Here is a 115,343-nt window from a genome sequence, read left to right as displayed (position 1 = left end):
TCACCGATCTGGTGGTCAATCTCGATCGGCACTGCGAGCCAGTCACCACCAGGCGGGAGACCTGAGCCGAGGGACGGTCGGCGCGCGCCCGACGCGACCAATGGGCATCGGACACCGATCACGACCAACGACTGAAGGGGCCGAGCATGACAGGTACGAGCCTTTCCCGACGTGGCCTACTCCGGGCCACCACGCTCGGCGCCGGCGCCGCCGTCGCCGGGGCCGCTCTAGGCCAGCAGGCGGCCCAGGCGGGCGGTCCGGTACCCGCGTTGGCCGGAAAGACCGCCGTGGTCATTGGAAGCGGCTTCGGCGGGGCGGTCGCCGCCTACCGACTCGGCCAGGCCGGAGTGGTCACCACCGTGCTGGAGCGTGGTCGCCGCTGGGATGTGGACGGCTCCGGCACCACGTTCTGCAGCATCAATGAGCCGGACTGGCGGTGTGGCTGGTTCCTGGACCGCCCACCACTGGGCATCAATCTCGGCTCGGGAATCGAGAAGCGTGCTGGGTTGATCGCCCGCCACGACGGAGATGGAATCTCGGTGCTGAGCGGGACCGGGGTTGGCGGCGGCTCCCTCGCCATCGGGATGTTCCTACCGCAGCCGCGGCGCAGCGAGTGGGAACAGGCGTACCCGACCGAGGTCAGCTTCGACGAGATGAACAATGTCTACTGGCCCCGGGCTCGGCAACGCCTCGGCGCCGCGCCGATTCCCGAGGACGTGCAGAGCACCGGTCCCTACCGGGGAGCCCGCGCCTGGCTCGACTACCTGTCGGAGTTCAAGCAGACCCCCCTGCCCATCCCGTTCGCCGTGGACTGGGACGTGGTCCGCGCCGAACTCGCCGGTGACGCCGTGCCCTGCCACACGATCGGCGAGGGCCCGTACGGTAGCAACTCCGGAGCCAAGAACAGCGTGGACCGCAACTACCTCGCCTGGGCCACCGCGACCGGCAACGTGACCACACTGGCATTGCACGAGGTCACCGAAATTCACGAGGTGTCGGGCCAGGACAAGTTCGAGATCAGGTGCCGACAGATCGACGAGCACGGCACGGTCCTCTCCACCAAAACCTTCGTCTGTGACTACCTGTTCATGGCGGCCGGCTCCGTCTACACCACCTCGCTGCTGCTCACCTCCCGGGCCAAGGGCGGGCTGCCCCGCCTGGTCAACCAGGAGGTGGGTAAGGGCTGGGGCAACAACGGCGACTTCCTGGTGACCCGGATCAACCTACGGAAGGACGTCGGCCACGCCCAGGGCGGTCCGGGTAACGTCAAGTACATCGACGAGGACAACCCGTACGCACCCACCTCGATGGCGTGGGAGGCGGCACCGGTTCCCCGTTGGATGCCGCGCACCACGGCACACCTGGTGACCAGCATGGCTCCGGAACGAGGCGAGATTCGCTACGACCCGGATACCGGCACCGGCAAGGTGCACTGGCCGTACGGGGTGCTGGAGACCACCGGCGAGAAGGCGGCGGTTGACCTGGTTACCCGGTTGTGGTGGGAGACCGAGGGCCGCAAGGGATACCTCCTGCACGGGCTGCCTACCTATGCCCGGAACCTCGGCACCGGGCTCGGCGCGGCGAACACCTGGCACCCGTTGGGCGGGATGGTCATGGGCAAGGCGACCGACTTCGGCGGTCGTTGCCTCGACTACCCCAACCTCTTCTGCATCGATGGATCAATCCTGCCGGGTACGGCCTGCCTGGCCAACCCTTCCCTGACCATCACCGCGAACGCCGAACGCTGTATGGACCGGTTCCTCGCCGCGCACTCCTGACCCGCACTGGGGGCCCGGCCGCGAGCCGGGCCCCCAGTTCAGTGGTACTGCACCGGCAACTCTCGGATCCCGTTGATCCAGCCTGACCGCAGTCGCTGCGGGTCGGCCAGCTTGCTGATGTCCGGCATGTGGTCGGCGATCGAATTGAAAATCAGTTCGATCTCCAGGCGGGCGAGGTTCGCACCCAGACAGAAGTGCACTCCACTACCGCCGAACCCCAGGTGCGGATTGGGGCTACGGGTGATGTCGAACCGTTCCGGCTCCTCGAACACCGACTCGTCGAAGTTGGCCGACCCGTAGAAGAGCGCCACCCGTTGGCCGGCGGAAATCGCCTGTCCGCCCAGGGTGGTGTCAACCAGGGCGGTGCGTTGGAAGACGTTCACCGGGGTCGCCCAGCGGATGATCTCCTCGACCGCGCTCCGGGGGCGCTCGGCCTTGAACAGTTCCCACTGTTCTGGGTTCTCGAAGAAGGCCAACATGCCGTGGGTGATCGCGTTCCGGGTCGTCTCGTTGCCCGCAACCGCCAACAGCATCACGAAGAAGCCGAACTCGTCGGCGGTCAAGTGCTCCCCGTCGATCTGCGCGTTGACCAGCTTGGTCACCAGATCCTCGCTCGGGTTGCGTTGTCGCTCGTGGGCCATCTCCATCGCGTACGCGAGCAACTCGGCGGCGGCGGCCAACGGATCCACGCCGTACGCCGGATCGTCGTAGCCGATCAGCTGGTTCGACCAGTCGAAGACCTTGCGACGGTGATGCTGCGGCACCCCGATCAGCTCTGCGATCGCCTGCAACGGCAGTTCGCAGGCCACGTCGGTGACGAAGTCACCCGTGCCACGCACCGCTGCGTCCCGCACGATGCGCTCGGCCCGCTCCGCCAGCGACCCACGCAACGCGTCGATCGCTCTGGGAGTGAAGCCACGGGACACGATGGCACGTAGCTTGGTGTGCTCCGGCGGATCAACGTTGATCATGATGACCCGCTGCATCTCGAGATCCGCCTGGGTGGTGCCCGGCTGGTACCGGGCGATCGCAGTGTTCTCCCGGGTCGAGTAGGTTTCACTGTCCCGAGAGACCGCCATGACATCGGCGTACCGGGTGACCACCCAGTACCCGTCATCATCGAAACCAGCCGATCCCTTCGGTTGGGCGTTCCACCAGACCGGGGCCGTCCGGCGCAACTCGGCGAACTCCTCCCGAGGCACACGGCGCTCCAGGACGGCCGGGTCGGTGAAGTCAAATCCCACTGGAATACGCGGCTCAGTCATCGAACCTCCTACTGTAACCTGTTCTAATATTCAAACAGATCAAATGTTGTTTCGACAACGTAGCGTGAGCTCCGGCGCGGAGAACACGTTCGCTCTCCGAAGGGACGGTGCCATGGGCACTCCGGTGATCGTTGACGCGGTTCGCACGCCGATCGGCAAGCGGGGCGGCTGGCTGGCGGGGCTGCACGCCGCCGAGTTGCTCGGCGCGGCACAACGCGCCCTCGTCACCCATGCAGACCTCGACCCGAACACAGTCGAACAGGTCATCGGCGGTTGCGTCACCCAGGGCGGCGAGCAGTCCAACAACATCACCCGCACCGGCTGGCTACACGCCGGCCTGCCGTACGAGACAGGCTGTCTCACCATCGACGCCCAGTGCGGTTCATCCCAGCACGCCGCCCATCTGGTCGCCGGTCTCATCGCCACCGACGCCATCGAGGTCGGCATCGCCTGTGGGGTAGAGGCGATGAGCCGGGTACCGCTACGCGCGAATCTCGGCGTTGACGCCGGCACACCCCGACCGGCCTCGTGGGAGATCGACCTACCCAACCAGTACGTCGCCGCCGAACGAATCGCCGTCCGGCGAGGACTGTCCCGCACGGCGGTGGACGAGTTCGGCGTCCGCTCGCAGGCCAACGCCGCGCGGGCCTGGGCGCAGCGGCACTACGACCGCGAGGTCGTACCGGTGACCGCGCCGGTCCTCGACAGCGAGGGACAGCCGACCGGAGAAACCCACACGGTGGAGCGGGACCAGGGCCTGCGGGACACCACCCTGGCGGCGCTGAACCGACTGCGACCGGTGGTCGAGGGCGGGCTGCACACCGCCGGCACCTCGTCGCAGATCTCTGACGGCGCCGCGTCGGTACTGCTGATGGAGGCGGACCGGGCCCGCGCTCTCGGCCTCCGTCCACGGGCCAGGATCGTCGCCCAGTGCCTGGTCGGCGCCGAGCCCTACTACCACCTGGACGGCCCCGTGCAGGCGACGGAACGCGTGCTGACCCGCGCCGGCATGAAGATCGAGGATATTGATCGGTTCGAGGTTAACGAGGCGTTCGCCGCCGTTGTGCTGTCCTGGCTGTCGGCCCACCGTGCCGACCCGGAGAAGGTGAACGTCAACGGTGGCGCTATCGCCCTCGGGCATCCGGTGGGCAGCACCGGGGCCCGACTGCTCACCACCGCCCTACACGAGTTGGAACGAACCGCCACCCGCACAGCATTGATCACGATGTGCGCAGGCGGCGCCATGTCCACCGCGACTATCATCGAGCGCCTCTGACCCGCTGGCGGCGCTGCCCGCCGTTGGGTGCGGCGGCGCTCAGGGATGCTGGCTACTGACCGACACCACCTCACCGGTGAGATAGGAGGCGTAGTCGCTGGCGAGGAAGGCCATGACGGCCGCTACCTCCCAGGGCTGCGCCGCCCGGCCGAACGCCTCCTGGCCGGTGAGTTCGGCAAGCAGATCCGCACTGGTCACCTTCGACAGGTTGGGGTGCATGGCGAGGCTGGGCGCCACGGCGTTGACGCGGATCCCGTGGGGCGCCGCGTCCAGCGCCGCGCACCGGGTGAACGCCATCACCCCCGCCTTGGCCGCCGCATAGTGCGCCTGACCGGCCTGGGCCCGCCAGCCCAGCACCGACGCATTGTTGACCACCACACCACCGTGGCCCTGCGCCAGCATCTGCCGTAGCGCCGCCCGAGTACAGCGAAAGGTGCCGGTCAGAGTCACGTCCAGCACCCGCGACCACTCGTCGTCGGTCATCTCCATGACCGACGCGGTGCCGCCGAGCCCGGCATTGTTGATCATCACGTCCAGCCGTCCATAACCTGTCACGGCGGCGTTGACCAACTCCTCGACTGCCTGCTCGTCGGTCACGTCGCAGGGCAACGACCGGACCCGTCCCGGGTGGGCCGCCGAGAGCCGTTCGTGGCTCTCGGCAAGCCGCCGGACATGCCGGTCGCTGATCACAACGAGCGCCCCCTCGTCCAGGCAGCGCTCCGCCACGGCCGTCCCGATCCCGGATCCCGCCGCCGCGGTCACCACCACCACCTTCTCCGCGAGCAGTTCCCGACCGGCCGGGCGGAGCGGCGGCGTCGGGCCCGGGGGCCTCATCCGCGGGCCTGTCGCGGTAGACCGAGAACCCGCTCGGCGATGATGCCCCGTTGAATCTCGTCCGACCCACCGTAGATCGTTTCCGCGCGACCGAACAGGAAGAGGCGCTGCCAGGCGTCCAGGTCGTAGGGGGCATCCTGGGCAACCGTTCCGGCCGCACCGCGCACCTGCATCGCCAACTCGCCGAGCTGCTGATGCCACCGCGACCAGAGCAGCTTCACCGCGGACGCTCCCCGCCCCGGGCCCGACTGGTCCGCCTCGGCCATCGTCCGGAGGGTGTGCGCGCGCAGCGCCCAGAGCCCGACAGCGGCGCGGGCAAGCCCGTCGCGCAGCGCCGGCTCACCGGCGACACCGGTTTGTCGGGCAAGCGCCACCAGCCGGTCCAGCTCCCGCTGGAACCCGACCTGCTGGCCGAGCGTCGCCGCGCCCCGCTCGAACGCGAGGGTGCCCATCGCCACCCGCCACCCCTGGCCCACCTCGCCGACAACCATGTCCCGCGAGGTGCGCGCGCCGTCGAAGAAGACCTCGTTGAACTCCGAGGTACCGGTCAGCTGGCGGATGGGCCGCACCGTAATGCCGGGTTGCCGCATCGGCACCAGCAGATAGGAGAGCCCGGCCTGGCGCGGCCCGGTGCCGGCGGGCTCGGTCCGGGCCAGGAGGAAGCACCAGTGCGCCACGTGCGCCAGCGAGGTCCACACCTTCTGCCCATCGATAATCCACTCGTCACCGACAAGTCGGGCTCGGGTCGCCACGGCGGCGAGATCAGAGCCCGCCCCCGGTTCGGAGTACCCCTGGCACCACAGCTGTTCGACAGCGCGAATCCCGGGTAGGAACCGCCGGCGTTGCTCCGGCGTGCCGTAGGCGATCAACGTCGGGCCGAGCAACTCCTCACCCAGGTGGCCGACGCGCGCCGGGGCACCGGCCCGGGCGTACTCCTCGTGGAAGGCGACCTGTTGGGCGAGCGTCGCGCCCCGGCCGCCGTGCTCGACCGGCCAGCCGAGACAGGTCCAGCCGGCGGCGGCCAGCCGGCGGTCGAAAGCCAGCCGTTCGGGGTACGCCTCGTGCTCCCGGCCCGGCCCACCCGCCCCCCGCAGCTCAGCGCTGACATTCTCCACCAGCCAGGCGCGCACCGCCCGCCGGAACTCATCGTCGTGCACTGGTGTCACCTCCCGAAACGCGCGTAGGCTCACCCTACCAAGCACTTGCTTGCGTGAGGAGGTGTCGATGGAACACCGAGCAGAGCAGGAAAACCACACCCAAAACCCGACCGACAATCCACTCGAGCAGGTGCTTCGGCAGGAGGCAGCACAGTGACAGAGGACGAGCTGGTACGACTCGAACGCCAGGGCGCCACCGCGGTGATCACGATGAACCGGCCCCGCTACCGGAACGCCCAGAACTCGGCGATGACCTACGCCCTCGACTCCGCCTTCGCCACGGCCGTGAATGACGACTCGGTCGCGGTCATCGTGCTCGCCGGCGCCGGCGAGCACTTCTCCGCGGGCCACGACATCGGCTCACCCGGCCGGGACGTCGAGAAGAGCTTCGAGCGCCGGGCGGTGCTCTGGTGGGACCACGTCGGCCGGTCCGGCGCCGATCAGCGGTACGCCCGAGAGATGGAGGTCTACCTTGGCATGTGCCGGCGCTGGCGGGAGGTTCCGAAGCCGACCATCGCCATGGTGCAGGGTGCCTGCCTCGCCGGCGGGCTCATGCTCGCCTGGGTCTGCGACCTGATCGTCGCGGCCGAGGACGCGTACTTCGCCGATCCCGTCGTCCGAATGGGTATCCCCGGCGTGGAGTACTTCGCCCATCCGTGGACATTGGGCCCCCGCTTCGCCAAGGAGATCCTCTTCACCGGGGACCGGTTCGATGCCCGGCGCGCGTACGAGGTCGGCATGGTCAACCGGGTAGTCCCCCGCGCGGAGCTGCACTCCCACACCCTCGGTCTCGCGCAGCGGATCGCCGAGATGCCCCGCTTTGGACTGGCCCTGACCAAACGGGCCGTCAACCAGGCCGAGGATCTGATGGGAATGCGTTCGGCCATGGACGCCACCTTCGGTCTGCACCACCTCGCGCACGCGCACAACGCGGAGGTGGCCGGCGACGCGCTGGCCGGAATGGACGCCGCAAGCATGAAGGCGAGGTCCAGTTCGTGAGCCTGGCCGGCACGATGAACCTCGACCTCGACCACGAGACCCGCACGTTCCGGGCGGAGGTCCGGTCGTGGCTGGCCACAAACGTGCCCACCACACCGTTGCCGCCCGTGGACACTCCCGAGGGTGACCGAGCCCACCGGGCGTGGGAGCGGCGCCTCGCCGCGGCCGGGCTGTCGGTGGTGTCCTGGCCCACCGCCTACGGTGGACGCGAGGTATCACCCCTGCAGTGGCTGATCTTCGAGGAGGAGTACCACCGCGCGCGGGCTCCGGTCCGGATCAACCAGAACGGCCTCTTCCTCCTGGCGCCAACCCTGTTCACCCACGGCACGGACGAGCAGCGTGCCCGCCTGCTGCCCCGGATGGCGCGGGCCGACGACGTGTGGGCGCAGGCATGGTCGGAGCCGGAGGCCGGCAGCGACCTGGCCGGAATCCGCTCCCGTGCGGTCCGCACCGACGGCGGGTGGCTCCTGTCCGGGCAGAAGACCTGGAGCACCCGGGCGGCCCAGGCCGATCACGCGTTCGGGCTCTTCCGCACCGGGGTGGACCGCCACCGTGGCCTGACGTACCTGATGTTCGACCTCCGCGCCGCGGGCGTCACGGTCCGGCCGATCCAACAGGTAGGCGGTGCGACCGGCTTCGCCGAGATCTTCCTCGACCAGGTATTCGTGCCCGACGCCGACGTGCTCGGCGCGGTAGACCAGGGTTGGACCGTCGCGATGAGCACCACGGGCCACGAGCGCGGGCTGTCACTGCGCAGTCCGGGACGCTTCACCGCCGCCGCCGGGCGGCTCGTACGGCTGTGGTGCCAGGCCGGTACGCACACCGACCCGGCGCTGTCCGACCGCGTCGTTGCCGGCTGGATCGCCGCCCGGGCGTACCAGCTGCACAGCTACGGCACGGCCACCCAGGAGGCCGCCGACCGGACCCCGGAGCCTCCGCCACCCCCTGGCCGAGCCGATCGACCAGCGCAGGCCGGTGCGACGGCGCTTCGGGCCAGTGGCCACGCCGCCAGCATGACCAAGGTTTTCTGGTCCGAACTGGACGTCGCCCTACACGAGGTGGCGCTCGACCTGCTCGGGCCGCACGCCGAAACGCGCGGTCTCCGGACGGATTCGGCGGGCCGGGCCGGCGATGACGGCGACGCGGACGCCTGGCTGGACGGCTACCTGTTCTCCCTGGCCGGTCCGATCTATGCCGGCACCAACGAGATTCAGCGCACGGTGATCGCCGAACGGATACTCGGCCTCCCCAGAGGTCAACGATGAAGCTGACCCCCTCCGCGGAGCAGGAACAGTTCGCCGCCGCCCTCCACGCGATGTTGACCGAGGCGGACATTACCACGGTCGCCCGCCAGTGGGCCGCCGACGACCCGGCGCCCGGACAGCTGCTCTGGCGCCGGCTGGCCGAGCTCGGCGTGACGGGTCTGGCGGTGCCGGCGCGGTGGGGCGGCCTGGCCGCGCACCCGGCGGACATCGTCGTCGCGTGCGAGGAGCTCGGGCACCACGCCCTGCCCGGTCCGGCCGCCGAGTCCATCGCCGCCCTGCCCATGTTACTCACGACGCTCGGCGACGACGCGCTCTGCGAGACCTGGCTGCCCCGGCTCGCCAACGGAGAGGTGATCGGTACGCTCGCCGTGCCGCCGCACGTGCCGTACGCGACGGACGCTGATGTCGTGTCCCTGGTTCTCCGGGCGGATGAGCAGACACTGCGCCTCGGGGTGCCGGGGCCGCGACGACGCTCGGTGGACGACACCCGGCGACTGGTCGAGGTGGCAGACGGAGCGCTGCTGGCGACCGGCCCGGCCGTCGGCCCGGCCGTCGCCCACGCCCTCAACGCCGGCGCGCTGGCCTGCGCGGCGCAGCTTCTCGGAGCGGGCCACGCGCTGCTGGAGACGACCCTCCGGTACGCCGGCCAACGCACCCAGTTCGGCCAACCGATCGGGCAGTTCCAGGCGGTCAAGCACCAGCTCGCCGATGTGGCGATCGGCCTCGAGTTCGCCCGGCCGCTGCTGTACGCCGCGGCCGTCGCCCTCGCCGACCACCCGCCCACGGCTGCCCGCGACGTCTCCGCCGCGAAGGTGGCCTGCGCCGATGCCGCCCAGCGGGCGGCCCGCACCGCACTACAGGTACACGGGGCGATCGGGTACGCCCGGGAGTCCGGCCTCGACTCCTGGCTGACCAGAATCTGGGCGCTGGCTCGGACCTGGGGCACCCAGTCCTGGCACCGCGAACGGATCCGGACCGCACTAGCCACTGGAGCTCTGACATGACCGCGGAGCAGGAAGCCCTTCGGATGAGCGTCCGCGGTGTGCTGTCCCGGCACACCGCCGACCGGTCCACCACCGAGCGGACCGAGTCGACGGCGGGCGACGACACCGAGCTCTGGCAGGCGCTGTGTGGCCAGATCGGAGTGGCGGGACTCGCCGTACCCGAACGGTTCGGTGGGCTCGGCGCCGGCCTGGGCGAGGCCCATGTCGTGTTGGACGAGTTGGGCCGCACCCTCGCCCCCGCGCCGATGCTCGGCTGCGCGGTCCTCGCCGGCCAAGCCCTGCTGCACAGTGGGGACGAGGCAGCCTGCCGCCGGATCCTGCCCGAGTTGGTCGGCGGAGAACGGCTGGCCGCGCTCGCCTGGACCGACCAGCAGGGTGACTGGGATCCGCACCGACCCGCGTTCACCGCGACGAATGGCGGCCGGCTCACCGGCGAGGCGCACTACGTGCTCGATGCCCCCTTGGCCGACGTGCTGCTGGTCGCCGCGAGTACCCCCGCGGGGGTCCGACTCTTCGAGGTGGACCCGCACGCTGTCGGCGTCCGACGCCGCCCGGTCACCACCGTGGACCTGACCCGCCGGCTGGGGGTTGTCGTGCTCGACGGCGCGCCCGGTCGTCAGCTGGGCGAGGTGAACCCGCTGGAGCGGGTCCGGGACATCGCCTGCGTCGCGCTCAGCGCCGAACAGGTCGGTGCGGCTACTCAGGCGGTGGAGCTGACCGTGGCGTACGCGCTGAGCCGGGTGCAGTTCGGCCGGCCGATCGGCGCCTTCCAGGCGATCGCGCACCGGCTGGCCGACCTGCACGTCGTGGTGGAGAGCGCCCGCTCCCTGTCGTACGCGGCGGTGTCGAGCCTCGACTCCGACGCACCCGACGCCCACCTGCTCGCCGCCGGGGCCGCGGTCCACTGCGCCGAGGCGCTGGAGCAGGCCGCTGCGCAGATGATCCAGCTACACGGCGGCATCGGCATCACCTGGGAACACGACGCGCACCGCTACTTCAAACGCGCCCACGGGGCAGCTCACCTCTTCGGTCACCCGCGGGCACATCTCGCCCGGCTCGCGGAAGCGGTGATCGGCGTTCAGCGGTAGGAAGCACCGAAGCGGTCCAAGGCGGTGATGACCGCGTCCCCGACACCGTGTCCGGCACCGTGACCGGCCTCGTCGACGAGTTCCAACCGCGCGGCGGGCCAAGCCTTGGACAGTTGCCACGGGACGTCCACCGGGCTGCCCAGGTCGAGCCGTCCGTGGACCAGCACCCCGGGAATTCCGGCGAGCCGGTGGGCACCCGCCAACAACTCGCCGTCGGCGAACCAGCCGTCATGCGCCCAGTAGTGGGTAACCAGGCGGGCGAAGGTCATCCGGAACACCGGGTCCTCGAACCGGGAGTCGGGTTCACTGCCGGGCAGGTTCGAGACGAGTGCGTCCTCCCAGGCACACCAGGCGCGGGCGGCACGGTCCCGTACCGTCTCGTCCGGATCGGCCAACAGCCCGGCGTAGGCGGCGGGTAGGTTGCCGTCGCGTTCGGCGGCCGGTACCGCATCCAAGAACCTGTCCCACTGTTCGGGGAAGATCCGTCCGAGGTCGCGGGTGAGCCACCGATGCTCGGCCGGTGTGCTGGTGACGACGCTGAACAACACCATCTCGGTGACGCGGCCGGGGTGCCGCTGGGCGTAGCCAAGGCCGAGAGCGCTGCCCCACGATCCGCCGAGCAGCAACCACCGGTCGATGTTCAGGTGCACCCGTAGCTTTTCGATGTCGGCCAGCAGGTGCGGCATGGTGTTGGTCGACAGGTCGGTTCGGACGTCGCCCGCGTCCGGTGTGCTGCGCCCGCACCCCCGCTGGTCGAACAGGACTATCCGGTAGACGGCCGGATCGAAGAACTGCCGCCAGCCGGCGCTGGCGCCGGAACCGGGGCCGCCGTGCAACACCAGCGCCGGCTTGCCGAGTGGGTTGCCGCAGCTCTCCCAATAGACGAGGTGGCCGTCCCCGACATCGAGCAAGCCAGCCGCGAAGGGTTCGATCTCAGGATACAAAGGCAGCATCCGCGTGATTCAACCAGTTGAGCGCCGGCCGCGTTCGGGGGCCCAACTGCGGCCGGAGCCGGAGGGCTCAGGTCCCGCCGTTGCCGAGGTCCGGAGGCCCGAGCAGCAGGCCACTGGTGGGTACGCCGGTGCCGGCGGTCACCAGCACCGGGCCAGCTCCGGCGACCTGGTTGACCGAACTTCCGCGGATCTGCCGGACCGCCTCCACGATGCCGTTCATCCCATGGATGTATGCCTCGCCGAGCTGTCCGCCGTGCGGGTTGACCGGGAGCCGACCGCCCAGTTCGATCGCGCCGTCAGCGATGAAGTGTCGTGCCTCGCCCGGCGGGCAGAACCCCAACTCCTCCAACTGCATCAGGACGTACGGGGTGAAGTGGTCATACAGCACCGCGACCCGTACCTCGTCGGGGCCGAGACCGGACTGCTCCCAGAGTTGCCGCCCGACCACGCCAAGCTCCGGTAGCCCGGTCAGGTTGTCGCGGTAGTAGCTGGTCATGATGTACTGGTCCGCTCCGCTGCCCTGCGCGGCAGCGGTAATCACCGCGGGGGTCTGCCGCAGATCGGCGGCCTGCTCGACGCCGGCCACCACCACGGCGACCGCTCCATCGCTCTCCTGGCAGCAGTCCAGGAGCCGAAGCGGCTCGGCGATCCACCGGGATGCCTGGTGGTCGGCGAGGGTGATCGGTCGTTCGAAGAACCAGGCTCGCGGGTTGGTCGCGGCATGCCGGCGAGCAGCCACCGCCACCCGGCCGAAGTCCTCCCCGGTGGCTCCGAAGACGTGCTGGTAGCGCCGGGCGACCATGGCCACGGTGGCGGCCGGGGTGCCCAACCCCATCGGGTAGTGCCAGCCATTGTCGACGCCGGAGCTGGTCGGTGCGCTCGAGACGTCCCGAGACACCCGGCCGAAGCGGCGGCCGGAGCGCTCGTTGAGCGCGCGGTAACAGACCACCACCCGCGCCATCCCGGCGCTGATCGCCAAGGCCGCCTGCTGCACCGTGGCACAGGCGGCACCGCCGCCGTAGCCGACCTGGCTGAAAAAGCGTAGCTCCCCGGCACCGATCTCCCGGGCCAGGGCGACCTCGGCGGTGCTGTCCATGGAGAAGGTCACCAGACCGTCGACATCGGCCGGCGCCAGCCCGGCGTCGGCGAGTGCGGCACGGACCGCCTCCACCGCCAGCCGGAGCTCGCTGCGGCCGGAGTCCTTGGAGAACTCCGTCTCACCGACCCCGACGATCGCCGCTCTTCCCGAGATCACGGAAGCCTCCCGACCTCAACCTGCCCGGTGACGTGATCGCCCCCGGCAACCCGCCCCACCACGGCCACCACATACCCGGTGGACGACACCTGCGTCACCTGACCGGTCAGGACGAGCGTGTCGTACGCGTAGCAGGGCGCCCCGAGCCGGATAGCGATGCGGTGCACCATCGCTGTCGCTCCCACCCAGTCGGTCACGTACCGCTGCACCAGTCCGGTAGTGGTCAGAATGTTGAGGAAGATGTCCTTCGAGCCCCGCCGAACAGCCTGGTCCCGATCGTGGTGCACATCCTGGAAGTCCCGGGTGGCCACTGCGGTGCTGACCACGAAGGTCGGGGTGACCGGGATCCGCAGTTCCGGCAGGACGACGCCGACCGCCACGCTCATGGCAGCAGCCGCCATGCCGGCAGGGTCAGCTCGGCGTCCACCGGTACGAAGTCGACCTGGACCGCGGCGCCGATCCGCACCTGTGCCGGGTCTGCGCCGAGCAACTCGCCCACCATCCGTACCCCTTCGGTCAGCTCCACCAACGCGACCACGATCGGCAACCGCCGCCCCGGCACCGGCGGGTGCCGGTGCACCACGAAACTGAAGACCTCACCCGTACCGCGGGCGACCAGGTGGTCCTGGCGGTCGGCCCCGCACTGTCGGCAGACCGGCCCCGGCGGATGTCGCAGCTGACCACAACCGTCGCACCGCTGAATGCGCAGCTCGCCGGCGGCGGTGCCGGCCCAGAAGAAGGCGGTGTCCCGGGTGACGACCGGCCGGAGCACGTCAGCCGCCGTCGGAGCCGGAGCCGGCTCGGACACGGCCGCCGGGGCCCGCTCGGACGTCGCCACCGGAGCCGGCTCGGACGCCGGAGCGGCCGCGGTGGAGCCCGGCGGCCGGAACTTGAGCACCCGGAAGGTCATCGACGCCACGGCCTCCGCACCGACGTACCAGGTGCTGTCGGTGGTGACAAACCAGCCCTCGCCGAGCGCCGTGCGTTTTGGTCCGCTCACATCTACCAGCCGGCTGCGCACCTCAACCCGTTCGCCGTCGCGCAGATACCGGTGGTACGTCTGCTCGCAGTTCGTCGCCACCACCGAGGTGAACCCGGCCTGATCGAGTACGGCGGAGATGGCCGAGAGCGGATCGGTGGGATCCGCGGCCGGATGCAGGCCGCGCATCGTCCACACCTGCGTCATTGCTGGTGGTGCCAGACCCTCCTGCTCGTAGCGGGGATTGCGGTCGCCGATCGCCTCCAGCCAGTTCCGGATCATCGGTAGATTGACCGGATCGCGGGCCGGCCGGGCCGGCCCCGCGCCGGCAGCCCGGATCCGCTCCACGGCGGCGTTGATAGTGCCCTCCATCGGTTCCCTCCCTCGTCCCCCGTTGACTGGCCTGATCCACAGTCAGCCCGCGGTTGCCCGGGGCAGGCCGAGAACCCGTTCGGCCACCAGGGAGAGCAGGATCTGGGTGGTTCCGCCGGCGATACTGAGGCATCGGGTGAGGAGGAAGTGGTGGACCGGCTCCACACCCGCGCCGTCGGCCGCCGCACCGTCCGGACCGCAGAGCGTCAGCGCGGTCTCGGCCACCGCCTGTCGATGGCTGACCCCGATCAACTTGGCCACCGCCGACTCTGGCCCACCGCCACCTGCACCGAGCTGCCGTAGCGTGGCCCGGCACTCCACCAGGGATACAGCGAGACCGTCCGCGATGTGGCCACCCAGGCGTTCCCGCATCCCCGGCTCGCTGGCGACTCCACCCGCCCCCACCATCCGGACCAGCCGATCGACGTCGGCACCGAATCCGGGGCCGCGCCCCATGGCGACCCGCTCGTAGGAGAGCGTCGCCCGGGCCAGCCGCCAGCCCTGTCCTGGTTCGCCCACCACACCCTCGTCGGGAACGAAGACGTCGTCCAGGAAGACCTCGTTGAAGACCGACCGCCCGGTGATCTCGCGCAGCGGGCGAATCTCGATGCCGGTGCTGCGCATGTCTACCAGGAAGTAGGTCAGACCACGATGCTTGCTCGCCGTGGGATCTGTGCGGGCCAGGCAGATCGCCCAGTCCGCCTCGGCCGCCAGCGACGTCCAGACCTTCTGGCCGGACAACCGCCAACCGCCCGGCACCCGGTTCGCCCGGGTGCGCAGTGAGGCCAGGTCCGAACCGGCCTCCGGCTCGCTGAAGAGCTGACACCAGGTGAGCTCGCCACGCAGGGACGGGCCGGCGAACCGATCCCGCTGGGCGGCACTGCCGTAGCGCAGAATCGTGGGGACGGCCCAGCCGGCGATCGCCAGGTCCGGACGGGTGATGCCAGCCTGGTCCAGCTCCTCGTCGATGAGGAGTTGCCGGGCAGGCGCGGCATCGAGCCCGTACGGCGCGGGCCAGTGTGGCGTGAGGTATCCCACGGCCGCCAACCGGGCCCGGCGCTCGGCCTCGGGAAGCTGCGCGATCGCCCGGAGCTGGGCTCGTACCGCCAACCGGTCCGCGGAGTCGACGTCCCGCTCCGCTCCGGACGACGATGGTGTCGCTTCCGTTGCGGCCCGGTACTCGTCGCCAACCGCCCACACCTGCCGACGCGCCCCGGCCAACGTCAACTCCGCGCAGCGCTGCCGCCATCGGGTACCGCCGCCGAGTAGCTGCCGTAGGGCAAGTGCTCGACGTAGGTAGAGGTGGGCGTCGTGCTCCCAGGTGAACCCGATCCCGCCGAGCACCTGAATACAGTCCTTGGCGTTGTCGACGGCGGCGTCCAGAGCGATCGCGGCGGCGGTGGCGGCGGCCAGGGGAAGTTCCTCCGGCGCCTGGTCGTAGGCGCGGGCCGCGTCCCAGGCCACCGCGTTGGCCCGCTCCGCCCGGCAGAGCATCCCGGCGCAGAGGTGCCCGACCGCCTGGAACGACCCGATCGCCTGATCGAACTGACGCCGCACCTTGGCATGCTCGGTGGCGGTGCGCAGGCACCAGGAGGCCACCGCTGCCGCCTCCACCGCAGCCAGCAGCGCCGCGCAGTCGCGGAGCCGGTCCGGCCCGGGTGTGGGCAGGAGCCGATCGGGCTCGACGAGCACTTCCGCCAACCGCACGTCGGCCAGGGGCCGGGAGAAGTCCACCGGCGTACGTGCGGTGAGGTGAACCCCTTCATGCTCCGAATCGAGCACGAACGACAACGTTCCGGTTTCGGTGCCAGCGGTCAACATCAGGTGGGTGGTGCTCCCCGCACCGAGTACGGCGTTGACCTGCCCGGCCACCCGGTAGGCTCCCCCGGCTACCGGCACGGCCGTCAATGCTCCTGGAGTGAACGCCACCCCGACCGAGATCTTGCCGGCCGCGAGGTCCGGCAGCAGGCTTTTCGCGACGGGTGTCGGCCCGGTGGACGCGAGGGTCAGCGCTGCGAGCAGGGTGGGCATGACCGGGCCGGGGACCAGGGCGACGGTGAGCTGTTCCAGCACGGCGGCCAGCTCGCCGGCCCGGCCACCGTCACCACCGAGTTGCTCCGGCACGGCCAGAGCGAAGCAGCCAAGGCCGGCGAGGCCGGCCCAGTGCCGGTCGGCCGCGGCGGGCGGGCCGTTCTCCAGCGCGCGTACGGTGGCGAGGACATTGGCACCGGCAGCCCACTGCCGGATCGCGTCCTGGAGCGCCAACTGGTCGGTAGTCATCGCGATCGGCATCGACCCTCCCCCACTCCAAACACCTCACGACAGTAGAACACGTTCTACTAACTACCGCCAGCCGTACCGAGCGCACGGTGCCCGCCGTTGCTAGACTTGGGATGGCATGGCCGCTGCCAATTTCGACCAAGATCACGGAAGGCAAGATGGTGGCGTCGAGAACACATACCAAAAGCCCGGGCGCGGGCAGCCTGACCGACACCGAGCAGGGGTCGGCGGCGCAGCGAGAACGCCGACGGCGCATCCTGGACGCCACCCTCATCCTGGCCTCCAGGGGTGGATACGATGCGGTGCAGATGCGCACCGTCGCCGAACACGCCAACGTCGCCCTCGGCACGTTGTACCGCTACTTCCCCTCCAAAATCCACCTATTGGTTTCCGCCCTGGCCAGGGAGTTCGAGCGGACGCAGGATCGACTCCGTCGCACCGCCATTCCAGGCGAGACGGCACACGAGCGGACCGCGTTCGTCCTCGGCCGGGTCACCCGCGCCATGCAGCGCGACCCTATGCTCACCGAAGCGATGACCCGGGCGTTCATGTTCGCCGACCCGACCGCCGCCACCGAGGTCAACGCCGTCGCCCGACTCATGGAAGACATGTTCATCCTGGCCATGCAGGACGGCCAGCCATCGGCGGACGACCGAGCCAAGGCCCGCGTCATCGGCGATGTCTGGCTCTCCAGCCTGGTCGCCTGGGTCACCCGGCGCGCCTCGGCCAACGACGTGCACGAGCACCTCGAACTCGCTGCCCGCCTGTTGCTGCGCTGACGGATAGGGCGGCATAGCCGGGTAGCCCGTCGCCACCGGGCCGCGAACGACACCGACCCCGGTCCACCGGGATGAAAGGGTCCGGTTCCCGGCATTCGACAGATACTCACCTTAGGTGGTGGCGCAGTCACTCAGCTTGTCCTACGGTGCTGGGGCGAAGGTCGGCGGCACACCAAGGGCTCCGGGGCGCCGGGCGGGCTGAGGTCTCCGCTGGCGGGCCTGCCGCGTCGGGTCCGCTGACCGGAAGCCGGCCCAGCGTTGCCGATGCAGGGTATCCGCCGGGAAGGACAGGAGAGCATCCACGATGACCTACCAGCACGACCGGGACCTGCATCTCACCCACAGCCCAGAGCGGGGCTACTGGCACTTCATGCTCTACATCGAACCACCGGCGTACACCGGCGGCGCCATCAACGCCGGCCGGCAGCTTGATACCTACGCCAGCCGATACGCGGCCGAGTGGCGGGACCGACTCACACCCTGCGCTCCAGACGCCCTGCACGTCACCCTCGTCGCCCCGGATGAGGCGCCCCAACTCTGGCATCCCTGCGTCTATGACGACCCCGACTCTCCCTCCGCGGTCGCCGGTGACGGCTGCCTCTGCTGGCGCGCCTTCCGTGATCCGATCACCTGGCTGCCCGTCGCCGTGCACCACTATCGGACAGTCACCGGCAACCACGAGCACTGGGACCATCACACCTACGCTCCCCTCGCGCTTCCCGACGGGGAGCAGCTGACCGCCCTGATCATCGACCGCGAGGCCGACATGGTCTGGGCCCGCACCGACCGCGGCACCCTGCACATCCTGCCCGAGAAGCAGACCGCCGGCTACAGCACCGGCTACCCGGGCAGTGGGCCGGCCGAACTTGCCAGGATGATCGAGAAGATCGTCGCCTCCGACGGCTACGACGTGACCCCGGGCACGCCAAACCAACAACCAGCCGAGACCGTATTCGGCTGGGCCAGCAGCCACGCTGCCGCCCACACACAGGAGCTCACCCTCCAGCAACTCATGCTCCTCTGCCGCACCGGCGTCGTGGCATAGTCAGGCTCCGAGGCCGCCTCCGCCAGCAGCTCCGCGGGCCACGGCAGCTCAGTCGTACTCGACGGAGGGATTGCCGGCCTCCCAGTACGGTGCCGTGCCGAAGAGCCGCCAGGACTGTTCCGGTCGGGGCGCGACGAACACCCCGGTCGCCTCGACCAAGAGGTCGTCGGGGCGGGCAGCGGTCGCGATGCCGCCGTGGGCGGTGGTCTTCCGGCCGTTCACGGCGGTAACCCGGGCCGTCAGGTGCAGCGGCGTACGCAACGGGATGGGTGCCCGATACCGGGTGTCCAGCCGGACGGTCATCCCCGCGTTGCCGGTGGCACTCGCCACATAGCCGAGTAGCTGGTCCAGCAGTTGGGCACTGACTCCGCCATGGGCGTACCGGGGCGGCCCCTCGAAGGCCGGCCCAAGGGTGCACGCGCCGACCGCGACCCCGTCAACCAGGTCGATGCGCAGTGGCGGGGCCAGGGCACTGCCGACGCCGGTCACCGGGTTGTACATCCGGACTCCACCCAACAGGTCGTCAGCGCTCGGTATCCGCGTCACCTCCCGCTCACGCGTGGCCAACGGTCGAGCCGCTCGGCGCAGGTCGGCGGTGACCTGACGGAGTTGCTCTGCCGGAATCTCCGTGGTGACCGCCTGCTCGACCAGGTCGCGTAAGGCATCTCCCAACTCTGCTATCGCGTCCCGCCGGTCCAGCAGGGAGGGACTGGCGTCCCGCTGCTCCTGCATGGGGTGGTGGCTGCGCCAACGCTCGTAGTTCAATCTACTCATCGTCACCGTCGTGCACCTCGTTCTCGACCGGTTAACGGCCATCATGACACCGTTCCCGGTGCCGGCTCGGTCGCGTCCCCGTCGCTCGCGGCGGTCCGGGCCGGGCAGCACCGCGATCGACGGTTGACGCAGAGCAAGATCAATACATTGATTGAAGTATGTGCATGCGATACCTCCCGGCCCCGATCTAAATACAGTAACGTGTTCTACCATCTGTTTCCGCTGGGCTGGGGGTCCGATGACGACCGTGGTCGAGTACGACGTAGTGGTGGTGGGTGCCGGCGCGGCCGGCATGGTGGGTGCGCTTACCGCGGCGAAACGCGGCCTGCAGACCGTTGTGGTGGAGAAAGCCGATGTCTACGGCGGCACTACCGCCCGCTCCGGGGCGGGAATCTGGATACCCAACAACGAGGTGCTCCTCGATGCCGGAGTGCCGGATACTCCGACCAAGGCCGCCGAGTACCTGGCCGCGGTCGTCGGGGACGAGGTCCCCGCCGCACGCCTGCAGGCGTACCTGTCGGCCGGGCCAGCCATGATCTCCTTCCTGTTGGAGCACACACCGCTGCGGTTCGCCTGGATGGAGGGCTACCCCGACTACTACCCCGAACTACCCGGTGGCCTGGCCGGTGGTCGGTCGATCGAGCCGCAACCGCTCGACGCCAATGTCCTCGGCGCCGAGTACGCCGCCCTGAACGCGCCCTACATGGCCATTCCGCCCGGCACGGTGGTCGTGGACGTCGACTACAAGTGGCTGGCCCTCATCGCCCGCCACCCGCGCGGGCTGACGACGGCCACCGAGATTGTCCAGCGCTACCTGGCGGCATGGGCCAGGGGAGAAAAGCCGATCACCATGGGCCAGGCGCTCGCGGGCGGGCTGCGCGCCGGCCTGCTCGCCGCCGACGTACCGGTCTGGCTGAACACCCCCCTGACCGAGTTGGTCGTCAGCGAGGGGCGAGTCACCGGGGTACGGGTGGTCCGGGACGGCGAGGAGGTCCTCCTCACCGCCCGGCGCGGAGTCATCGTCGGGGCCGGCGGCTTCGAGCACAACGAGGCGATGCGCAAGCAGTACCAGGAAGCTCCCACCGGCACTGACTGGACCGTCGGCGCCTCATCGAACACCGGGGACGGCATCCGGGCCAGCGCCGAGGCCGGCGCCGCGCTGGACCTCATGGACAGCGCCTGGTGGGGGCCGATGATCCCGTTGCCGACCGGCCCCTACTTCTGCCTCTCCGAACGCACGCTGCCGGGAAACATCTTCGTCAACCCGGCCGGCGAGCGGTTCGTCAACGAGGCCGCCCCCTACGGCGACGTGGTCCGCACCATGTACGCGCAGGACGCCTTCCCGGCCTGGATGATCACGGATCAGCGGTACCGCAACCGCTACCTGTTCCGTGACCTCCCACCGCTACTGCCCTATCCGAAGGACTGGTATGACTCCGGCGCCCTGGTCCGGGACTGGACCATCAAGGGCCTGGCCGACAAGATCGGCGTCCCCTCGGCGACCCTGAGCGCCACCGTCAACCGCTTCAACACCCTCGCAAAGGCCGGTCGCGACACCGATTTCCATCGGGGCGACAGTAGCTACGACCACTACTACGCCGACCCCACCAACAAACCGAACCCCTGCCTGGCCGCGCTGGTGCTGCCACCGTTCTACGCGATGCGGATCGTCCCCGGCGACCTCGGCACCAACGGCGGTATCCGAACCGACGAGCGGGGCCGGGCGTTGCGGGAGGACGGCACGGTCATTCCCGGTCTCTACGCCGCCGGCAACGCGAGCGCGGCCGTCATGGGAAAGGGTTACGCCGGAGCAGGGTCGACGCTCGGTCCAGCGATGACCTTCGGCTACCTGGCCGCATTGGACATCGCCGAGGCGTCCCGCGACTGACGGCAGCCGTCTCGGGCCCACCAGCACCCCCTACGCTGACCTTCGGCGGTCACCGCCTCGCCCGGGTAGCCCAGGTGGCCAACACCCGGGCGAGCGGATGGCCGCCGGCGGAGTAGTCGGCGTAAACGTTGGAGGTCGAGGAACCGATGCGCGCTGTCTGGATCACCAAGCCGGGTGGGCCCGAGGTCCTTGCGGTACGGGAAACCCCCGATCCGCAACCGGGTCGCGGTGAGGTGCGAATCGCGGTCCGCGCCTGCGGGCTGAACTTCGCCGAGGTCATGGCCCGGCAGGGGCTGTATCCGGACGCTCCGAAGCCACCGTCCGTGGTGGGGTACGAGGTGGCCGGGGTCGTGGACGCCGTTGACGCCGAGGTCACCGACCTCGAGGTGGGGCAGCGGGTGCTGGCCCTGGTGCGCTTCGGCGGCCACGCCGACACGGTTTGCGTGCCCGCGGCGCGGGTGCTCCCGATGCCCGACGGCCTCGACTTCATCGAGGGAGCCGCGATCCCGGTCAACTACCTCACCGCCTACCACATGCTCTTTCGGGTGGCGAACCTTCGCCCCGAGGCCCGCGTCCTGGTACACATGGCCGCAGGCGGGGTCGGCACCGCGGTGCTGCAGCTGTGTCGCACCGTACCGGGAGTGGTCACCTTCGGTACCGCCTCGGCGGCCAAGCACGCCGTGCTCCGCGAGGAGGGCTGCATCCATCCCATCGACTACCGCACCGAGGACTACGTCGCCCGGGTACGGGAGCTCACCGGCGGCGAGGGCCTCGACCTGGTGCTGGACTCCCTGGGCGGTCGCGACTGGAAGCGCGGGATGAGCCTGCTCCGGCCGGTTGGGCAGCTCATCGCGTATGGCTTCGCCAACCTGTCCACCGGTGAGCGACGCAGCTTTCGCCGGCTCGTCGGTCAGCTCACCGGCGTGCCGTTGCTGACGCCGTACGGGATGATGGACCGCAACCACACGGTCAGTGGCGTCAATCTGGGGCACCTGTGGGAGCGCACCGACCTGCTGCGTGAGGAGCTGACCGCGCTGCTGGACCTGTGGCGCGAGGGTGCGATCAAGCCCCGGATCGACCAGGTGTTTCCGTTCGAGGAGGCCGCGGCGGCGCACCGCCGGATCGGCGAGCGTCGCAACATCGGCAAGGTGGTCCTCGTCCCCTGACGAGTCCTCGGGAGGTCAGGCGACAACGCGATCGTCCACGGCCGCCGCGGGCTGCAGCCCGCGGCGGCCGCTTTTGTTGCGGCGTTGGTGACTCGTCGATGCTATGCTCCCAAGCAAGCGCTTGGCAGGAGGGGCTGATGGGGCGGCTGGACGGCAAGGTGGCGCTCATTACCGGCGGCGCGCGCGGCATGGGCAAGGCACATGCCCGGCAGTTCGTCGCCGAGGGTGCCCGGGTGGTCATCGGCGACGTCCTCGACGACCGCGGCACGGCCCTCGCCGACAGCCTCGGTGATGATCGTTGCCGCTACGTGCACCACGACGTCACCAGCGAAGACGAGTGGGCTGCCGCGGTCGCCACCACGCTGGCGGCGTTCGACCGAATCGACGTTCTGGTCAACAACGCCGGCGTCTTCCGGCACGCGGCGATCGCCACGATGGACCCAGCCGAGTTCCGCCACGTGATCGACGTCAACCTCACCGGCTGTTGGCTCGGCATCCACACCGTGGCGCCGACAATGACGGGGGCCGGCGGTGGATCGATTGTGAACGTGTCGTCGATCGAGGGCTTCGTCGGCGCGGCCGGCCTCTCGGCCTACAGCGCCAGCAAGTTCGGGATCCGCGGCATCACCAGGTCTGCGGCCCAGGAGCTCGGGTCGGCCGGCATCCGGGTCAACTCGGTCCACCCCGGCGGCGTGCTGACCCCGATGGCGCTGGCCGCCGCCGAGACCATGCCCGCCAGCGACCCGGGCGCCTTCCTCACCTCGCTGCCGATCGCCCGACTCGCCGAGCCGGTGGAGATCTCGCGACTGGTGGCGTTCCTCGCCTCCGACGAATCGTCATACACCACGGGTGCCGAGTTCGTGGCCGACGGCGGGCTACTGTCCGGACCGGGGTACTGAGATGACCTCGCTGGATCGAGCGACGGCCGCACCCGGCCCGGGTAGCGACGCGGAGGGCGAGGAGTCGTGAACCAGCGCACCACGGTGGCGATGCCACCCGCGGACGTCGAGGAACACCTGGCCCAGGGTCGAAAGCTCCAACTCGCGACGGTCAACCGGGACGGCACACCGCACCTGGTCAGCATGTTCTACGCGATGCACGGCGGACGCATCGCCTTCTGGACCTACCGCGTTTCACAGAAGGCCCGGAACCTGGCCCGCGACCCACGGGTGACCTGCCTGGTGGAGACGGGCGAGGGCTACTTCGAGCTGCGCGGCGTTCAGGTGACCGGCGAGGTCACCCGGATCGACGATCTGGCGGGAGTCACCGCGGTCGGCCGCCTGATCGCCGCGCGGATGCCCAGCCCGCTGGCGGCAGGTGATCTGCCGCCTGGTGAGGTAGCCGTGGCGCTCGACCATTATGTCGAATACGCGGCGGTCAAGCGGGCTGCCTATCTGGTGGAGCCACGGCGGGTGGTCAGCTGGGACCACCGCCGGTTGCGGACCTAAAATCCACCCGTGCTACGGTCAGGAAATCACCCCATATCGGGGATTTTCTTCCAACCGTGGAGGTTTCGTTGCGTAAATTGATTGGGCTGGCAGCATTGACGCTGACCGCCGCATTCAGCACGCTGTCAATGGCCAGCCCAGCATCCGCCACCACCTTGACGGAGAAGCAGGACTGCACCAACTCTGTCAACAAAATTCAAATCTGCCACACTCAGTCCGCCGGTCAGATCTACTTTAACATCAGCCACGACGAAGCCTTTGGCGATACGCTGAAAGTAGACGTATGGAGTAACCTTCAAGGGGACTTCGATAGCCGCGAGGTAACGATCGAACCCCCTTCCGTGGGCCTGTTTCTCAACTATACATGCAACACCAACGGTGAATACTTTACGGTAAAAACATCCAGGAACGGAGCCTCGGCCGCCGAGGTAGCGGTTAATTGCTCTCCGTCCAACTGAGCCCTCACAAAGGATTTTGGTGACGGCAGATCGGTAACATGAAGCGCCCTTCGAAATGGACTGATGGGGACTTGTCAAAGCCGCCGCATTCCACCCTCGGAGGGCACTTCTCGATCTTTCCTCCTTGGACTACAGGCGCCACAACAGCCATAGCTGTCCAGGTCTAAGCGCCGCATTGCCAACTACGGCACCCCGCATGAGACCGGGATGGAGTTGATGGTCCGGAGGGTGTCAGACCAGAAGTCACCGTCGCCGACCAAACCCCGGATCACCCTTCTTGATCAGTAGCAGGGCCGCGCAGGTCCCGGAGATAGCCCGGCCACTCACCACCACCGTGCACCGCCACCGCCGCCCCGGTCACATAGGAGGCCAGCGGGGAGGCCAACAGCAGACAGACGCCGGCCACCTCGGCCGGCATCGCGGGTCGCCCCAGGGGAACCGTGCGCGCCACCGCTACCGGGTCCAACTGGAGGCCCCCGTCGCCGGCCACCGGACCGGGGACGACACTGTTCACCCGCACCGCCGGCGCCCACTCGGCGGCCAGGCTCGTCGCCAGGTGATGTAGTCCGGCCTTGGCGGCGCCGTATGCGGCGGAACCGGGTGATGGACGCGTGCCGCTGACACTCCCCACCATGATGATGACCCCGCCGCCGGGCTGCTGTTGCATGACCGTGTTGGCCGCCTGCGCAACATGCAACGGAGCAACCAGGTTGAGCTCCACAATCTTGGCGTGCAGCCGGGGTGAGGCGCTGGCCGCCACCGCCGAGGGCGCCCCACCGGCGTTGTTCACCACCACGTCGAGGCGACCGAACCGGTCAACCGCCGCCGCCACCAGGGCGGCCGCCTGCGCGGGGTCACGGACGTCAGCCGGCACGAAGTCGGGCACCACCGAGGACGGTGGGGTCCGGCCACAGACCAGAACCCGGGCACCCGCCGCGAGGAAGGCCGCGGCGATCGCGGCACCGATCCCCCGCGTCCCCCCAGTGACGACCACACCACGACCGGTGAAATCGAGAGGATCCATCGATTGATGTTAACCGTCTGACGTTCACCGGTCGACCCCGAAACCAGCCCAACCAGGCCCATCCAGGGCCCTGCCACAACCAAGTAGAACACGTTACAGTTCATAGATGAAGTTCAGCCTCGGGATCGCACTCAGTCCGCTCGACCAACTCACCGACCTGGCGCAAACCGCCGAGGAGTGCGGCTTCTCGGCCATCGCCCTCCCCGACTCGCTCTTCTACTCCGAAGAGGTCAGCGCCAAGTACCCGTACACGCCGGACGGCAGCCGGTTCTGGGACGCGCAGACGCCTTGGGCCGACCCGCTGGTGACCGCTGCCGCGCTCGGCGCCGCCACCACCCGGATCCGGTTCTACACCCAGGTGCTCAAACTCGGTCCCCGTAACCCGGTCCTGTTGGCGCGGCAGGTCGGGTCGGTGGCGAACCTGACCGGTAACCGGTTCGGGCTCGGCGTCGGGCTGGGCTGGTCGCCGGAGGAGTCACTCTGGTGCGGCTCGCCGTTCGCCGCCCGGGGCGCGCGGGGCGACGAGGCGATTGAGGTGCTGCGGCTGATCCTGGGCGGTGGGATGGTGGAGCACCACGGCAAACACTTCGACTTCGGCCGGCTACAGATGAGCCCGGCCCCGACCGCGCAGGTCCCGATCTACGTGGGCGGCCACAGCGATGCGGCGTTGCGCCGCGCGGCCCGACTGGGCGACGGCTGGTCCTCCGCCATGATGCGCTTCGACGAGCTGCGCGCGACGATCGACCGGCTTGCCCGGCTACGCGTCGAGTATGACCGGGCCGACCAGCCGTTCGAGATCCAGGCGGTCTGCGTCGACCGATTCGGCCTGGCGGGCTTCCAGCAACAGGCCGAGGCCGGCGTGACCGACGCGATCGTGATGCCCTGGCGCTTCTACGGCGTCGGCTTCGACGGCGACCTCGCCGCCAAGCGGGACGGCATCCGCCGCTTCGCCGACGAGGTGATCCACAAAATCCACTAGCTAGGCGAAGGCAGCGTCCACCGCAGCCGGGGTCAGTCCGAAATCGGCCAGGTGATAGCGGTGCGCGGGACGCTCTCGCCGCTGGTGCAGCGAGAGCATCGCGGAGCGCCCGGCAGCGGTCAACCGGACCCCCAACCGGTCGTAGATCGTCTCCACCACCCGGATCGGGTCGGCCACGAAGTCGTCGTAGTAGACGTCAATGAAGTGCGCCGGGTCGTGTCGCTCGCGGTCGGCCATGAACCGCCGCAGCCCACGCGACCAGAGCTGCGCCTGCGCCCCACCGAGCACCTCCCCGCGGAACAACTCCGACCAGCCCTCGCACGCCTGCGCGTTGCGGCTGCGATACACGGCGGGCGCATCGCCTGCTGGACCTACCGCGCCTCACAGAAGGCCCGGAACCTCGCCCGCGACCCACGGGTGACCTGCCTGGTGGAGGAGGGCGACGACTACTTCGACCTGCGCGGCGTGCGGGTGACCGGCGAGGTCACCCGGATCGACGATCTGGCGTGGGTGACCGCTGTCGGCCGCCTGGTCGCGGCGCGGATGCCCAGCCCGCTGCCGGTGGACGACCTGCCACCCGGTGAACTGGCCGCGACGCTCGACGGCTACGTCACGCACGCGGCGGCCAAGCGGACGGCCTATCTGGTCGAGCCGCGACGAGTGGTCAGCTGGGACCACCGCGGACACGCACCAGGACTGACCCCCGCAGTGGTCCCGGCGACGGACGGGTGCCGCTGACACTCCCGACCATGATGATGCCACCGCCACCGGGCTGTTCTCGCATGATCGTGTTGGCCGCCTGCGGAACACACAACGGGGCATGGCGACCCGAATCTCTCCACAACAGACACTTCAGTCCACAGTGCTTGATGTGGTATGTTTCGGAGAGATCCACATAGGAGTGGATTCCCGCCGACAACGGAGGCCCTCGTTGCGTAAACTAATCGGACTGGCAGCACTGACGCTGACCACCGCGCTGGGCGCGCTGTCGATGCCCAGCCCAGCGTCCGCACTCAACACACCGTCAACACCCAGCCCAGCGCCCGCCACCGCCCCACTGGAGGACTGGAAATGCACTGACTCGTTCCCCCCCACATACCTTACACTTTGCTATATGCACCATGATTCGATCCCCGAACATTACACCTTCTTTGCCGGGCGCGATGGTTTAGCTGATCCGATTTCGGTAACAATGGTAATCTATACCGATATTCAGGGTACGATTGTTAATGAAACATATACCGTCACGCCCGCCCTACCGCCCAAAATATTTGGGGCCATATGCGGTGTCGCTCACAATTCCGTTAGGGCAGGTATCCTGCATGAAGATTTCCTTGTGGCGAATGTGACGCTCCCTTGCACCCAAAACCCCCTCCCAACCGGCGACACTACAACCCGGCCATCTCAACCCCTTCACGAAAACTCTATGTGACGGCGAATTGAGAACGTGGAAACGCCCTCCCGGGCTGGACTAAATGGACTTTACCAAAGTCTCCACCCCCCACCCTCGGAGGGCGTTATTCTCGTCCCCTTTCCTCCTTGGACTACAGGCACCACAACAGCCATAGCTGGCCAGATCGAATTACCGCGTTACCAATTACGACGCCCCCGATGCGAGATGCGGATGGAGTTGGCAGCCCTGCGGGTTGCCGCGCCAGAAGTCACTGTCGCCGACCAAACCCCGGATCACCCTTCTTGATCAGCGGCAGGGCCGCGCAGGTCCCGGAGATAGCCCGGCCACTCACCACCGCCGTGCACTGCCACCGCCGCCCCGGTCACATAGGAGGCCAGCGGAGAGGCCAACAGCAGACAGACACCGGCGGCCTCGGCCGGCGTCGCGGGTCGCCCCAGGGGTACGGCGCGCGCCATCGCCGCCGGGTCCAACTGGAGGCCCGCGTCGCCGGCCACCGGGCCGGGGGAACGCCGCGGCGATCGCGACACCGACGCCTCGCGTCCCCCCGGCGACGACCACAGCACGACCGGTGAAATCAAGGGGCTTCATCGACCGATGTTAACCCGCAAACAATCGACTGGTCGACCCGAGATACGCTGTCCCGCGCCGACCCGACCCTTCCCGGGGAAGGGTAGAACACGTTACAGTTCGTAGAATAAATTCAGCCTCGGTATCGCGCTCAGTCCGCTCAACCACTAAGCGAAGGCAGCATCCACCGCAGCCGGGGTCAGCCCGAAATCGGCCAGGTGATAGCGGTGCGCGGGACGCTCTCGCCGCTGGTGCAGCGAGAGCATCGCGGAGCGCCCGGCAGCGGTCAACCGGACCCCCAACCGGTCGTAGATCGTCTCCACCACCCGGATCGGGTCGGCCACGAAGTCGTCGTAGTAGACGTCAATGAAGTGCGCCGGATCGTGTCGCTCGCGGTCGGCCATGAACCGCCGCAGCCCACGCGACCAGAGCTGCGCCTGCGCCCCACCGAGCACCTCCCCGCGGAACAACTCCGACCAGCCCTCGCACGCCTGCGCGTTGAGGCTGCAGACCGAGGCGACCACCTCCCGCGGCGCGCGATGAGTCTGGATCACCACGGCGTCGGGGTAGACGGCGAGCAGCGCGTCGAGGGCGAACAGGTGGCTCGGGTTCTTCAGCACCCAGCGGCGATCTGGGTCGTGCAGGCCGATGAGCTGGAGGTTGCGCCGGTGCCGCCGATAGGCAGCGGTCCAGTCCTGCGCACTCAACCACCGCGAGTAGCTCGGCAGGTAGGCCAGGCACTCGAAGGAGACCGACAGCATGGACTGCCGCAGCAACCGCCAGCACTCCTCCACCTGGTCGGCCGCGGTGTAGTGCGCACCCCGCAGGCTCGGGTTGGTCTCGTGGTACTGCTCGTAGCCGGCCTGCAGGCTGGCGTAGCCGGGATTCGACTCCCAGGTGTCGCGCGGTGGGCGGGGTTGGGGGGCCTCGGTCAGCCACAGCTCGAGCCCCTGGTGTGCGGGGTCGGCGGTGAGCAACCGATGCAGCGCGGTGGTCCCGGTGCGGGGCAGGCCGGTCACGAAGACCGGACGGGTGACCGGAACCTCGGCGTACTCCGGGAACTGCCGCCACGCGGCCTCGCTGAGGAGCCGGGACACCAAGGCCGCGCGGAGAAACGCCCGGGAGACCTTGCTACCGGTGGGCGTCAGGGCCGCCTCGTTCCGGTACGCGGCGAGCAGCTCGCCCATCCCCTCGCGGTAGTCGTCGTCGCCGAAGTCGTCGAGCCCGGTGAGCCGGGTCGCCGAGGCGTGGAGGTCCTCGATCGTGCCGACGTCCGTACGGGTGCTACTCATGCTCGCTCCCGGGGTCAGTGATGGAACTCGCCACAGTTGACATCAAGGCACTGGCCGGTGATGCCCCGAGCCAGGCCGGAGCCGAGGAACAGCACGGCGTCGGCGACCTCGTCCGGCACCGGCAGCCGGCGCAGGTCGGTGGTGGCAGCGACCTCGTCGTAGAGCTGCTGGGGCGGCACGCCCCGCTGGTTCGCCTGGTAGTCGAACCAGAGGCGCAGGCTGTCGGCCCAGATCCAGCCGGGTGCCACCGAGTTGACCCGCACGCCCTTCGGCCCGAGCTCACTGGCGAGATTCTGCGCGGCGGCGAGGAGCGCGGCCTTGGCCAGCTTGTAGGGGCCGAACGCCCGCCGGGAGTGGCGCAGCACGGCAGAATTGATCATGACCACGGCGCCGCCGGACTCCACCAACGCGGGCGTCAGCAGCCGAGTCAGGCGCAGCGCCGCCAGCACGTTGACCTCGAAGCTCGACCGCAGGTCGGCCAACTCGACCTTCCCGAGACCGCGCATCGGCGGCATCTCGAAGGCGTTACTGACCAACACGTCAACGCGGCCGAACTCGGCAAGGGCGGCCCGCACGAGCGCGGCGCTCGACTCACCGTCGGTGAGGTCGGTGGGCACCGTCAGGGCCCGCTGACCCGCCGCCCGTACCTTGCCGGCGACCTCGGTGAGGAAGGACTCGGTGCGGGCGGCGAGCACCACGTCGGCGCCGGCCTGCGCGGCACGCACCGCGATGGCCTGGCCCAGCCCGGGACCGACCCCGGCCACCACAACGATCTTCTCCGCGAGCAACACGACTCAACCCAGCATCCGGGCCGCGGTCGCGGCCTGCCGGGCGGCGATGCGTTCCTGCCACGCCGCCTGCCCGATCGGCTCGTAGTACGGCACCTGCTTGGGTAGGGCGTCCACCGCGACCACCTCCACCTGCGGCCCGTCCGCGGCGGTCAACGCGTGCGAGAGCCGCTGCCAACGCAGCTGCACGTAGCCCCGATCGTGGCCGGTGCACTCCAGCCAGTTTGCCACCCCCGGGTCGCGTTCGCTGATCACGTATCGGATCATGCCGTCCGGATCGATCCGGGCCTGGGGCACGGTGAGGCTCGTCTGGTGGTTGCTGTAGTCCAGCGAGATGTACCACATGCTGCCCAGCTGGATGCCCTGGTAGGGCGCGTCGGAGACCGGCACGGTGATCACCATGGCCTGGTCCTCGGCGAGTTGGTAGTGCCCCACCGAGGAGTATTGGGTCGCCAGCCCGCCGGGGGTGAGCCGGGGCGGGGTCAGGGTGTTCACCGGCAGGTTCAGGTAGAACCGCTCGGCGAACGCGAGGAAGGTATGAATCCGACCGGTGAGGATCTTGCCGGCCACCGCGTAGCGTTTGGCCAGGGTCTCCTCGGTGAGCGACGGTGGTGTCCCGCCGATGGTATCGGGGCGGTGAATGCGCAGCATCCCGGGGCGTTCGGCCGCCCAGTCGCTGAACACCTCGCGCACCACGAGCATGGCCGAGCCGGGGGCGAGTGGGAACGCGTTCGGGCCGGAGAGCCCCGGCCCGAACCGAATCTCGAAGGTGCCGTCGGCAGCGATTTCGATCTCACGGTCATCGAAGGCGGTGAGGCTGCCCGGGACGTTGACCGGGGAGTAGGAACCGTCGAGGATCTGGAAGCTCAGGTCGGCGGTGCTGCCCCGACGGCCGGTCACCACGTACTCCGCGTCGTCGTGGAGCCACGCGTGAAAGTAGAGGGTGTCCGGATTGTCGAGGCCCATCTTCGTGTACGGGCCGGTGGAGCGGATGAAGTAGGGGAATTCGCGGTCGTAGGACCAGGCCATCTGGATCGAGCTCCGGATGCCACCAGCCAGGTAGTCGTAGCCCTCGAGCAGGTCCTGTTGGCCGCGGACGTGGGCCGCCTCGGTGATGACCCGCTCGGCTTCCGCGATGGCGTGGGAAAACGGCTGAGTAAGCACGAGACCAATAATAGAACGCGTTCTACTTTGTGGTCAATATGGTGCCGAAAACGGAACGTCCTCGGCACCACACGATGCAGTTTCCACGACCACTTGGCCATCCCTGCCTGCCCAAGCCCACAGGGACCAACCCCTAGCGCAGCCCTCCGAGGTGGACCAACCTCTCCTCCGCCTCGGCGACCAGATCCGCCAACACGTCGGCGGCGGGGCGCACCTCATTCATCCGACCCACGATCTGCCCCACCGGCATCGGAACGACAGTCGGGTCATCAGATTCCATCAGCCGGCTGTGCGCCGACGCCACCAGCAGGTTCTGGAGTGGCATCGGCAGCGGTCGAGGCGCCCCCTCGTCGCTCCATGCCTCGGTCCACCGATTGCGCAGCAGCCGGGCTGGCTTGCCGGTGTAGATCCGGCTGCGGACCGTGTCCGCCGACCCGGCCTGGAGCAGCGCCGTACGCAGCGCTGAGCTGCTCTGGTATTCGGCCGTGCCGAGCCAGACCGAGCCCATCCAGACACCACGCGCGCCGAGCGCGAGCGCCGCCGCGATCTGACGGCCACTCCCGATGCCCCCGGCGGCCAACACCGGCACCTGCTCGCCGACCGCGTCCACCACCTCCGGCACCAGCACCATGCTGGCGATCTCACCGGTGTGGCCGCCGGCCTCGTACCCCTGCGCGACCACCAGATCGACCCCGCTCGCCACATGCGCACGGGCATGGTCGGCCCGGCCGGCCAACGCGGCCACCAGCACCCCGCGCGCGTGGGCCTGGGCGATCACGTCGGACGGCGGCGAACCGAGAGCGTTGGCGATCAGTCCGACCGGGTGCGTCAACGCCACCTCGACGTGACTGCGGGCCACCGAGTGCAGCCAACCGAGCACCCCGGCCTGGTCCTCGCCGTTGCCGCGAAGCGGCGGCACGCCAAGGCGCAGCAGGGTTCGCTCCACAAAGTCGCGATGCCCCGCCGGAATCAGCTCGTCCAGATCAGCCGCAGCGCCCTCGGCCGGCTCGGTGCTGGGCATCACCACGTCCACGCCGTACGGCCGGCCTTCGGTCTCCTCGTCGAGCCAGGTGAGGACCGCGTCGAGCTCCTCCGGGTCGTTGAATCGCACGCAGCCCAACACGCCCAGCCCGCCGGCCCGGCTGATCGCCGCGACCACCTGCTCGGAAGGGCTGAAGCCGACGATCGGATGCGCGATGCCGAGCCGGTCACACAGCTCAGTCCGCATGGCTGACCTCCGCGGCCGGGTGTTGTTCCGCATGCCGCTGCGCCCACTTGTAGTCAGCCTTGCCGCTGATCGTGCGGGAGATCTCGGCCACCAGCCAGATCGACCGCGGCACCTTGTAGCCGGCGATCCGCTCCCGTAGGTGCGTTCGCACCGCCGCCAGGTCGAGCGTGCCGCCGGCCCGGGGCTGGATCACCGCCGCCACCCGCTGCCCGAGCCGCTCGTCGGGCACCCCGACGACCAGTGCGTCGAAGATGTCGGGGTGCGTCTTCAACGCCCCCTCAACCTCCTCCGGGAAGACCTTCTCACCGCCGGTGTTGACACAGGTGCTACCCCGACCGAGCAACGTGAGGGTGCCGTCGACCTCAAGCCGGGCGAGGTCACCGGGGAGCGCGTACCGCACACCGTCCACCTCGATCAGCAGGGCGGCGGTCTTGACCGGGTCCTTGTAGTAGCCGAGGGGGAGGAAACCGCTCTTCGCCAGCCGTCCCTCCCCGCCCGGCGGCACCGGCCGCCCGTCCGGGCCGAGCACCACCGTGTTCGGCCCGGGTGTGACCCGCGGGTCCTGCACCGCGCCACCGGGCACCTCGGCGACCACTCCCAGCCCGATGAAACCGGTCTCCGACGCCCCGATCGCGTCGGTGACCAGCACGTCGGGCAGCAGCTCCAGGTACTGCCGCTTGACCCCCGGGGAGAAGAGAGCACCACTGGACGAGACCGCAGCCACCGATGAGCCGTCGTAGCCACCGGCGGCGTACGCCTCGATGATCGGACGGGCCATCGCGTCGCCGATCAGCACCAGCACGTTCACCTGGCGCCGCTCGATCGTCCGCCACACCTCCTCCGGGTCGAAGCGCGACAGCAGCACCACGGTGTCGCCGGCGAAGAGCGCGGCGAGCACCGCCCACTGCGCGTTGCCGTGAATCAGGGGGGCCATGCAGAGGCGTACCATCGCGGTCCCGAGGGCGCCGCGGGCGGACTGGGCCCACTCGTCCTCGAGCGGAATGCCGGTCATGAAGTCGACGCCACCGCCGAGGGCGCGCCACACGTCCTCCTGCCGCCAGAGCACCCCCTTCGGGTAGCCGGTGGTGCCACCGGTGTACAGCAGGTAGAGGTCGTCCGCCGAGCGCTCACCGAAATCCCGAGCCGGGTCGCCAGCGGCGAGCGCGTCCGCGTACGGCACGCCGCCGTACCCGCCGATCTCCTCCGCCGAGCCGTCGGGTAGAGCCACCACGGTGTGCGGACCGGCGGCGCCGGCCAGCACGGTAGCGACCCGGGGCGCGAAGCGGCGGTCGTGGATCAACGCCGCCAACTCCGCGTCGGCGAAGAGGAAGCGTAGCTCGCTCTCGACGTACCGGTAGTTGATGTTGACGACTGCGGCGCGCACCTTGAAGACGGCGATCATGGCCACCACGGCCTCGATCGAGTTACCAGCGTAGAGGCCGACATGGTCACCGGGGCGTACGCCGCGGTCACGTAGGAAGTGGGCCAGCCGGTTGGCGCGCTCCTCCAGCTCCGGATAGCTGATCGCCTGCTCGCCGAGGCACACGGCAGGACGGTCACCGAAGGCGTCAACCGCATGCTCAAACAGGTCTGCGATATTTGCCACCATCGCTTAAAAGTAGAACCTGTTATCGTCGCTGACAAGCCTTGAAAATCATCGAAGGAGGCGCCCGTGGAATCGGCAGCCGACCAGCCGCACGCACTCGTGGAGCAACGTGGACAAATCCTGATCGTGACGATGAACCGGCCACGGGTCCGCAACGCCCTCTCCCCCGAGATGCTCGCGATCATGCGGGACGCGTGGGACCGTGCGGACAACGACCCGGAGATCCGGGCCTGTGTGCTCACCGGGGCCGGGGGCGCCTTCTGCGCCGGTGCCGACCTCCGCGCGATGACCCAGTCCCACCCCGGTGACCGGTTCAACGGCGCTGACCTCTCCCGGATCGACGCGCTACTCAAGGGTCGCCGACTGACCAAACCGCTCATCGCCGCGGTGGAGGGGCCGGCGGTGGCGGGCGGCACCGAGATCCTCCAGGCGACGGATCTTCGCGTGGCCGGGGCGAGCGCCCGCTTCGCGGTCTCCGAGGCGTGCTGGGGCCTGTTCCCCCTCGGCGGCTCCGCCGTCCGGCTGGTGCGACAGATCCCGTACGCCGTCGCGGCGGAGCTACTGCTGACCGGACGCCAGCTGGATGCCGCCGAGGCCCGGGATGTGGGCCTGATCGGACATGTTGTGCCGGACGGGCAGGCCCTGAACAAGGCCCTCGAACTGGCCGGGATGATCGCCGCGAACGGCCCGCTGGCGGTGCAGGCGATCCTGCGCACGATCCGGGAGACCGAGGGCCTGGCCGAGAACGAGGCGTTCGCTCTGGAAGCCCCGATCGGCACGGCGGTGTTCCGCAGCACCGACGCCAAGGAGGGTCCGCGCGCCTTCATCGAGAAGCGCACCCCCCAGTTCCACGGGCGGTAGCCAGGTCAGATCGAGCGTTGCTGCGCGGCCCAGTACGGGTCGCGCAGTATTCGCTTGTAGAGCTTGCCGTTCGGATCCCGGGGCAACTCCTCGACGTAGTCCACGCTTCGGGGCAGCTTGAAGCGGGCCAACCGGCCGGTCAGGAACTCCAGCAGCTCGCCGGTCAGCTCCGGACCCGCCGTCACCCCCAGCTCCGGCTGCACCACCGCCTTGATCTCCTCACCCCACTCGTCGTGCGGGATGCCGAAGACCGCCACATCCGCCACCGCCGGATGAGCGGCGAGTTCCCCCTCGATCTCCGCCGGATAGACGTTCACGCCACCGGTAATGATCATGTCGCTCTTCCGGTCACACAGGTAGAGGTAGCCATCGTCGTCGAGGTAGCCGATGTCGCCGACGGTGAACATGCGGCCACGCCAGGACTGCCGGGTCTTCTCGGCGTCGCCGAGGTATTCGAAGGTCGTCTCACCCATCTGCAGATACACCGTCCCGGGCTCGCCGGTTGGCGCGTCGTTGCCGTCCGGGTCGAGCACCCGCACCTGCGAGCCCGGCCAGGCCTGCCCGACCGAGCCGGGCCGGGCCAGCCAGTCCTGGGCGGTAATCAGGGTGCCACCGCCCTCACTGGCGGCGTAGTACTCCACCACCACCGGCCCCCACCAGTCGAGCATCCGCCGCTTCACCTCGTGTGGACACGGCGCCGCGCCGTGGATCATCACCCGCATCGAGGACAGGTCGTACGCCGTCCGAACCTGCTCCGGCAGGGCGAGCAGGCGACGGAACTGGGTCGGCACCATGTGACTGTGGGTGACCCGGTGCCGTTCGATCAGCCGCAGCATCTCGTGCGGGTCCCACCGGTCCATCAGCACCACCGGATGGCCGAGTTGCAGCGAGATGACCGCGAAGTTCATCACCGCGGTGTGGTAGAGCGGCGAACAGCACAGGTGCACGTGGGAGTCGAAGGGTTCGAGGCCGAACAGCCCGAAGAACCATTGTGACACCGGCGGAACGGTGTCTGGGTCGGCGCCGGTCAGCGGACGACGTACGCCCTTGGGCCGGCCGGACGTTCCGGAGGTGTAGACCATCAGCGCACCGAGGGTGCGTGGCGTGGGGCGGTCGGAGGCGCCGGCGTCGGCGCCGAGGTCGGCGAGCGGCCGGAACCCGGGAACCCCACCCGCCACCGCGAAACATCCGTCGGCGGGGACGCCGGCCTCGGCGGCGGCGGCCGCGGCCACCTCGGCGAACCGGCCGTGCGCGACGAACGCGCGGGCACCGCTGTCGCGCAGAATGTAGGCGATCTCGGCGGCGGTCAGATGCCAGTTCAGCGGCACCGAGTACAGCCCCGTCTCCAGGGTGGCGAACTCGGCGGCGAGCAGGTCGGCGCTGTTGGGCAGCAGCATCGCCACGGTGTCCCCGGGTGCCAGCCCGAGCGCCTGGAGGCCGCGCCCGATTCGATCGGCCTCGGCGGCCAACTCGCCATATGTGACGACCCGACCATCCGGGTCAACGACGGCGATCCCATCTGGATCCTGACTCGCGATGTTCCACAACCCGATGCCAGTCATGGACCAGACTCTATAACGTGTTCCACTTCCTGAACAACGGGACAAGGAGCGACCTTGATTCACGTCGATAGAACGTGTTTCACTGACCCTCGTGGATACCGCTTCGGCGCCCCCGCTCGCCGCCCCGCTGGACATCGCCTTCGACTACACCCGCTCCCTCGGTCCGGTCCTGGGGCGATTCATGACCGGCCTCCGCGACCGTCGAGTGCTTGGCGCCCGCACCGCCGACGGCCGCGTCCACGTTCCCCCTCTCGAATACGATCCGGCGACCCACACCCCGATCACCGAGCTCGTCCAGGTGTCGCCAACCGGCACGGTGACCAGCTGGACCTGGACCGACCGACCGCTCGACGGGCAGCCCCTCGACCGGCCGTTCGGCTGGGCACTGATCCGGCTCGACGGGGCCGACACGGCGCTACTGCACGCCGTCGATGCCGGCACCCGGGAGTCGATGCGGACCGGCATGCGGGTCCGCGTCCGCTGGGCCGCGGAGCGATCCGGAGACATCCGCGACATCGCCTGCTTCGAGCCCGACCCGGGCCCGCCCCGCGCGCCCGATGACCCCACCAGCGGCGCCCCCGGCGCCAACGGCGCCCCCGGCGCCGGCAGTGACCCCGCCACCAGCGTTGATCCCGTGATCGGCATTGTGACTCCGATTCGGCTCTCCTACACGCACACCGCCTCCGCCGAGGAGAGTCGATACCTGCACGCGCTCTCCGAAGGACGGCTGCTCGGCCAGCGCTGCCCGGCCTGCCGCAAGGTCTACGTACCGCCCCGGGTCTGTCCGGCCGACGGGGTGCCGACCGAGGAGGAGGTGCCGGTCCGCGATCACGGCACGGTCACCACCTTCTGCGTGGTCAATGTTCCCTTCCCCGGGCAGCGACTGGAGCCGCCGTACGTGGTCGCCCAGGTCCTCCTCGACGGTGCCGACATCCCGATCCCCCACCTGATCATCGGCCAGGCCGGTGACGTCCGGATGGGCATGCGGGTGGCCGCGGTCTGGCGGGACCGGGCGACCTGGTCCACCACCCCGGAGAACATCGCGCATTTCCGCCCCACCGGCGAACCGGATGCGCCGTACGAGTCCTACCAGGAGCACCTGTGAATCCTGCCGTCGCCGTCATCGGCTTCGCCCAGGCACCCTGCCGAGCTTCCGCGGGGACCACCAGTGGCGTCGAAACCCTCGTCCCGCTCTTCCACCAGGCCCTGTCGGCGGCCCACCTCGACCGCCGCGAGGTGGACTTCTGGTGCTCCGGCTCGTCGGACTACCTCGCCGGCCGGGCGTTCTCCTTCGTCAACGCGATCGACGCGATCGGGGCGTACCCACCGATCTGCGAGTCGCACGTGGAGATGGACGCGGCCTGGGCGTTCTACGAAGCGTACGTCAAGATTCTGGCCGGAGAGGCGGAGACCGCACTGGTCTACGGCTTCGGCAAGTCCTCGGCCGGCCTGCTGCGCCGGGTGCTGGCGCTCCAACTCGACCCGTACGTGACCGCGCCGCTCTGGCCCGACTCGGTGAGTGTCGCCGCGCTCCAGGCCCGGCTCGCCATCGACGCCGGCGTCGTCACCGAGCAGGCCATGGCCGAGGTGGCGGCCCGCAGCCGAGCCGACGCCGCCACCAACCCCTACGCCCAGGTGTCCGGGCAGCCCACCGTGGACGAGCTGGTCGCCACCCCCTACCTCGCCGATCCACTCCGGGCGCACGACTGCGCGCCCGTCTCCGACGGCGCCGCCGCGCTGGTGCTGGCCGCCGGCGAGCGCGCCCGCCGGCACCGGGAGCAGCCGGCCTGGATCAGCGGCGTGGCGCACCGGGTCGACCCGCAGGGCCTCGGCGAGCGGGACCTGACCACGGTGCCGTCCGCGACCGCCGCGGCCGAGGCGGTCGCCCTACCGGCGGACCTCGACGTGGCCGAGCTGCACGCCCCCTTCACCCACCAGGAGCTACTGCTGCGCACGGCGCTCGGCCTCGGCGACCGGGTCCGGATCAACCCGTCCGGGGGTGCACTCTGCGGCAACCCCATGTTCTCGGCCGGGCTGGCGCGCATCGGCGCCGCAGCCGAACAGGTCATGACCGGCCAGGCCCGGCGGGCGGCCGGACACGCCACCAGCGGGCCGGCGTTGCAGCAAAACCTCATCTGCGTGCTGGAGGCAAGGTCATGAGACGAGCAGCCGTGCTGGGTACCGGGCAGACGCAGCACCAGACGCGCCGTACCGACGTGTCGATGGCCGGGCTGTGCCGGGAGGCGATCGACCGCGCACTGGCCGACGCGGGCGTGGACTGGCCGCAGATCGACGCGGTCGTGCTGGGCAAGGCGCCGGACCTGTTCGAGGGCGTGATGATGCCGGAGCTGTTCCTCGCCGACGCGCTGGGAGCCGCCGGGCGCCCGTTGCTGCGGGTGCACACGGCGGGTTCGGTTGGCGGTGCCACCGGGGTCGTGGCGACCAGCCTGGTCCGGGCCGGCGTGCACCACCGCGTACTCGCGGTCGCGTTCGAGAAGCAGTCGGAGTCCAACGCCATGTGGGCGCTCTCCATCCAACCGCCCTTCACCGCGCCGATCGGGGCCGGGGCCGGTGGCTACTTCGCGCCGCACGTCCGCGCCTACATTCGACGCTCGAACGCACCCGAGCACGTCGGGGCGATGGTCGCGGTGAAGGACCGGCGCAACGGTGCGCTCAACCCCCACGCGCACCTGCGCCAGCCGGAGATCACGCTGGAGTCGGTGCAGGCCTCGCCGATGCTGTGGGACCCGATCCGGTACGACGAGACCTGCCCCTCCTCCGACGGCGCCTGCGCGATCGTGATCGGCGACCAGGCGGCAGCCGAGGCGAGCGAGCGGCCGGTGGCCTGGATCCGGGCGACGGCGATGCGCACCGAGCCGACCTACTTCGCCGGCAAGGACCACGTGAACCCGAGGGCCGGCGCCGAAGCCGCCCAGGCGCTGTGGCAGGCGGCCAGGATCACTGATCCCCTCACCGAGGTCGACGTGGCGGAGATCTACGTACCGTTCTCCTGGTTCGAGCCGATGTGGCTGGAAAACCTGGGTTTTGCCGAGGCCGGGCACGGCTGGAAGCTCACCGAGTCGGGCGAGACCCAGATCGGTGGGCGCCTGCCCGTCAACCCGTCCGGCGGCGTGCTCTGTTCCAACCCGATCGGCGCCTCCGGCATGCTGCGCTTCGCCGAGGCGGCCAGGCAGGTGATGGGACGGGCCGGCGAGCACCAGGTGGCCGGCGCGAAGACGGCGCTGGGCCACGCGTACGGCGGCGGGTCGCAGTTCTTCTCGATGTGGGTCGTTGGCGACACCCCGGACCTCTAACCACTGGAACAGGTTCTAATTTCTGCTGCTTACACGATTCTCTACAGCCTACCTGGTGTGCTTCAATTGATGTAACAGGTTCTATTTTTGAACGAAGCCGGTACCGATCGCCCGGCACGAGCAGAGGACGCCCGGGTGGCGGGAGACGGTCAACCATCGCCGAATCCCGGCGCTTCGCGGGAGACAACCCCGATGGGGAGGTCCAGATGAACACCTTCAAGATCCTGTTCCTCAGTGCGGCGATCGGCGTCGCGATCGCCGCCCTCGGCATCGCGACCACCATGGCAGCCCTCAGCCCAACCGCCGCCGAGGTCGCGAGGGAGATGGCCAGCGAGGAAGACTCCGACCCTGCCGCCCCGCCCGCCTTCTACGGCACCCGCTGACAGCTGCCCGCCGCTGCCGACGGGTCACTGTGGCCGAGCCGCCGAAATGCGTCCAGCACCTCGACGAACGCTACGACCACATACCCCCGACCGAGCCGGTGGCCACCACGGGGCTTGGCGCTGGGCCGAGTAGATCTGACGCGCTGCGCGACGCCCATCCTCCGCACCCGTAAGCGTGGTCTATCCGGCACTTCGACTACTCGTGACGTGGGTACGGCGTGGCATCGATAGCGCCAGACAGGCAGGTCCCGGACGAAACTGGCCTGACCAAGGTCATGTTTCGGTTCCGTCCACGTGAGGGCTGGCTTCCCTACGCCGGCTCACGTGGCGCACCCCACCCCCCACACGGGTGACTCGCTGGGCGTCATCCTTGGGGGTTTACCGATTCCGGTTGCCGACCCGCGGTCAGTGTTCGACACTTTCCTCACGTATCCTATTTGAGGAGTTTGACATGGCTAGGTGTGATGTCTGCGGGAACGACTACAAGATGCCATTTCAGGTGCACATGGCCAACGGCGACGTGCACACCTTCGACAGCCTCGAGTGCGCCAACCACAAGCTCGCCATGAACTGCGAGCACTGCCAGGTCAGGATCGTGGGCCATGGCATCGAGGTCTCCGGCCGCTTCTACTGCGGCACCCACTGCGCCCGAACTGAGGAAGGGTCCCTGGCCGCCGAGCTGCGCGGCACGTTGACTGCCCAGCCGGCCTGAGTGGGACGGAGGGGGCGGCAGGTCTGGCCGCTGAAGGTGGCCATCGGGCCACCCGGGGCCCGACCGATCCGCAACGCACGGACGATCGTCCTGGCGCCAACCACAGACGGCAGCCCCAGTAGCGAATCCGCGTGTGCCGCCGCCCCCACCACCGCCGACAACCACGACTGCCAACCTGCGCACCGACCCCGCCGGCTGGCGAACTCCGCGTCGGTGTCGGCCGGAGCGGGAGACCGCTATCCGGCACCCCCCGGTCCACACAGGCATCTTTGAACACGTAACCGGACTACGCCGGTCTGCTCGTACCGGCTGCTTCCCAAGACCAGGCGGTAAGAATGTCACGGTGGGAAGCGCCGGTGGGGATCGCGCACACCCGACCCTGGCGAGTCCTCAACATCGCGCTGGTCGTCTCGTTCATCAGCTGGATCGACATCGGCGCCATCACCGTGATGCTGCCCTCCATCGACCAGGCGATCAGCACCGACGCCAACGTTCGCCAATGGGTCGTCTCCGGCTACTCACTGATGTTCGCGCTCGCCCTGGTCCCCGCTGGGAGACTCGGCGACGCCAAAGGCCGCCGCCACGCCATGCTCATCGGCCTAGCCATGTTCGTCGGAGCCAGCACGCTGGCAGGACTGGCCAACTCCGGCACGGTGCTGGTGCTCGCCCGGCTCCTGCAGGGCACGGCGGCGGGCGTCCTCGCGCCCCAGATCACCGCCCTCGTGGAGCAACTGTTCCGCCCCGCGGAACGCGGACGCCCCTTCGGCGCAGTCGGTGCCACCTCCAACGCGGCCACCGCCATCGGACCACTGATCGGCGGCCTGGTCATCGCCGGGGGCGGATCGGAGCATGGCTGGCGGCTCGTCTTCTTGATCAATGTCCCGATCGGAATCATGGCGTCGGTGCTCATCTGGCGTTACTTTCCGAAGAAGCCGGTTCGCCGTCAGACCGATCACCGCCACGACCTGATCGGGACGCTGCTGCTCGCCCTCGGGATCATGTTGGTGATCTTGCCCGCGCTGCAATGGCAACAGTGGCGGGGGCTACTGCCCTGGCTGTTGGTGCCGGGCGGGATCGGTGTCCTCATCGCCTTCCGATCCTGGGAAACCTCCACCGTACGGCGCCACTCGCCGGTCTTTGACTTTCGCCTGCTCAACCACCGGCCGTACCGCCTGGGGCTGCTGCTCGGATTCCTCTTCTACGCGGGCTTCATCTCACTACCGCTGATCCTCAGCTTCCACCTGCAGTACGGGCTCAACAGCAGCCCACTGCACACCGGTCTGGTACTCGCACCTCTCGCGGTGGGCGCCACCCTCGGCGCAGTGCTCGGCGGACGCTACGTCGGCCAGTTCGGCCGTACCCTGCTCGTCGTCGGACTCATCATCGTCCTGGCGAGCCTCGCCATCATGACCACTCTCACCGACCTACGTGGGACGGCCTTCGCGACCGCGACCGTACTCCCGCTGTTCGTTGCCGGAATCGGCAGCGGCCTCGTCATCACACCGAACAACACCCTGGCGCTGGCCCAGATACCCAAGTCCGACGCCGGCAGCGCCGCCGGCATGTATCGCACCATGCGGCAGATGGGAGCCGCGGTGGGGCTGGCGATGATCACCGCGGCTCTGCTCGCGGCGGTAGATGCCCACGACGGACGCTGGTCGACCGCACTTCGATACGCGCTCGCCGTGGAAATGGGCATCATCGCCGCCGCCCTCCTCGCCAGCCTCATCGACATCTTCACTGACCGCCGCGACGAGCGGAAGCGCGCAGCGTGAACCAGCCGGTGACGCAGAGCGTGGTGAAGCTCGTTCAGTTGCTGCCAGCGCGGAACTCAGGAGCCCACCTGACCGGCGGTTGCTGGTCCGGGCCCCCGGGACCGTCCCTGACGCACGAGCACGAACCCGACCCCGGCTGCAAGGAATCCCACCACCAGGATGCCGATCGGCAGGTAGCGACCGAACAGGAGCAACTGTGCCCGACCATCTCTGGCCTGTTCGATTACCGCATCGGCGGTGGCGTCGTCGTACTGGAAGGTGGCGTTGAAGATGACCACCGGCGGCCCGACGTCTGGAACCAGCTCGTGGTGCTGCTGGTCGCGATAGCCCAGAATGCCACCGGTCATCGGCTCCACCCAGAGCGTGCGAGAGGCGCGGTAGCTCATCGCTGCGGTTGTCGCCTCCGGCGCCAGGAAGCCAAGCAGCTGAGTCAGCGTCTCCTGGTCCATGTCGAGGCCCCGCTGCGGGATGGGCTGCTCGAAGCGGTACGTCTCCAGGCCAGCAATCTCCTCCACACCCTGGAACAGCATCGGCAACGACTCCTGCAGGGTGCTGTCGAAGTACTGGTAGGTCTGCTTCTCCGTATCGAAGGGGAACAGGTACAGCTGCCCGGCGTACGCGATGTTCCCCGCCTTACACCCGGTGGCACCCAGGTCCGCGGCCGCTACGTCGTTGTAGCACTGGCCCTCCCACTCGGCGGCGGCGCCGGACACCCGGTCGAGGGCGATACGGCTCTCGGACCGCTCGACCGGCAGGTCACGATCGACCCAGTCGGTCGCTTGATACACGTTCCAGATCAGGGTTTCGCCCGCGAGGCTTCCGGTGAGTTCGGCGGCGGTCTCGTTGTCTGGTTTGATGCCGGTAGCCGAACGCAGGGTGCCGGTCTCGACGGTCACCGCGGGGTCACCGTTGGGCAGCGTCCGGGCGCTGACAAAGGTGGCTGATGGCGCTACCACCACGATGTCTGGCGGCGTCACATCGTAGGGCACCTGCTTGAGTGCCGGCACGATCAGCCATACCAGGCCCACGGCTGCGACAACACAGAGTAGCCCCAGACCGAAAAGAGCCGCGCCGATTTTCTGTCGCATCAGCACACCCTCCCTTGAGGTGAAACCTGTTCTAAATCTACTGCCACTTACCCAGCAAGGAAACCCCTCGGCAACACGTCTTTCGCCGTGCCGTCATCTACTGGCGCCGATACTCACCCCCGCGTAGGCTGACCAAGCACTTGCTTGACCAGATCGTGCCGGGAGGTCTCGATGATGCCGTCGATCCCAGCGGCCCTACACCGGGCGGCGCGTGAGTTCAGCTCCGCGCCGGCCCTGGTGAATCCCGGCGGAGCGCAGCTGAGCTACGCGGAGCTCCTCGCCGAGGTACGGCGCGTCGCGCAGGCCCTGATCGCCGCGGGGCTACGCCCGGGCGACCGGCTCGCACTCTGGGCACCGAACTCGACGCAGTGGGTGCTGGCCGCCCTCGGCGCGAGCTACGCAGGCCTCACCCTGGTGCCGGTCAACACCCGGTTCACCGGCATCGAGGCGCTCGACGTGATCCATCGAAGCGGCGCCAGCGGCCTCGTCGTGGTGGACCCGTTCCTCGGCACCGACCGACTCGCCGCGCTGCGAGCCGCCGCGACGGCGGAGGGCAAACAGCTCCCCCGTCTGGTCGTGCGGGTGCCCTCCAGTTGGGAGGAGTTCGTATCCCGGGGCGGGCCGGTTCCCGAGCTGGAGGCCGACGCCCGCGCCGCCGCGGTCAACCCCGACGACCTGAGCGACATCCTGTTCACCTCGGGCACCACCGGGCGCAGCAAGGGGGTGATGAGCGCGCACCGGCAGTCGATGGCCGTGGCTGCCGCCTGGGCCGACATCGCCCGGCTGACCCCCGACGACCGCTACCTCGTGATCAACCCCTTCTTCCACAGCTTCGGCCTGAAGGCCGGCATCCTCGCCTGTCTGGTCAGCGGGACCGCCATCGTGCCGCAGGCGGTCTTCGACGTACCCCAGGCGATGGCCCTGATCGCAGACCAGCGGATCACCGTCCTGCCCGGGCCACCCACCCTCTACACCAGCCTGATGGGTCATCCCGACGCTCGGCGATTCGACCTGTCGAGCCTGCGCCTGGCCGTGACCGGAGCGGCCACCGTGCCACCGGCCCTCGTCGATCAGATCCGCACGGAGCTCGGCGCGGATGTGCTCACCGCGTACGGGCTGACCGAGGCGGTGGTCGCCACGATGTGCCGGCCGGGCGACGACGCGCAGACCGTGGCGCAGACCTCCGGACGCGCAGCGGCCGGATTCGAGCTCCGCATCGCTGACCCGGGTGGCGAGGTGCTGCTGCGGGGACCGAATACGATGCTCGGCTACCTCGACGACCCGGCCGCCACCGCGGCCGCGATCGACGGCGAGGGGTGGCTACACACCGGCGACATCGGGCACCTTGACGAGCGCGGCTACCTGACCATCACCGACCGGCTCAAGGACATGTACGTCTGTGGCGGCTTCAATGTGTACCCGGCTGAGGTCGAGCGCGCACTCGCGCAGCTTCCGGGAGTGGCCGAGTCCGCGGTGATCGGCGTGCCCGACCCACGGCTCGGCGAGGTCGGGAAGGTCTACCTGACCTGCCACCCGGGTCACTCCCTCAACGCAGCTGAGGTGATCGAGTTCTGCCGGAGCCGACTCGCCAACTACAAGGTGCCGCGGTCGGTGGAGGTCCGGTCCGAGCTACCGCACAACGCCTCCGGCAAGGTCCTCAAGTATCTGCTCCGCACGGAGAGTTGATAGCCGCCGAGGCGCGCTAGATCCAGTCGGTGTGCCGCGGCCACGCCAGCAGCGTGTCGACCACCTCCGGCGGCTCCCCAGTTGGCATCGGCGCGACGGCGCGGTATCGGCCCTTGAAAAACAGCAGCGGACTGTCATCGCGGCACTCGCCGAGCGCGGTCACCCGGCCCACCACAATCGCGTGGTCGCCGCCTGGATGCACGGCCTCGATCCGGCAGTCGGCCCAGGTCAACGCTCCGGTGAGGATCGGCATACCGGTCGGGGAGGGCGCCCAGGCGACATCGGCGAACTTGTCCGCGCCCGATGCGCCGAAGACCCGGGACAGCGGCCCGTGCGCCTCCGCCAGCACGTTGACACCGAACACCCCGGCGTTGTGGATTCGACGCCAGGTGACGGAGCCCGCCTGAGGGCAGAACAGCAGGAGTGGTGGGTCCAGCGACAAGGGGGCGAAGGCCTGGCAGGCGAACCCCGCCGGGCCTTCGTCGTCGAGCGTCGTGATGACGGTCACGCCGGTGCAGAAGTGGCCGAACACCCGCCGAAACTGCTGGGTGTCCACCACCGCTGCAGTGGTCACCCGACCCGCCGGAACTGGTGGCCCCACACGCTATGCGCGGTCGTCTGCCGAGCGATCCAGGTGCGGTCGTCCACGGTGTCGCCGTCGGTGCCGTACTCGATGTCGAACCCACTCGGTGTGCGCAGGTAGAACGAGATCATGCCGTCGTTGGCGTGCCGACCCAGGGTCGCGACCATCGGGGTCTTGTTTCGGGTGCCACGGTCCAGGGCCCGGCCGACGTCATCGATGGTCTCGGTCTCGATCATCAGGTGGACCAGGCCGCTGGGGGCCGGTATCGGAGCCAGGGCGACGCTGTGGTGTCGCGGGTTGCAGCCGAGAAAGCGCATCCAGAGTGGTGTTTCGCTGGGCGGCAGGCCGATGGCCTCAGGAAGCAGTCGCATCGAGTCACGCAGCCGGAAGCCGAGCACCTCGGTCCAGAAGCGTAACCCGGCGGGGTCGTCGAAGGTCGGCAGCACCACGTGCCCCATGCCCTGCGCACCGGTGACGAAGCGGGTGCCGTACGGGCTGTGCGCCGGGCGGCTGTCGAGCTCGGCCCCGCAGTAGAACTCCAGGCGGTTACCGGAGGGGTCGTCAACGCTGATCATCTGCGCCACCCGACGGTTGGCCAGCTCATCAACCTCGGCCGTCTTGATCACGGTGCCGGCCCCCTCAAGGGCGCCGGTCAACTGGTCGAGCGCGGCGGGATCAGCCAGCTCCCAACCACTGGCGGCCAACCGGTCCCGCTCGCCGGGTACCACCACGATCCGCGCGGGCAGGTCGTCCATGCGGAGATAGGCGGCCTCCGGGTCGGGGCCGCGGCCCTCGGTCATGCCGAGCACCTTGACGCCGAACTCCCGCCAGGCGGGAACGTCGGTGGCTTCGACCCGGAGGTAGCCGAGGGATCGAATGAGACTCACGGGCGGTTTCCTTCCAGGAAATCGAAGGCGAGGCGATTGAACTCGTCGAACTTCTCCAGGTGTGCCCAGTGTCCGCAGCCACCGAAGACGTGCAGCCGGCAGCGGCGGATCAGCTTGAGCGCGACCAGCGCTCCATCGAGCGGGTTGACCCGGTCCTCCCGGCCCCAGACCAACAGGACCTCGTTGCGCAGCCGGTGGGCGTCGCGCCAGAGCAGACCCTCCTCGTAGAGGTCCGGGTCGGCGAACGAGGCGCCCAGCGCGCGCATGCCGCGCATGGCGTCCCGGTCGGTCGCGGCGCGCATCCGTTCATCGATCAGCTCCTCGGTGACGAAGGACTGGTCGAAGACGAGCGTGCGCAGGAACTCCGCCAGCTTCTCCCGGCTGGGGCCGGGTGGGGCGCCGAACGCGGTCAGCCGCTTGACCCCCTCGGTCGGGTCGGAGGCGAAGACGTTGAGGCTGAGCCCGCCCGGACCCATCAGCAGCAGCCGGCCGGCCCGCTCCGGATAGCGCAGGGCGAACTGGACCGCGGTGCCACCGCCGAGCGAGTTGCCGATAAAGTCGACCCGGTCCAGGCCCACCTCGTCGAGCAGGGCCGCGAGCCGGTCGGCCGAGTGCGTGAAGTACTGCCGGCCACTCGGGCAACTCTCGGACCCGCCGTATCCCGGTTGGTCAACGGCGAGGGTGTCGAATCGCTCGGCGAAGACCGGGACCGTCCGCCCGAAGTTACTCCAGGCCGAGGCGCCGGGCCCGCCGCCGTGCAGCAGCACGACCGGGTGTACGCCCGCCGGCCCGGCCCGGTGATAGTGCAGCCCGGCTGCGGTGGCGTCGATGATTGTGCTGGTCGTCATGGCGTCCTCACACCATCGCGTCTGCGACGGACAGGCCGAACTCGCCGCTGCCGTACATGGACAGGGCGCGTTCGGGATCGTTAATGGCGTGCACCCGGCCGGCGTGTGCGTCGCGCCAGAAGCGCTGGATCGGGTGGCTCGTGTAGATCGCCCGACCACCGGAGTTCTCGAAGAGCCGGTCCGCGGCCTGGATCGCCAGCTCGGTGCCCCGAACCTGGTTGCGACGCGCCCGCAGGCGCAGCCGCATCGGCAGCTTCTCCCCCGCCGTGACCAGTCCCATCAGCTCGCTCATGTCGGCGGTGAGGGCGAGCCAGGCCGCGTCCACGTCGGCAGCCGCCCGGGCGACCCGCACCTGCGAGTACGGGTCCTCGGCGGCCCGTACCCCGGCGTAGGCGGCGCGGACCCGCTCCCGCATGTGGTTCACGTGCGCCTCGTACATCCCGGTCGCCATCCCGATGATCGGGGCGGTGATCGTGTACGGGAAGATCGAGCCGTACGGGATGCGGTAGAGCGGCCCGGAGTTGCGCTCCTGGCCGGGGCAGACGCACCGAGCCGTGTCGCCGAAGCTGAGCGACCGATACGCCGGGACGAACGCGTCGGACACGACGATGTCGTTACTACCGGTGCCCCGCAGACCGATCGTGTGCCAAACGTCCTCGATCGTGTAGTCGGCCGCGGGGAGCAGGAACGTGCGGAAGTCGGCGGGGTTGTCGTCCTGGCCGGGCACGATGCCGCCGAGCAGAACCCAGGTGGCGTGGTCGCATCCGGACGAGAAGCTCCACCGCCCACTCACCCGGTATCCCCCGTCGACTTCTTGGATCTTGCCGGTGGGGGCGTAGGAGGAGGACATCAGGGCGCTGGGGTCAGCACCCCAGACGTCCTGCTGGGCCTGTTCGGGGAAGAGAGCCAACTGCCAGTTGTGCACCCCGATCACCGATGCGACCCAGCCGGTCGATCCGCAGGCGCTGGCGATGCCGCGAACGCAGCTGAAGAAGGCCGTCGGGTCGGCCTCGAGCCCGCCGCACCAAGCCGGCTGCAGCAGCCGGAAGAAGCCGGTGGAGGCCAATGATTTGAGGTGCTCGGCGGAGAGCGTTCGGCGATCCTCGGTCTCCTGGGCCGCCTCCCGCAGGACGGGCAACAGCTCCCGTACCCCCCGTGCGACCAGTTCGGCGCCCTCCATGAGATCCCCTCCGGTGACTTGGCTGAGGAACGTGACGATCCCTATAATAGAACACGTTCTACTTGGCGGCTACTATGTGATCAGCAGGACCTGTAACGCGTTCCATCACAACTGAGGAGCGACATGACCAACGTCGAGGCAGCACGCACGATCGAGAGCGGGGTTCTGCCCACCAGATTTGCCCGCGGCTGGCACTGCCTGGGACTGGCCGACTCGTTCCGCGACGGCAAACCGCACGCCGTCGAGGCGTTCGGCACCAAACTCGTGGTTTTCGCCGACTCGACCGGCACCCTGCACGTGCTCGACGGGTACTGCCGCCACATGGGCGGCGACCTGACGATGGGCACCATCAAGGACGACGAGATCGCCTGCCCGTTCCACGACTGGCGCTGGCGCGGGGACGGTCGCTGCACCGCGGTGCCGTACGCCCATCGAGTTCCGCCCCGCGCCCGTACCCGCTCCTGGCCCACGTGCGAGGAGAACCGTCAACTGTTCATCTGGAACGACCCGCAGGGTGCTCCGCCACCGCCGTCCGCGGCGATCCCCCGCATCGACGCCGCCTTCTCCCCCGAGTGGACCAGCTGGACCTGGGACTCCATCCGGATCGACGGTGCCAACTGCCGCGAAGTTATCGACAACGTGGTCGACATGGCGCACTTCTTCTACATCCACTTCGCATTCCCGACGTACTTCAAGAACGTGTTCGAGGGCCAGGTGGCCGCGCAGTACCTGCAGACCCGGCCGCGGCCGGACGTACCGACCGCCACCCGGCAGTCCGGGGATGCCACGCTCCGCTCGGAAGCCGCCTACTACGGACCCTCCTACATGATCGACTATCTCTTCAACGACTACCGCGGCATCGAGGTGGAGTCCGTACTGATCAACAGCCACTACCCCATCTCGGCCAACTCGTTCATGCTGCAGTGGGGCATCATCGTCAAGCAACTACCCGGCCTCACCGCCGCACAGGCCGACAAGGCGGCGGCGAAGTTCGCGGCCGGGATCGGGGTCGGCTTCCAGCAGGACGTCGAGATCTGGAAGCACAAGAGCCGGGTCGACAATCCGCTCCTCTGCGCCGAGGACGGCCCGGTTTACCAGCTCCGCCGCTGGTACGAGCAGTTCTACGTGGACGTTGAAGAGGTTACTGAAGACATGGTGGCCCGCTACGAGTTCGAGGTCGACACCAGCAGGGCTGTCGAAACCTGGACCGCCGAGGTGGCGGCCAACCTCGATCGAAAGGCCGATTCCGCGTCATGAACCGCACCGACCCGCCCACCGAGCGGCAGGAGTATCTGATCGGCGGCTATGTGGAGCTGTCCTGCGCCCGCTGCGCCGCTCAGGTCCAGGTACGCAAGTCGAGCCCGCAGCAGACCAGCGTGCAGTGGAGCACGCGGGCCGCCCGCCGATGCGCCGCGCTGACCAACGACGAGCAGCGGCACGCACCGGTGCCCACCTGCCCCGACCTGCGCACGAGCATTCAGCACGCGGTGCGTACCGGAAGCCTGGGGGTGACGTGATGTACCACCGGCTGCGCGTCACCGACGTGATCGAAGAGACGCCCGAGGCGCACTCCCTGGTCCTGAGCGTGCCACCGGAGCTGGCCAAAGAGTTCGCCTACCGCCCCGGCCAGTACCTCACCGTCCGCGTGCCGCACAGCCGGGGAATCGTGGCCCGCTGCTACTCGCTGTCCAGCTCTCCGTACACCGAGACGAATCTGAAGATCACCGTCAAACGCGTACCCGACGGGCCGGCATCGAACTGGATCTGCGACGACATCCGCGCCGGAGCCAGCCTGGAGCTCATGCCGCCGGCCGGCTCGTTCACCCCCGAATCACTCGACGGCGACCTACTTCTGCTCGCTGGCGGCAGCGGCATCACCCCGGTGATGTCCATCATCAAGTCCGTACTCGCGGCCGGTCGCGGCCGGCTTGCCCTGGTGTACGCGAACCGCGACCAGCACTCGATCATCTTCGCCACCGAGCTGGCCACGCTGAGCGAGCTACACGGCGACCGACTGAGCGTGATCCACTGGCTGGACAGCGAACGCGGCACCCCGGATCCCGCCACGCTGGCGACCCTGATCAGCCCCTATGCCGGCGGGGAGACCTACGTCTGCGGTCCGGCGCCCTTCGTCGTGGTAGCCCAGGACACGCTACAGCGCGCGGGCGTGCCGGCAGACCGCATCCAGGTCGAACGCTTCGAGGTCGCGCAGCGCACGGCTGACGACCGCGACGCCACCCTCGAAGTTGAGCTCGACGGCCAGACCCACCGCCTACCATGGCCGGCCGGCACCCGCCTGCTGGACGTGCTGATCGCGGCCGGGCTGAACCCGCCGTTCTCCTGCCGCCAGGGCCAATGCGGCGCCTGCGCCTGCCGACTGCTGGACGGTCAGGTCGACCTCGCGCACAACGAGATCCTGGATGAGGAAGACTTCGCCGCCGGCTACATCCTCACCTGCCAGGCATTCGCCCGGAGCGACGAGGTGTCGGTCACCTACTACTGACGGCGACTTGCCGCCGCCGTGGTCCCGAGCGGCGGTTAGCGTGCCCGGCCGTCAGCCGCCGCTCTCCTGGCCCCGGGTCGCGGCGCTTCGGCCCGCCCGACGGCCCGAGAAGACACAGTCGGCCAACGACAGCCCACTGACGTAGCTACGGGAGCAGATGCCGACCGCAGTACGGCCAGCGGCGTACAGGCCGGGTACACCGACGCCGTCGGCGCCCAGGGCCTGCCCGGTCTCCTCGTCCACCCGGAGGCCACCGAGGGTGAGCATGGGTGCGGGCGCGAAGAGCCGGGCCCGCACCGAGACATCGACCAGCGAGTACGGCGGAACGGCCAGGGGCCGAACCTGGTCGGCGGGCTTGCCGGCCGGGTCGGGGCCAGCTGACTGATAGGCCGTGAGGGTGTCGATCAGCTGCTCGGGATTCACTCCGGCGCGGCGGGCGACCGCCGCTGGTGTCGCCGCGGTGACCTGGCCGAACGTCAGCAGCCACCGTGCCTGCAAGCGTTGGAACCACAGCGTCTGGGCCCGCAGCTGCCGGCGGCACTCAGCGCGCAGGGCGCCGTCGAGCAGCAGCCAGGCCCGCGCACCCGGCGCGCGCCGGATCGCCTCGCCGACAGCCGCGCCATAGCGGGACTCGTCGCAGATCCGTCGCCCATCCCGGTCAACGAGCAGGCCGCCGAGCATCGCCGCGGGCGGGGCCAGGAATCGCCAGATGCTCATCCGGTCGAGGTGGGCGGTGGCTGCGCCAGCCGCCACGCCGAGCCGGATTCCGGAGCCGTCGTCACCGGGCGTGCCCAGGCGCATCCCGCCGCGGTACTCCGGCGCGTGGGTACGAAGCAGTTCCCGGTCGAAGACGAAGCCGCCGGCGGAGAGCACGACACCGCCGGCCGCCCGGACCCGCAGCCGACGGCCGTACCGCCGCTCCAGCCAGGCGACCGGCCGACGCAGCGCGCTCCCCAGGGCCGGCAGGTAGACACCGGGCCGAACCGCGCAACGGTGCAGGAGCCGGTGGGCGAGCCGGACCCAGCGGGGGGCACCGTGCAGGGTCCGGCACTCGACTCCGGTGATTCGGCCGTCGGGGCCGGTGACGAGCCGCTCGGCACGGGTCTGTGCGAGCAGCTCGACGCCGCGGGCACGGGTGGCAGCGGCGAGCCGGGCCGCCAGCAACCGACCGGAGGTGCCGCGGGCGTGCACCCGGTGGCCGCGTGGCGCAGGTGGCGCCCGGTGGGCGAAGGACGGCTCACTTCCGGAGTAGTACAGGTAGTGGCGATCGGTCGGGTACGAGGTCTTGTAGGGACAGAGACTCGCCTCGAAGGGCACGCCGAGGCCGGCCAGCCAGTCGATCGCGTCGGCGCTCTGCTCGCAGAACCGGCGCAGGGTCGCGGGAGTGACGGTGTCGCCGACCTCCTCGCGCAGGTAGTCCAGCATCGCCTGGGGGGTGTCGGTGACGCCGGCCGCACGCTGCTGCTGGGTCCCGCCACCGGCATAGATCACCCCACCGGACATCGCGGTGGTGCCGCCGCCGGAGAAGCGGTCGAGCACCAGGACGCGCGCTCCCGCGTCGGCCGCCTCAACCGCCGCACAGGCCCCGGCCGCGCCGAAGCCGACGACCACGACGTCGGCTGTCTGGTCCCACTCCTCGGTCACCGCGCCTCCGTAGTGTTCCGCAGGTCAATGTGGTCGGCTGCGCCGACCACGAGGCAGACACCGTCCCCGACCGGTGGTGGCGAGCCGGATAAAACTATAACCTGTTCTCGTGTCGATACCGGAGCAAGAATTCGATGTTGTCGTCGTCGGCAGCGGCGGTGCCGGCATGGTCGCGGCACTCACCGCGGCGCACCGGGGCCTGAGCGCGGTCGTGCTGGAAAAGGCCGAGACATATGGCGGTTCCACCGCCCGCTCCGGCGGCGGGCTCTGGCTTCCCGGCAACGAGGTGCTGGCCCGGGCTGGGGTCGCCGACCGAGCAGAAGACGCGCGCACCTACCTGGCGTACGTCGCCGGCGCCGATGCCACCCCGGCCCGGCAAAACGCGTTCCTCGCCGCCGCACCGGAGGTGGTCGACTTCGTCCGCGATCACACCCCACTCGACTTCGCCTGGGTGCCCGGCTATCCGGACTACTACCCCGAGGCTCCCGGTGGGCTTCCGGGCGGGCGCAGCATCGAGCCGCTCCTGCTCGACACCCGGTTGGTCCGAGCTGACCTCGCGACGCTGGCCGCGCCCTACCAGGCGGTGCCGGAGGGGGTGGCGGTCACCCAGGTCGACTACCGATGGCTGTCGCTGGGCCTCCGACATCCGCGGGCGATCCGCACCGTGGTCCGGCTCGCCGCCCGCGGCCTGGGCGCCCGGATCCGGCGTCGGCAGCTGCTCACCATGGGCCAGGCGCTCGCCGCCGGGCTCCGCGCCGGCCTGCGCAACGCCGGCGTCCCGGTCCGGCTCAACACGCCGATGACCGACCTGCTCCTCGAACGGGGCCGGGTCACCGGGGTTACCGCCCAGCAGGCCGGCGCCCCGGTGCTGTTCCACGCCCGACGAGGTGTGCTGCTGGCCAGCGGCGGGTTTGAGCACAACCAGTCGATGCGCCAGAAGTACCAGGCGGGGATCGGCACGGAGTGGACCACTGGCGCGGCCGGCAACACGGGTGACGGCATCGAGGCGGGCGGACGGCTCGGCGCCGCCCTCGACCTGATGGACGAGGCATGGTGGGGGCCATCGATTCCGCTCCCCGGCGGGCCCTTTTTCTGCCTCGCCGAGCGCAACCAGCCCGGCTGCCTCATGGTTGATGCCAACGGCCGGCGCTTCGTCAACGAAGCGGCCCCCTACGTGGACGCGGTGCACGCCATGCTCAGCCCGGGGGTCGACCAACCGGCGTGGCTGGTGGCCGACCAAACCTACCGGGACCGCTACCTGTTCGGCGGCCGGGCCCCACGCTCCCACTTACCACGGCGCTGGTTCACCTCGGGGGCGGCGCACCGCGCCGACACCCTGGACGACCTGGCCAACCAGATCGGAGTGCCCGCCACCGCGTTGACTGGTACCGTGCTCCGGTTCAACGAGTTTGCGCAGCGCGGTCGGGACGACGACTTCCACCGCGGGGACTCAGCCTACGACCGCTACTACGGCGACCCGCGGCACCGGCCCAACCCGTGCCTGGGCGCCGTGGCCCGGCCCCCGTTCTACGCGTTCCGCATGGTCCCCGGTGACCTGGGCACCAAGGGCGGCCTGCGGACCGACGAACGGGCCCGGGTGCTGCGCCCGGACGGCACGGTCGTACCCGCGCTGTACGCGGCGGGCAACGTCAGCGCCTCGGTGATGGGGCGCAGCTACGCCGGCGCCGGTGCGACCCTCGGCCCGGCCCTCGTCTTCGGCTACCTGGCCGCACTCGACCTGGCCACGAAGGCCACCACCCCCACCCCCCGCCAGGAGGACTGATGCCCATCGACCCCGCCGTCGCCGTCGGCGCCGAACTTCCCGGCCGGGACCTAAGCTGGGACAGCACCGACGTCCTGCTGTACCACCTGGCCGTCGGCGCTGGCCCCGACGAGCTGTCCTACGTCTACGAGGGCGCGCTGCGTGGGGTCCTGCCCACCTTCGCCACGGTGACCGCCACCCTGCGGGACACCGAGCCGCCCACGCTGACCATGCCCGGCATCGACATCGATCTGGCCCAGGTTGTCCACGGTCGGCAGGAGCTCGAACTACACCAGCCGATCCCGGCAAAGGGCAGCTGTGCGGCCCGCTCGCGGATCGCCGCCGTGTACGACAAGGGCAGCGCGGCGGTCATCGTCACCGAGACCAGCACTGAGCTGTTCACCAGTCGGATCAGCATCTTCGTCAAGGGTGCGGGCGGGTTCGGCGGGGAACGGGGGCCGACCACGCGGGTTCCGGTGCCCGAACGGGCACCCGACGCGGTGGTGCTCTCCCCCACCGATGCGCGGCAGGCCCTCTGGTACCGGCTCTGCGGCGATCGCAACCCGCTGCACGTCGACCCGGCCTTCGCCGCCCACGCCGGGTTCCCCCGGCCGATCCTGCACGGGCTGTGCACGTACGGGATCGTGGCGAAGGCGGCGATCGACACCCTGCTCGACGGCGACCCGGAACGGGTGACCGGCTACCAGGCCCGCTTCGCGGGGGTCGTCTTTCCGGGCGAAACCCTGCGCACCGAGATCTGGCGGGAAGACGGTCAGCTGGTGCTGCGCGCCTCGGTTGCCGACCGGGACAACGCCCCGGCCCTCTCCGACGTGAACATCACCCTCCGCTGAGGACTAGCGCGGCACGCGAGGCAACCCGAGCCCCGCGGACGCAATCAGTTCCCGCTGGATCTCGTTGACCCCACCGCCGAAGGTGAGCACGAGGTTCCGCTTGGTCTGCACGTCAAGCCAGGTCAACAGCTCTGCCGTCGCCGGGTCGGCGGGGTCGCCGCGGCGCCACACTACCTCCTCCAGTTCCTGGCTGATCCGCAGCAGCCATTCCGACGAGAAGACCTTGGTGACCGAGGCGTCCGCCGCATTGGGTTCGTCCCCGGTCGCCGACCAGTTGAGCAGTTCGTTGATGCGCTGGCAGGCGGCGACGCGAGCGAGGACGCGTCGCACGTCCGGGGCTTCGAGCAGGCTCCTCGAGTACGCCCAGTCGTGCACCCGTTCGCCGAGGGCACCGAGCCGCCCGGCCGGGCCCAGCATCACCCGCTCGTGATTGAGCTGCGTGGTCAGCAGTCGCCAGCCGTCGTTCTCGGCACCCACGCGCCGGGCCACCGGCACCCGCACATCAGTCAGATAGACCGCGTTGACGTGGTGCGCCCCATCGCAGGTCATAATCGGCGTCCACGAATAGCCGGGGTGCGTCGTATCCACGATGAGGATGGAGAGGCCGTGGTGCCGGGACGCGTCCGGGTCGGTGCGACAGGCGAGCCAGAGATAGTCCGCCTCGTGCGCCCCGGTGGTGAAGGTCTTCTGACCGTTCACCACGTACGCGTCCCCGTCGCGTACCGCCCGGGTGCGCAGCGCGGCGAGGTCGGTGCCGGCCTCGGGCTCGGTGTAGCCGATCGCGAAGTGCAGCTCCCCGGCCAGAATGCGGGGCAGGAAGAACTCCTGCTGTTCGGGCGAGCCGTGGGCGAGCAGCGTCGGCGCCACGGTCTGCAGGGTGACCGCGGGCAGTGGAACGTCGGCGCGGGCTGCTTCGTTGACGAAGATCTGCTGCTCCACCGGGCCGAGCCCACCGCCGCCGAACCGGGTCGGGAAACCCAGGCCCAGCCAGCCGTCTCGGCCGAGTCTACGGATCAGTTCGCGGTAGACCATGCCGTGCCGCTCGCGCAGCAGGATGGCGCGCTCCGCTGGTGGCAACACCTCGGCGAGGTACGTGCGCAGCCGCGCCCGCAGGGCGTGCTGTTCCTCAGTCAAATCGATGAACACCTTGGGCTCCCAGTTGCTGCAGGCAGTACTCGGTGCCGCCAAGGTGCCGGACCAGGTCCCGGACCAGGGCGGTATGTCGGTGTAGCGGGTAGTCGGCGACCAGCCCCATCCCCCCGTGCAGGTGATGGCAGGTGCGCAACGCCGGCTGAGCGACGCTGCTCAGCCAGTACGCGCCGGTCCACCCGTCGGCGTCCTTGCCCACCTCGGCACTCCAACTGGCGGCGAGCGCGGCCAGATGCATCGTGCGAGCGGCGACGTACACATCGGCGATCTGCTGGGAGACCGCCTGGAACGTGGCCAGCGGGCGGCCGAACTGCTGCCGGTCTCGCACGTGGTCGGCGGTCAGCTGTAAGGCACCGGCCAGCGCGCCGTCGCCCAGCGCACAGGCTCCGGCGACTGCGAACCGGCGCAGTTCGACCTCGGCGTCGCCCAGTGGCTCCGCCGCGGCGCCCTCGAGCCGCAGCATGAACTCGTCGGCCCCGGCCGAGGTCGGGGTGCGCAGCAGCGTCACCCCCGGCGCGGTGGGATCAATCAGGGCAACTGTCGGCCCGCCCCCGCGTACTCGCACCGGGACCAGAACCCGGTAGGCCGCGTCAGCGTCCGGAACCGGACCGCAGGCCCCGGTGATCCGCCAGCCGTCGGTGACCGGCAGCGGCGTCCCCAGGGCAGCCGTCAGAACCCGTCCCTCGAGCACGCCCGACAGCAGCTCGCGTTGCTGCTCGGGAGTGCCCGCTCGGGCCACCGGGAGAACACCGAGCGACAGCGTGGACCAGGCGGGAACCCGGGCAGCGCGCCGCCCGATCTCGGTGAGCAGCACACCAATCGCCATCGCGCCCAATCCAGCACCGCCCAGCCTCTCCGGCACAGCGAGGCCGAGCAGGCCGGACTGACCGAGGGCCTTCCACAGGCGCTCCGGCGTGCCCTCGCTGTCGCTCAGCACCTCGTCGGCGAGATGAACAATCGACTGCTGGGCATCGTCGAGCTCAAAGTTCGGTCCCATTTTGCTATTAGAACACGTTTCAGTACAGCTCGACACCTGCCCTTTATCGATCACCAGAGGAAGCCCCCGAACACCAAAACCAGCCACGCCGTGGTCCGTTACCACAGAATTCACGGAAACAACGGCGTGGCTGGCCCCGGAAACGACCTCAGTCCAGCAACGCGACGAGCTTCGCCAACGCCTGCTGACACGCCGCGGTGGCCTGCTTCTGCAACATTCCGTCCATCGCGCCTTTCAACGCCGGGCCGGCAAACTCCATCCCGTAGGTGATGTGCGAGCCCCCGCCGCTCGACTCGACCGCGATCACCATCTTCGCCTTGACGCCCATCGGGCCGTCGCCCGCCTGCTCCAGGCGCCCCGGCTCCTCTGCCTTCGTCACCCGCCAGGCCATCTCGGCCGGCATGCCCATCAGCTTTACCCGCTGCTGATACGTAGTCCCCTCGCCGAGGGTTTCCGGCACCTCGCCGGCGAAGCCCTCGTGCATCGTGTTCCACTCCGGAACCCTCGGCAGGGCCACCACGAGCTTCCAGACCTGCGTCGGATCCGCCTTCGCGTCGGCCTCGACCGTCACTGCAGCCATCGTGACCTCCTCTTTGAGATGAATCTAGAACAGGTTATAACAGGGGAATTGATTCCACCAGGTTTGATCATGGCGGTACTCGAAACCCGAGGGCACCGAGTCCGCCACCACCGTCCACCGCCACCACCGCCATCGCCATCGCCACCGGCCATCGCCGCGATTGGAAGCCGCCCGACCAGGACACACCTTTCCGCCGGCTTGACGCATGCCGTTATAGGCATACTATGGCCGTCATGGCGCGAGCAGCGACGACATCGGACGCGTTCAACGCGATCGCGGAGCCGCAGCGTCGAGACATCCTCGGGCTGCTGCGGGCCGGTGAGTGGCCGGTGACCGATCTGGCCCAGGAACTGGGGATGAGCCAGCCGCAGGCCTCCAAGCATCTGCGGGTGCTCCGGGAGGTGGGGTTGGTGCGGGTCCGTGGGGTGGGCAGGCAGCGCCGCTACAGCCTGGACGCGGAAGGGCTGCGGCCGGTCCACGAGTGGATCGGCGGATTCGAACAGTTCTGGAACGAGAGTTTCGATCGACTGAACAGCTACGTCCAAGACCTCAAGCACGACAGGAGGAACGGCCAGTGACAGGGACAAGGCAAGACACGCAGCCGGCCACGACGGACCGGGAGATTGTCGTCTCCCGGCTCATCGACGCCCGGCAGGAGCTGGTATTTGAGGCGTTCACCGAGGTTGAGCACCTGTCCCGGTGGTGGGGCCCGGACGGGTTCACCACCACCACGTACGCCTTCGAGTTCCACGAAGGTGGAGTCTGGGACTTCGTGATGCACGGACCGGACGGGACCGACTACCCGCAGTGGATCATGTGGACCGAGATCGTCCTACCCAAGCGGATCACGCTGCTGCACGGTGCGTACCGCGATGACCCGAACAGCTTCGAATCGATCCTGGACTTCACGCCACACGGCGCCACGACCCAGATTGTCATGCGCAGCATCTTCCCCACCCGACAACTACGGGACCGGGTTGTGCTGGAGTACCGCGCGATCGAGCGCGGCGAGCAGACGCTGGGCAAACTGGCCTCCTACGCCGCCGAGATCGCCCGGAAGGGTGCCCGCTGATGCCGGGCAAGGTGTTTGTCAGCCTTTCCATGTCGCTCGACGGCTTCAGCGCGCCCGAGTCGATGGAAGGTCTCCACGCCACGCCCGAACAGCGAGAGCGGGACCCGCGGCTCGACTACTGGATGGCCCAGTGGATGGAGCTTCAGGGGTGGCTCTTCCCGCAGCGGTACTTCCGGGAACGGCTCCACCTGGGGGAAGGCGGCGAGGAGGGGGGTGACAACGACTTCGTCCGAGAGACGTTCGAACGTACCGGCGCGAACATCATGGGCAAGCGCATGTTCGACCTCGGCGAGCACGCGTGGCCGGAGGAAGCGCCCTTCCACGTCCCCGTGTACGTCCTCACCCACGAGCGGCGCTCCCCCTGGGAACGGCCCGGCGGGACCACGTTCCACTTCGTCAACGACGGCATTCAGCACGCGCTGGATCAGGCCCGCGAGGCCGCCGGCGAGCGGGATATCCGCATCTCCGGCGGCAGCGAGACGGCCCAGGCGTACCTCAACGCGGGCCTGGTCGACGAATTGTCGGTCTCGGTCGCACCGGTACTCTTCGGCGCCGGCACCCGCCTCTTCGAGGGTGTGGACGCGTCCCGGATCGCGCTGAAGCCAGTTCATTCGAAGTCGTCGGCACGGGTGACCCACCTGACCTACACGGTGCACCCACGATAGCCGCGCCATTTCTCCCTTCTGGCGACCCGGTTCACCCGGGGTCAGGGTCAGTGGGCGGTGCAGGTCGGCCCGGCCGGCGCGGCGCCCGGACCGGTGCCGGTGAAGCCGAACGTGGTGCTGCTCCCGGCCGCCAGCTGACCGTTGTACGACTCGTTGCGCACCACATTCGCACCATCGGTGACCGTCCACCGGCCGTTCCACAGCGAGGTGACCGCGGTCCCGCCCGGGTCGGTCCAGGTGACCTGCCAGCCGGCGATGGCTGCGGTGCCGGTGTTCTCCACGGTGACCTCACCCTGGAAGCCTCCCGGCCACGTACTCGTCAACAGGTACGTGGCGCTACAGCCGCTATCTCCACCACCACCGCCGGGTGGGGTGGTGACGGTACGGGCCGGGGAGGCGGCGGAGACGTTTCCCGCCGCGTCCCGGGCCCGTACGGTGAAGGTGTATTCGGTCTCGGCCGCCAGGTCGGTCACCTGATGGGTGGTGCCGGCGACAGTAGCGACCGTGCTCGGCGGACCGCCGGCGGTCGCGCTCCGCACCTCGTACCCGACGACCCCGACGTTGTCGGTGGCGGCGTCCCAGGTCAGGGTGACCGTGGTGGCGGTCAGGTCACTGGCCACGGGACGCCCCGGGGCGGTCGGCGCGACAGTGTCGTTCCCGCCGCCGGCGTAGCGCTCGGTGAGGCTGATGCCGGTGGTCGAGGCGTCGCCACCGAGCCGTACCTGGTGATCCAGGCTGACGAACTTGCCGTTGTACTGCCAGAGCGCCGGCTTGAGCACCTGTTCGTACTTGACCTCGTCCCAGGTCTGCCAGTCGTGTTGCAGCAGGCCGCCGGTGTCGCCGGAGTTCGGGTTCAGGCACCAGAAGGTGTGGTGGATCCGCTGCTCGGCCATCAGGTCCCGCAACGCCTTCAGCCACCTGTCCTGCCGTTCGTCCTGCCCGAACCGGCCACCCCACTCGCCGACCAGCAGCGGCGCGGTGTCCTCCTCGTGGAGGTAGAGCCAGTTTGGTCGCCACACGTCGTTGGTCAACGTGGTCTTGTCGAAGTCCTTCTGGAACCACGGCTGCTCGTGCACCAGTGGCCCGTAGTCGTGCGGCGAATAGACCAACTGGTCCTGGTGGGCGCCCAGATTGATCGGGTGGTCCTTCACCCCCCGCAGGTTGCCGCCCCACCAGTTGTAGTGGTAGTTGGGGCTCTGGTCCGGGTCGGTGTTGGGTGAGTCCCAGCTCTCCCCCGGGCGTGGGTAGACCTCGATGCCCTCGCAGAGAATCAGCACGTTCGGGTTGATCGCGAGGATTCGATTGCCCGCCGTCTCGCAGGCGTGTTTGAAGTTGTCGGTGTCGCTGGTGCTGTCCCACTTGGCCCGGGGCGGGTTGTCCGGGGTGCCGTGCGGCTCGTTCTGGATGTCCATCGCGACGATGGTGTCGTTGTGCTGGTACCGCGCGGCGACCCACTCCCAGCCCTGGTAGAACAGCTCCGGGGTAGTCTCCCCCTTGTACCACATCGGGTAGAAGTGGCCGGAGTTGTCAGCCTCAGCACTGTGCACGTCGAGCATGACCTTCAGCCCGTACTCCTCGCATAGGGCCAGCCAATAGTCGAAGATCTGCAGGTTGTCCAGGCCGATCAACTCCGGGTTGACCGACAGGTTCACGTTCGGCAGCACCGTCTGGCCGGCCTTCCACTCCAGCAGCAGCTCCGTGGAGATCGGCACCCGTACGATGTTGATTCCGCGCTCGGCCATCTGCCGCGTGATGATCTCGATGTTGCCGGCCCAGAGGCCGTGGAAGACCCGTTCGGTGGCGTTGTAGCCGAACCAGTTCGCGCCGGTCAACCACACCTGGTTGCCCGCCTCGTCCACGATCTTGTTGCCGTCGGCGTGCAGCCAGTCGGCCGCTGGCGGAGCCGAGACGACCCGCACCTCCGGCTGGGGTGCGGTGGTGGCGAACGCGGCCGGGGCGGCGGCCGTCAGCCCGAGAGCTACGCAGGCCGCCACCGCGGCAGCCGGCAATCTTGATTTCAGGGACACGGAAGCTCCTAGTGGTAGTGGTGGTGGACATTTGGGAGCGCTTCCAGCAATAGATTAAGCTGATTGCCGACGTAACGGAAGGGCAAACTTTCCGTAATCGCTGCTTAACGGGTATGGCGTAGCGACCGATCGCTCGACCGGGATGCGGGGCGTATGGCACGCCGGCACCGGGTAGCCCGGGGCATGGCGCGGTACACCGATCCGAAGCTACGAAGAAAGCTCAAAGACGAGATCAATGCCTCCGACAAGGGCGCCCGACCCGGACAGTGGTCGGCTCGAAAGTCGCAACTGCTGGTCAAGGAGTACGAACGGCAGGGCGGGGGCTACCAGGGGCCACGAGACGAACGGCAGCGATCCCGGCGGCAGTGGGGCCGCGAGAAGTGGCAAACCCGAGAGGGCGGCACCCGGGCGCGCCAGGACGGCGAGACGAAGCGCTACCTGCCCGAACGCGGGTGGAAGGAACTCCCCGAAAAGGAACGCCGCGCCACCGACACCAAGAAACGAACGGCGTCGAGGAGCGGCCGGCAGTACGTGGCCAACACCGGGCCGGCCAGCCGTACCCGCCGCGACACCACGTCGGTCGACCGGCTACTCGACCTGCGGGTCCCCGACGCGGCGAAACGGCTGACCGGGCTCGACACCCGCCAACTCCGGTCGGCGCTACGGCGCGAACGCGCCGGCAAGAGCCGAAAGACACTGGTCCGCCGAATCGAGGCGGAACTCGCGCGCAGATAGGGTGCCCACCCTCCCAGCACCAGGGCCCACCCGCGGAGGTCACTCCGCGGGTGGGCCCTGCTGCGGCTAGCGCCAGGTGTCGGTGTTGGCGCGGGTCCCGGTGGCCGGGGTGGTGAAGCTCCGGTTCGACTGGGACTCCCAGGTCACCGAACCGTCCGGATTTTTCTTCACATACTTGTACTCGATGTGGGTGTTCGGCGGCAGGTCGACGGTCGCCCGCCAGACCGGGTAGTCGGCCGCAGAGAGCGCGATGGCGTTGTCCGGATTCCAGCTGCCCAGTTCCGTGACATTGCCGACCACAAAGACGTTCTGCCCGAAGTAGGTGTAGACAGTGGCGTGGAACGAGCTGGGGATCGCCGGGGCGGGGATCGAGTCGCCCCGGAAGGTCTCGGTCAGCGCGTACGTCCCGGAGGCGGGGGTGGTGAAGCTCCGGTTCTCGCCGGACTCCCAGGTCACGTCTCCCCCACCGGTCACCTTGATGAACTTGTACTCGACCGCGGTGGACGGGGGCAGGTCGATCGTCCCACGGTAGGTGTTCGGACCCTGCGGGGTCAGCCGCACCGCGGCGGCCGGGGCCCAGGAGCCGAGTTCGGAGACGCTACCGACGGCGTAGACCTCCTGATCGGCGCTGGGGATCGCACTGACCGTGAAGGTCGTGGCGATCTCGTCGGTAGGGTCACCGGTGGGGCTGACCGTCGGCGACGGCGTCGCGCCGGGGCGGGCGTTGACGTGGATGGCGACAGCGTTGTTCGCCGGGATACTCACGGTGGCCTGACCGCCGGTGACACTCACGGTAGCGCCGGTGCAGCCACTACCTTCGGCCGCGCCGGAGATGACATCGCAGTAGTCGCCGTCAGTGAGGCCGGTGGCGAAGGTGGCGGTGGCGGTGCCACCGGAGTCGTTGATGCCGATCCAGGCCCGATCGCCCCGGTGAAAGCCGATCACGTTGTCGTTGACCGCGGTGAAGTCGGCGACGCTCTGGACCGAACGCGCCGCGTTGGCCCAGCCCACCATGCCCTTGACGCCGGTGCTCTGGCTCAGGCAGTTCCAGGCGCCGCCGCAGACCGTGTCGGTGACATACCCGCCGCCGTTGTGTGGCGGGGACTGATTCCGATTCGACCAGGTGAAGCTGTCGAAGACCGACGGCTTGCCGTGCGGGTAGGCCAACGCGAAGTAGTTGGCGAGCACGTAGTCGGTGCCGTCCTTGTACGACAGCACCACCCCGTCGCGCTCCAGGTCGTGATTGGTGACCATCGAGAAGACGTTGGCACTCAGCGCGTCGAGGTTCCAGTTCGGAATATTGCCCAACGTCGCGATCGAGCCTTGGAAGGCGGAGCGAATACCCTTGGCGTACGCGAAGTCGAGCACGTCGCCGTTGCCGATGAACGCCCGGGCCTGGAGGTCAGGGTTGTTGGCCCCGTCGAAGATCTCCTGGGCGACGTAGGGGCGCCGCCCCTCCGCGACGGTGTCGTCCAGCCGGCTGAGGATCGCCGCGAAGTCGTCCTTGCGGATGTGCTTGACCGCGTCCACCCGGAAACCGTCGACGCCGAGGCCGATCAGGTCGTTCAGGTACCCCGCGATCGTGTCTCGGACGTACTCCTTCTCGGTGTAGAGATCGGCCAGGGAGAGCAGCTCACAGCTGGTCACCTGGGCTACGTTGTCCCAGTCGTTGATGGAGCCGTCGGTCGGGCAGTTGTCGCCCGGACGGTGAAAGTCGCCGCCGCCGTAGGGAACCGCGGGGTAGCTGTGGCCGGAGAACTCGGTGCCGGCGTAGCCGCGCGTCCCCGCCGGGTTGTTGGTGCCGGCCATGTGGTTGACGATCGCATCCACATAGACCCGCACGCCCGCGTCGTGGCAGGTGGTGACCATGCCGGCGAACTGCTCCCGGCTACCGAACCGGCTCTCCAGCTGGTACGAGACCGGCTGGTAGACCTCGTACCAGGGGTGCACCCCGTCGGCACTGTTGGGTAGGTACACCGACTCCTGTGGCGGGGCCACCTGCACCGCGCCGTAGCCGGCGGGGCCGAGGTGGTCGGTGCAGGCGGTGGCGACCGAGTTCCAGTTCCACTGCCACAGGTTGGCGGTCACCTCGCTGTCGTTGAGCACGACAGCGGCGCGGGCGGAGCTGGCGGTGGTCGCGGCGGTGACGACCGCGGTGCCGCCCACCGCGACCAGCGCGGCGGCGAGCACCAGACGGCCGGTGCGGCCAACTGGATGTGGTCTCGCGGTTTCCATGACGGGACCTCTCGTGCGAAGGGGTGCTCGGCAAGGGCGGACGGCCATCCGGTAGCGAACACGATGCGGCATCCATGAAAGATGCTGCAAGAGTTTTCGGAAACATTCTCGAAACTTCCCTGTTCGCCGTCACCCCGACCAGGACTGAGCGCCCGCGGCACCCCGGCGGGACGGCCCCGGTGCCGCTATGGTGGGGCCGATGACCCAAGTTGACATAGTGGTCCAACAGGGCGACGAGATAGTCGTCGCCGAGTCCACTGCGGTCCGCTTCCAGCTGGCCTCGGTCAGCAAGCAGTTCACCGCCGCCTCGGTACTCCTGCTGGTCGAAGAGGGCACGCTGCTCCTCGAGGATCCGATCAGCCGCTGGGTCGACGGCTGCCCGGAGCAGTGGCGGGACATCACGCTGCACCACCTGCTCAGCCACACCTCCGGCCTCGGCCACTGGGAGGACTACCCCATGATCGATCTGGCGCAGCGGGTTGAGCCGAGCGAACTACTGAAAACCTTTCACTCCGTGCCGCTGCAACACGCACCCGGGCAGGGCTGGAGATACAGCAGCCCGGCGTACGTGCTGTTGGCGCAGATCGTCCAACGGTCCGCCGACACGCCCTACCGAGCCTTCCTGGCGGACCGCATCTTCGACCGCCTCGGCCTGACCCAGACCTTCGCCGGAATGCCCACGACACAGCCGAACCTGGCGCTCGGCCACGACGCCGACGGCCAGCCCTTGCCGACCTGGGAGCTGGACGTGGTCGGCATGGGGACCGGTGACGTGTGGTCAACCGCCAACGACATGCTGACCTGGCTCGACGCCCTCCAGAGCGGCCGGCTGCTGAGCGAGCCCTACCGCACGCTGATGCTGACCGAACGGGCTCAGACCGGCAAGGGTCCGGAGGAGAGTGGCTACGGCTACGGCGTCTTCCTGGGCGAGCTCCACAACCGACGGTGGTGGCACCACAGCGGCCACAACGCGGGCTACAAGACGTTCGTCGGGAACATTCCAGAACTGAACCGGCGGTTCGTGGTGCTCAGCAACACCGAGGCGACCACCCCCAGCGTCCTGGAGCCACTACTCGCCTAGCGGCGGGCCGGCGAGAGATTCGTCCCTACGAGGCGTGCGGCGAGCCCGTGCGTAGGTAGGTGAGGACAGCCAACACTCGGCGATTGGTGTCGTCACTGGGCGGCAGCTCAAGCTTGGTAAGGATGTTGCTGACGTGCTTGCCGATCGCCGCCTCGGTAATGAAGAGCTTCCCGGCGATCGCCGGGCCGGCGAAGCGCCGCTGCCAGGTGCAGGGGTCTGTCCAAGGTCATACGGCAACGCTAGTCAGGCCAGGAAGGTCGAGCCAGCTGCGTAGATGTACTGCTCGGGTATGCCCAGCACTACCTCAGGGTGACGTACTGCGGCGCAGTGAGGCGTGGTGCCCGGGGGGGGTCCGCCCGGACCAGGAACCCCGGGGCCCGTCCGATTCGTTCAAGACTGGGACACGAACCGCTCGTACCGTCGAGGTCATGGCACCAACCTTCAACGCGATCGGCCTCGCGGTGGCCGACATGGCAGCATCGCTATCCTTCTACCGCCGACTCGGCCTGCCGTTTCCGGCCGGCGCGGAGGACGAATCGCACGTCGAGGTGACCGTTTCCGGCGGGATCCGGCTCATGTGGGACACTCACGCCTCGCTGCGGTCGTTCGACCCGGACTATCGACCCGGGCCGCCCTCCGGCGGCTGGGCCTTTCGCTGCGCGGACCCATCCGAGGTGGCGAAGCTTCACGCCGACCTCGTCGCCGCTGGGTACCCGTCGGTCCAGGAGCCCTGGGACGCACCGTGGGGACAACGCTATGCACAGGTGCGTGACCCGGACGGCAACGTGGTGGACCTCTTCGCCCAGATCACGTCACCGAAGTAGCGCGGTGAGCGGCACCCCGGCCAACGCCCGTACCTCGCGGGCGAGGTGGGCCTGGTCGGCGTAGCCCGTCTCGGTTGCTACCGACGCGAAGGGCTGGCCGGTCCGCGCCAGCGCGACGGCCTGCTGCATTCGCAGAATCCGGTGCAGGGTTTTCGGCCCGTAGCCGAACGCGGCATTGCTGCGCCGCTGTAACTGCCGGGAGCTGAGGCCGCAGCGCGCCGCGACCACGCCAACGGACATTCCGGCCCGCGCGGCACCGACCAGGGCGACCAACACGCGGTCGGTGCCGCGCCAGCGACGGCGCGCCGCGGTCGTCAAGGCGACGAGCGGATCCTCCGCCTCGGCGATAGCGCGGACGGGCGCCGCCGGCCACATTGCCTCCAACGGCACCTGCCGATCGACCACCTCGCTTGCGGGTACGCCCAGCACGCCAGGTCCGGTCCCGGCGCCGAACCGCAGCGCGGCGTAGCGACTGCCCGGCGCGGAGGACGCCACCCGGGCGGTCGTGTCCGGCCCGGCGACAAAGACCGCACCGTCCTGCCAGATCAGGTCGAGGCAGCCATCGGGCAGCACCCGCGGCGGAGCGCCACCAGGTACCGTGACGCTCCGCCAGGCGACGACGAACGGCAGCGGCGAAGCCCACTCTTCGTACACGCCGGTGATTCTCCTCCGCAGGTACGACACGGCGGCACTCGCTCCCCCGGGGAGACCTACTCCAGCTTGAAGTCAGCGAAGTCGAACCCGGGCGCCACCACACAGCTGACCAGGACCGGCTGGTCACCCGCTGGGCTCGCTGCCTGCCACGTCCCGCCCGGAATCAGCACCTGCGGACGCTGCCCGGCGGAGACATCCGCGCCGAGAGTCACGTCCCTGGACTCGTCCGCCGGCTGCTCGCCAGAGCCGCCGAACCGCAGCGTCAGCGGACTGCCCGAGTGCCACAACCACAGCTCGTCCGAGCGCACCACATGCCACCGGGAGCACTCACCGGGGTGCAGCACAAAATAGATGGCCGTAGCCGCGCTACGGCTCCCGTCGTACCCGGCGGGACGCAGTGTCTGCGTCGAGCGCCACGTCTCTCGGAACCAGCCGCCCTCCGGGTGGGGTGCGAGGTCGAGCAGCGCAATCAACTCCGACCGCTGCACATCCGGCACGCGAAACTCCTCTCGCTGAAGTGATGGTGTCGCCCAAGACGAACCTAGCGTGTCCAGTTCTGCGCCGGGGAGATCCGCGCCGCCCGCTGTGCCGGCGCGATACTGGCCAGCACCCCGGTCACCACCGCTGCGGCCAGCAGCAGAGCCAGCTGCAACCAGGGCAACGCAATGACCGGTGTGGCCGTCGGACGCACGGTGGCGATCGCACCGACCAGGCCCACCGGCACGCCGATCACAAGGCCGGTGACAGCGCCGATCACGGTGATGGCCACCGCCTCGATGGCGAGCATTGCCCGTAGGCGCCCGCGCCGGGTGCCGAGCGCCCGCAACAGAACCAGCTCCGGCGTACGTTCGACGACCGACAGGCCCAGCAGGTTCGCCACGCCGAGCAGCGAGATGATCACGGTTACGCCGAGCATCGCGAGTGCCAGCCCGAGCAGGAGTGCGAGGACCTCGGCGAGGTCACCCCCCTCGGTGATGCCACCGCCTAACTCCACCTCCAGATCACCGGCGGTGACCGCATGCACCCGGTCGGCCAGCGCGGCCCGATCGACGTCGGGATTCGCCACCGCCCAGATCGTGGTGGGGACCGTCGGGACGCCCTGTGCTGCGAGCGCGTCGGCGGAGGTCACCCCGAGGAACTGCCCCGTGGTATCGGCCAGCCGGGAGGTGCGGACGACAAAGCTCAAGTTCCGGTCGCCGACACCGACGCTCACCGGGCTGCCCTCCAGTAGGCCGCGAGCGGTTAGGTACGCCTCGGGTACGAGGAGGACCGGCGCTTCGGTCGGTGCGGCGAGTTCGGGCGCCAGCTGGTCGGCCAGGCTGGCGGGCAGGGCGGCGATTCGAGTCGGGGTGGCCTTGCCAGCGTCGGAGAACCGGGCGTTTACCGTGCCCACGGTGGCCGAGGCGGTCAGCTCGGGTACCGCGGCGAGCGCCCGAACCGTGGCACCGTCAACAGGGCCACCTTCGGTGTGGGCGCTTACGGCCACCGGGTAGCGGGCCGCCAGGTCCGCCTCCACCGTGGCCTGTCCGGTTCTGGCCGCCACGGTCAGGCAGGCGATCAGAGCCGCGCCGACCACCACGGCCATCGCCGCCGTGGCGGTCCGCCGGGCGTTCCGGTTCAGGTTGCTCCCGGCCAGGCCAGCGGCGACGCCGAACCGCTCCGACATTCGGGCGATCGGCCGCAGCAGCAGCGCGATCAGCGGGGGCAGGATGAGCAACAGGCCGGCCGCCAACAACAGGCCACCGGCGAGGGCCAGCGGCAGCGAGCCGCCGGCCCCCGCCACGGCCAGCACCGCGACCGCACCGAGCGTGACCACCACGCCGGCGACCAGGCGGCGCGGAGCGCGGACCGCAGCGAGCGGCGCCTCGGGAAGCTCCCCGAGCGCCCGGACCGGCGCGACGCCCGCAACGCGTCGGGTTGGCAACCCGACGGCGAAGAGCGTGGCCATGATCCCGACCAACACGCTGCCGGCCAGCGACAGCGGGTGCACCCGTAGGCCACCACCGCTGATGCCGAGCAGGTCGGCGCCGAGGTAGCCGACCGCGACACCCGCCGCCGCACCCATGACGGCGCCGATCGTGCCCACGATGGCGGCCTCAGCCAGCAGTATCCGGCTGACCTGACTTCGGTGCCCGCCGACGAGCCGCAGCAGGGCAGTCTGACGAACCCGTTGGGCGGCCACCACCTGGAAGGTGTTGGCGATGACCAGGATGGCGGCCAGCAGGGCCACCGCGACGAGGGCGAGCATCAACACGATCAGCTGGGTACTCCCCCCGACGAGGCGCGCGGCGGCCTCGTCCGCCGCGACGGAAGCACTCACCGCCGACGCGCCCGACGGCAGGATGCGATCAATCAAGTCGATAGTGGCCTCGAGCCGGTTCGGGTCGTCGGTCGTGACCAGGGCGGCGCGCGGCACATCGTCGGCGAAGTAGGCCGGGTCGGCGTAGAAGCGGAATGACGCACCGGCCAACGGACGGAACCCCAGGTCGGTCGAGCCCGTCACGGTGACGGTGACCGCCGGCCGGTCGCCCTGCCGGAAGGTCACTGGGTCGCCGACGCCCGCCCCCAGCTCGTCAAGGGTCCGCTGGTCCGCGACGACCTGCTGGGGCCCAGTAGGCCACGAGCCACGGTCCAGGTCGAACCAGCGGACCGCGGTGGTGGCGGCGATACTCTGCACGGTTGCCGAACCGCGTCGCTCGCCACTGACGACGCTGACCGTTCGCGCGAACTGCGGATCGACCGTGCGGACGTGCGGGACCTCCGCCACCGTTCGGTACCAACTCGGTTCGGACGCCGAGTCCGCCGCAGCGATGACGATGTCGGCCATGGTGAGCGGCGCCGCCGCGGTGCGGCGTAGCCCTTCGCTGGCGGTGGCGGCGAAGGTGGCGGTGGCGGCGAGGAACCCCGTCGCCAGCAGAACCGCGGCGATGATTGCCAGAAACCGGGTCGGGTGGGTACGGACCTGCGCCCAGGCCAGTGCGACGATCACGCTCATGCCGTCACCGCGGCCAGCGAGGCGAGGATGGTGTCCCGAGTGGGCTGACGCAGCTCGTCGCGGATACGGCCGTCGGCCATCACCAGGGCCCGGTCGGCATGGGCCGCGGCGCCGGGGTCGTGCGTCACCATAATGATCGTCTGCCCGTACCGCCGTGCCGCGTCCCGCAGGCCGACCAGCAGGGCCCGCCCGGTGGCGATATCCAGCGCACCGGTCGGTTCGTCGGCGAACACGACACTGGGCTGGGCCAACAGGGCCCGGGCTACCGCGACGCGCTGCTGCTCGCCCCCGGACAGCTCGGTCGGGCGGTGCTCCAGCCGGTCGCCGATCCGCAGCCGGTCGCTGATGATCCGCAACCGCACCGGATCAACCGACCGGCCGGCGAGCCGCAGCGGAAGCGCGATGTTCTGCCGAGCGGTCAGCGTGGGCAGCAGGTTGAACGCCTGGAAGATGAAGCCGATCCGATCTCGCCGCAGATCGGTCAGCGCGCGGTCGTCCAGCCCCGCCAACGGCGTGCCGGCCACGCAGACCGAGCCCTCGGTGGGGGTGTCCAATCCGGCCAGCAGCTGCATCAACGTGGTCTTTCCAGAGCCGGAGGGGCCCATGATGGCAGTGAACTCGCCGACGGCGAAGTTGGCGGAAACCCCGTCCACCGCCCGGATTGCGGACTCTCCGGCACCGTACGTCTTGTAGACGTCTCGGCAGCTGACCAGGTCGGCACACGCCGTCTGCATCTCCATCTCACCGACGGTAGGCAGGCTCCCGGTCGGGCACATCCGTCCGGGGCATCGCCTCTCGCTCGCAGACCGATACCTTGGTATCGAGGCTTCGGTATCGTCGGGGGAAGCGGCCATTCCCCAACAACGGCTCCCTGAATACCCTGAACGAGTGCGGGTCGAAACGAAGCGGGCGCTGGTGGTTGACACCGGCATCGCGATCGCCGCCGCGGTCGGCTGCTTGGGACTCGGGCTCACCGGACTGCCGGCCTGGTACTGGTCGGCGATGCTGGCCTCGTTGCTGGCGATCCGCCGGGTCGCACCGCTGACCATGCTCGGGCTCGCGGCGCTCATCTCGGGCATGCAGGTGCTGGTGACGCAGAGCTTCCTCTTCCCCGGCGACCTCGTCGGCCTGGTCGCCATTCACGCAGTCGCCGCATACGCCACCGAGCGAATGCGGCACACCGGCCTCCTAGCCGGCGTGATCGGCGCCCTGGTGGTGACCGGCTACGCCCTGCACACCGTGCCGAGCTGGCCGGGCGGCGCCGCGCTGCTCGGCACGGTGATCGTGACGACGTCGCTCGCCGCCTGGTCAACCGGGTTACGGCACCGCCAGCAGCGCAGTGCCGTGGAGCATGCCGAGCATCGCCGTCGACTCGCCGAAGCGGAGAGCGCCGTACGCGCCCAACTCGCCGTGCACGAGGAGCGGACCCGGATCAACCGCGAGATGCACGACATCATCGCGCACTCGCTGGCCTCGATCATCGCTCAGGCCGAGGGTGGGCGCGTCGCCGCCCGCACCGACGCCGTCGTCGCCGGTCCACTGTTCGACCAGATCGCGGGCACCGGTCGGGAAGCACTCACCGACGTCAAACGCCTGCTCACCACCGTCACCAACGCGGACGACGAGCTGGACGCCAAGGGGCTATGCGCGCTACCCGCGCTACTGGCCAGCGTCGCCGCCGCTGGTCTCCCAGTCACCTTGGCAACGGAGGGAGTCGAACAGCCCCTCGGGCCCGGTATGGATCTCGCCGTCTACCGGGTGATCCAGGAGTCGCTCACCAACGTCATCAAGCATGCGCCCCAGCAACAGGCACACCTGCGGATGCGCTGGCGGCCTGGGCTACTCACCGTCACCGTGACGAGCCCACTGGTGGGGCAGGATGGCAGGGTGCCGGTTCCGGGGCAGGGCCTGGCCGGCATTCGGCAGCGTTGCGCGCTGTTCAACGGAGGCTGCACCGTGACCGCCGGGGCAGCATTCACGGTCACCACTCGGTGGCCGCTGGCCCAGGAGGGAGCGCTGTCGTGACCGAGCCCCCCCCATCACGGTGCTCATCGCCGACGACCAAGACCTCGTCCGTACGGGATTTACGCTCGTCGTCAACTCGGCCGCCGACCTGCGGGTGGTCGCCACCGCCGCCACCGGCGCGGAGGCGGTTGACCTCGCCGCCGCGCACCAGCCGGACGTCATTCTGATGGACATCCGGATGCCCCACACCGACGGTATTACCGCCACCCGGGCCATCCTCGCCGCCCCCGGGCCCCGCCCGAAGATCATCGCGTTGACCACGTACGACAGCGACGACTACGCGACCCGAATCCTCAACGCCGGCGCCAGCGGCTACCTACTCAAGGACTCGACCGCCGAGGCACTCACCGCGGCCATTCGCACCGTGCACCGGGGGGAGGTCGTCCTCGCCCCCGCAACCACCCGGCGCCTGACCGCCGGTCAGGCCGGGCCGAGACCGGCTCAGCAGCGCACCGTCATCGATGACTTTACCGCCCGGGAGCGCGACGTCTTCGACCTGATCGTGGCGGGAGCGAGCAACGCCGAGATCGCCCAACGGCTACACCTCGCCGAGGTCACGGTGAAGACCCACGTCGGCCGAGTGCTGGCGAAACTCGGCGTACGGGACCGCGTCAACATCGTGATCTGGGCATACCGCAACGGCACCGTCGACTGAACCCGGCAGCTGCCCACGATCCGTACCGCCCTCGGGTCGATCCTTGGGCGGGCGGGTGCGGATCCCGGGACTGGGCGGCCTCGGAGCGGCTTACCGCGTAGTGTCGTCTGAGCGGATGCCCAAGGCAGGCACACCGCGTTTGCCGGACGGCCGAAACCCGTTCCGACTTGGGGTGAGCATGACTACGAGCCCGAATCGCTGCGTCCTGATCACTGGAACGTCCTCCGGCATCGGACTGGCCACCGCCATCGCCTGCGCCCGAGCGGGCTGGACGACTGTGGCCACGATGCGGGACACCACCCGGGCGGAGGCGTTGAACGCCGCCGCGGCGGCCGCCGGGGTGTCCCTGGACATCCGTGCCCTCGACGTCACCGACGAGTCGGTCCGGGAGGGTATCGACTCGGTGGCGACCGAGCACGGCCGGCTCGACGCTGTGATCAACAACGCCGGCGCCGCGTACCTCGGCACCGTCGAAAACGACGACCTCGCCGACATCCGCGCCTGCGTCGAGGTGAACTTCTTCGGCGTGGTCCAGGTGTCCCAGGCGGCGATGCCGCACCTGCGGGCCAGCGGCGGCCGCCTCCTGACCATCAGCAGCGTCGGTGGCAGCGTCGGGCAGCCCTTCAACGAGGCGTACTGCGCCGCCAAATTCGCCGTCGAGGGCTTCATGCAGTCGCTGGCGCCGGTCGCCCGCACGGTCGGCGTACAGGTCGGCATTATCGAACCCGCCGCAGTGGCCAGCGAATTCGTGGCCAACGCCAACGTGGACATCCCCGCCATGGTGGCGCAGGCCGGGCCGTACGCGCCGGCGCTGACCGCGTACGTGCAGCGGGTCCAGGCAATGTACGAGGCGGACACCGGCAAGTCCCAGACGTCCGACGAGGTCGCCGCTGTGGTCATGGAGATGCTGACCGTGCCGGAGCTGCCCTTCCGGACGCAGACCTCGAACGAGGCGCGGGACTTTGTGGGCCGGTCGCTGTCGGACCTCAATGGTTCGGCCGTCCTCGGGGAGACCCGGGGCTGGGTCGGCCAGTAGGGCCGACAGCCTCCCGACCGATGTCCGGTGGGGACGAGCCGGCGGGCTCCGCCGTCGGACGAACCCGGCGCAGCAGCGAGGCCGAGAGCACGGCGAGGAGCACCGCCAGCCCGGCGCTCACCCCGCCGGCGGTGTTGAAGCCACTGGTGAACGCGAACCGCGCCGCCTCCAGCAGTGCCTCGCCGGCCGGCTCGGGCAGCTGCTCGGCGACGACGGTGGCGCCGGCGAGGGACTCCGCAGCCGCCTCCCCGGCATCTCCCGGCAGGCCCACCGGGACGGCGGGGGCGACCGCACTGCGGTAGACCGCGGTGCCGATGCTGCCCAGCAGCGCGACGCCGAGCGCGACACCGAGTTCGGTGCTGGTCTCGGAGATCGACGATGCGGACCCGGCCCGCTGTGGTGGAGCGGCCCCGATAATCAGGTCGGTACCCAACACGGCTCCGGGGCCGAACCCGAGGTAGACGAGCACCAGGCCGAGCACTGCCAGGCCGAGCCCGCCGGCACTGCCCACCAGGCCGATCAGCGAGTAGCCGACCGCCGCGACCGCCATGCCCCCGGCCACCACGTAACCCGGGGTGACGCGCCGCGCGAGCAGCGGTGCCAGCATCGACCCGAGCAGCATGGCGATCGCGTACGGCAACATCCACAGGCCGGCTCGCAGCGGGGAGAGGCCCGCGACGAGTTGGGCGTACTGCGCGAAGAGCAGCGCGATGCCGCCGATGGTGGTCCCACCGACCAGCATGATGAGTAGCGCCGCGCTGAAGGTGCGGTTGGCGAAGAGGCCGATCTCCAGCAGCGGGTGGGCGAGCCGGCGCTGCCGGCGGACGAAGACCGCACCGACCACGAGGCCGACCATCATGGCCAACAGCGGCACCGCGCCGAGGCCGTCCTTGGCCAGCTCCTTGAGGCCCCAGACGACCGGTAGGACGGTGACCAGGGAGAGCGCGACGCTCACCAGGTCCAGTCGACCGGCGTCGGGGTTTCGGTACTCCGGCAACAGGACCGGCGCGGCGATCAGCAGTACGGCCATCACGGGTACGGCGAGCAGGAACACCGAGCCCCACCAGAAGGACTCGAGTAGGGCCCCGCCGATCAGTGGGCCGAGGATCGAGCCGATCATGAAACAGCTCATCCAGATCCCGATGGCCACCGTACGCTGCTGCGGACTGCGGAACATGTTGCTGATCAGCGACAGGGTTGACGGCATCAGCGTCGCGCCGGCAACCCCCAGCAGTGCCCGCGTGCCGATCAGCATCTCGGCACTGTTCGAGTACGCGGCGACGATCGAGGCCACGCCGAAGGCAGCGGCGCCGATCATCAGCAGGCGTCGTCGACCGATCCGGTCACCGAGGGTACCCATCGTGACCAGGAATCCGGCGATCATGAACCCGTAGCTGTCCATAATCCACAGCAGTTGGGCGGCATCCGGCGCCAGGTCGGCGCTCAACTGCGGTAACGCCAGGTAGAGCACGTTAAGGTCAAGTGCCAGCAGCAGCGTGGGCAGGGCGAGCACCGCCAGCCCCACCCATTCCCGCCGGCCGGCCCGGCTCTCGTTGATGTCCATCAAAGGTTCCCCCGTCGGGTACGTGCACGGCTCCGGATCTACCCGTCGTAGTCGTCGTGCAGCCGCCACCAGCTGTACGGCGTACCCTGTGGCCGCCCGCCCGGAGTGTCCTCCCAGTTCTCCTGCCGGCCCAGCGGGGTCAGGTCGAGCAGGGTCCAGTTACTGCCGAGGGCCTCAACGCCGCGGCCGGTGGTGAAGTACGTGCGGTACACCTCGTCGCCGTCACGCAGGAAGACACTCAGGCCAAAGGACTCCCCTGCCTCCGACGTCAGCCCGAAGTCGGGGTTGAAGTCGGTGCCGTAGGAGGAGTACCAGGGCAACGTCCAGCCCATCCGCTCCTGGAACGGGGTGATCTCAGCCCGGGGCGCCCGCGAGATCAACGCGAGTGTGGTGTCCCGCGCGTTCAGGTGGGCCGGGTGCCCGAGGTTGTCCACGAACATGGAGCAGCCCTCGCACACGTGCGAAGAGCCGGGCGTGAACATGAAGTGGTAGACGACGAGCTGCCGCCGCCCCTCGAACACGTCGGCCAGACCGACCCGGCCGGCGGGCCCGTCCAAGACGTACTCCTGCTCGATGCGGGTCATCGGCAGCCGGCGGCGCTCGGCGGCGAGCGCGTCCCGGGCTCGGGTCGCCTCCTTCTCCTTGACCAGCAGCCGCTCCCGCACGGCCTGCCACTCCTGGGCAGACACAACCGGTGGCAGGTTCACGATCTTTCTCCGTTCCTGGTTACGGCCGGTGGGTTCCAGCTTCCTGGTCCACCCTGTCCGGCGGCACTCTCGGTCCACTCCCAGTCCGCTCCCGGCGAAATCACACCCGTTGTCGGGGCCCTGGGCTACGGTGCCCCCATGCGTTTCGGGCTCCTCGGTCCGCTGGGCGTCTGGACGGCGGACGGCACACCGGTCACCGTGCCCGATGCGAAGGTCCGTCTCCTGCTCGCCGCTCTGCTGGCCCACGAGGGGCAGCCGGTGTCGACCGACCGGCTCCTCGAACACCTGTGGGCGGACCTTTCACCGGCCAACCCGACCGGGGCACTGCAAACGAAGGTCTGGCGACTACGGCGTGCCCTGAACGCCGCGACCCCCGGCGCCCGCGACCGCGTGGTCTCCCACCCACCGGGGTACCTGCTCCGCACCGGCCCGGAACCGACCGACGCCGAACGGTTCACGGCCTTGCTGGCACAGGCCGCCAACAGCGCCGCCGCACCCAACCGGGCCGCGCTCCTCGACGAGGCGCTCGGGCTGTGGCGCGGTCCGGTGCTGGCCGACTTCCCCGAGGCCCCGTTCGCCGCGGCACTGGCCGCGCGGCTGGCGGAGCAGCGGTTGACCGCCATCGAGGATCGGGCCGAGGCCCGGCTCACCCTCGGCGAGCACCACCCGCACAGCGGGGAGCTCGCCGACCTGGTGACCCGCCACCCGTACCGGGAGCGCCTGCGTGCCCTGCATCTGCGGGTGCTGTACCGCGCGGGCCGACAGGGTGAGGCGCTGGACTGCTACGACCAATTCCGCCGGCAGCTCGCCGACGAGCTGGGCGTGAACCCCGGTCCCGAGCTGGTCGCCCTCCACCGGGCGATCCTGTCTCAGGACCCGGCGCTGCTCGGCACACCGGCGACGAGCAGCCCGGCCACCATCGCGCCACCGCCGTCGGGCGCGGTGCCGCCAGCACGGGTACCGGGAAACCTTCCCGTAGCACTGACCGAGCTGATCGGCCGGGAGGAGGCGGTACGCGACCTCCACCGCCTCCTCGACGCCGGCCGGCTGGTAACCCTGGTGGGCTCCGGTGGGGTGGGCAAGACCCGGATGGCGGTCGAGGCGGCCCACCAGGCAGCCGGGGCGTACCCGGACGGGGTGTGGCTGGTGGAGCTGGCGGCCCTGGCAGCTGACCCGGCGGTCCTGGCCGGGGCGATCCTCGCGGTGCTCGGCGTCCGCGAACACGCGGAGCGCCCGCCCGCCGCACCGCCCGCCACGCCGGCCGAACGGCTGCTGGCGGCGCTGCGCGGTCGCCAGCTCCTGCTGCTCCTGGACAACTGCGAACACGTCGTCGAGCCCGTCGCCGAGCTGGCCGACCGGATACTGCGACACGCGCCGGGCGTCCGCCTGCTGGCCAGCAGCCAGGAGCCGCTGGGCGTTGCCGGCGAGCAGGTCTGCGCCGTACCTCCACTGGCCCTGCCGGATCCCGCGGTCGGCGACCCGGTGTTGCTCGCCCGGGCGAGCGCGGTCCGGCTCTTCGTCACCCGGGCGAGAGCCGCCGCGCCCGCGTTCACTCTCGACGAGACGAACGCCCGGGAGGTCGCCGAGCTGTGCCATCGGCTCGATGGCATCCCGCTGGCGCTGGAGCTGGCCGCCACCCGGGTCCGCGCACTGGGAGTCCGGGGTCTGCTGACCCGGATCGACGATCGGTTCCGGGTACTGACCCGCGGGCACCGGGGCGCACCACCCCGCCAGCAGACCCTCCGCGCGATGATCGACTGGAGCTGGGAGCTGCTCGGCGAGCCCGAGCAGCTCGTCCTGCGGCGGCTTGCGGTGCACGCGGACGGTTGCACGCTGGAGGCCGCCGAGGTGGTGTGTGCCGATGATGATCTCCCTGCCGACCAGGTTCTCGACCTGGTGGCCCGCCTGGTCGACCGCTCGCTGGTGGTCCTGGCCGAGACGCCGGTCGGGCCGCGGCACCGGCTGCTGGAGTCCGTGGCGGCCTACTGCGCCGAGCGGTTGCGGGAGGCGAACGAGGCGGCGACGGTCCGCCGCCGTCACCGGCGGTACTACACCGCGCTGGCCCGGCGGGCCGACGAGGAGCTGCGCGGCCCGAAGCAGCGGCAGTGGCTGGCCCGGCTCGACCAGGAGACCGCCAACCTGCGGCAGGCGCTGGACGACGCGGTCGCCGACGGCGATGCGGCGGGGGCACTCGATCTGAGCACCGCGCTGGCCTGGTACGGCTACCTGCGGGGCCGGCTGCGGGAGACGCGCCGATCAATCGAGGCCGCGCTCGCTGTCGCCGGTCCCGCGCCGGCGACGCCACGGGCCGCCGCCGCCTGCTGGCGCGCCGGACTGGCGTTGCTGGAGCGCGGTGGGGAACACGCGCCGCTGGTTGCCCCCGCGCTGAGCGGCTGGCCGGCCGGGGAGGGGTTGGCGGCACGGGCGCGGGCCGTGGCCTTCCTCGGGCTCGCCCTGCTCAACACCGGCGATGTGGCCGGCAGCACGACCCTGGTCCACGAGGTGTTGCCGGAGTTCGAGCGGCTCGGCGACCGATGGGGCGTCGCCGCCGCGCTGAGCCTGCGGGCGAGTCAGGCACTGGCTCAGGGCGACCTGGCGGCGGTACGCCGGGACGGCGAACGTGCCGTCGCCCTCTTCCGCGAGCTGGGCGACCGGTGGGGCCAGTTGCAGGCTTCCTTCCCGCTCACCAACCGGGCTGAGGCCACCGGGGACTATCCGGAAGCGGCCCGGCTGCACCGGGCAGGTCTGGAGCTGGCCGAAGGGCTGGGGCTGTGGCTGGAGGCCGCGGACCGTCTCTCCGGCCTGGGCCGCATCGCGCTCCTCGCCGGCGACTACGACCGGGCCCGCGAATTCCACGAGCGCGCGCTGCGGCTAGCCGCTGAGCAGAGCTGCAAACCGGCGGAGCTGTACGCGCAGATCGGGCTGGGGCTCGGTGCCCGCCGCGAGGGCCGCCTCGCCGATGCGGAGCGGCTGCTGCGAGGCGTCCTGGACTGGACCCGGCAGCCGGGCCTGGACGCCGATGTGGTGCGGGCCCTGCTCCTGGCGGAGCTGGGTTTCATCGCCGAGCTACGGGGGGCCGCCCCCGCCGCGGATACCCTGCACGCCGAGTCGTTCGCTCTGGCGAGCGCCGTCGGCGACCCGCGGGCGCAGGCGCTGGCGTTGGAAGGGCTGGCCGGCGCGGCGGCCATCGACGGCCGCGCCACGCAGGCGGCCCGCCTGCTCGGCGCAGCGGCGATGGCGCGCGACTCGGTGGGCGCGCCACTGCCCGCCGGGGAGCGGGGAGACGTGGACCGGATCACCGCCGCCGCCCGCGCCGCGCTGGGTGGCCCGAATTTCGCCACGGAGTTCGATCGGGGTACGGGGCTGCGCCCCGAGCAGGCGTATGACCTCTCCGGGGCGCACGGAGCCGGGGTGGCCTCGACCTGCCGCTGGGCGAGTGCCGCGGTCGGTGGCAGCGAGCCAGCGTAAACGATCATATCGGTCCGGGTAGCCGGACGCTGGCCTTCGACCAGGCGTCGCACCGCGACCCAGTCACCGCCCAGCACCCCAGCGCGCAGGTCGGAGAGCTCGCGATAGGCGGTAGCGAGGTCGGTGGTGGTACGGGCGCGGTGAACATGCGGGGATCCTAAGCGGGCTGCGGCTCAACAGCGGGCTGCGGCTCAACCAACCAATCGGATTACCGTGACATTAGTCAATGCCTGTTTAACAATAGCCCGTTTCATAGGTGTATTGCTAAATATACGCCGACGCCAGTCACAAGCTCCCGCAAAGCGCCAGTTCCGTCTGATATGGAAACGAGCCGGGCTGATAGCCGCACGACGGTTCCTCGGCCCAGATGTCGCCGGTCACCGCGTACGCCCGGGCCCGTGATCCACCGCAGGCGGAGCGAAACTCGCAGACGCCGCAGCGACCCTTTAACCGCTCTGGATCACGCAGCGCGGTGAACAGCGCCGAATCCCGGTAGATGTCGCGGAGCGATCGCTGCCGCACGTTGCCAGCCGCTACCGGCAGGAAGCCACTGGGGTGCACGTCGCCGCGATGGGACACGAAGGCGAACCCGTTGCCGGCACTCACCCGTAGCGGCGCACGCCGGACCCGGCCGGCGGTACCGATCAAGCCACGCGATTCGAGGTCGTCGCGCAGGTGCCGGTACAGCCGCCCGAGCCCGAGGAGGCGGACGTGATCGTCGCCCCGCCGGGCCAGCGCCTCGCGTTGTAGGCAGACCCGACGGAAGTGGTGCGCCTCGGTAGTCTTGACCGCGATGGTCTCACCGAGGTCGTACAGCACGTTGAGCACGTCCTCGGTCTGGGCAGCGTCCAGGCTCCGCAGTGCCTGACCCCGTCCGGTCGGGACGAGGAAGAAGACGCTCCAGAGCAGGACGCCGGAGTCGCGTACCTGGGCGGCCAGCTCCGCCAGATCGTGCACGTTATCCCGGGTCACGGTGCTGTTGATCTGCACCTTGAGGCCAAGGTCGGCAGCGTCCCGCCAGGCCTGCATGGTCAGGTCCCACACTCCGGGGACGCCCCGGAAGCCGTCGTGTCCGGCGGCGGTGCCCGCGTCGAGGCTGAGTGAAACCGCCCGTGCCCCGGCAGCACGCAGGGCGGCCAGCGCCGGGCGGGTGAGGGTGGGTGTGCCTGACGGTGATACGGACACCGGCAGGCCGAGCTCGGTGCCGCGCCGGACCAACAGCTCCAGGTCGGGGCGCTGGAACGGGTCCCCGCCCGTAATCACGAACAGCGGCGCGGGACGTCCGAACTCGGCCACCTGCATCATCAGTGCGGTGGCCTGTTCGGTGTTCAGCTCGGCTCGGTCCCGGTCGGGGCGGGCGGAGGCCCGGCAGTGTAGGCAGGCGAGCGGGCACGCCTGGGTGGCCTCCCAGATCACGATGAAGGGACGTTCCCCGACGTTCTGCTTCGGGGCCCGCACCGGCGCCCCCGGCCTCCGGCGTGCTGCCTGCTGCCGGTTCGTCCCGATCGGGCGCTGCCGCTCGGTCCGCGGTGGCATCATGCCTGTTGGTCCACGGTGTCCGATTGCGGTGGGGTCAGCCGGTCCCAGGCGGACATCGGCAGCGCGATGACCGCGGCTGGGAACAGCCCGTGTTCCTCGTTGTCAATGTGCCGGTGCAGCCGGTCCAGGGCAGCCAGCACCGCCGGCCAGTCCGGTGCCGCCCGGTCGACGGTACTGAGGACCCCGTGGATGTCGTCGTGCTCGTCGCAGAGCTGCTCCACCGCTTCGGTGAGGCTGCCCTCGGCGCGCAGCTCGAGAAAGAGGCCGCGTTCCTCGGTCTCGGTGTGCGGCATCAGCAGCGTGAGCAGGTCGTCGAGGAGCTCAACCCGGTTGTCCGCGCCCGCTGTGATCGCCGTACGCAGCCGTCCGGCGGCGTTGGCGATCGCCTCGTGTTCGGCGGTCAGTTGCCCGATCAGCGGGAACTCCCGACAACCGCAGTAGTTACACATGACTCGACCTCCCGACCGTGATGTGGGGAATGCATCTACCTTGCCCTAATAAACCCGGAGCACCTAGGGCCGTTCGACCTGTACCCGCCGGAGACAGGTCCCGGCACCCGATTCGACGGCCGGCCCGCCCGCACGAGCGCCGTGGCCAGGCCATCTCCGCCATGATCACACTCATCGGCACCGGCTCCCCCGTCGGTGGCCCGAGGAAGCCTGACTTGACGACCGCCCAACTCGCCAGGGTCGATCGTCCTGGCGGACCGACGGGATCGCCGTTGCGACCCGTACGCAGTGCCACTGAACGTCGACCCTGGCCGCAGTTCCGGGCCAAGCTCAACGCCGCCCGCCTCCAGCCCGAGGGTAGAGTGCAGCCCCGTGGCGGTCCGAATTGATGTTCAGGCGTTCCATGACTCCGTTCCCTCCGCCGTACGCGAGGCGTCGGCCCGGCTACTCTCCACCGATGGCGTCGGAGACCTGGAACTTGCCGGTGGCGGCATCCAGGCCGTGGTCGATGACCGCGGTACCACCGTGCAGCCATGGGTAGGCGTCGTTGCCGGCAACTTCACAGGTGAGTGCGACTGCGGCATTGCCGGCGAAGACCTCTGCGCACATGCGGTCGCAGTCGCGTTAACCGCCTTCGACAACGACGTCGCCTTCTCCGGTGCCGCCACGCCACCCAGCGCCGTCGCGGTGCCGCCCGACCACGAGGACTACCTACGGGCAGTGCAACGGCTGGCGCCCCGCCAGCTGGCCAACCTCGTCGCGGGGCACGCGGTGCGCGACCGCCTCTTCGCCGCCCGACTGCTGGCCGAGGCCAACATGCTGCACAGCGCGGATCACACGGGGCTGCAGGACTTCCGGGCCGTCCTCCGTGACGCCTCGAAGGCAACCACCGGCAGGTGGGAGATCTCCGACGTGGAGGCCGCTGGTCACCGCCTGGCCGCCGAGGTCGAGATCTTGTGCGCTCGGCCTGCCAGTCTTGTGCTGCTCGACCTGGTCGAGGAGGCAATCCTCGTCTGGGATGACCTCTCCGGGCACCTCCGCGACGCCTACCACATCGCCCGGACCGAACCGGAAGAGATCACCGATCCACTCCTGTGTGCCCACCGCGACCTGTGCGACAGCCTCGACCTCGACCCGGAGGAAATCACCGACCGGTTGAACCGGCTCGTCGAACGCTGCCACTACGAACTGGACATCAGCGGATACCTCGACCTCCCCCGCGGGTAGGCGGGGGTCAAGCCTCAGGTGGTGGCGGCGCCCGCCGCCGCGCGGTGGAGCCGCCTCGCGAGGCGCGCGAACGCCGCCGCGAGTTCGGCTCCGTCGATCACCTCAAGGTCGAGGTCGAGCTGTGTCATCCACAGCGCGAGCCGGTCGGGGTGGTCGGAACCCAGCACGACCTGGCAGGTGAAATCGTCAACCACCTCGATGTCGACCGGGATGCGGAGCTTCGCGGCGACGGTCGCGGCGGGAGCATGTACGAGCACCCGGGCGCGGTACGTCCAAGCCGCCGTGCTGACCCGCCCGACGACGTACTCGACGACGTTGTCCGCCGGGATCGCACGCGGCTGAAACCGCACCCCCGTCGGCGTGTGCAGAGTCATGCGGTCAACCCGGAAGACCCGCCAGTCGTCCCGGTCGAGATCCCAGGCGAGTAGATACCAGAGTGACCCCCAGCTGACCAGCCGTTGCGGCTCGGTATGGCGAATCCCCTCGCTGCCGCCCGGCTTGGTGTAGCCGAACCGGAGCCGCTCGTTGCCGCGGATCGCGGCGGCGACCGCGCCGAGAACCGACAAATCCAGCGGTGGCCGTGCCCCCGGAACAACGCTCGTCGCCTCCCGCACCGCCGCAACGCGCCGACGGAGGCGCGCGGGCAGCACCTGCTCCAGCTTCGCGAGCGCGGTCAGCGATGTCTCTTCGACACCGAGCCGCTGGGTCGCGACCGCACCCAGCCCGACCGCAACCGCGACGGCCTCGTCGTCGTCGAGCAGCAGTGGAGGCATCGCCGTACCGGCAGCCAGCCGGTACCCACCCGCGATGCCCGGGCGCGCATCCACGGGATAGCCGAGCGACCGCAGCTTGGCGACATCGGCGCGGACCGTCCTCGTACTCACCTCCAGCCGGCCCGCGAGCTCGGCGCTCGTCCAGTCGCGCTTGAGCTGAAGCAGGGACAGCAATTCGAGCAGGCGGGCCGAGGTCTCCAACACGTTCCCCAGCATGTCAGCGATTGCGGAAGCCATCCTGCCGCGTTACTGGAGAACACCGGTATCGGGCGGCGACCGGTGCCGCGATCATCCGGCCCGTCGTCTCGCAGCTGAGCACCAGGTTGGCCAAGGGCGCCATCGGCATCTACCCAAAGGCATCGATGGGACGCGCTCGTCGTCTACTTGAACTGGATGATCTGCAGGTAGTTGCCGTCTGGATCACTGAACGTCCCGAACCTGCCGGAGGGACGGTCGGCCACCGGGGAAAGCCATTCCACACCGGCGGCGCGTAGCTGCGCCTCCACGGCATCGAAGTCATCCACATGGAAGTTGAGGATCATACGTCCGGGTTCATGGTTCTTTGTGTCGACGTCATCGCGGTTCTCGACTACCAGGAGGAAGCCACCGAGGTTGATCGGCCCCTCACCGCTATAGTCTGGGGCGAGTGCCTTGCGGTACCACTCCTTCAGCTCATCTGGCCGGGTAGTGCCGAGTAGGATGCTACCGAGCTTCGATGTAATCATTGTGAATCTCCTTTGTTGTCTCGTCCGATGACGGTGCTAATGACTGATGATCGTCCGCGTCGTTCTATACGCGGGGCACGATCATGGGGTTAGTCGTGTTCCTGTTCGGCTAATTCGGCTACTCGTTTGATAATGGCCAGCCGCCGGTCCCAGTTCGCGGCGATAGCGGCCATCCACCGTACGGTCGCGTCCAATGCAGCCGGTCGTACGGCGTACCGCACCTCGCGGCCGACCCGACGCCCGGAGACCAGTCCGGCAGCGTCCAGAACAGCGAGGTGCTTGACCACCGCCTGCCGCGATACGGGCAACTGTTTGGCAAGGTTCGTCGCGGTGACCTCGCCCTGTGCAGCCAGCAGGTCGAGTAGATGTCGCCGGGTCGCGTCGGCTAGCGCGACGAGAACGCTCTCGAGAACATCGGGTTCACCAAGACGTTCTGTCGTCACACAGATGCCTCAGCGCGCTTCTTGAACGCGGCGAAGACCTGGGGCCAACCCTTGTCGTTGTTCTTCAGGGCCGCACTGCGCTGCTCCTCGGCGGCGGCCAGCGCAGCAAAGCCGCTCTCCACCACGCGGAGTCGGGTCTTGTCACCCTCGGCGGACAGGGTGAACTCGACCAGGGTGCTGTTGTCCTCGCGTAGATCCTCGCCGGGGAACGCGCTCGCCCATCGGTACGCCACGTAGGTCGGACGCTGCACCTTCTCCACACGGATCGGAAAATCGCCGTACTCAGGATTGCGTGCCGTCATGCACTCGCCCTCTTTGGCCACGGTTCCGGTAATCGTCGCCTCGTCGGCTACCCAGAATCCAGGCTCGGCCACCAGCGACCAGACCCGTTCCATAGGTGCCGCGATCAAAATCTCCCGCTCGATCCGGTCTTCGCTCATCGGTGACTCCTGAACTCCACCAGTGATTGCCACCACATAGTTGCACGTCACCCTAGGTCGCGCAACCAATTGGTTGCGCGACATGCATCATCTCGCCAACCGGCACGCAGGCCAGATCAACTCGGGTCTCGTGCTTCTGTTGTCGTGACATGATGTTTGTGTCCTTGGCCCCGCTTCGCGGAGTTGACCTCGGATAACTGAGGGAGCCCTCGCGCGTTGATCAACGGTCCATACCACTCGATGGGCTGCCCTCACCGCCGACGTGGACCATCGGCGACCACCTCGCCGGCTATCTGCTCATGCCCCCGCAGGAAGTAGGGTTCACCGTCGACCAGGTAGCGCTGGTCGGCCTCCGCAGCGGTGCCGATCCCAGACCCGCGAAGCCGGCGTCCTGCCGTCGCGATAACCCAACGAACGTGGTCCCGCTGCTCGGTGTCCCACTCCTCAGAATCCAAGGCGAAGAACTGGTTGGAGCCGACCCGAACCTGGATGCGGAGGTCTTCCACCGCCGCATCGGCCCGTGGTGGGCGCTGTCCGGGCGCGAGCTCCCCATGCACCAGAGTGGCCCCCAGAGCAAGATCGCGAGGCTGACATCGTAGGCCCAGAACCATCGGCCCCCAAACCCAGCCGGCGCTGTCCTGCTCACTCCATGCCCTGTCGTTCGTGTCGCCATTCTTCGCGAGCCTGGTGAACCAGGATCGCCACCTGCACCCGGTTCGCGCAGTCCAGCTTCGCCATGATCCGGGAGACGTACACCTTGACCATTGCCACGCTCAAGAATAGGTCGCCACTGATCTCAGCGTTCGGCTTGCCCGCGGCCACCCCCTCGGCGACCTCCCGTTCCCGCTCGGTCAGGTGCGCCAGCGCGGCCCGGGCGACAACCACCTGGTCACGGTGCTCGTCGTTGTCCGCCCCCTGGACCACGTAGTCAATCAGCCGCTCGACGACGGCCGGGGAGAGCATCGAATCCCCCGCCGCCACGGCACGCACCGAATCCTGGATCTGTCGCGGCGGCATGTCCTTGAGCAGGAACCCATTGGCCCCCGCCCGCAGCGCCCGCAGGATGTGGTCGTCGGTGTTGAAAGTGGTCAGCACGATCACCGCTGGTGGGTCGTCGAGCGATCGCAGCGTCGCGGTGGCGGACAGTCCGTCCAGACCCGGCATCCGAATGTCCATCAGTACCACGTCCGGGCGTAGCCGCTGGGCGACAGCGACCGCATCGGCGCCGTCCGCCGCCTCTGCCACCACCTCGATGTCCCCGGCCGCGCCGAGCACAGCCGACAGCCCGACCCGAACCAGCGCGTCGTCGTCCACCACCAGCACCTTGATCATGCCGGCCACGGTAGCCACGCCTCCACCTGGAACACGACGCCCCCTTCCGGAACACGCCGCATACCGTACGACAGTCGGCCACCGGCCAGCGCGACCCGCTCCGCCAGCCCGAGAAGACCGGAGTGGCTGCCGGGAACTGGTGCGCCACCCCGGCTGGCCAGGCCGTTGCGCAGCCGTACCCGGACCTCCCGCGCGCCGGCGCGCTCCAGCAGAATCTCGACGGGCCGACCCGGCGCGTGCTTGCGCGCATTCGTCAAACCCTCCTGAACCAACCGATAGATCGTCCTGCCGACAAGTTCGGATGGATCACCGATAGCTCGAAAATCGACACAGATCTCGGTGCCGGCGGCCCGCGCCTCGGCGACGAGCCGGGCGAGATCGGCTATTCCGGGCTGCGGGCGCAGTCCGACGGTGTCGGTGCCGGCACGCAGCACGCCGAGGATCTCCCGGAGATCCTCGAGCGCCCGATGCGACTGCAACCGGATGCCCGTCACGGACTCCGCGACGCCGGACGGCAGATCGGAACGGACCTCCAACGCGCCGGCCTGCAGGCTCACCAGCGAGATACGGTGCGCCAGTACGTCGTGCATCTCCCCGGCGATCCGCTACCGTTCCTGCCCGCGCAACCGCTCGGCCCGCTCCCGCGCCTCGTTCTCGGCCCGCTCGGCCCGCTCGTACAACCCAGCGATCGCCTCGTACCGGGCCCGCGTAGTGCTGCCCGCCGCCATCACGAGCGACATCAGCGCCACGTAGATCATATTGGTGTTGAAGGCGCTCAGCTCGGGAGCCGGAAGCAGTACCGAGCAGGGAACGTAGATCAACAGGCTGGCTCCGAACGTCGCCATGGTGGACCAGCTGCGGAGCGCGCTTACCGTGCAGACGGCGAACAGCACCGCGACGATCACCAGATCGGTGACGGTAAGCAGCAGGGCGAGCACCACCGTGACGGCGACCGGATACCGCCGCCGGAACCACAGTGTGACGGTGCCGAGCACCGCCAGGCCAAATGCCGCGTTCAGCGCATCCCCGGTGAGCTGGCCGCCTTGCTCGGCCCTACCGGCGATGGCCAGCGCGCCCAGCGCCGAGACCGCCATCAGCGCGAGGTCGGCGAGGCGGTCCCGGACCGGACTGGCCGGACGGGGAACGGTCACGACCGGACGAGCGGGCGCCAGAACTGATGCACACCCTCGTCGCGAATGACGTAACCCATCTTCTCCAGCGCCGCGTTGAGAGCGTGGATCTCGCGGTGCGCCTGGTTCTTCAGCGCCGACTGCCGGGCCGCGAGCACGTCGTTGGCCGCGGCCGGCAGTTCCGGGGTGGCGGCCGTCCAGGCACGAAAAAGGTCGGCGTACGGATCGTGGTCGTGCCAGGGGTAGCCGTGCCGGCGGAACCCCGCGGCGATTGTCGCCGGCGGCGCCTCGTGTCGGTCCCGGACCAACTGGCACGACCGCTGGTCGAGGACCACGAGCTTCTTGCCGTCCAGAAACACCGCCGACACCCGGTCGCGGGCGAAGGTACGGGTGTCGTCGTCCTTCGTCACCCGCAGCTCGGCATCGTCGATCGTGACCCGCAGCGACTCACTCATCACGACAAACGCCGTCATCAACGCGAGCACCAGCCAGACGGCGAGGTTCAGGGCAACCTTCCACGGCTTGTCGATCCCGCCAACGAGCCAAAAGATCGGCTTGAGCGGCAGTGCCCTCTCCCAGCTCAACATCCACCGAGCCAGCGGCGGAAGGGAGAGGCCGACCAGGAGCACCAACCCGGGCAGGCCCAGGAACAGGGCGAGCCGGTCGGACAGGGGAGCCATCAGAACCGTCTGTCCACCGCCACTATCGGGACTGGCACGGGGACCGTCGCGGAACTCGTTGGTGGCCACTTCGCATACCTTCCGACTCATCGGGCATCTCAGATACGACCCGGCTCGACCTCGACGCTAATCGGCGATCGACGGGCCGCACCAGTAGCCGATGGTGGAGATCGCGATTGCTCGTCAGGACCATCGGCAGCCGCAGAGTCATGCCCTTGACCTGCAGTTTCCAGGACCCGGCGAAACCGTGGCAGCGCCCCAGCCGGCCTGTCTACCTTCGTCTAGATGTTTGCCGCCTTCGGGTGGTAGCGTTCGCCGGAGATTTCCCTTGAGCTCGGTATCACCGGATCTTGTGCGTACGGTGACCACCACCACTCGCACCCAGTAGCGCCCATCGCTGATGGCGAGTTGAAGCAGCACGATTCCTGCTCATAGCCGCATCGAGTACGGTCAGCGTGCGTGAATCGCCCAGGCCGGCGACCCAGGCTCGTCGTTGTGCACAACGACATCGACATGCTCGGTCGGACGAACCGCGGCGAAGTAGAGCTGTTGCGAGGGGATGTAGCGCTCCCGCCAGCGTCGTTCGATCCCGGCCCGGGACGACACCCGGCCCTCTCGGATAACGGCACGATTCACGGTCCTGTCAAGGGCTGTCGACACGAAGATGCGCAGGTCCCACCGATCGATCAATTCTGGGCGCATGAGGAAGACGCCGTCAAAGACCAGCACGGCGTTGACGGGGGCGGTCATGACCGGTGGGGACAGCACGGAATCCGCGCTGCGGTCGTAGACCGCGGGTTGGAAGCGTCGATCTCCGCCCGGGCCAAGCGGATCGAGCAGGACCCGGGTCAGCGCGTTGTGGTCGTGGGCGTCGAAGTAGCAGCCCTCGGCCGAGTACTCGCCCCGTCGATAGCGCTGCGCCCGAGGGACGACGAAGTCGTCGACCGTCGCGCGGATGACAGCGCGGCCCTGGTCGCGCAAGACGACGGCCAACTCGTCGGCGAGGTTGGTCTTGCCGGCGGCGGGCGGTCCGTCGACAGCTACCCGCGTGGGGTGCCCGAGTGCGACGGATCCGACCGCCTCAGCCAGGCGGCCAAGTAACTCGTCCCGGGTGCCACGCTCCACAGTGTGCCCCGCCCTACTCTCGCGACAGTGCGCGTCGAACCGACTCTGCGCCTGTCCGCCACTCTCGCACGTCACGCTCCGAGTGAGCGACAAGTGAGCGACAGCCGGGCCTGATCTGCGTTTGCGGACATCCGAAATCAGCAGGGGGATGGTCACGGACGACCATCCGGAGCCCGGAAAACATGGGTGAAAGCAGCCGCGGCCGGGCACCGACCGGCGAACCCTGACGACCGCACGGTCCGGCATGTGGGTGGATCACCCTGCCCCGATGGTCCCACGAGTGGCCGACGCGCCGGCAGCCCGGCGAGTCGGGTTAGCCTGCGGTCATGGCGAGCGCTGAACTGGACGAGTTGGTCGTCGCGGATGCCGAGGCACTGCGCACGTGGTTGGTGGCCAACCATGCCACGTCGCCGGGCGTCTGGCTCGTTCTGACCAAGAGAGGTGGCACCGCCACCACGCTGACGTGGCAGCAGGCGGTTGATGAGGCTCTCTGTTTCGGCTGGATCGACGGGCAGGGCCGGAAGCGGGATCAGGAGACATCCTGGATCCGGTTCACCCCGCGCCGGCCCCGCAGCTCCTGGTCGCAACGCAATGTCGGCCACGTGGCCCGGCTGGAGGCACAGGGGCGCATGATGCCCGCCGGCCGAGTCGCGGTGGAGGCTGCCAAGGCGGACGGGCGGTGGGCGGCCGCCTACGCCCCGTCGTCGGAGGCCGAGGTGCCGGACGATCTACGCGCCGCCATCGCCGCCAACCCTGTTGCCCAGGCCATGTTCGACGTACTCACCAGGACCAACCGGTTCGCTCTCATCCAACGCCTTGCTGCCGTCAAACGGACGCAGACCCGCGAGCGCAAGATCGGCGAGTTCGTCGCCATGCTGGCCCGCCACGAGACGATCTACCCCCAGAAGGCCACACCGCCGGCCTCGCCGCAATCGCCGGCCTCGTGATCCAGCGCGCTGATCTGTTCCGCTCCCGTTAGCTCTGGCCGCTGTGGCCTTGCTTCGGGCCGCGGTGAAAGTGCCCTGCTGAAGCGAGCCGCGACTGTGGCCACGGCAGCACGTAGTTTTGGCGCCTTCGTCCACCAAAAAGTCAAAGAGGACAGCAGCCAGCCACTCCTGGGCGTACATCGTGGGATTTCGGGTGACGGACGAGCGACAATTCGATGTCCCGATCGTGCTGGTCTGCCCGGAGTTCACCCCCGCCGCCGCCCAGGAGTCAATCGCTGCGGGAGACGTACCCGAGCTGGCCCGAGCCAAGCGCGTCGACCTGGTCGACATCGATTCTGGAGACTGGCCGACTCGGCCGACCGAGCTGGCATGGATCCTCGCCGCGGTCCAGCCAACACGAAGCCCACACAGCAACACTTCCCCACACCACCTGTGGTGGCGTACCGCCCGATGAGCAACGATCCTGGACGGCGCTACCAACACTTGATGGGCTGCCCCCAGCGCACACGCGGACCACCCGCTACGCCGTAGAACCAATGCCGATCGCAACCGCCGCGTCACGCCTTTGAGCTGCAGTTCTTCCGAGATCTGGCGAAACCGTGGCAGCGACTCTCCAGCCGGCCTGTTTACCTTCGGCTAGGCGCATCGGTACGACGTTGCGCGGCGGTGAGCGCGGCCCGGCGCAGTGCCGGGCTCGACAGGGCAACGAGCCCGGCAGTTGCCGCGAGCGCCGTCCCGCCCAAGAACGCCGCCGCCGGCCCCCACAGCCCGGTGACCACACCCGTGAGCGCGTAGCTGACCGGAATGCCGCCGAAGCCGGCCAGGCTGCTCAGACTCATCACCCGGCCCAGATACAGCGGCGGTGTGTGCGCCTGCAGCAGGGCCGTCCCGAGCGTGCCGGCCAGACCGACGCTGACGCCGAGCAGCAACGCCGCGGCGACCGCCCACAGCCGGGCTGGGGCAAACCCGACAGCGACGAGCGCGCCCCCCGTCACCACGGCGAGCGGGCCAACGAGCAGGCCAGCGCGGGGAAGACGGCCGAGCACCGACACCACCACCGCCGCCAGTGCGGCACCGATACCGAAGCCACCGACGGTCAGACCGACCCCCGCAACGCCCCAACCGCGCTCCTGGGCAAGCAGCGTGATGCCCACATTGAACGGGCCGGTGAAGCCCAACTCGGCGACGGCCGAGACGAGCAGAATCGTACGCAGCAATGGTGACCGCGCGGCCACAGCCAACCCGGCCCGAACCTCCCTCCCCATCCCACGTGCTCGGCCGGATCCCTCGGCAGGCTCGGTTTCTACCCCCGGGCGGATCCGGACCGCGGCGAGCGCGAGCACCGAAACGGCGAAGGTGAGCGCGTTGAGCGCAAACGCCGCCGCGATCCCGGCTGCGGCCATGACCGCCCCGCCGAGCGGCGCACCAGCAACGATCGCACCCCGCGCCAGCGCCATTCGCATGCCTTGCAGCCGAGCGAGGTGCTCCGCTGCCACCAGGTACGGCGGCAGCGCCCCGACAGCGGGCAGGAACACCGCGTCCACCGCCCCGAACACCAGCGCCACCACGACCAGCACCGCGAGGACCGGCTCGGTGACGGCCGTGACCACCGCCGCAGCGGCCATCACCGCGCAGCGCAGCGCGTCACTGCCGAGCATCAGCCGCCGCGCACCCCATCGGTCCACCACCGCCCCACCCAGCAGGAGCAGCACCAGCCGGGACACCGACGCGGTGGCCAGGACCAATCCGGCCCCACCGGCGCCGGAAGCCTGGGCAGCGGTCCAGGCCAACGCCACGAAATAGACCTGATCGCCCACCAGCGACACGCCGAAGCCCGCGAGCCAGCGCAGGACGTTCCCGTCCCGGTAGGGAGGCGGTTGTCGGACCGCGACCGCCTGCGGCGTCACGGCGGGAACGGGAAGGCGTGCATGAACATCAGAACGTGCTCCCGGACAGGCGCGTCGGGTCGACCCTCAGCGCCGACTCGCCCGCGCTCAGCCCACTTCCGCGCCACCGCCGTCAGCTCCGCGCTCAGCTCGGCCAACTCGGGCGCCGTGAGCCGGAGCAACGATTCGCTGGAGAGGGCGGCATCAGTCCACTCCGCACCCCAGGCATGTTCTTCGTCGATCCACCGTTCGAGTCGACTGATCTGATGGGCCAGCAGCTGGCGTTTGGCCGCTACTGCCACGCCACGGGCCTGCGGATCCCCGGCGAACTCCGACCCCGCGAAGCTGAAACCCTCGTGGGTCTTGCGCCACCACCGCTCCCGCCGATCGGCAGAGCGACGCGGCGCCTCCTCGATGAATCCGTGCGCGGCCAATTCCCGCAGGTGATAGCTGACCAACGAGAGCGACTCGTCAACCAACTCGGCGAGCCGGGACGCGGTCGCCTCCTCCGCTGCGGTCAGCGCGTAGAACAACCGCAGCCGCAACGGATGGGTGAACATCCGTAGCTCGGCGACGTTCTTGAGTCGCCGGCTCGATCCAGGTGACATGCATCGACCGTAGTAGCTCAAAAGCTTTTGTGCAAATCTTTGTCCTAGTTGGTCTCCAGGGCAACGGCCGTAGCCCAGCGGGCGCGGTTGCTGCCGAAGGGCAACCGGCGCCCATACCCAGCAGCAGGACCCGCCACCACGTGTACGGGCGGGCGATGATGGACAGCGCCCACAGCGCGACGAGGAACAGGGTCAGCGTGGCGACCGACGTCTCCGCCGGCAGGTCGCCCCCGTAGTGCGACCGCGCGAACCCGTACGACGCGATCGTGGCGGCGGCTGCCAGAGCACCGCCCGGGATCGCGAAGCGCAACACCGACCGACGAAGTCCGGTCGGGCCCGCTCGGCGTTGGGCGCCACACACCCCGCTGCAACTGATCACCGACGAGGAGTACGACACCGGCGTACGCCGCCTGCGCCAGGCAGCGCTCACCGACACCGGACCGGTGATCGACGCCTTGGACCTGCTCGTACTGCGCAATGAATGTGGCCGTTAAGCCGCCGCGGGCAGGATGACCTGCTCCCGGACCGCGAGCGGGGCCCGCCACTGGTCGGGGTCGTCGTAGTGGCTCGGCGTCGGCCGGAACACCTACGCCTATTCCGACGCGCCCGGCGACGTAGGCGGCAGCCCGACAACGACACCAGCTTCTCGAGGGCGTGGAACTGGTGCGACAGCCCGGGCTGGGTGATGTTGAGTAGGGCGGCGGCCTGGGTGCAGGGCCCCTCGTCGACGATCGTCACGAAGCACTCGAGCTGACGCAGCGTCGCCATGCACTCAGCTAATCGAATCAAGAATATCCTGTCATTGGACTCATGGCACGTGGTGGGTGCAGGCTGGGTACCACCGCGGGAACTCCGGTCCCCCGGTTTCTCACCGACACCCGACGCGAAAGGCAGGGAATTTCTCATGGACCCGGGTATTCGCCGGCCGGCGCTCACGGTAGGAAACATCTCACTGTCGTTCCACCGCGCCGCGGCCGCGGTCACCCGCCGCGTTCTGGAGGATTCCGGGCACGAAGTACGCACCATCGAGGCACCGCACCAGCAGCTCTTCGAGTTGCAGGCTTCGGGAGAGGTCGATGTGCTCGTCTCGGCCTGGCTGCCCTCCAGCCACGGGGAGTACCTGTCCCCGTACCGCGACCAGGTGCAGGTCCTGCCCGCGCACTACGAGCCGTACTGCGTCTGGGCGGTACCCCCGTACGTCCCGGCCGACGCCGTCGGCGAGGTCGCCGACCTGGCCCGCCCCGACGTGGTCGACCGGATGTCCGGAACCATCGACGGCATCAACCCCGGAGCCGGCATCAGCCGCTTCTCCGCCCAGATGGTCCGGGAATACGGTCTCGACCGGCACGGCTACGCATTCCAACCGGGAACCGAATCTTCCTTCGTCAGCCGGGTGGAGCGCGGCATCGCCGAGCGTGAATGGTTCGTGATTCCGCTCTGGCGGCCACAGTATCTAAACCTGCTCCACGGCCTGCGGCCGCTGTCCGAGCCCAAGGGCCTGCTGGGCGGAGTGGACTCGGCGAGCCCGGTCATCACCAACCGCGCCATGGACGTCATCGCCCCCGAGGCGCTGGAACGTCTACCCCGCCTCCACCTCGGCAACGAGGGCGTGGAGGCGATCGACAAGCTCATCAACGTCGACGGGCTGGCGCCGCTGGACGCCGCCGACCGCTACCTGGGCCGCGGGGCCGCCGGCACCGGCTAATCCCGCCCCTGTTCCATCCCGCACCACACCATCCCCAAGGAGAGAACCAGCATGACCGCCCCCGTTTCCAACCTGGGCCTGGACCACATCGCCCTGCGTACCTACGACATCGACGCCAGCGTCCGCTTCTACACCGAGGCACTGGGCTTCCGGATCGCGCACGAGTGGAGCGCGCCCGAGGCCGGCGTCAACCGCTGCGTCTTCCTCGACGCCGGCGACGACCGGGTGATCGAGCTCTTCGACGCCGCCTCCACCCCGCCCGGCGGTTCGGCGCGGCAGTTCGACGCCGAGCCCCGTCCGAGCGACGAGGAGCGGGCGCGAGCCGCCACCCTGGTGCACTTCGCGATCCGTACCGAGGAACCGGCCGTGCTCTTCCAGCGGGCCGTCGCCGCCGGTGCCCGTCCGCTGATGGCGCCCGCGCGGATCGAGACCAAGGGTGCCACCGCCATGACCCTCGAGGTCAGCTTCGTGTACGGCCCGAACGGCGAGGTCATCGAGTTCATCAAGCGGCCACGCCCGCAGCAGTCCTGATCGCTGGGCGGCGTTGATTCGGCCAGACCTGGCAGCGACGTGAAGATATCCCGGTCCGGGTCACCTCGGACCGGGATATCGTCGAGAGCACCGATCGGGGCCGGCCGGACGCCGGTCTCCGAGCGTTAGTGATCGGGCGGCTACCGCTCCGGGCTGCCACCGGACCGGATTCACCATTCTGCTGGATCGGCGGTCGACCGCAGCTACCTCGTCGGGATGACGGTCAGACCGGTGCGGGCATGGGCAGCACCGGACGCAGCCACGAGTCGGGGTGGCCACGGGGACGCCACTCCCGGGGATAGCCGACGGAGACCTCCTCGAAACGCACCCCGTCGTGCCAGGTGACTCGGGGGATGTGTAGGTGGCCGTAGATCACGGTGCGGGCGTGGAAGCGGCGGTGCCATCCGGCGGTGAGCTCGGTGCCGCACCACTGGGCGAACTCGGGGTACCGCAGGATGTCGGTGGGCGTGCGGACCAGCGGGTAGTGGTTGACCAGAACCTTCGGCACGGTCGGATCGGAGTCGGTGAGGCGGGCCTCGGTCCTGGTCACCCGGGCTCGACACCAGGCGTCCCGGCTCGGATGCGGATCGGGGTGGAGGAAGACCTCGTCGGCGCAGACGATGCCGGCGGCGTGGGCCCGGGCCAGGGCCTGCTCCTTGCTGGTGACTCCCGGCTCGCGGAACGAGTAGTCATAGCCGACGAACAGCGGCGCCACCAGCAGCGGCCCGCCGACGCCGGTCCAGACCGGGTAGCTGTCCTCGGGAGTGGTCACGCCGAGGTCCCGGCACCGCCGCACCAATGCCTGGTAGCGGGCGTCGCCCCGCAGCCGGACCGGGTCCTGGGGGTGGGTCCACAACTCGTGGTTGCCGGGCGTCCAGATGACCTTGGCGAACCGTTCGCTGAGCAGCGTCAAAGCCCACATGACGTCGGCGAAGAGTTCGGCGACATCGCCGGCCACTATCAGCCAGTCGCCCGCCGCGCGGGGCCGCAGGCCCTCGACGATCCCTCGGTTCTCCGGGTACGCCACGTGTAGGTCGCTGACGGCGTAGATACCGGCGTTCATCGGTGCGGTCCCCCTCATCTGGCCCGGTACGGCGACGACGGTCAGGGTTAGCCCCATACCGCACCGACTCCCGGAACATCGCACCGTCGCCGACGCCGTCCGGTGCCCGACGGCGTCCGGTGCCCGACGGCGTCCGGTGCCCGACGGCGTCCGGTGCCCGACGGCGTCCGGCGTCGACGAAGCGCGTGGCCCACACGCTAGGGTCCACCGCCGGCCACGCCAACCCTTAACGGGCCCCTACCCCGGTCTCAGCGCCACGCCGCCGCTGGACAGGCCGCCCGCCTGTACAGCGCGGACTACTCAGGGCCGAGTCTCACCCCGACGTGGGAGACTCGTCCACATGGGCGAGTTGACCAGCGACGCGGTAGCCGAGCCGGGGTCAGAACTCCGCCCGGGTGATCCGGAACGCGTCGGACCCCACTGGCTGCGCCGCCTGCTCGGCGTGGACGCCATCACCATCGCCCACATCCGGCCGGTCCTGTGGCGAGCCCTGCGGGCTACCGGCCGGGGCGTGCTGATCGCGGCCACCGCCGTACTCAGTCTGGTCCTCTTCGTCGCCACCGCCCTCGCCACGGCGTTCATCCTGCTCGGCGTCGGGATGCTGCTGCTGCCACTGCTCACTCCGCTGGTCCGCCGACTGACCGGGCTGTGCCGGGAACTCGCCGCCCGCTCCGGGGTCACCATCGCCACGCCGTACCTTCCCGGCGGGCCGTCGGAGCCGGGGGTAGTCGGCTGGGTACAGCGCTGCCGACTCATCCTCACCGACCCGGCAAGCTGGCGCGACCTACTATTCCTGCTGCTCAACGCCGCGGTTGGCTTCGCACTCGGGCTGCTGCCGGCCACCCTGCTGGTGTACGCGGTGGAGGGGTTGTTGCTCTCCTCCGGGTTCTGGATGCTGATCCGGGAGTCCGGGGTGGACTTCTGGTACGGCTTCACCCCGATGGACACCTGGCCACGGGTGGCGCTCGGGGCCCTGGTCAGCCTGACGGTGTTCGTCGTCTGGCTGGCCGCGACCCCAAGGCTGGTCGCCGGGCACGCACACTTCGCCAGGGCACTGCTCGGGCCGAGCGAGCGGGCGTTGACCGCCTCCCGCATGCGGCACCTCTCGGAGACCCGGTCCGACGTCATCAACATCCAGGCCACCGAGTTACGCCGGATCGAGCGCGACCTACACGACGGCGCGCAGGCACGGCTGGTGGCGATCGGCATGAAGCTCGGCGCGGCCACCCGCCAGCTACGTACCAATCCGGATGTCGCGGAGACGCTGCTGGTCGATGCACGCAACGCTACCGCCAGCGCGCTGGAGGAGTTGCGCTGCCTGATTCGCGGCATCCACCCGCCGGTGCTCGCCGAACGCGGCTTGGCGGACGCCGTCCACGCGATCGCGTTGGAAAGCCCGATCGACGTCGCCGTCACCGCCGACGTGCCCGGTCGGTTGGCCGCGCCGGCGGAGTCAGCCGTCTATTTCGCCATCTCCGAACTGTTGACCAACATCGTCAAGCACGCCAACGCCGACCGGGCGAGTATCGACCTGCGCCATCAGGACGGTGCCCTGCGCGCGGTGGTAGTCGACAACGGCCAGGGCGGCGTGGATGCCGGCAGCGGCACCGGCATCCGGGGCATCGAACGGCGTTGTGCTACGTTCGATGGAACGTTCGTCCTCAGCAGTCCCGAAGGTGGGCCGACCATCGCAACCCTGGAGCTGCCGTGCGCGTTGTACTCGCCGAGGACCTCTTCCTACTGAGACAGGGCATGGTCCAGCTCCTCGAATCGTACGACTTCGAAATCGTCGCTGCGGTTGACAGTGGTCCGGCCCTGCTCGATGCGCTGGTGACCCTGCGCCCGGAGGTAGCGGTGGTTGATGTGCGGCTACCGCCGACGTTCACCGACGAGGGTCTCCAGGCTGCGCTGGAGGCTCGGCGCCGCTGCCCCGGGCTCCCCATCCTGGTGCTCTCCCAGCACGTCGAGCAGTTGTATGCCAAGGAGCTACTCGCCGACGCCAGCGGTGGCATCGGCTACCTGCTGAAGGACCGAGTGCTCAACAGCGACCAGTTCGTGGACGCCATTCGACGGGTCGCCGACGGTGGCACCGCGATGGACCCGCAGGTGATCTCGCAGCTGCTGGCCGTCCGGTCCCGCCGGGAACCACTGTCGATGCTGACCCCGCGCGAGCGGGAGGTGTTGGAGCTGATGGCCGAGGGATGCTCCAACACGGCCATTGCCCAGCGCCTCGTCGTCAGTCAGGGCGCGGTCGCCAAATACACGACCAGCATCTTCGCGAAGCTCGATCTGGCACCGGCGGACGACAGCAACCGCCGTGTGCTGGCCGTGCTGACCTACCTCAACAGCACCCGCGTCGACGTTTCTTGACGGCACGCCGGACCGGGCCTCGGGCGGCCCTGCCGACGACGACGGCAGGTAGTGGTGCCCGGGTCGGGCCGTCGGGGCACCACTGGTCGTTTGCGCTGCTCGCTACTCCACGGCGACGGCGGCTTCCGCGGGCCGGGCGAGCATCACCCGGCGTCCGGGCAGTAGGGTGGCGGCGAAGGCGAGCACCGCCGCGCCCGCCACCACGGCCAGGTAGATCCAGAGTGGCCCGGAGGGTACCGGTCGCCCCAGCACCACGATGCTGAACGGCAGCAGGGTGGCGATGGAGGCGATGGTGCCGAGCACCACCCCGATGACGGTGACCGTGCCCGCCTCCACGCTGAGCATCAGCAGGGACTGCCGCCGGGTGGCGCCGATGAGGCGCTGCATGCCCAGCTCCCGGCGGCGACCGGCGGTCGCCACGATCAGGGTGTTCGCCACCGAGATCAAGGTGTAGCCGGCGACCAACGCGACGAGCATGTAGTTGACCCACGCCAGGGTCTTGGTGCGTTCGGCGAAGGTGGTGATCGCCTCGTGTCCCTCGATCATGGTGCCGGGGTGGCCGGCGATCTCCTCCCGCAGATTGGCCACCAATGTTTCCCGGTCGGTGCCGGGCTCGGCGGTGACGAGGACCTGTCGGGACAGTCCGGTGGTGCTGTGTGCGGCGAGCAGGTCGGCGGGGAGCAGGATCGTCTCGAACCCCTCCTTGGCCGGGTAGAGCGCCACCACCCGCAGGTCCACCGCCGACCGGTCGCCGAGCCGTAGGGTGATCTGGTCGCCGACACCGATGTTGAGGTTCTTCCCGGCGACCTCGGGCAGCGCCACCGCGTCGCCGGTGAGGTCATCCAGGTTCCCGGCGGTGGTCCGGACGCCGGTGATGGTGGCGGCGCTGGCACCGCTCACGCCCTGCAACGGCCAGGGTGACTCGACGTGCGACCCGTCGTACGGCTTGTTGATCCAGCCGGCGCTGGTGACGTACGCCGACGCTGCCTCGACGCCGGGCGCGGAGCGGATCGCCTCGACGGTGTCGGTGGGGAAGCCACCGGTGGTGGAGCTGAGCACCACGTCGGCGCGGAGGTTCTCGGAGTAGTAGCGCTCGGCGGCCTCGTTCTGGGTGGTCTGGAGGTAGAAGTTGGCCACCGCCAGCGCCACCGCCAGCATGATCGGGGTGACCGCAGCGGCCACCCGGACCGCCCGCGTTCGCACGTTGATCGTACCGAGGTAGCCGGCGAGCCCGAAGAACGCCCGCACCGGCAGGCTCAGTACGGCCGCGAGGAGCCGGGTCAGCCCCGGGCTGATCAATGCGATCGAGATCGCCCAGCACATCACCGCCGGCCCGGCGGTGGCCGAGGCCACCGGCCCCTCCATCGCGATCGCCGTCACCAGGATCAACGCGAATCCGCCGGCGAAGAAGAGGAGGGAGAACAGCACCCGGGGCCAGCTGACCCACCTGCGCTGCAGGGCCGCCTCGGCGATGCCAGCGGTTGGGCGAATCTTGGAGGGGCGTCGACCGGCGACGTAGGCGGCCACCAGCGCGGCGAAGATCCCGATGGCGGGCGCGGCAAGGTAGGGAATGAAGCCCTGATGGAACTCGACCACCGGCGAGATGACCCCGGCCGCCGAGACCAGGCGGTAGAGCAACGGACCCAGGAACACCCCCGGGACGCAGCCGAGGATCGCCGCACCGGCCGCGACCACGAGCGCCTCGCGGCGCACCATGGTGCGGATCTGCCGCGGCGTCGCGCCGATGGAGCGCAGCAGGGCGACTTCCTTCTGCCGCTGCTGCACCGACAGGCCCAGAGTGCTGGCGATAACGAAGATCGCCACGAAGACCGTCATCCCGCCGAAGACGCCGGCGAGTGGGATGAGCTGCGCCTGCCCGCCGACCGCCTCGGGGAACTCGGCCACCCCGCGGTCGTCGCCGGTGAGGACCACCAGCTTACGGTCGGCGAGGGTCTGTTCGATCCGGCCGCGTAGATCCGCCACGTCGGTGCCGGGCTTCGCCAGCACACCGATCGCGTCGGCGCTGCCGGCGTGCGGGTTGAGCCGCCGCTCGTCGTCGCCGGAGAAGAAGAGCGCGGACTGGCTCGTCTCGCCCGGCGGGGCGGCGATGCCGGTCACCTGGAAGGAGGAGGTGACGCCACCGACGACGATGTCAACCCGGTCACCGACTCCGACCTGCGCAAGCCGCGCCACCCCCCGGTCCAGGACAACCTGGCCAGCCTGGGTGGGTGGCCTCCCGTCCAGCTGGTACGGCCCGAGCTCGGCCGACTCCCAGGTGTGGCCCAGCGACCCGGTCCCGACGATCATCGGTGCCCCGTCGCGGACGACGGTGGCGGTGAAGGACGACTCAGCGATGGCCCGTTCGACTCCGGGCACCTCCTGGATCTTGCTGACCAACGCCGGGTCGATCCAGTACCGCTCGGCCAGCGGGACCGACTTGATGTTCTTGGTGTCCTGCGGGTCCTCCTTGGGCACGCCATAGGTCTGCTTGCCACTGACCACGACGTCGGCCGCCGCGAGCCGCTGCGGCGGGACCGCCAACCGGACACCGGTCTCCATCAACCCGCCACTGGCGACAATCAGCGCCACGCCGAAGAAGACCGCGAGGAAGGTCGCCATGAACGCGAGCCTGCGGTAGCGCAGGGTGCGCCACGCGAGGTACATCATCAGAACCCGCCCCGGCCGGTGGACTGCGGCGCGCGGCCCTGCTGCCATGCGGTCAGGTGCGTCATCCGCTCCGCCACCACATCGGCGGTCGGAGCCTCCAGCTCACCGACGAACTGCCCGTCGGCAAGGAACAACACCCGGTCCGCAGCGGAGGCGGCAACCGGATCGTGGGTCACCATAATGATCGTCTGGCCGCTCGCCGCGGTCTCTCGGAGCAACTGCAACACCTCACTGCTGGTCTGGGTGTCCAGCGCGCCGGTCGGCTCGTCGGCGAAGATAACCGCCGGCCGCATGATGAGCGCACGCGCGATCGCGACCCGCTGCTGCTGACCGCCGGAGAGCTCACTCGGAAGGTGCTTGCGTCGCTCGGCCAGCCCCACCCGACCCAGCACCTCCACCACGGAGGAGCGATCTGGCCGCCGGCCGGCCAGCCGAAACGGCAAACCCACGTTCTGCTCGACGTTCAGCGCCGGCATCAGGTTGAACGCCTGGAAAATGAAACCGACCCGCTCCCGGCGCAGCCGGGTGAGCTGGTTCTCATCCATCCCGTTGAGTTCCTTGCCGTCCAGCACCACCGACCCGGACGAGGGCACGTCAAGCCCCGCCGCACAGTGCAGGAAGGTGCTCTTGCCAGAGCCCGAGGGCCCCATCACCGCCGTGAAGCTACCCCGCGAAAAGCTCATCGTCACGCCGCGCAGTGCCTCAACCCGGTTCCCACCACGCCCGTACGCCTTACGCACGTCGTCCAGCCACACAGCATTCGCGCCGTGAACCGAGGTCCGCTGGTCCTTGTTCCTGTTCACCTCATGCTCCCCGCAGAAGAAGTCGCCGAACGGCGGTGGGTACATATTCACGGTATAAATCGAGCAGGCGCCATTCTATGGAGCTAATGACCCGAATTGGTGGGCCTAGGCCCACCTACTCGGGTCGACCACACCGGGTCAGCTCGCCTGCACCGCCGCCGACTCCCACTGCGACCAGGGCTGCTCCGCGCCGCTCGACGCCACCGCCAGCAACCCGGCCCCAGCGGAGTCCATCGGCAGCCCCAGCGACAGTTCGGTTCGGCGCCGGACGTTCAGCTTCCGATAGACCCGGGTGAGGTGCTGCTCGACGGTGCTCACTGTGATGTACAGCTTCTTGCCGATCTCCCGGTTGGTGTGGCCGAGCGCGGCCAGGGTCGCGACCCGCTGCTCGGCGTCGCTGAGTCGGGACATCTCCTCGTGCTCCGGGCCAGCGTCCGCCTCGTCGCCCCCGGCCGCGTCGCCGCTGGGCAGCAGCCGGCGGCACAGCGCCTGCGCCTGGATGTCCTTGGCGAGTTGGGTGGCGCTGCGCGCCACCACCCGTGAGGTGTTGAACTCCCCCCGGCCGTAGTGGGCTCTGCTGAGGGCGGCGAGGGCCAGGGCGAGCTGGAACCGGTCACCAGACTCCTGGAGCAGGTTGGCCGCCTGGCGCAGGGTGTTGACCCGCTGCTTGACATCCAGCGATGAGCCGAGCAGCCGCAGCGAGATGCCCCTGGTGCGAATGTTCTGGGCACCGGGCCGGGAGAGTTGCTCGGTCACCATCTTCCGCGCCATGTCGGGCCGGCCGGAGCGCAGGTAGACCTGGGCCAGGTCGCCCCGCCAGGGCAGCAGGGTCGGCAGGTCCATCCCCCACTGGGTGGCCAGATGCCCGCAGGTCTCAAAGTCGGCGAGCGCGGCGTACACCCGTCTCCCGGCCAGGTGCAGATGGCCCCGGGCCCGCAGATACAGCGGCCAGAACCAGGTGTCCCGCATCGCGTCCGGGATAACGTGCCTGAGCAGGGCCTTGGCCTCATCGAGCTTGTCCAGGCCGATCTTGGCGAGCAGCATGTTGGACAGCGGTGAACCGATCGCGACGCCCCAGTTGTGCGGCGACATCGCGTCCAGGGCCTCGTGGGCGAACCGCTCGCCGAGCGGCAGGTCACCCTGCCGGAGTGCGATGTGCGACCGGACGTCGGACAGGATGGCGTGCCAGGTGGCGCCCCGGGAACCGGTCTCCGCGCCGAGTGCGTCGCACCAGTGCACCGCCTGGTCCATCCGGTCGGCGTAGACCAGCGTCTGCAACGCACACAGCGCCGGCTCCGGACCGACATCAACCAGCATGTGGCTGCCGAGCACCTGCTCGGCTCGGGCGATCGCCTCGTCGGTCACCCCTTCGGTGAGCACGGTGGTCAGGGACGGGGTGACCCACCCGAACGAGCCGTCCGGGCGGGACATGGCGCGGACCGGCGTCGTCGTCGCCGTGGTGCCGGAGGCGGCGTCGAGCCCCGCGAAGGCGACCGGGAAGTGCAGCCGCAGCCATTCGGCGGACCCGTCCAACTCGGCGGCGGTCGCGGCGTCCAGTTGGTGTCGGGCGTCCCGCAGGTGCCGTAAGGTCTCCTGGGCTTCCTCGAGGCAGCCGTGCCAGAGCTGGTAGCGCAGCAGCGCGGCTGCGTGCCGATCGGAGAGGTGCCCAGCCCGCAGGGCGTCGCGCTGGGGCTGGAGGTGCTGGCTCACCGCCGCCGGGCTGACCCGCCACTGGCAGTCGGCCAGCATTGCGGTCAGTGCTGCCCGACGGGGTGCGTCGTCGCACATCGCGTGGGCCAGCTTGAGCGACTCGACCGCGTCGTCGACCCGGTCCTCGGCGAGCGCGTGCGTCGCCGAGTCCTGGAGGAGAGCAACCGCCCACGGCTCGGTCAGACCCCCGGCGGCGAGCAGGTGGCCCCCGATCGCCGGAACCGGGGCACCCTCGGAGTGCAGTAGCGCCGCCGCGCGGGCGTGCATCTCGGACAGCGTGTCCGGGTCCAGGTCGTGCAGCACCGCCGCGCACGCCGCCGGGTGCCGGAACCGCCCCGCCTCCAGCAGGCCGGACAGGGTGAGCGCGTTGAGCACCCACTGGACCCGGGCCGGCTTGGTGTTGAGTAGTCGGGCCAGCAGTGCCGGGGTGGCGAAGTCGTCGAGTAGGGCCAGCCCGTGAGCCATCTCCAGGATCGCCGGGTCCCATCGCCGCAGGCATGCCAGGACTGCCTGGCGGAACTGGTCGCCGACGATCGCTTCGGTGGCGTCGGTCGGCCCGGCGGCACGCCGGTCCTCGCCGAGCGCGTGCAGCAGCAGCGGGTTGCCGCCGCTGATCCGGTGGTACGCCGGTGCCTGCGCCAGGGCCGTCTCGTCGTCGGTCCAGCCACGGAGCACCTCGGCGACTCCCGCCTCGGACAGCGGCGACAGTTGGATGGTGTGGAAGCATGCCTGCCGGGTCAGCTCGGCGCGGAACTCAGGGTTGACCGGCTGCGGTTGTGGCGACTCGGTGAGGACCACCAGAATCTGCGCTGCGGTGAGCCGGCGCTGCAGGTAGAGCAGGGTCTGCAGGGTGGTCCTGTCGGCGAACTCAACGTCGTCGACGAGCAGGACGAGCGGCCGGTCCCGGGCGATGTCGAGCAGTTTGGCACACATCACCTGCACGGCCCTGATGTCAGCGTCACCCTCGGTCGCGGCGGCCCCGAGGTCCAAGAACGCGCCGACGCCTCGCATCACCTCGGTCGGCAGCGGCACGCTGTTGAACAGCTGTCCCATCACGGCGGCCGGCAGCATCTGCTCCGCCCGCGAGCAGGTGGCGCTCAGCACCAGCCCACCCGCGGTGTCGACATGATCAGCTGTGGCCCGCAGTAGCTCGGTCTTGCCCGTGGCACCGGGACCACTGATCAGCACGACCCGTCCCTTACCCGTGGCGCTTCCGGCGTAAAGGTCCCGCAAGATGTCGAGCTCGCGGCTTCTCTCTACGAGTTCCACCCGTCTCCCTATGTCAGCGATGACGCATCGAACGGAGCGCTGCCGCCTACCGGGACAGGCCCCGACGAGAAGGGTCGGCTCGATGCCATGCGGTCCGCCGAGCCCCACCCGACCACTGGGCAGGTCAGCCCGAAAACCGTGACTTGCAATGATGATCGTCAATTAGGTTGACGCTTTCATCGCGCCTCAGCGGCGACCACAGCATACCTAGACACGCGTACAAGTTGGAAGGGGATGGTGATACTTCGTCACCGAATATCACGCCACGGCAGAAGTAAGGTTTGGTTGACCTTGGCTCGGCTTGTTGAGGCACCACCTGCGAGGCAGCGCAGGAGTGGTGAACAAGCGGCTCCTCCTCAGTAGACGACAAGCTCCCACGCCAGTCATCAACCACGAACCAAGGACTCGACACGTTGCGTCGGCTGGCCTGGGCAACCGCGGTAGAGCGCCGAGATCGCACGGACCGGGTAGAGAACGTCGTCGGTGCGGGGCAGGCCGCCCGGCTCGTCGTACCCGCCGACGGGGTGCACACCAGCCCGGTACCGCGAGAGTATCCGCAACTCGGTGGCCCGACCAGAGTGGACGTACAGCGGTCTCCGCCAGCACCACGACACAGCGCCAGTCGTCACCCACCCGATGGCCGGCCTCCGCAACCTCCCGGCCACCCTGATCCGGCCGGCCGGACACCCCGGGGGTCAGGGAACCTCACCCCGCAGGCGATCGGGCAGGCCACCTCGGGCGGGTCGCAAATGGAGCGTGTCCGTCCTGGCCGGCCAGGCGCCGGGGAAGACAGCACTATTACAAATCAATTCCGGCGCTGATCAGCCGTGCTGGCCTGGCGACAAAGGTGTCACAAATACTACTCCCGGAGCCAGGAAGTGGCCGCAAGTTGGCTAGCCGCTTAAATTCAGCTGCCCACCGAGGGGTGGGGGTCTCCTACGCCTGGACAGACATACAAAAGATGAACAGTAACGACAGTTCAATGGCACACCTGGGAAACTGTGACAGCCACAACGACGACACCTCGCGGGTCATCGTCTACCACGGGAACATGCCCACGAAGATCGCCGATTGGCCGCACGGTAGCCGGGGCACACCGGTTACCGGCGTCCCCCTGTCACCGTCGTCCCGGCTACCCGCTCGGTTCGCTGGGCAACAGCCGCTCCAGCTCGACCTGGATCAGCCGGATCACGTCGCCGGCATGGTCGTTGAGATAGAAGTGCCCGCCGGGGTACACCTGGACGTCGCACTCACCGGTGGTGTGCCGACACCAGTCGTGTGCCTCGTCCAGGGTGGTCATCGGGTCGGCGTCGCCGGTGAGCACGGTGATCGGGGCATCCAGCCGTTGGTCCGGGTCGGCCCGGTAGGTCTCCACCGCCTTGTAGTCCCCCCGCACCGCGGGCAGGATCATCGGCAGCAGCTCCGGATCGCCCAACACCCGCGGATCCGAGCCGCTCAGCCTGGCCAGCTCCCGCAGTACCCCGGCATCGTCCCGGGTGTGCACGTACCGCTCATCACGAATCCGGGACGGGGCCCGACGACCGGAGGCGAACAGTCGCAGCGGCGGCCGGCCCGTCCGCAGTTGCAGCCGCAGCCCCACCTCATAGGCGAGCACCGCACCCATGCTGTGGCCAAAGAGCGCCACCGGCCGGTCCAGCCACGGCCGCAGCGCGTTGAACACCCCGTCAGCCAGGTCGGCTACCGAATCCAGCACCGGCTCATGCCGGCGGTCCTGCCGGCCCGGGTACTGGATCGCCAGCACGTCAACGGTGGGCGACAGGGCCTTGGAGACCGGAAACAGGTAACTGGCCGAACCACCAGCATGCGGCAGTGCCACCAGCCGGGTCGCGCTGAACGGCGCCGGATGGAACCGCCGCACCCAAAGGTCGTTCTCGAGGGTTGCCGTCATCACTGGTCCCTTACGGATCGAGGCTGCGGGTACCTCCACCGCGGGACATCTGAAGCTAGACGTTCCCGCACCGGACCACCTCTCCTTGCCACCGGGCGGGTACCCGGGGACGCTGAACAGGACGACCAGCGGTACGCCGAGCGCATCGCGCGTCCGTACGAACCGCGCCGTATCCTGATCGTCATCATCGCTCCCTGCCGGGCGGACCGGTCGGCATGCCAAGCGGCACCGTCGCATGGGGGTGTCCCTGATGGAGAGAGCGTAGAAACGCCCGGAATATCGGGACAACCCCTATCGCAGCACCGGACCCCCTAGCCCCACCACTGCTGCCAGTTGCGGAGCCCGGCGCAAGGGTTGATATTGCCGCGGGAAGCGGGAACGTCACCGCCCGACCGGGCCGGTGCGGTCCGCCCGCCGGGTGGGCCGGCCGGGTGGTGACGGGGCCGCTGGCGGCTCCGGACCGATCTGGACCGCCGGGCCCGGCTCAGCGTCGGCGGCCGCCTCGGCCGGCAGGGCGTAGGCCGCTGTCGGTTCGGCGTCAACCGGGGTGGCATCGCCGGCGGCCACGGGTCCCTCGACATGGGTCGCGCCGTCGGCCGTCGAGGGGGTCGGGTCGCCGGACCCGTCGGACGGGCCCGGCCCGGGCACCGATACGCCCACGTTGCGCAGCAGCACGGCCGCCAGGAACGCCGTCACCAGCAGGATGCCGGCCGAGACGATCGCGGCGACCCGCAACTCGTCGGTGAAGGCCGCCCGCGCCAGCGTCACCAGGGTTTCCGCTGCGGTGGTGGAGAGCGTCCGGCTCTCCACCACCGCGCCGCCCAGAGTCTCCCGGGCGGCGGCCCATGCCTCCGATGGCACCCCGTCCGGTGCGTCGCCGGAGAGTTCCCGCCGGTAGACGTACGCGCCAATGCTGCCGAGGATCGCGACGCCGAGCGCCGCACCGAACTGGCTGCCGGTCTCGGAGAGTCCCGCAGCGGCGCCGGCCCGCTCCGGGGGCGCGGTCGAGACGATCAGCTCGGCGCTCAGCGTCAGCACCATGGCGACGCCACCCGCCATCAACGCCTGGCCGAGCACCGCGGGGGCCAGGCCCGACTCGTCGCCGACCTGGGCGAGCACCACGCAACCGCCGGTCGCCACCAGGAGGCCACCGGCGGCGACGTAGGCGCGCTTGAAGCGCTGGGCGAGCATCGGGGCCAGCACGGCCGCGCCGATGCCCGCCGCACCGGCGGCCGGCAGTGACCACAGGCCGGCAGTGAACGGGCGCAGCCCGAGCACCAGCTGGAGATACTGGCTGATGAAGAACATGAACCCGACCAGCGCGAAGTTGGCGAGCACATTCATCACCACCGCCGCGCTGAACGCCGGCGCCCGGAACAGCCGGACATCGATCACCGGGTCGGTGAGGCGCCGCTGCCGCAGTACGAAGACGGCCAGGAAGATCAGTCCGGCGGCCACACCGGCCACCGGCGGCCAGTCGATGCCGTCCTCGGCGAACTGCTTGACACCCCAGATCATGGGCAGCACCGCGACGAACGCCAGGACCGTGCTCAGCAGATCGGGCCGCCCGACGGCCGCGTTGCGGAACTCGGGCAGCAGCAACGGTGCCAGGATCAGCAGGAGCAGCATGATCGGTACGTTGATCTCGAAGACTGCGCCCCAGGAGAAGTACTGGAGCAGGGCGCCGCCGGCCACCAGGCCGATGACCCCACCGGCGGAGAAGCCGGCCGCCCAGACCCCGATCGCGGCCCGACGCTCGTTCTCGTCGTGGAACATGTTGCGGATCAACGACATGGTCGACGGCATGAGCGTCGCACCGGCGGCGCCCATCACCGCCCGGGTACCGATCAGCATGCCGGGGCTGGTGGAGAGGGCCGTCGCCACGGACGCCACACCAAACACCGCCGCGCCGATCATCAGCAGCCGGCGGCGCCCGATCCGGTCCCCCAGCGTCCCCATCGGAATCAACAGGCCCGCCAGTACGAAGGCGTAGACGTCGGTGATCCAGAGGAGTTGGCTACTGGTCGGCTCAAGGTCCGCCGTGATGAACGGCAGAGCGTACGACAGCACGGTCATGTCCATGCTGATGATCAGTGTCACCATGACGAGTACCGCGAGACCGGTCCACTCGCGGCGGCCAGCCTTTGCCTGCGCTCTAGCCATGACCGAAAACTACCCCGAGTTTTATACGGGCGTATAGATATGGTGGGGTGAATAAGGGGGTGGTTCCAAGTAGGGTGACGCCCGTGGGTCATCGGGAACGCCTGCTGGTAGGGGCCAGGAACTGCCTCTACGAACGCGGCTACACGCACACCACCGCCCGCGACATCGTCGCCGCTTCGGACACCAACCTGGCGTCGATCGGCTACCACTTCGGCTCCAAGGAGGCGCTGCTGACCGCAGCGCTGGTGCAGGCATTCGAGGAGTGGGGCATCGAGATTGACCGGGTGCTGCGCGACGGCACCCAGCCCGACCTGATGGACCGACTGGAATCGATGTGGACCGGCCTGGTCGAGTCGTTCGCCACGCAACGGCCGCTCTGGGTCGCCGGGATCGAGGCGTTCGCGCTGGCCGAGCGCCTGCCGGAGCTGCGGGAGCAACTGGCGGAGAGCTACGCCCGCGCCCGCCCGTCCCTGGCCGCCTTCGTCATCCGCGACGGCGGCAAGGACGTCGCTGACAAGACCCGCAAGGCTGTCGGCTCGTTCCTGCTAGCACTGATGACGGGGCTGACGGTGCAGCGGCTGCTCGACCCCGAGGCCGCCCCGTCCGGCGAGGAGCTCGCCGAGGCGCTCCGGCTGATCATCAGTGCGGTCAACCACACCGCCAGCGCCTGACGCCGCCCACCGGACAGGGATTCCGTCCCGCCCAGACCAGACGACCTTCCCGGCACAGGGGCTGGGGGCTCGATAGGGGGCACCCCAGCGCCGATCCGCCTGGTGCCACCGTGTCACTCCACCCGGACCAGACCGGCGCGGAGCATATCCTCCAGCCAGACGTCGAAGTCCCGTCGGGTGGCCGCCGGATCGGCCGACCATTGCCAGGCCAGGACGCCGGCCGCCCGCTCCAGCGAGCCGCCCTGCTGCTGCAGCGCGATCCACATCGCGGCGGCGGTCGCGCCGAACCGGTATCGCAACCCGCTCCGTTCGGAGACAAGCTCAAGCTGTCCGTTTCGGGTGACTTTGGCCACGATCCCCTCTTCGAGTCGCACCCGCATCCTCCCTGCCTCTCCCGCGTCCACCCTGGTGGTGGCCACCGGCTAACGTCACCAAGCCTGGTCACTACCGTATGATGTCGAACGGTTACGCGATACGGTCATGGACCCACGCCGGAGGTGGACCAAAGCCCACCCATCGGCAGGAGGGAGACCCGAGGTCTGCCGACCACCCGTAGGCGCCAACAGCCTCGGATCCCGGGATCGGACGGTCAGTCCGACCCCTGCAGTTCGTCGTCGAGGATCTCGAACAACTCGTCCGCAGTGGCCGACGTCACGTCCCCGTCGGCCGGCTCCGCACCGGCCGCGCCGTAGGTGGCGTTCCACCGAGACATCAGCGCCTGGAGCCGGACGGTGATCCGGCCCCGCTCCCCCTCGTCCGGCACGGTGTCGTCCATCAACGCCTCAAGCCGGGCCAACTCGGCCTCCAACGACGGGGTGCCCCCCAGGACACCGGTCAACTCCGACCGGACGAAGCGGGCCACCGCCGCCGGACTGGGATAATCGTAAATGAGCGTCGCCGGTAGGCGTAGCCCGGTGGCCGCCCCGAGGCTGTTCCGGAATTCCAGAGCCGCGAGCGAGTCGAAGCCCAGTTCCAGAAAGCCCTTGTCCGGGTCGATCACCTGCCGGCGGTCATGCCCCAACACCTCGGCAGCACGGGCGCAGACCAGTTCGGCGACCATCCGGTCCGCGTCGTCCCGCGCCAAACCGGACAGCCGGTCGGCCAGTGACCGCTCCCCGGCCGCCGGGCCGGCGGCACCGGCCGCCGGCCGCCGGGCCGGGGCGGGGGCCAGGCCGCGCAGCAGCGGCGGCACGCCCTCCCCTCGCGCCCGAACCGCGGCCAGGTCGAGCCGGACCGGCAGGGCCAGCGCCGGTCCTGCCTGGACGGTCGCATCGAACAGCGCCAACGCGTCCCCGGTGGACAGTGCGGACACCCCGGATCGGGCCATCCGGCGCAGGTCCACCTCGCCGAGGTGGCCGGTCATCCCGCTACCCGGCTCGGCCCACAAGCCCCAGGCCAGTGAGATGCCGGCGAGCCCGTGCGCCCGCCGGTGCTGGGCCAGGGCGTCCAGGTAGGCGTTCGCAGCGGTGTAGCTGGCCTGACCGGCACCGCCGAGAGTGGCCGCCACCGACGAGAACAGTACGAACCAGCGCAGCGACCGATCCAGGGTGAGCTCGTGCAGGTGACGGGCGGCCTCCGCCTTGGGGGCCAGCACCGCCGCCGTCCGCTCGGGCGTCAACGTGGCCACCAGCCCGTCGTCCAGCACACCCGCCGCGTGGATCACCCCGACCAGCGGGTACTCGGTGGGCACCCGCTCGAGCAGGGCTGCCACCGCCGCCCGGTCGGCCACATCACAGGCCACCACAGTGGCCTGGGCACCGGCCGCCGCCAGGCGGGCGACCAGCTCCTCCACTCCCGGGGCCGCCGGGCCCCGCCTGCTGGCCAGCAGCAGTCGCCGTACGCCGTGCCGGGTGACCAGGTGCTCGGCGACCAGCCGGCCCAGCCCTCCGGTACCACCGGTGACCAGCACCGTGCCCTCCGAGTCCGGATCGACCGGCAGTTCGCCGTCGGGCACCGGCAGCGGTGCGAGCCGGGGCGCGAACAGCTCCGCCCGGCGCACCACCAGCTGCGGCTCGGCGTCAACGGCCAGCGCCGCCTGCAGCCCGGCCGGGTCCGCCCCGTCCAGGTCTACCAGGGCCAACCGGCCCGGGTTCTCCTCCTGCGCGGCCCGGACCAGACCCCAGATGGTGGCGTCCACCGGTCGGGGCACGTCCTCGCCGTCGGCGGTGGCGACCGCACGAGTGGTTACCACCGCCAGCCGGCTGTTGGCGAACCGCTCGTCGGCGAGCCACCCCTGCACGAGGGCGAGCGCCTCGGTCGCCGCCGCCACGGTCGAGTCCGACGTGGTACGCCAAGCAACGGCGACGGTCCGTGGCGCGGCACCGGTCCGCTCGATGTCCGCCGCGAGCGCCGCAAAGTCCGGATGACGGGGCGCCCCGAGGCCGAGGCCGTCGTCGCCGAGGACCACCGGCGCGTCGTTCGTGGCGGTCTCCGGGGCCGGCACCGGGGTCCAGGCCACCTGGTACAACGACGAGCGATGGCCGGTCCGCGCCCTGGCAAGCTGGTCGGCGGCCAGCGGCCGGACCGCCAGCGAGGCCACCGAGGCGACCGGTGCGCCAGCGGTGTCGGACAGCTCGAAGGATGCCTCCTCCGGCCCGATCCGGCGCAACCGTACCCGGAGCGCCGCCGCCCCGGTGGCGTGCAGAGCAACACCTCGCCAGGCGAACGGCAGCCGGAGCAGGTCGTCGTCGCTCGGGTCCGTCCCTGTCAGGTCGAGAGTGTGCAGCACCGCGTCGAACAGCGCCGGGTGCAGACTGAACCGCTCGGCCGAGGACCAGCCGTCCTCCGGAAGTGCCACCTCGGCGTAAACCTCGTCATCCCGACGCCAGGCGGCCCGCAGCCCCTGGAACAGCGGGCCGTAGTGGTAGCCGGAGTCGGCAAGCCGGTCGTAGTGCCCGTCGAGATCGACCGAGACGGCGCCGGCCGGTGGCCAGGCGCTACCGGCCGGCGCGGCGGGGACGGTGGCGGCCACCGGGGCGAGCACACCGGTGGCGTGCCGGGTCCACCCCTGGACGCGGTCGTCCGGCTGGGAGTGCACCGTGACCGGGCAGCGCCCCGCCTCGTCGGGCACCCCGACCACCACCTGGAGATCCACACCGCCCTGCGCGGGGACGATCAGCGGGGCCTCCAGCGTCAGCTCCTCCACCAGGCCGCAGCCGACCTGGTCTCCAGCCCGGACGGCCAGTTCGATGAACGCCGTGCCGGGCAGCAGCACCGTCCCGGCGAGGGCGTGTTCGGCCAGCCACGGGTGGGTCCGCAACGACAGCCGACCGGTCAGCACCGTACCGTCGGCACCGGCCAGCCCGATCACCGCGCCGAGCAACGGGTGGGCGGCGGCGCGCTGGCCGAGGCCGGGCACGTCACCCCCGCTGCCCGCCGGCGCGTCCAGCCAGAGCCGGCGACGCTGGAAAGGGTACGTCGGCAGGTCGGTGACCCGGGCCCCGGTGGGCGCAAACCAGGCCCGCCAGTCGACCGGGACGCCCCGGGTGTGCAGCGTGGCGACGGCTGTCAACAGGGCAGCCGCCTCCTGCCGGCCACTGCGCAACACCGGCACCAGGGTGGCGTCCGCCATGTCGGTGACGCAGTCCCGACCCATCGTGGTGAGCACGGCGTCCGGCCCAATCTCCAGGAACGTGGTGACGCCGGCGGCGTGCAGGGTGGCGATGCCGTCGCTGAACCGGACCGCCTCCCGCACGTGCCGCACCCAGTACTCGGGGGTGCAGATCTCGTCGGGGTCGGCCAGCCGACCGGTGCGGTTGGACACCACCGGCACCCTCGGCGGGGCAAAGGCCAGGCCGGCCACGATCTGGTGGAACTCGGCCAGCATCGGCTCCATGTGCGGCGAGTGGAACGCGTGGCTGACCCGCAGCCGTTTGGTCCGGCGGCCCCGCGCCCGCCAGCCGTCGGCGGCCGCGCCGACGGCGGCCTCATCGCCGGAGATCACCACCGAGAGCGGGCCGTTGACCGCCGCGATGCCCAACTCCGCTTCCCGACCGACCAGTTCCCGGCGTACCTCCGCCTCGGACGCCTCGACCGCCACCATCGCGCCGTCCTCGCGCATGCCCTGCATGAGCCGACCCCGGGCGGTGACCAGGGTGGCAGCGTCGGGCAACGACAGCACCCCGGCGACGTGGGCGGCGGTGATCTCACCGATCGAGTGCCCGGCGACCAGATCGGGCCGAATGCCCCACGAGTCGAGCAGGCGGAACAGTGCCACCTCGATGGCGAAGAGCGCACTCTGGCTGTAGCCGGTCTGGTCGAGCAGCGCGGCGTCGGCGACGTCGGGTTCGGTGTAGAGCACCTCCCGCAGCGGCCGGTCGAGCTGCGCGTCCAGGTGTCCACAGACCTCAGCGAATGTCGCCGCGAAGGCCGGGTACGCCGCGGCCAACTCGCGGCCCATGCCGAGGCGCTGGGCGCCCTGTCCGGTGAAGAGCATGGCCAGCTTGCCGGCGGACGGGGAGCCCTGCACCAGTTCCGCGGAGTCGGCTCCCTCGGCGACGGCGCGCAGGGCGCGGATCGCGTCGTCCCCGGCCGCGGCGACCACGACGGCCCGACGTTCCCAGGCCGTGCGGGTGGTGGCCAGCGAGTAGGCCACGTCGACGGCGCCGCCGGTGCCGGCGACCAGGTCGGCCTGGGCACGCAACGCCTCCGCCGAGCGGGCGGACAACAGCCAGGGCAGCACGGGCGACGTGACGACCGGGGCGGCGTCGGCCGTGGGTGCGTCGACGGGGGGCGCCTCGGCCAGGAGCCCGTCGGCCGGGAGCGCCTCGGCCAGGAGCCCGTCGGTCGAAGGCCCCTCGGCCGTGGGTGCGTCGGTCGGGAACGCGTGGGCCGTGGGTGTGTCGGTCGGGAGCGCGTGGGCCGTGGGTGTGTCGGTGGGGGGTGCCTGTTCGAGGATGACGTGGGCGTTGGTGCCGCTGATGCCAAACGAGGAGACACCGGCGCG

Annotated in this window: 97 protein-coding genes and 11 pseudogenes; 47 read left to right on the top strand and 61 right to left on the bottom strand. The window is 69.6% G+C overall.

The features are described 5' to 3' along the window. The first annotated feature begins 146 nt into the window (after window positions 1–146). The gene (locus tag T398_RS09235) at window positions 147–1,778 is read left to right on the top strand and encodes a GMC oxidoreductase (RefSeq protein WP_496445915.1); all 1,632 of its coding nucleotides are present in this window, start codon (window positions 147–149) and stop codon (window positions 1,776–1,778) included. Between the two features lie 38 nt (window positions 1,779–1,816). Here the strand turns inward: T398_RS09235 and T398_RS09230 are convergent, their stop codons facing one another. Next, window positions 1,817–3,043: a cytochrome P450 gene (locus tag T398_RS09230; RefSeq protein WP_496445914.1), complete on the bottom strand. Its 1,227-nt coding sequence runs from the start codon at window positions 3,041–3,043 to the stop codon at window positions 1,817–1,819. Window positions 3,044–3,155: 112 nt separating this feature from the next. Between T398_RS09230 and T398_RS09225 the strand changes: the two genes are divergently transcribed. Next, on the top strand, window positions 3,156–4,319 hold the full coding sequence (locus T398_RS09225; RefSeq protein WP_496445913.1) for a steroid 3-ketoacyl-CoA thiolase: 1,164 nt from the start codon (window positions 3,156–3,158) through the stop codon (window positions 4,317–4,319). Window positions 4,320–4,358: 39 nt separating this feature from the next. Here T398_RS09225 and T398_RS09220 read toward each other — a convergent pair whose 3' ends face one another. Both T398_RS09220 and T398_RS09215 read right to left on the bottom strand, forming a co-directional pair. Further along, window positions 4,359–5,153 carry an SDR family oxidoreductase gene (locus tag T398_RS09220; RefSeq protein WP_496445912.1) on the bottom strand — a complete coding sequence of 265 codons (795 nt, stop codon included), beginning with the start codon at window positions 5,151–5,153 and terminating at the stop codon, window positions 4,359–4,361. Then, window positions 5,150–6,310 (bottom strand): acyl-CoA dehydrogenase family protein, encoded by a 1,161-nt coding sequence (locus tag T398_RS09215; RefSeq protein WP_496445911.1) that lies wholly within the window; start codon window positions 6,308–6,310, stop codon window positions 5,150–5,152. The genes T398_RS09220 and T398_RS09215 overlap by 4 nt, the downstream gene beginning before the upstream one ends. A 153-nt stretch (window positions 6,311–6,463) precedes the next feature. On the opposite strand from T398_RS09215, the gene T398_RS09210 reads away from it, so the two are divergent. From T398_RS09210 to T398_RS09195, 4 genes are read left to right on the top strand one after another with little or no spacing between them, the layout of a single operon-like run. Further along, window positions 6,464–7,309 carry an enoyl-CoA hydratase gene (locus tag T398_RS09210; protein WP_496445910.1) on the top strand — a complete coding sequence of 282 codons (846 nt, stop codon included), beginning with the start codon at window positions 6,464–6,466 and terminating at the stop codon, window positions 7,307–7,309. Then, window positions 7,306–8,574, top strand: a complete 1,269-nt coding sequence (locus tag T398_RS09205) for an acyl-CoA dehydrogenase family protein (RefSeq protein WP_496445909.1) — start codon at window positions 7,306–7,308, stop codon at window positions 8,572–8,574. Before T398_RS09210 ends, T398_RS09205 begins: the two co-directional genes overlap by 4 nt. Next, on the top strand, window positions 8,571–9,578 hold the full coding sequence (locus tag T398_RS09200; RefSeq protein ID WP_496445908.1) for an acyl-CoA dehydrogenase family protein: 1,008 nt from the start codon (window positions 8,571–8,573) through the stop codon (window positions 9,576–9,578). Before T398_RS09205 ends, T398_RS09200 begins: the two co-directional genes overlap by 4 nt. Beyond that, entirely contained in the window at window positions 9,575–10,666 is a 1,092-nt protein-coding gene (locus tag T398_RS09195; protein WP_496445907.1) for an acyl-CoA dehydrogenase family protein, read from the top strand. The genes T398_RS09200 and T398_RS09195 overlap by 4 nt, the downstream gene beginning before the upstream one ends. Here the strand turns inward: T398_RS09195 and pip are convergent. The 5 genes from pip to T398_RS09170 form a co-directional block, all read right to left on the bottom strand. After that, window positions 10,657–11,619: a prolyl aminopeptidase gene (pip, locus tag T398_RS09190; RefSeq protein WP_496445906.1), complete on the bottom strand. Its 963-nt coding sequence runs from the start codon at window positions 11,617–11,619 to the stop codon at window positions 10,657–10,659. The genes T398_RS09195 and pip overlap by 10 nt on opposite strands. A gap of 67 nt (window positions 11,620–11,686) precedes the next feature. Next, the gene (locus T398_RS09185) at window positions 11,687–12,874 is read right to left on the bottom strand and encodes a lipid-transfer protein (RefSeq protein ID WP_496445905.1); all 1,188 of its coding nucleotides are present in this window, start codon (window positions 12,872–12,874) and stop codon (window positions 11,687–11,689) included. After that, window positions 12,871–13,260, bottom strand: a complete 390-nt coding sequence (locus T398_RS09180) for a hotdog family protein (protein ID WP_496446025.1) — start codon at window positions 13,258–13,260, stop codon at window positions 12,871–12,873. The genes T398_RS09185 and T398_RS09180 overlap by 4 nt, the downstream gene beginning before the upstream one ends. Next, the gene (locus tag T398_RS09175; protein WP_496445904.1) at window positions 13,257–14,225 is read right to left on the bottom strand and encodes a bifunctional MaoC family dehydratase N-terminal/OB-fold nucleic acid binding domain-containing protein; all 969 of its coding nucleotides are present in this window, start codon (window positions 14,223–14,225) and stop codon (window positions 13,257–13,259) included. Before T398_RS09175 ends, T398_RS09180 begins: the two co-directional genes overlap by 4 nt. A gap of 42 nt (window positions 14,226–14,267) precedes the next feature. Then, the gene (locus T398_RS09170) at window positions 14,268–16,517 is read right to left on the bottom strand and encodes an acyl-CoA dehydrogenase family protein (protein WP_496445903.1); all 2,250 of its coding nucleotides are present in this window, start codon (window positions 16,515–16,517) and stop codon (window positions 14,268–14,270) included. A gap of 146 nt (window positions 16,518–16,663) precedes the next feature. On the opposite strand from T398_RS09170, the gene kstR reads away from it, so the two are divergent. Next, entirely contained in the window at window positions 16,664–17,284 is a 621-nt protein-coding gene (kstR, locus tag T398_RS09165) for a cholesterol catabolism transcriptional regulator KstR (protein ID WP_496445902.1), read from the top strand. Between the two features lie 304 nt (window positions 17,285–17,588). Beyond that, window positions 17,589–18,329, top strand: coding sequence for a hypothetical protein (locus tag T398_RS09160; protein ID WP_496445901.1), 741 nt, complete (start codon window positions 17,589–17,591; stop codon window positions 18,327–18,329). Window positions 18,330–18,377: 48 nt separating this feature from the next. Here T398_RS09160 and T398_RS09155 read toward each other — a convergent pair whose 3' ends face one another. Then, complete coding sequence (locus tag T398_RS09155) at window positions 18,378–19,061, bottom strand: PaaI family thioesterase (protein WP_496446024.1); 684 nt, start codon at window positions 19,059–19,061, stop codon at window positions 18,378–18,380. 280 nt (window positions 19,062–19,341) lie between these two features. Between T398_RS09155 and kstD (T398_RS09150) the strand changes: the two genes are divergently transcribed. The 5 genes from kstD (T398_RS09150) (at window position 19,342) to T398_RS09130 (ending at window position 24,063) form a co-directional block, all read left to right on the top strand. Then, window positions 19,342–20,991, top strand: coding sequence for a 3-oxosteroid 1-dehydrogenase (kstD, locus tag T398_RS09150; protein ID WP_496445900.1), 1,650 nt, complete (start codon window positions 19,342–19,344; stop codon window positions 20,989–20,991). Window positions 20,992–21,137: 146 nt separating this feature from the next. Continuing rightward, a complete protein-coding gene (locus tag T398_RS09145) occupies window positions 21,138–22,157 on the top strand; it encodes a synaptic vesicle VAT-1 family membrane protein (protein ID WP_496445899.1) in 1,020 nt (339 codons plus the stop codon). A 137-nt stretch (window positions 22,158–22,294) separates the two neighbouring features. Beyond that, complete coding sequence (locus tag T398_RS09140) at window positions 22,295–23,056, top strand: glucose 1-dehydrogenase (RefSeq protein WP_496445898.1); 762 nt, start codon at window positions 22,295–22,297, stop codon at window positions 23,054–23,056. A gap of 66 nt (window positions 23,057–23,122) precedes the next feature. Continuing rightward, window positions 23,123–23,605, top strand: coding sequence for a pyridoxamine 5'-phosphate oxidase family protein (locus tag T398_RS09135; RefSeq protein WP_496445897.1), 483 nt, complete (start codon window positions 23,123–23,125; stop codon window positions 23,603–23,605). Window positions 23,606–23,673: 68 nt separating this feature from the next. Continuing rightward, window positions 23,674–24,063 (top strand): hypothetical protein, encoded by a 390-nt coding sequence (locus T398_RS09130; RefSeq protein ID WP_496445896.1) that lies wholly within the window; start codon window positions 23,674–23,676, stop codon window positions 24,061–24,063. Between the two features lie 268 nt (window positions 24,064–24,331). On the opposite strand, the gene T398_RS09125 is transcribed toward T398_RS09130, so the two are convergent. Further along, window positions 24,332–25,087, bottom strand: coding sequence for an SDR family oxidoreductase (locus T398_RS09125; protein ID WP_496445895.1), 756 nt, complete (start codon window positions 25,085–25,087; stop codon window positions 24,332–24,334). A gap of 106 nt (window positions 25,088–25,193) precedes the next feature. Here T398_RS09125 and T398_RS09120 point away from each other — a divergent pair, with 106 nt between their 5' ends. Further along, on the top strand, window positions 25,194–26,066 hold the full coding sequence (locus T398_RS09120) for a TIGR03619 family F420-dependent LLM class oxidoreductase (protein ID WP_496445894.1): 873 nt from the start codon (window positions 25,194–25,196) through the stop codon (window positions 26,064–26,066). On the opposite strand, the pseudogene T398_RS09115 reads toward T398_RS09120, so the two are convergent. Next, a pseudogene (locus T398_RS09115) lies at window positions 26,067–26,405 on the bottom strand (sulfotransferase family protein); the annotation flags it as partial. On the opposite strand from T398_RS09115, the pseudogene T398_RS09110 reads away from it, so the two are divergent. Beyond that, window positions 26,406–26,804, top strand: a pseudogene (locus T398_RS09110) (pyridoxamine 5'-phosphate oxidase family protein); the annotation flags it as partial. It abuts the pseudogene before it with no gap. Here the strand turns inward: T398_RS09110 and T398_RS09105 are convergent. From T398_RS09105 to T398_RS09075, 7 genes and pseudogenes are all read right to left on the bottom strand, one after another. Then, window positions 26,779–26,886: pseudogene (locus T398_RS09105) on the bottom strand (SDR family oxidoreductase); the annotation flags it as partial. The pseudogenes T398_RS09110 and T398_RS09105 overlap by 26 nt on opposite strands. Window positions 26,887–27,752: 866 nt before the next feature. Next, window positions 27,753–27,983 (bottom strand): annotated as a pseudogene (locus T398_RS09100) (SDR family oxidoreductase); the annotation flags it as partial. A gap of 231 nt (window positions 27,984–28,214) precedes the next feature. Then, window positions 28,215–29,339 carry a sulfotransferase family protein gene (locus tag T398_RS09095; protein WP_496445893.1) on the bottom strand — a complete coding sequence of 375 codons (1,125 nt, stop codon included), beginning with the start codon at window positions 29,337–29,339 and terminating at the stop codon, window positions 28,215–28,217. A 14-nt stretch (window positions 29,340–29,353) separates the two neighbouring features. Continuing rightward, entirely contained in the window at window positions 29,354–30,130 is a 777-nt protein-coding gene (locus T398_RS09090) for an SDR family oxidoreductase (RefSeq protein ID WP_496445892.1), read from the bottom strand. 3 nt (window positions 30,131–30,133) lie between these two features. Next, window positions 30,134–31,291 (bottom strand): hypothetical protein, encoded by a 1,158-nt coding sequence (locus T398_RS09085; RefSeq protein WP_496445891.1) that lies wholly within the window; start codon window positions 31,289–31,291, stop codon window positions 30,134–30,136. A gap of 133 nt (window positions 31,292–31,424) precedes the next feature. Next, window positions 31,425–32,519 (bottom strand): NAD(P)H-dependent flavin oxidoreductase, encoded by a 1,095-nt coding sequence (locus T398_RS09080; RefSeq protein ID WP_496445890.1) that lies wholly within the window; start codon window positions 32,517–32,519, stop codon window positions 31,425–31,427. Continuing rightward, on the bottom strand, window positions 32,509–34,128 hold the full coding sequence (locus T398_RS09075) for an acyl-CoA synthetase (protein WP_496445889.1): 1,620 nt from the start codon (window positions 34,126–34,128) through the stop codon (window positions 32,509–32,511). Before T398_RS09075 ends, T398_RS09080 begins: the two co-directional genes overlap by 11 nt. A 63-nt stretch (window positions 34,129–34,191) precedes the next feature. Here T398_RS09075 and T398_RS09070 point away from each other — a divergent pair, with 63 nt between their 5' ends. Next, entirely contained in the window at window positions 34,192–34,986 is a 795-nt protein-coding gene (locus T398_RS09070) for a crotonase/enoyl-CoA hydratase family protein (RefSeq protein WP_496445888.1), read from the top strand. Between the two features lie 5 nt (window positions 34,987–34,991). Here the strand turns inward: T398_RS09070 and T398_RS09065 are convergent, their stop codons facing one another. Further along, entirely contained in the window at window positions 34,992–36,548 is a 1,557-nt protein-coding gene (locus T398_RS09065) for an acyl-CoA synthetase (RefSeq protein ID WP_496445887.1), read from the bottom strand. Between the two features lie 91 nt (window positions 36,549–36,639). On the opposite strand from T398_RS09065, the gene T398_RS09060 reads away from it, so the two are divergent. The 6 genes from T398_RS09060 to T398_RS09035 all read left to right on the top strand — a co-directional run bounded on the left by T398_RS09060 (window position 36,640) and on the right by T398_RS09035 (window position 42,732). Next, window positions 36,640–37,653 carry a Zn-ribbon domain-containing OB-fold protein gene (locus T398_RS09060; protein WP_496445886.1) on the top strand — a complete coding sequence of 338 codons (1,014 nt, stop codon included), beginning with the start codon at window positions 36,640–36,642 and terminating at the stop codon, window positions 37,651–37,653. Continuing rightward, window positions 37,650–38,708 carry a thiolase family protein gene (locus T398_RS09055; RefSeq protein ID WP_496445885.1) on the top strand — a complete coding sequence of 353 codons (1,059 nt, stop codon included), beginning with the start codon at window positions 37,650–37,652 and terminating at the stop codon, window positions 38,706–38,708. Before T398_RS09060 ends, T398_RS09055 begins: the two co-directional genes overlap by 4 nt. After that, complete coding sequence (locus T398_RS09050; protein ID WP_496445884.1) at window positions 38,705–39,862, top strand: thiolase family protein; 1,158 nt, start codon at window positions 38,705–38,707, stop codon at window positions 39,860–39,862. Before T398_RS09055 ends, T398_RS09050 begins: the two co-directional genes overlap by 4 nt. A gap of 206 nt (window positions 39,863–40,068) precedes the next feature. Then, a complete protein-coding gene (locus tag T398_RS09045; RefSeq protein ID WP_496445883.1) occupies window positions 40,069–40,245 on the top strand; it encodes a hypothetical protein in 177 nt (58 codons plus the stop codon). A gap of 451 nt (window positions 40,246–40,696) precedes the next feature. Then, window positions 40,697–40,957 carry a metallothionein gene (locus T398_RS09040; protein WP_496445882.1) on the top strand — a complete coding sequence of 87 codons (261 nt, stop codon included), beginning with the start codon at window positions 40,697–40,699 and terminating at the stop codon, window positions 40,955–40,957. A 335-nt stretch (window positions 40,958–41,292) separates the two neighbouring features. After that, window positions 41,293–42,732 carry an MFS transporter gene (locus T398_RS09035; protein ID WP_496445881.1) on the top strand — a complete coding sequence of 480 codons (1,440 nt, stop codon included), beginning with the start codon at window positions 41,293–41,295 and terminating at the stop codon, window positions 42,730–42,732. Window positions 42,733–42,788: 56 nt separating this feature from the next. On the opposite strand, the gene pgfA is transcribed toward T398_RS09035, so the two are convergent. After that, a complete protein-coding gene (gene pgfA, locus T398_RS09030) occupies window positions 42,789–43,820 on the bottom strand; it encodes a cell envelope lipid trafficking protein PgfA (RefSeq protein WP_496445880.1) in 1,032 nt (343 codons plus the stop codon). A gap of 171 nt (window positions 43,821–43,991) precedes the next feature. On the opposite strand from pgfA, the gene T398_RS09025 reads away from it, so the two are divergent. Continuing rightward, window positions 43,992–45,506 carry a FadD3 family acyl-CoA ligase gene (locus T398_RS09025; RefSeq protein ID WP_496445879.1) on the top strand — a complete coding sequence of 505 codons (1,515 nt, stop codon included), beginning with the start codon at window positions 43,992–43,994 and terminating at the stop codon, window positions 45,504–45,506. Between the two features lie 16 nt (window positions 45,507–45,522). On the opposite strand, the gene hsaB is transcribed toward T398_RS09025, so the two are convergent. From hsaB to hsaA, 4 genes are read right to left on the bottom strand one after another with little or no spacing between them, the layout of a single operon-like run. After that, window positions 45,523–46,080, bottom strand: coding sequence for a 3-hydroxy-9,10-secoandrosta-1,3,5(10)-triene-9,17-dione monooxygenase reductase subunit (hsaB, locus tag T398_RS09020; RefSeq protein ID WP_496445878.1), 558 nt, complete (start codon window positions 46,078–46,080; stop codon window positions 45,523–45,525). Next, complete coding sequence (gene hsaC / locus T398_RS09015) at window positions 46,077–46,976, bottom strand: iron-dependent extradiol dioxygenase HsaC (RefSeq protein ID WP_496445877.1); 900 nt, start codon at window positions 46,974–46,976, stop codon at window positions 46,077–46,079. The genes hsaB and hsaC overlap by 4 nt, the downstream gene beginning before the upstream one ends. Beyond that, window positions 46,973–47,824: a 4,5:9,10-diseco-3-hydroxy-5,9,17-trioxoandrosta-1(10),2-diene-4-oate hydrolase gene (gene hsaD, locus T398_RS09010; protein ID WP_496445876.1), complete on the bottom strand. Its 852-nt coding sequence runs from the start codon at window positions 47,822–47,824 to the stop codon at window positions 46,973–46,975. The genes hsaC and hsaD overlap by 4 nt, the downstream gene beginning before the upstream one ends. Window positions 47,825–47,831: 7 nt before the next feature. Continuing rightward, window positions 47,832–49,004 (bottom strand): 3-hydroxy-9,10-secoandrosta-1,3,5(10)-triene-9,17-dione monooxygenase oxygenase subunit, encoded by a 1,173-nt coding sequence (hsaA, locus tag T398_RS09005; protein WP_496445875.1) that lies wholly within the window; start codon window positions 49,002–49,004, stop codon window positions 47,832–47,834. 123 nt (window positions 49,005–49,127) lie between these two features. Here hsaA and T398_RS09000 point away from each other — a divergent pair, with 123 nt between their 5' ends. From T398_RS09000 to T398_RS08990, 3 genes are read left to right on the top strand one after another with little or no spacing between them, the layout of a single operon-like run. Then, entirely contained in the window at window positions 49,128–50,261 is a 1,134-nt protein-coding gene (locus T398_RS09000) for a 3-ketosteroid-9-alpha-monooxygenase, oxygenase component (RefSeq protein WP_496445874.1), read from the top strand. After that, window positions 50,258–50,521, top strand: coding sequence for a hypothetical protein (locus T398_RS08995; RefSeq protein WP_496445873.1), 264 nt, complete (start codon window positions 50,258–50,260; stop codon window positions 50,519–50,521). The genes T398_RS09000 and T398_RS08995 overlap by 4 nt, the downstream gene beginning before the upstream one ends. Continuing rightward, window positions 50,521–51,507: a 2Fe-2S iron-sulfur cluster-binding protein gene (locus tag T398_RS08990; protein WP_496445872.1), complete on the top strand. Its 987-nt coding sequence runs from the start codon at window positions 50,521–50,523 to the stop codon at window positions 51,505–51,507. The genes T398_RS08995 and T398_RS08990 overlap by 1 nt, the downstream gene beginning before the upstream one ends. A gap of 51 nt (window positions 51,508–51,558) precedes the next feature. Here T398_RS08990 and T398_RS08985 read toward each other — a convergent pair whose 3' ends face one another. After that, the gene (locus tag T398_RS08985; protein ID WP_496445871.1) at window positions 51,559–53,151 is read right to left on the bottom strand and encodes an FAD-binding protein; all 1,593 of its coding nucleotides are present in this window, start codon (window positions 53,149–53,151) and stop codon (window positions 51,559–51,561) included. A 109-nt stretch (window positions 53,152–53,260) separates the two neighbouring features. Here T398_RS08985 and kstD (T398_RS08980) point away from each other — a divergent pair, with 109 nt between their 5' ends. Beyond that, a complete protein-coding gene (gene kstD, locus T398_RS08980; RefSeq protein WP_496445870.1) occupies window positions 53,261–54,934 on the top strand; it encodes a 3-oxosteroid 1-dehydrogenase in 1,674 nt (557 codons plus the stop codon). After that, window positions 54,934–55,764 carry an enoyl-CoA hydratase ChsH3 gene (gene chsH3, locus T398_RS08975; RefSeq protein WP_496445869.1) on the top strand — a complete coding sequence of 277 codons (831 nt, stop codon included), beginning with the start codon at window positions 54,934–54,936 and terminating at the stop codon, window positions 55,762–55,764. The genes kstD (T398_RS08980) and chsH3 overlap by 1 nt, the downstream gene beginning before the upstream one ends. 3 nt (window positions 55,765–55,767) lie before the next feature. Here the strand turns inward: chsH3 and T398_RS08970 are convergent, their stop codons facing one another. From T398_RS08970 to T398_RS08960, 3 genes are all read right to left on the bottom strand, one after another. Beyond that, window positions 55,768–56,910 carry an acyl-CoA dehydrogenase family protein gene (locus tag T398_RS08970; protein ID WP_496445868.1) on the bottom strand — a complete coding sequence of 381 codons (1,143 nt, stop codon included), beginning with the start codon at window positions 56,908–56,910 and terminating at the stop codon, window positions 55,768–55,770. Beyond that, a complete protein-coding gene (locus tag T398_RS08965) occupies window positions 56,891–57,910 on the bottom strand; it encodes an acyl-CoA dehydrogenase family protein (protein ID WP_496445867.1) in 1,020 nt (339 codons plus the stop codon). The genes T398_RS08970 and T398_RS08965 overlap by 20 nt, the downstream gene beginning before the upstream one ends. Before the next feature lie 148 nt (window positions 57,911–58,058). Further along, on the bottom strand, window positions 58,059–58,490 hold the full coding sequence (locus tag T398_RS08960) for a type II toxin-antitoxin system Rv0910 family toxin (RefSeq protein ID WP_496445866.1): 432 nt from the start codon (window positions 58,488–58,490) through the stop codon (window positions 58,059–58,061). A gap of 233 nt (window positions 58,491–58,723) precedes the next feature. Between T398_RS08960 and T398_RS08955 the strand changes: the two genes are divergently transcribed. From T398_RS08955 to T398_RS08945, 3 genes are read left to right on the top strand one after another with little or no spacing between them, the layout of a single operon-like run. Continuing rightward, the gene (locus tag T398_RS08955; RefSeq protein ID WP_496445865.1) at window positions 58,724–59,068 is read left to right on the top strand and encodes an ArsR/SmtB family transcription factor; all 345 of its coding nucleotides are present in this window, start codon (window positions 58,724–58,726) and stop codon (window positions 59,066–59,068) included. Continuing rightward, window positions 59,065–59,562, top strand: a complete 498-nt coding sequence (locus tag T398_RS08950; RefSeq protein WP_496445864.1) for an SRPBCC family protein — start codon at window positions 59,065–59,067, stop codon at window positions 59,560–59,562. Before T398_RS08955 ends, T398_RS08950 begins: the two co-directional genes overlap by 4 nt. Continuing rightward, window positions 59,562–60,227 (top strand): dihydrofolate reductase family protein, encoded by a 666-nt coding sequence (locus T398_RS08945; RefSeq protein ID WP_496445863.1) that lies wholly within the window; start codon window positions 59,562–59,564, stop codon window positions 60,225–60,227. The genes T398_RS08950 and T398_RS08945 overlap by 1 nt, the downstream gene beginning before the upstream one ends. Before the next feature lie 47 nt (window positions 60,228–60,274). Here the strand turns inward: T398_RS08945 and T398_RS08940 are convergent, their stop codons facing one another. Next, window positions 60,275–62,221 carry a cellulase family glycosylhydrolase gene (locus tag T398_RS08940; protein WP_496446023.1) on the bottom strand — a complete coding sequence of 649 codons (1,947 nt, stop codon included), beginning with the start codon at window positions 62,219–62,221 and terminating at the stop codon, window positions 60,275–60,277. 216 nt (window positions 62,222–62,437) lie between these two features. Here T398_RS08940 and T398_RS08935 point away from each other — a divergent pair, with 216 nt between their 5' ends. After that, window positions 62,438–62,989 carry a hypothetical protein gene (locus T398_RS08935; protein ID WP_496445862.1) on the top strand — a complete coding sequence of 184 codons (552 nt, stop codon included), beginning with the start codon at window positions 62,438–62,440 and terminating at the stop codon, window positions 62,987–62,989. 66 nt (window positions 62,990–63,055) lie between these two features. Here the strand turns inward: T398_RS08935 and T398_RS08930 are convergent, their stop codons facing one another. Continuing rightward, on the bottom strand, window positions 63,056–65,224 hold the full coding sequence (locus tag T398_RS08930) for a carbohydrate-binding module family 20 domain-containing protein (RefSeq protein WP_496445861.1): 2,169 nt from the start codon (window positions 65,222–65,224) through the stop codon (window positions 63,056–63,058). 199 nt (window positions 65,225–65,423) lie between these two features. Between T398_RS08930 and T398_RS08925 the strand changes: the two genes are divergently transcribed. Continuing rightward, entirely contained in the window at window positions 65,424–66,305 is an 882-nt protein-coding gene (locus tag T398_RS08925) for a serine hydrolase domain-containing protein (RefSeq protein ID WP_496445860.1), read from the top strand. Between the two features lie 25 nt (window positions 66,306–66,330). Here the strand turns inward: T398_RS08925 and T398_RS08920 are convergent. Further along, window positions 66,331–66,486: pseudogene (locus tag T398_RS08920) on the bottom strand (DNA-binding response regulator); the annotation flags it as partial. 247 nt (window positions 66,487–66,733) lie between these two features. On the opposite strand from T398_RS08920, the gene T398_RS08915 reads away from it, so the two are divergent. Continuing rightward, window positions 66,734–67,129, top strand: a complete 396-nt coding sequence (locus T398_RS08915; protein ID WP_496445859.1) for a VOC family protein — start codon at window positions 66,734–66,736, stop codon at window positions 67,127–67,129. Here T398_RS08915 and T398_RS08910 read toward each other — a convergent pair. From T398_RS08910 to T398_RS08895, 4 genes are read right to left on the bottom strand one after another with little or no spacing between them, the layout of a single operon-like run. Beyond that, window positions 67,118–67,783 (bottom strand): helix-turn-helix domain-containing protein, encoded by a 666-nt coding sequence (locus T398_RS08910; protein ID WP_496446022.1) that lies wholly within the window; start codon window positions 67,781–67,783, stop codon window positions 67,118–67,120. The genes T398_RS08915 and T398_RS08910 overlap by 12 nt on opposite strands. Before the next feature lie 56 nt (window positions 67,784–67,839). Then, on the bottom strand, window positions 67,840–68,280 hold the full coding sequence (locus T398_RS08905; RefSeq protein ID WP_496445858.1) for a cupin domain-containing protein: 441 nt from the start codon (window positions 68,278–68,280) through the stop codon (window positions 67,840–67,842). 44 nt (window positions 68,281–68,324) lie between these two features. Further along, window positions 68,325–70,778, bottom strand: coding sequence for an ABC transporter permease (locus T398_RS08900; protein WP_496445857.1), 2,454 nt, complete (start codon window positions 70,776–70,778; stop codon window positions 68,325–68,327). Next, a complete protein-coding gene (locus T398_RS08895; RefSeq protein ID WP_496445856.1) occupies window positions 70,775–71,518 on the bottom strand; it encodes an ABC transporter ATP-binding protein in 744 nt (247 codons plus the stop codon). Before T398_RS08895 ends, T398_RS08900 begins: the two co-directional genes overlap by 4 nt. Window positions 71,519–71,666: 148 nt before the next feature. On the opposite strand from T398_RS08895, the gene T398_RS08890 reads away from it, so the two are divergent. The 3 genes from T398_RS08890 (at window position 71,667) to T398_RS08880 (ending at window position 74,494) form a co-directional block, all read left to right on the top strand. Beyond that, window positions 71,667–72,803: a sensor histidine kinase gene (locus T398_RS08890; RefSeq protein ID WP_496445855.1), complete on the top strand. Its 1,137-nt coding sequence runs from the start codon at window positions 71,667–71,669 to the stop codon at window positions 72,801–72,803. Between the two features lie 13 nt (window positions 72,804–72,816). Then, window positions 72,817–73,458 carry a response regulator gene (locus T398_RS08885; protein ID WP_496446021.1) on the top strand — a complete coding sequence of 214 codons (642 nt, stop codon included), beginning with the start codon at window positions 72,817–72,819 and terminating at the stop codon, window positions 73,456–73,458. A 178-nt stretch (window positions 73,459–73,636) separates the two neighbouring features. Continuing rightward, a complete protein-coding gene (locus T398_RS08880) occupies window positions 73,637–74,494 on the top strand; it encodes an SDR family NAD(P)-dependent oxidoreductase (RefSeq protein ID WP_496445854.1) in 858 nt (285 codons plus the stop codon). Here the strand turns inward: T398_RS08880 and T398_RS08875 are convergent. Together T398_RS08875 and T398_RS08870 are read right to left on the bottom strand one after the other, a co-directional pair. After that, the gene (locus T398_RS08875) at window positions 74,445–76,058 is read right to left on the bottom strand and encodes an MFS transporter (RefSeq protein ID WP_496445853.1); all 1,614 of its coding nucleotides are present in this window, start codon (window positions 76,056–76,058) and stop codon (window positions 74,445–74,447) included. The genes T398_RS08880 and T398_RS08875 overlap by 50 nt on opposite strands. 38 nt (window positions 76,059–76,096) lie before the next feature. Continuing rightward, on the bottom strand, window positions 76,097–76,765 hold the full coding sequence (locus T398_RS08870) for a DUF899 domain-containing protein (protein ID WP_496445852.1): 669 nt from the start codon (window positions 76,763–76,765) through the stop codon (window positions 76,097–76,099). Between the two features lie 138 nt (window positions 76,766–76,903). On the opposite strand from T398_RS08870, the gene T398_RS08865 reads away from it, so the two are divergent. Continuing rightward, on the top strand, window positions 76,904–80,233 hold the full coding sequence (locus T398_RS08865) for an AfsR/SARP family transcriptional regulator (RefSeq protein WP_496445851.1): 3,330 nt from the start codon (window positions 76,904–76,906) through the stop codon (window positions 80,231–80,233). Here T398_RS08865 and T398_RS08860 read toward each other — a convergent pair. The 3 genes and pseudogenes from T398_RS08860 to T398_RS08850 all read right to left on the bottom strand — a co-directional run. Continuing rightward, a pseudogene (locus T398_RS08860) lies at window positions 80,170–80,381 on the bottom strand (hypothetical protein); the annotation flags it as partial. The gene T398_RS08865 and the pseudogene T398_RS08860 sit on opposite strands and share 64 nt — an antisense overlap. 137 nt (window positions 80,382–80,518) lie before the next feature. Then, window positions 80,519–81,772 (bottom strand): TIGR04053 family radical SAM/SPASM domain-containing protein, encoded by a 1,254-nt coding sequence (locus T398_RS08855; protein WP_496445850.1) that lies wholly within the window; start codon window positions 81,770–81,772, stop codon window positions 80,519–80,521. After that, window positions 81,769–82,221 carry a hemerythrin domain-containing protein gene (locus T398_RS08850; protein WP_496445849.1) on the bottom strand — a complete coding sequence of 151 codons (453 nt, stop codon included), beginning with the start codon at window positions 82,219–82,221 and terminating at the stop codon, window positions 81,769–81,771. The genes T398_RS08855 and T398_RS08850 overlap by 4 nt, the downstream gene beginning before the upstream one ends. 372 nt (window positions 82,222–82,593) lie before the next feature. On the opposite strand from T398_RS08850, the gene T398_RS08845 reads away from it, so the two are divergent. Further along, window positions 82,594–83,448 carry a hypothetical protein gene (locus T398_RS08845; protein WP_496445848.1) on the top strand — a complete coding sequence of 285 codons (855 nt, stop codon included), beginning with the start codon at window positions 82,594–82,596 and terminating at the stop codon, window positions 83,446–83,448. A 14-nt stretch (window positions 83,449–83,462) separates the two neighbouring features. Here the strand turns inward: T398_RS08845 and T398_RS08840 are convergent, their stop codons facing one another. From T398_RS08840 to T398_RS08800, 9 genes and pseudogenes are all read right to left on the bottom strand, one after another. Beyond that, entirely contained in the window at window positions 83,463–84,425 is a 963-nt protein-coding gene (locus T398_RS08840) for a helix-turn-helix transcriptional regulator (protein ID WP_496446020.1), read from the bottom strand. A 176-nt stretch (window positions 84,426–84,601) separates the two neighbouring features. Further along, the gene (locus T398_RS08835) at window positions 84,602–84,946 is read right to left on the bottom strand and encodes a VOC family protein (protein ID WP_496445847.1); all 345 of its coding nucleotides are present in this window, start codon (window positions 84,944–84,946) and stop codon (window positions 84,602–84,604) included. A gap of 89 nt (window positions 84,947–85,035) precedes the next feature. Next, complete coding sequence (locus T398_RS08830; protein WP_496445846.1) at window positions 85,036–85,389, bottom strand: ArsR/SmtB family transcription factor; 354 nt, start codon at window positions 85,387–85,389, stop codon at window positions 85,036–85,038. Continuing rightward, a complete protein-coding gene (locus tag T398_RS08825) occupies window positions 85,386–85,829 on the bottom strand; it encodes an SRPBCC domain-containing protein (protein WP_496445845.1) in 444 nt (147 codons plus the stop codon). The genes T398_RS08830 and T398_RS08825 overlap by 4 nt, the downstream gene beginning before the upstream one ends. A gap of 251 nt (window positions 85,830–86,080) precedes the next feature. Beyond that, on the bottom strand, window positions 86,081–86,335 hold the full coding sequence (locus T398_RS08820) for a hypothetical protein (RefSeq protein ID WP_496445844.1): 255 nt from the start codon (window positions 86,333–86,335) through the stop codon (window positions 86,081–86,083). A gap of 136 nt (window positions 86,336–86,471) precedes the next feature. Next, window positions 86,472–87,170, bottom strand: coding sequence for a response regulator (locus T398_RS08815; protein WP_496446019.1), 699 nt, complete (start codon window positions 87,168–87,170; stop codon window positions 86,472–86,474). Continuing rightward, window positions 87,158–88,312 (bottom strand): annotated as a pseudogene (locus T398_RS08810) (sensor histidine kinase). Before T398_RS08810 ends, T398_RS08815 begins: the two are co-directional and overlap by 13 nt. Then, entirely contained in the window at window positions 88,309–89,040 is a 732-nt protein-coding gene (locus T398_RS08805; protein WP_496445843.1) for a YqeB family protein, read from the bottom strand. Before T398_RS08805 ends, T398_RS08810 begins: the two are co-directional and overlap by 4 nt. A gap of 381 nt (window positions 89,041–89,421) precedes the next feature. Further along, window positions 89,422–90,096 (bottom strand): nucleoside/nucleotide kinase family protein, encoded by a 675-nt coding sequence (locus T398_RS08800; RefSeq protein WP_496445842.1) that lies wholly within the window; start codon window positions 90,094–90,096, stop codon window positions 89,422–89,424. Window positions 90,097–90,422: 326 nt separating this feature from the next. On the opposite strand from T398_RS08800, the gene T398_RS08795 reads away from it, so the two are divergent. Next, window positions 90,423–91,043 (top strand): YdeI/OmpD-associated family protein, encoded by a 621-nt coding sequence (locus T398_RS08795; RefSeq protein WP_496445841.1) that lies wholly within the window; start codon window positions 90,423–90,425, stop codon window positions 91,041–91,043. On the opposite strand, the pseudogene T398_RS08790 reads toward T398_RS08795, so the two are convergent. Continuing rightward, window positions 90,992–91,238, bottom strand: a pseudogene (locus T398_RS08790) (ArsR family transcriptional regulator); the annotation flags it as partial. The gene T398_RS08795 and the pseudogene T398_RS08790 sit on opposite strands and share 52 nt — an antisense overlap. Here T398_RS08790 and T398_RS08785 point away from each other — a divergent pair. After that, window positions 91,234–91,497 (top strand): annotated as a pseudogene (locus tag T398_RS08785) (hypothetical protein); the annotation flags it as partial. The pseudogenes T398_RS08790 and T398_RS08785 sit on opposite strands and share 5 nt — an antisense overlap. Window positions 91,498–91,669: 172 nt before the next feature. Here the strand turns inward: T398_RS08785 and T398_RS08780 are convergent. Both T398_RS08780 and T398_RS08775 read right to left on the bottom strand, forming a co-directional pair. Further along, window positions 91,670–92,950, bottom strand: coding sequence for an MFS transporter (locus T398_RS08780; RefSeq protein WP_496445840.1), 1,281 nt, complete (start codon window positions 92,948–92,950; stop codon window positions 91,670–91,672). Then, window positions 92,947–93,537, bottom strand: coding sequence for a helix-turn-helix domain-containing protein (locus T398_RS08775; protein WP_496445839.1), 591 nt, complete (start codon window positions 93,535–93,537; stop codon window positions 92,947–92,949). The genes T398_RS08780 and T398_RS08775 overlap by 4 nt, the downstream gene beginning before the upstream one ends. A gap of 344 nt (window positions 93,538–93,881) precedes the next feature. Here T398_RS08775 and T398_RS08770 point away from each other — a divergent pair. Continuing rightward, window positions 93,882–94,031 (top strand): annotated as a pseudogene (locus T398_RS08770) (SAM-dependent methyltransferase); the annotation flags it as partial. Between the two features lie 148 nt (window positions 94,032–94,179). Here the strand turns inward: T398_RS08770 and T398_RS08765 are convergent. Continuing rightward, window positions 94,180–94,305, bottom strand: a pseudogene (locus T398_RS08765) (helix-turn-helix domain-containing protein); the annotation flags it as partial. A 136-nt stretch (window positions 94,306–94,441) separates the two neighbouring features. On the opposite strand from T398_RS08765, the gene T398_RS08760 reads away from it, so the two are divergent. After that, window positions 94,442–95,242, top strand: coding sequence for a glycine betaine ABC transporter substrate-binding protein (locus tag T398_RS08760; RefSeq protein WP_496445838.1), 801 nt, complete (start codon window positions 94,442–94,444; stop codon window positions 95,240–95,242). A 51-nt stretch (window positions 95,243–95,293) separates the two neighbouring features. Beyond that, complete coding sequence (locus T398_RS08755) at window positions 95,294–95,773, top strand: VOC family protein (protein ID WP_496445837.1); 480 nt, start codon at window positions 95,294–95,296, stop codon at window positions 95,771–95,773. Between the two features lie 223 nt (window positions 95,774–95,996). Here T398_RS08755 and T398_RS08750 read toward each other — a convergent pair whose 3' ends face one another. After that, window positions 95,997–96,836, bottom strand: a complete 840-nt coding sequence (locus tag T398_RS08750) for a metallophosphoesterase family protein (protein WP_496446018.1) — start codon at window positions 96,834–96,836, stop codon at window positions 95,997–95,999. A gap of 340 nt (window positions 96,837–97,176) precedes the next feature. Here T398_RS08750 and T398_RS08745 point away from each other — a divergent pair, with 340 nt between their 5' ends. Together T398_RS08745 and T398_RS08740 are read left to right on the top strand one after the other, a co-directional pair. Then, a complete protein-coding gene (locus T398_RS08745; protein ID WP_496445836.1) occupies window positions 97,177–98,580 on the top strand; it encodes a sensor histidine kinase in 1,404 nt (467 codons plus the stop codon). Further along, entirely contained in the window at window positions 98,544–99,206 is a 663-nt protein-coding gene (locus T398_RS08740; RefSeq protein ID WP_496445835.1) for a response regulator, read from the top strand. The genes T398_RS08745 and T398_RS08740 overlap by 37 nt, the downstream gene beginning before the upstream one ends. 102 nt (window positions 99,207–99,308) lie before the next feature. On the opposite strand, the gene T398_RS08735 is transcribed toward T398_RS08740, so the two are convergent. From T398_RS08735 to T398_RS08715, 5 genes are all read right to left on the bottom strand, one after another. Then, entirely contained in the window at window positions 99,309–101,873 is a 2,565-nt protein-coding gene (locus T398_RS08735) for an FtsX-like permease family protein (protein ID WP_496445834.1), read from the bottom strand. Next, window positions 101,873–102,676, bottom strand: a complete 804-nt coding sequence (locus tag T398_RS08730; protein ID WP_496446017.1) for an ABC transporter ATP-binding protein — start codon at window positions 102,674–102,676, stop codon at window positions 101,873–101,875. The genes T398_RS08735 and T398_RS08730 overlap by 1 nt, the downstream gene beginning before the upstream one ends. 138 nt (window positions 102,677–102,814) lie before the next feature. Further along, window positions 102,815–105,655: a helix-turn-helix transcriptional regulator gene (locus tag T398_RS08725; RefSeq protein WP_496445833.1), complete on the bottom strand. Its 2,841-nt coding sequence runs from the start codon at window positions 105,653–105,655 to the stop codon at window positions 102,815–102,817. 1,132 nt (window positions 105,656–106,787) lie between these two features. Next, window positions 106,788–107,564, bottom strand: coding sequence for a thioesterase II family protein (locus tag T398_RS08720; RefSeq protein WP_496445832.1), 777 nt, complete (start codon window positions 107,562–107,564; stop codon window positions 106,788–106,790). Between the two features lie 381 nt (window positions 107,565–107,945). After that, the gene (locus T398_RS08715) at window positions 107,946–109,727 is read right to left on the bottom strand and encodes an MFS transporter (protein ID WP_496445831.1); all 1,782 of its coding nucleotides are present in this window, start codon (window positions 109,725–109,727) and stop codon (window positions 107,946–107,948) included. 83 nt (window positions 109,728–109,810) lie between these two features. Between T398_RS08715 and T398_RS08710 the strand changes: the two genes are divergently transcribed. Then, window positions 109,811–110,398, top strand: coding sequence for a TetR/AcrR family transcriptional regulator (locus T398_RS08710; protein WP_496445830.1), 588 nt, complete (start codon window positions 109,811–109,813; stop codon window positions 110,396–110,398). Window positions 110,399–110,511: 113 nt separating this feature from the next. Here the strand turns inward: T398_RS08710 and T398_RS08705 are convergent, their stop codons facing one another. Both T398_RS08705 and T398_RS08700 read right to left on the bottom strand, forming a co-directional pair. After that, on the bottom strand, window positions 110,512–110,778 hold the full coding sequence (locus tag T398_RS08705) for a hypothetical protein (RefSeq protein ID WP_018219215.1): 267 nt from the start codon (window positions 110,776–110,778) through the stop codon (window positions 110,512–110,514). Window positions 110,779–110,987: 209 nt separating this feature from the next. Then, window positions 110,988–115,343 (bottom strand): type I polyketide synthase (locus T398_RS08700; RefSeq protein ID WP_496445829.1); only part of this gene is annotated, 4,356 nt, incomplete at its 5' end.

The sequence above is a fragment of the Salinispora goodfellowii genome (assembly GCF_059570675.1).
Note: the sequence above shows the minus strand (reverse complement) of the source record. Positions and strands in the feature narration are given on the sequence as shown.

Bases quoted from the DNA above. Each gene is read 5' to 3' on its own strand.
- T398_RS09235 (WP_496445915.1), top strand. From the start codon at position 147: ATGACAGGTACGAGCCTTTCCCGACGTGGCCTACTCCGGGCCACCACG.
- T398_RS09230 (WP_496445914.1), bottom strand. From the start codon at position 3,043: ATGACTGAGCCGCGTATTCCAGTGGGATTTGACTTCACCGACCCGGCC.
- T398_RS09225 (WP_496445913.1), top strand. From the start codon at position 3,156: ATGGGCACTCCGGTGATCGTTGACGCGGTTCGCACGCCGATCGGCAAG.
- T398_RS09220 (WP_496445912.1), bottom strand. From the start codon at position 5,153: ATGAGGCCCCCGGGCCCGACGCCGCCGCTCCGCCCGGCCGGTCGGGAA.
- T398_RS09200 (WP_496445908.1), top strand. From the start codon at position 8,571: ATGAAGCTGACCCCCTCCGCGGAGCAGGAACAGTTCGCCGCCGCCCTC.
- T398_RS09195 (WP_496445907.1), top strand. From the start codon at position 9,575: ATGACCGCGGAGCAGGAAGCCCTTCGGATGAGCGTCCGCGGTGTGCTG.
- pip (WP_496445906.1), bottom strand. From the start codon at position 11,619: ATGCTGCCTTTGTATCCTGAGATCGAACCCTTCGCGGCTGGCTTGCTC.
- T398_RS09180 (WP_496446025.1), bottom strand. From the start codon at position 13,260: ATGAGCGTGGCGGTCGGCGTCGTCCTGCCGGAACTGCGGATCCCGGTC.
- T398_RS09175 (WP_496445904.1), bottom strand. From the start codon at position 14,225: ATGGAGGGCACTATCAACGCCGCCGTGGAGCGGATCCGGGCTGCCGGC.
- T398_RS09170 (WP_496445903.1), bottom strand. From the start codon at position 16,517: ATGCCGATCGCGATGACTACCGACCAGTTGGCGCTCCAGGACGCGATC.
- kstR (WP_496445902.1), top strand. From the start codon at position 16,664: ATGGTGGCGTCGAGAACACATACCAAAAGCCCGGGCGCGGGCAGCCTG.
- T398_RS09160 (WP_496445901.1), top strand. From the start codon at position 17,589: ATGACCTACCAGCACGACCGGGACCTGCATCTCACCCACAGCCCAGAG.
- T398_RS09155 (WP_496446024.1), bottom strand. From the start codon at position 19,061: ATGCAGGAGCAGCGGGACGCCAGTCCCTCCCTGCTGGACCGGCGGGAC.
- kstD (WP_496445900.1), top strand. From the start codon at position 19,342: ATGACGACCGTGGTCGAGTACGACGTAGTGGTGGTGGGTGCCGGCGCG.
- T398_RS09145 (WP_496445899.1), top strand. From the start codon at position 21,138: ATGCGCGCTGTCTGGATCACCAAGCCGGGTGGGCCCGAGGTCCTTGCG.
- T398_RS09140 (WP_496445898.1), top strand. From the start codon at position 22,295: ATGGGGCGGCTGGACGGCAAGGTGGCGCTCATTACCGGCGGCGCGCGC.
- T398_RS09125 (WP_496445895.1), bottom strand. From the start codon at position 25,087: ATGGATCCTCTCGATTTCACCGGTCGTGGTGTGGTCGTCACTGGGGGG.
- T398_RS09120 (WP_496445894.1), top strand. From the start codon at position 25,194: ATGAAGTTCAGCCTCGGGATCGCACTCAGTCCGCTCGACCAACTCACC.
- T398_RS09095 (WP_496445893.1), bottom strand. From the start codon at position 29,339: ATGAGTAGCACCCGTACGGACGTCGGCACGATCGAGGACCTCCACGCC.
- T398_RS09080 (WP_496445890.1), bottom strand. From the start codon at position 32,519: ATGCGGACTGAGCTGTGTGACCGGCTCGGCATCGCGCATCCGATCGTC.
- T398_RS09075 (WP_496445889.1), bottom strand. From the start codon at position 34,128: ATGGTGGCAAATATCGCAGACCTGTTTGAGCATGCGGTTGACGCCTTC.
- T398_RS09065 (WP_496445887.1), bottom strand. From the start codon at position 36,548: ATGACTGGCATCGGGTTGTGGAACATCGCGAGTCAGGATCCAGATGGG.
- T398_RS09050 (WP_496445884.1), top strand. From the start codon at position 38,705: ATGAGACGAGCAGCCGTGCTGGGTACCGGGCAGACGCAGCACCAGACG.
- T398_RS09045 (WP_496445883.1), top strand. From the start codon at position 40,069: ATGAACACCTTCAAGATCCTGTTCCTCAGTGCGGCGATCGGCGTCGCG.
- T398_RS09040 (WP_496445882.1), top strand. From the start codon at position 40,697: ATGGCTAGGTGTGATGTCTGCGGGAACGACTACAAGATGCCATTTCAG.
- T398_RS09035 (WP_496445881.1), top strand. From the start codon at position 41,293: ATGTCACGGTGGGAAGCGCCGGTGGGGATCGCGCACACCCGACCCTGG.
- pgfA (WP_496445880.1), bottom strand. From the start codon at position 43,820: ATGCGACAGAAAATCGGCGCGGCTCTTTTCGGTCTGGGGCTACTCTGT.
- T398_RS09025 (WP_496445879.1), top strand. From the start codon at position 43,992: ATGATGCCGTCGATCCCAGCGGCCCTACACCGGGCGGCGCGTGAGTTC.
- hsaD (WP_496445876.1), bottom strand. From the start codon at position 47,824: ATGACGACCAGCACAATCATCGACGCCACCGCAGCCGGGCTGCACTAT.
- hsaA (WP_496445875.1), bottom strand. From the start codon at position 49,004: ATGGAGGGCGCCGAACTGGTCGCACGGGGGGTACGGGAGCTGTTGCCC.
- T398_RS09000 (WP_496445874.1), top strand. From the start codon at position 49,128: ATGACCAACGTCGAGGCAGCACGCACGATCGAGAGCGGGGTTCTGCCC.
- T398_RS08995 (WP_496445873.1), top strand. From the start codon at position 50,258: ATGAACCGCACCGACCCGCCCACCGAGCGGCAGGAGTATCTGATCGGC.
- T398_RS08990 (WP_496445872.1), top strand. From the start codon at position 50,521: ATGTACCACCGGCTGCGCGTCACCGACGTGATCGAAGAGACGCCCGAG.
- chsH3 (WP_496445869.1), top strand. From the start codon at position 54,934: ATGCCCATCGACCCCGCCGTCGCCGTCGGCGCCGAACTTCCCGGCCGG.
- T398_RS08965 (WP_496445867.1), bottom strand. From the start codon at position 57,910: ATGGGACCGAACTTTGAGCTCGACGATGCCCAGCAGTCGATTGTTCAT.
- T398_RS08960 (WP_496445866.1), bottom strand. From the start codon at position 58,490: ATGGCTGCAGTGACGGTCGAGGCCGACGCGAAGGCGGATCCGACGCAG.
- T398_RS08955 (WP_496445865.1), top strand. From the start codon at position 58,724: ATGGCGCGAGCAGCGACGACATCGGACGCGTTCAACGCGATCGCGGAG.
- T398_RS08945 (WP_496445863.1), top strand. From the start codon at position 59,562: ATGCCGGGCAAGGTGTTTGTCAGCCTTTCCATGTCGCTCGACGGCTTC.
- T398_RS08935 (WP_496445862.1), top strand. From the start codon at position 62,438: ATGGCGCGGTACACCGATCCGAAGCTACGAAGAAAGCTCAAAGACGAG.
- T398_RS08930 (WP_496445861.1), bottom strand. From the start codon at position 65,224: ATGGAAACCGCGAGACCACATCCAGTTGGCCGCACCGGCCGTCTGGTG.
- T398_RS08925 (WP_496445860.1), top strand. From the start codon at position 65,424: ATGACCCAAGTTGACATAGTGGTCCAACAGGGCGACGAGATAGTCGTC.
- T398_RS08915 (WP_496445859.1), top strand. From the start codon at position 66,734: ATGGCACCAACCTTCAACGCGATCGGCCTCGCGGTGGCCGACATGGCA.
- T398_RS08900 (WP_496445857.1), bottom strand. From the start codon at position 70,778: ATGAGCGTGATCGTCGCACTGGCCTGGGCGCAGGTCCGTACCCACCCG.
- T398_RS08895 (WP_496445856.1), bottom strand. From the start codon at position 71,518: ATGGAGATGCAGACGGCGTGTGCCGACCTGGTCAGCTGCCGAGACGTC.
- T398_RS08880 (WP_496445854.1), top strand. From the start codon at position 73,637: ATGACTACGAGCCCGAATCGCTGCGTCCTGATCACTGGAACGTCCTCC.
- T398_RS08875 (WP_496445853.1), bottom strand. From the start codon at position 76,058: ATGGACATCAACGAGAGCCGGGCCGGCCGGCGGGAATGGGTGGGGCTG.
- T398_RS08865 (WP_496445851.1), top strand. From the start codon at position 76,904: ATGCGTTTCGGGCTCCTCGGTCCGCTGGGCGTCTGGACGGCGGACGGC.
- T398_RS08855 (WP_496445850.1), bottom strand. From the start codon at position 81,772: ATGATGCCACCGCGGACCGAGCGGCAGCGCCCGATCGGGACGAACCGG.
- T398_RS08850 (WP_496445849.1), bottom strand. From the start codon at position 82,221: ATGTGTAACTACTGCGGTTGTCGGGAGTTCCCGCTGATCGGGCAACTG.
- T398_RS08835 (WP_496445847.1), bottom strand. From the start codon at position 84,946: ATGATTACATCGAAGCTCGGTAGCATCCTACTCGGCACTACCCGGCCA.
- T398_RS08825 (WP_496445845.1), bottom strand. From the start codon at position 85,829: ATGAGCGAAGACCGGATCGAGCGGGAGATTTTGATCGCGGCACCTATG.
- T398_RS08795 (WP_496445841.1), top strand. From the start codon at position 90,423: ATGGCGAGCGCTGAACTGGACGAGTTGGTCGTCGCGGATGCCGAGGCA.
- T398_RS08775 (WP_496445839.1), bottom strand. From the start codon at position 93,537: ATGTCACCTGGATCGAGCCGGCGACTCAAGAACGTCGCCGAGCTACGG.
- T398_RS08760 (WP_496445838.1), top strand. From the start codon at position 94,442: ATGGACCCGGGTATTCGCCGGCCGGCGCTCACGGTAGGAAACATCTCA.
- T398_RS08755 (WP_496445837.1), top strand. From the start codon at position 95,294: ATGACCGCCCCCGTTTCCAACCTGGGCCTGGACCACATCGCCCTGCGT.
- T398_RS08750 (WP_496446018.1), bottom strand. From the start codon at position 96,836: ATGAACGCCGGTATCTACGCCGTCAGCGACCTACACGTGGCGTACCCG.
- T398_RS08745 (WP_496445836.1), top strand. From the start codon at position 97,177: ATGGGCGAGTTGACCAGCGACGCGGTAGCCGAGCCGGGGTCAGAACTC.
- T398_RS08735 (WP_496445834.1), bottom strand. From the start codon at position 101,873: ATGATGTACCTCGCGTGGCGCACCCTGCGCTACCGCAGGCTCGCGTTC.
- T398_RS08720 (WP_496445832.1), bottom strand. From the start codon at position 107,564: ATGACGGCAACCCTCGAGAACGACCTTTGGGTGCGGCGGTTCCATCCG.
- T398_RS08715 (WP_496445831.1), bottom strand. From the start codon at position 109,727: ATGGCTAGAGCGCAGGCAAAGGCTGGCCGCCGCGAGTGGACCGGTCTC.
- T398_RS08705 (WP_018219215.1), bottom strand. From the start codon at position 110,778: ATGCGGGTGCGACTCGAAGAGGGGATCGTGGCCAAAGTCACCCGAAAC.